This is a genomic window from Staphylococcus rostri, from assembly GCF_002902145.1.
GTDB classification, from domain to species: Bacteria; Bacillota; Bacilli; order Staphylococcales; family Staphylococcaceae; genus Staphylococcus; species Staphylococcus rostri.
In genome coordinates this window covers 57,672-169,354 of the sequence record NZ_PPRF01000017.1, presented here as the reverse complement: position 1 = coordinate 169,354, position 111,683 = coordinate 57,672, and the positions used below count along the sequence as shown (strand labels likewise).

Sequence of the window (111,683 nt, the reverse complement as noted above, 5' to 3'; positions counted from 1 at the left end):
GATTATAATAGATGAAAGTCGTAAGTATTTAATTGCTAAGATGAGAGGTATCTATATGACTAAAAAAATAAAAACTTCATTAATAATATTAACTTTGATTGCATTGATTTCCGAATTTATTGCAGGGTTCCCTTTTTTAGGTGGCTGGTATGTATTAGCACTCGGTTGGCAGCCACTCGCATTTAATATTTTCATTTATGTTGTCATGGCTTTAATACTTATCTTTGACAAACAAAACTCCATTCGCCCTATGATTTTAATTCCGTTGATAGGTGCTATTGTGAACTGTATTGCGATCATCCCAGTCATAGGTATGTTGATGCACTGGTTAATGCTTGTTCTTCTAGTGTTTATGTTATTTATTTTATACGCGACGCCTGTATACTTACCAAATGCACACGCGCGTGTTATTTACGAAGATGATTATACACAACGTAAAAGAATTCGTTAGCACTCCCTTACAATAGAAATTTAAAAAGAGCGCATAAAATTCGTCATTGAATTTTATGCGCTCTTCGTTCTGTTCTAACCATGAACGAATACGAAATATAAGATGAAGATAATCATTAAAGCGTACATGATAGGATGTACTTCTTTATGACGCTTCGTTAATAACATTGTAATTGGATAGAAGATAAAGCCACACGCAATACCTGTTGCGATAGAGTACGATAATGGCATCATGATAATCGTCACAAATGCTGGTACTGCTACTTCAAATTTCTTCCAACTAATTTCCGCTAAGTTTGAAGCCATCAACACACCTACAACGACTAACGCTGGTGTTGTGACTGCAGATGTTACAACCGCCATTAACGGGCTGAAGAACAACGCAAGCAAGAAACAAATACCTGTTACGATACTTGCAAGACCTGTACGCGCACCAACAGCTACACCTGATGTAGATTCGATGTAAGAAGTTGTTGTTGTAGTACCGAACACTGCACCTACCATTGTAGCAAGTGAGTCAGCGAACAATGCACGACCTGCACGAGGTAACTTGTTGTCTTTCATAAATCCTGCTTGTGATGCAACGGCAACGATTGTTCCGGCTGTATCGAAAAAGTCGATAAATAGGAATGTTAGAATAACGATTAAGAATTGAATTGTGAATAATTGTGCTGGATCTTGAAATGATTCGAATGCCACACCGAATGTTGGTGCGATACTTGGAATCTTACCTACTACGCCAGTTGGTGGTGCGATTTGGTGTGTTAATAAACCAACAACTGCTGTTAAAATCATTCCTAAGAAAATGGCACCTGAAACTCTTTTCGTATAAAGAATAACTGTGACTACAATCCCAAATACTGCAAGCAACACGGATGGGTCAGTAATCTTACCTAATGTTACAAGTGTTGCATCGTTATTTACAATGATGCCTGAACTTTGTAAGCCGACAAAGGTAATGAATAAACCGATACCTGAGGATACAGCCATTTTCATTTCAAATGGAATCGCATTGATAATTGTTTCCCTCAAGCCTGTTGCTGTTAAGATGGCGAAGAAGAGTCCCGAAAAGAATACGCCTGTTAAACCGACTTGCCATGGAATGCCCATTGTTAATACAACTGTAAATGCAAAGAATGCGTTTAATCCCATCCCCGGTGCAAGCGCGATAGGATAACGGGCGATAAGCCCCATAAACATACAACCTACAAAGGCTGCGAGTGCTGTTGCTACGAAAATAGCTCCTTGATCCATTTTTTGATCTGCTGGAATACCATCAACGCCTGCTAAACTTAAAACTTGTGGATTGACGGCTAAAATATATGCCATCGATAAAAACGTTGTAAGACCGCCGAGAATTTCTCGTTTATAATTAGTCTGATGCTCGTCAAAGCGGAAGTATCGTCTCACTGTAATTGGCTCCTTTATTTAAAATACTCATTTATTCTAATACGGTAACCACAGAAATTCAATATCAAATACGAACTTTATATCTATTTATTTAAATTTCGTTCGATTTTCAGACACTAATTATTTTAATCCCTTCAATGCTTCTTTAAATGGATTATTCTCTAATTGCTCATCTTTCATATATTTCTTAAGTTCTCGTTTCGACACTTTGTCCTTGCCTTTGTTCTTAAAGCGCTTGTCCATCTGTTCTTGCGTTTCCGTGTAACCACAGCTACAACGATACGTCGCTTGCTTACCTGTACCAAACTTTGTCAAACGTTTCTTACATTGCGGACAACGTGCTTTTGTTGGCGTCTTAACATCCTTTTTCGTCTTACAGCTCGGATCCTGACAAACGAGCATTGAGCCATTCTTTGTTTTCACACGCAGCATAAACTTGCCACACGTCGGACATTCAGCAGACGTCAGGTTGTCATGTTTGTATTTCTGTTCACTGCTTTTAATTTCTTTAATAATTTCTTGCGTAAAGGTCTTCATTTCTCCAATAAATTGTTTACGTTGGAGTTGCCCCTTTTCAATACGCAACAACTTATCTTCCCATTCAGCAGTTAATAGCGGCGACGTTAACGCTTCAGGCGCCAACTCCAGGATTTGTCGTCCTTTTGACGTCACTTTAATGTTACCGCCCTGACTCTCGATTGCATTCATACTGTACAGTTTATCGATAATGTCGGCGCGCGTTGCAACCGTACCAATACCGCCCGTCGCCTTCAATGTCTGAGCCGACTTCTTGTCGCGTAATTCAAAGAACTTGTCTGGACGCTCCATCGCCTTCAACAACGTCCCCTCATTGAAATACGGCGGCGGTGTCGTTTGATGCGTTTGAATTACCGATTCCTGCACCTTCAGGCGTTCGCCCTCCTCAAACTTCGGCGCCGCGTCCTGAGACATCGCCGTCGTTTGAACACACTTGAAGCCTAGTTCGACAGGTTGTTGCATTTGATTCACAAACGTTGCATTCCCCGCTTGTGCAATCACTTTTTGTTCAATATAACGATACGGTGGCGATAATACTTCCAAAAAGCGCTGCACAATGAGCAAGTAGACCTTCTGTTCAGTAGGCGTTAGGTCGTTCATGTTAGGACGTACCTCTGTGGGAATAATCGCATGGTGGTCTGACACTTTTTGATTGTTGATATATTTAGCCTTCCCATCAAACTTCTGTTGGACCAACGTTTTCGCCACATCACGGTAGTCTGTTGCCATCGTTGCTTGTAGACGTTCCTTTAACGTATCAGCCATATCTGTTGTTAAATAGTTAGAGTCTGTACGTGGATACGTCACAAGCTTATGACGTTCATAAAGCTGTTGCAGCGTATTCAACGTTTGCTTTGCACCAAGGTGATAACGCTGATATGCCGCCTGTTGTAGATCTGTTAAGTTAAACAGTGTATTTGGATAAGCCTTCTTCTGTTTTGTCTCAACAGATACAATCTCAGCCTGTTGATTAGCAAGTTGTGCAACGAGCGCCTCGAGTTTACTGCGGTCCATGATACGTTTCTCATTCTGATAATTGAACTGCGTGCCTTTTAATTTGAGTGATAACGTATAGTAGTCTTGCGGTTTGAACGCTTTGATTTCTTGTTGATGCAAGTGGACGAGTTGAATCGTCGGTGTTTGGACACGTCCGAGCGATAGTTGTGCATCGTATTTCGTTGTCAGTGCGCGCGTTGCATTAATACCGACAATCCAATCCGCTTCACTTCTCGCTAATGCCGCTTGATACAAGTTGTTATATTGCTTGCCGTCTTTGAGATGTTTGAAACCATCACGAATGGCTTTCGTCGTTACGGAACTGATCCATAAGCGTTTAATCGGCTTCTGAATGCGTGCTTTGTCAATAATAAGACGTGCAACGAGCTCTCCTTCTCGACCAGCATCTGTTGCAATAATGATTTGATTGACGTCTTCTCGTTTCATCAAATGTTGTACTGTATTAAATTGTTTACGTGTTTTACTAATAATCACTGTTTTCATGTGCTTTGGAATGATCGGCAAATCTTCCATGCGCCATTGTTGTAATGCTTTATCATATTGCTCTGGTGTCGCATTGGTTACCAAATGGCCAAGCGCCCACGTCACGATATACGTATTGTTTTCGAAGTATCCGTTTTTCGATGTGTTCACTTGCAAGGCTTTCGCAATGTCACGACCGACTGATGGCTTTTCAGCTAAAATGAGTGCTTTCATGATGAATCTCCTTTTCTGTTCTTTTCTTTATAAATCTATATTCGTGTTAATTTTTTAATAATCGTCTTTTAATTGTACCATGTTGTTTTGTAGATTGAGTGTGCCCATTTTGATTTGTTGCGTAAAGTCTTTATAATAAAGTTAAATCGTTCTATTAGGGGGTCGACCATGAAAACGCAACGCATTCAAAATTTTGCTCATATCGTATCGTTCATTCAGACAAATCTCTCTGTTAATCAGTCGTATACACATAAACTCCCTGTTCACAGTGAAGAAGCCTTACAAGCTTTCTTAACGGATGCATATCATAACGACACGCTCTATGTGGTAGAGGCAGATGAAACTATTCAAATGGTGCTTATTTGTACACCGTATGCTGACAATAAATATCAAGTCATTGGGCCTATCTATCGACAAGGTGTGACTTTTACAGAAGCAGACTTGAAAAAGTTATTTGACGCCGCGACTGCACATCATACACGCCCTTCAACATATTACTTTGCATATACTACAGCGCACCCGGCAATTAAAGCGTATATGAAGTCAATTGGCGCTGCATACACATTCACTGATTATTATTTAGAAACATCGCATGATTTAGGCGAAACGGAACACGCACATTTGATTATCGACTACACACCCGTCTATTTCCGATATTTCCAAAAGCTCCACGAGAACACATTTGTGCACAATGCGATGACTGCTGAAGAGATTACAACAACGCTTGATGATGACCACCAGCTATTTCTATACGTCGCTGAAGGTATCGTCAAAGGCTACTTATATCTTGTATACGACAGAGAACATAACTGTGCCGAAATTAAATACTTTTCTTCGCATTCAGACTATCGATTGAAAGGCATTGCTTTCGATTTAATTCGTCACGCCATTCATCTTGCATGTGCTAGAGACGGTATGGAAAGTGTACATTTCAAAATTAGAAGTAAAAATCATCAACTTGTTTCTCGCTTTGACACACTTGGTTTCCGCATTAAGTATGAATACCATAAATTTAAATGTCATTTTTAGAAAAAGAAGTGGGACGGGCGTCTCGTTTTTCTAAAAAGAGTCCTAGCCCCCGCCAAGGCTGACTAGAAGTATTGCATTGCCGCTACGCTTCTAGTCAGCTTTTATATTCTGTTATCCGCCAATAAACAACGCTTGGTAGACATAGAGAATGATAATACTGATAACGATTGTAATGTTGCTCGCCATGGCGATGACAGGTAGTGTGCGATAGCGAAATTGAACGGCATAGGACAATGCTGCGACACCGACGGGCATGAGCCAAATCAATTGCAGGGTCGTCTTAATCATGTCGTCTTGTACAGGTAAAAAGAAATAAACGAGCGTACCGAATAAAAAGCCGAACCCATAATGTACGCTTAAGTATTTAAGCGTCAATGGCAAGAAACGGCGATCTAATTTGAAGTCCATTAAGACTCCGAGCAACAACATGGAAAGTGGCAAGTTGGCTGCACCGATGACACCAAAAAAATCAATAACTGGACTTGGTAAATGGATATGTACGAGATTGAGACCTAGCATTACGACATAAGTCATTAATGGTACAGACTTTAATAAATTCATCAGCATTCTTTTAGGGTCTAGGCCACCACTCACATTTTGAAAATATGAGGCTGCAAAATATGTCATACCAAACATTACGATTGCGCCACCAATATCTGCCATTCCAAAATAAATAAGCCCTTTATCTGGCCAAATTTGTTGGACGAGTGGGTAGGCAAAGATGCCGATGTTCATACTCCCCATCATAATTGCTACAGTCCCACGTACTTCATTGTTATATTTCAGAAACATCACGACAATCAGCACTTTCGCAATGATACCGTATAAGATCATCATAATCGGCAAAATGGATAGTGACGGTGTGAGTTCAACGTCGTTCAGATTGACGATAACGACTGCTGGTAACGTAAGGTTAAGCACTAACGTCGAAATGACACGACTATCTTTACCTGAAATATAACCGATGCGTTTTAAAAGATAGCCAATGCCAATCAACAATAGAATCGTTAAAAATTTTGCAGTCATGTGTCTCCCCCTTTCATCTCATGATTACTGCTATATCGTACTGTAAAAAGTTTTATTATTGCAATGGTAACATGCTATAATTATTACAATTGAAACAAGGAGGGTGTTGTATGGACTTAGCACAACAATTAGAAGAGCTTAAAATGGATTATGTCCGTTTACAAGGTGACTTAGAAAAGCGAGAATCGACTGCTCAGCAAGTAGATCCACTGATTAAACAACTTGAAGCAATCGAGCAACAAATCGCTGAAGTACGCGCAAAGCTCCGTACATAATTACGTACTCGTGGTGTGTGGCGACTGCATTATCAGTTCTATGCCATACATATGAAGCTTCACACGCATTGAATCTCACAAGTAATTTCTGCTCCGTACACGTATGCAAGTGTGACGTTTTGGCGCAGCTATCTTAATGGCGCGCTTATAGAAAGGATGTATCCTAATGTTAGTTTACCTTATTCTGTTACCACTGATGTATCTCATCGTAGCATATATCAGTATTTTCAAGATGGATCTTTTATTACCAAAAATTTTACGTATCATTATGGCAATCTTGCTTATTATTGTCGTTGCAACATCACTTTTATACTATCCCTCAGAGACGTGGTGGTTGCTCGCAGTTTTATTTATGTTGATTGGTAACATTGAAATTACAGCCTTTAAGCATTACAAACAAGATCATAAAGGCGTACAAATACTCAATATGATGACGCTATTAATCATAGTCGTTTATGTCGTTGTAACAGTGATTCTTGTTTAATTTTACATCTATACATAAGCACCGCTCATAATACCTTTGAATCCATCAGAGATATTATGGCGGTGCTTTTTGTTATCTATGCTTGATACAGTAATTCGAGTGTTGCTAAGCGTTTAAGTGCTTCATCGAGCTGTTGCTCATCAATCGCAAAGGATACACGTACATACCCTTCACCTTCTTCACCAAATGGGTGACCCGGCGCAGCCAATATCGATTGTTCTTGTAATAAATACGTGATAAAGTCATCGCTCGACATATTAGGTGGACATTGTAACCATAAGAAAATGCCCCCTTTGATTGGCTCATGCGGAATATGATGCTTCGTAAGTACATCCTCAATCATATCACGACGTCTACGGAATACCTCACTTTGCTGAACCAATGTGTCATCGCATTCGTTCAAAGCAACGGTACACGCATCTTGAAGTGCACCGTACATACCTGCTTGTGTATGTGTATGATACTTTTGTAGATTGGCTATGATTTCCGCATTCCCTACTGCGAAACCTACACGATAACCAGACATATTGTATCCCTTAGAAAACGAAAAGACTTCAACAGCAACATCTTTCGCACCTTTGGCAGCTAGTATACTTGGATTAGGTGCATCAAAACCAAACGCTTGATAGGCAAAGTCATGCACAATCTTAGTAGGTGTCCCGCGAAAATGGTCAATCGTCTGTTGGAAAAATTCCGGTGTCGCTACAGAGCCCGTTGGATTGTTCGGATACGTTAAATAGATTAATTTCGTATCTGATGTATCTACCGCATCCCAATTCGGTAAATAATGCTGTTCTGGCGATAGTTTAAGGCGTTTCGGTACACCATGTGCTAAATGTACACCCGCTTCATAATCCGTATATCCTGGATCCGGTAATAAAACTTCATCCCCCGGTTCAATCACACACGTAGGTAATGCAACTAAACCGTTCTTTGTGCCATATAACAGGCATACCTCCGTCTCGGGATCTAAGGTCACACCAAAATGCCGTTGATAGAACGACACAATCGCCTCTTTAAAATGCGTTTTCCCTTGAAATGCAAGGTACTTTTGATTCTCCGGTTTTACAATCGCCTCAGTTAGTGCGTCTAATATACGCTGTGGTGTATCGGCATCTGGAATTCCGACCGCTAAGTTAATCAATGGTAACGGGCCATGCGTCACTTTACGCCCCATCGTCTTGCCGAAATAACTCTCTGGAATTTGTGCTAATAAACTGGTATAAGCCATGCTATCCACCCCTATATGTAACGAAAGCTGAGACACATAGTTATGCCTCAGCCTCTTTATAATATGTTTATCTTACAGAAGGATTTAACGCACGTCAATGTTTTCAGACTTTTTTGTCAATCTGTTTTTAAGCGTAAATAACACTTCATAAATAACCGGTACAACAATCAATGTTAAGAGTGTTGATGATAGTAAACCACCGATTACCGTTGCCGCAAGTCCTTTAGAAATCAGTACGGAACTGTCTTGACCAAATAGCAATGGAATCAAGGCACCGATTGTTGCAATTGCTGTCATTAAAATTGGACGGATACGTGTGCCACCCGCTTCTAGCAATGCCTCTTTCATCGACATGCCTGCCGCTTCGTTGTTAATCACACGGTCGATCAATACGATGGCATTAGTTACAACGATACCGATTAGCATCAACATACCGATCATACTTGGTACTGACAATGTTTCACCCGTTATAATTAATGCGAAAACGACACCAATTACTGTGTACGGTAATGAGAACAGAATCGTAAATGGCGCTAAGCCACCTTTGAACGTCAATACAAGTACGAGATAGACGATTAAAATGGCTGCGAGCATCGCATACATCAATTGTGTAAATGCAGATGAAATATCTTCATTCGTACCACCAAGAGATGTTTTCACATCATTAGGTTTCTCTATCTTATTCAGACCTTTCATCACATCCTGAGATACAGCACCTACATCGTCCCCAGAGATTTTACCTGTTACCGTTGTTGCATAGTCGCCACCTTCTTTAATCAACTTGTTCGGTGTTGTTGATTTCTCTAAAGTTGCGATATCACTCAATGTCACAGCTTCACCAGTCGCTGTTGGAATTGGTGTTTGTTCAAGTTTTTGCTGTGTCCACTCTGTTTCTTTTTTCTGTTTCACAACGACATCATAAGTTTGCGATTGCTCTTTTACTTTAGACACGGTCGTATCAGGAATATTGGCGTTTAACATCATCGCAAGTTGTCCTGCTGTAATACCATACTCCCCTGCCTTATCAGAGTCCACCTTCACTTGGTATTGTTCATATGTTTCAGCTAAATCTGCTTTGACATTTGTTAAGCCATCTACTTTTTGCATCATTTTCGTTACTTTGTTCACAGTACCTTCTAAACGTTCTGGTGATGGTCCTGTCACTTGTACATTCAATTCATTTGATGTAGCACCTGTACTCATATCAAGGTTTTTCCAATCACCCGGATGTTTGTATGTCTTAATATGATCTAAGACACGTTGCGGTTCTTCATCAAAGTTTGGTGTTTTTGTGTCATACTGAACCATTAACGCCATACTGTTTGTGCTACCTGTTGGATCGACAGGAGACGCACCCCCAACAGAGTATTGGACATTCTCAACGTATTTATTTTTCTGCAAATAACGTTCTACGGCTTCTGCATGTTTTAAGACGTTCTCTTGTGTTTCCCCAGGTTTTGGCGAATATGTGAGCGCCATAAATTTATTTTCACCTGTTGAGATAAAGCTTGTACCGACTTTTGCCATACCTAAACCGATACTTGCGACTAATAGGACCGTACTTAAAATCATCACAATCCATTTATGATCCAAACTCCAGCTCAGTATACGCTTATATCGTTGACCAACAACACCTGTGTGTGAAGCTGGTTTTTTAGCAAGTCCACGTTTGAAGAATACGGAACCTAACACTGGCACGATGGTAATCGATACGAGCAGTGATGCCAATAAACTAAATGTAATCGCATAGGCGAACGGTCGGAACATTTGGCCAACCATACCAGTAACGAATGCAAGCGGTGCAAATACGACAATCGTCACAATCGTTGATGACATGATTGGAATAAAGACTTCTTTCGTCGCTGATACGATGAGTGCATCGCCTGACAAACGTTCATCCGATCTGGTCAGTCGACGATAAATATTTTCGATAACAACAATCGAGTCATCAATCACACGACCAATGGCAACAGTCAACGCGCCTAACGTTAAAATGTTCAATGATACGTCTGATAACTTTAATGCGACCATTGCGATTAATAGTGAGAGCGGAATCGAGACGATAGAAATTGCTGTCATGCGGAAGTTACGTAAGAACAGCATAATCACAATAACGGCAACGATAGAGCCGATTAATGCTTTTTCAATCATCGTATTCAAGGAATCTTGAATCGGTTTTGCTGTATCCATAATTTGAACGGCTTTTAAGTCTTTACGTTCATCAACGAACTGTTTGATCGTTTTATCGACTTCTTTAGCTACAGCGACTGTGTTGGCGTCCTGTGCCTTAATCACTTGAATATCGACAGCATCTTTACCGTTCGTACGCGAAATAGATTCACGTTCATCCGCAAGCGTCACTTTCGCAACGTCTTTTAACGGTACGGATTGTTGTTGACCTGCACTTGCTTGTGGCGTTGGACTTGGTGCTGATGTACCTTCAGCGTCATCCCCTTGTTGTGCAATAGATAGTGGGATTTCCATATCTTTTAAGGCGCCTACAGAAGCAAATTGACCATCAACTACGACCGATTTCTCTGTATCGCCAAATTGGAACAGTCCAAGTGGCACTTCTTTAGTTGCAGCTTCGATATAATCAATAACCTGCTTTTGATTGAGTCCAGCTGCACCGAGCTTTTTATTATCAAACTCAATATTGACACGACGGCTTGTTTGACCATTAACTGTCGCACGCTGAACGCCGTCAATTTCTTGTAACTTCGGAATTAAGTTGTTCTCGACATCTTTTGTACTTTGTTTAATGTCATTTTGTTCATGCAAGATTGAATATGCAACGACTGGAAAAGCATACAGTGAGTTACGCTGAATTTCAGGTTTTTCTACACCTTCTTCAAATTCCAGCTTTTTCAACGCCTTATCAATATCTTGTTCTGCACGATCCATATCTGTTTGTTCATTAAAATTGACGGTTATCAACGATGCGTTAGCAAGTGACTCAGTTTTAACGCTCGACACGTCTGACATCCCGCGAATCGCTTCGTCTATTGGATCGCTTACTTCTTTCATTACCGTCTCAGGTGTTGCACCAGGCATTGCCGTAGTAATCGTCAACATTGGCGGTTCAGTATCCGGCAACAGCTCTAACTTCATCTTAAAGCTTGCGAACACACCACCTAATACGACAAGTAACACCATCAACATAATGGCAAACTTATTCGATAATGAAAAATCAATGAGCTTTTTTACCATTATCTGTTACTCCTCCCATATTGTGTTCATTTTTATGTTTTATCAAACATTATTACAATCTATACTATTGTAACGATTCGTTTTATAAGACGCCACAAAAAAGTCCATCCCAAATGTATTTCTACTCGAGATGGACATAGAGTTGTCACTTACTTCTTACGTTCTTTAATTTTACGTACAACTTTAATTTTCGCTTTTGTTAACTGTGGTTTGAATTGTTCAATGGCACGATAAAGAATTGGGTTTAAGACATAGTCGAATTCCCCAATCTTCTCACTCAAGTACGTGCCCCACATACGTTTGAATTCCCATAAACCATAATGATCTGAATCTTTGTCTGGCGCATTATCTGTACCGCCAAAGTCATATGTTGTTGCACCTTTCTCACGTGCGTATTTCATCATTTCAATTTGCATATGGTGGTTTGGAAGGAACTTGCGATATTGGTTAGAAGATGCACCGTAAAGGTAATACGCCTTTTTACCACAGAACATCAATAAGGCACCTGATAGATATAAACCTTCTGGATGTTTTTGTGCGAGTTCTTCCATTTCTGTAATGGCTTGTTGTTTCTTAGGCAATTGCAACTGCACATCTTTTAACTTATTACGGACTTTTTTGTTTTCTTGGTTTTTCTCCAACAATGCCGCTTCTTCAGATTTCAGTTGCGCTTTCTCAGCACGCAATACTTCTAACACATGCGCTGGATCCAACTTAACAAGGAACAGTTCCGCATCGCCATCTGGATGAAGAGCATCATAAATCGTCTCAAAATAAGACACATCACGCGTTAAAAAGCCATCACGCTCGCCTGTTTCTTTCATCAAATCTGCGAAAATCCCTAACTGGTCTCGGCCTGCACGCTCTACTGTTGTACCACGTTTCATCGCTGCACGGACTTTTGTACGATTGTTCGTTTGGAAACTCTTAATCAAATCATCATCCGGCTTATCAATTGGTGTAATCATCGTCATGCGTGGTTGAATATAGTCTTTCGATAGGCCGTCTTTAAACCCTTTATGACGGAAGCCTAACGCTTTCAAATCTTGAACCACTGTCATGCCTTGTTCAACTTCAACATCTGGGTCAATTTTAATCGTATAGGCTTTTTCTTGTTTCGCAATTTTAATCGCTTCAACTAACAATGTCTTTACCGCACGTTGGTCTGTATAATCTACTACAAAACCTCTCGACACATAGCATAGTGTAAATGGCGTACGTGGAATCTTTTTGAATAACAATTGTGCAACACCGTGAATTCCGCCATTTTCTCCCACTGCAATACGTTTCGTGTACCAGCCAGTGAGTTTTTTCGTTTCGCCCCATTGCGAGAGCTGTAAAAGGTCACCATTAGGATGTGCCTTTACAAACGCATCATGCGCCTGATCGGTAATATTCATCAATTTCATGATATAAAGCTCCTTTAATTTTTCATTCTTCTCTATTTGGTGGTTGAACAGTCAAGATTCGGGCATGGGATAGGCGTCTCATTTTCTAAAAAAATTCCGCAGTCCCACTCCATCAAGGCTGCCATCTACAGAAACACTCAAACTGTTTCTATGAATGTCTCAATCCCTTTTCTACTGTCCACACCTGCTTTTATCGTCATTGCCACTCAATGCGTTATCATACCACATCTTATTACGCTTGTGCCGGTTTAAAATGATAACTTCCTCCACGTGTTCTAATAATTAGCGGTGCATGAATGGTTTTATCAATCAAATGTACCCCTTCAATCATATCGTCCTTGCCCTCCACAATTTTGAACTTCACTTTTTTTGCTGGGCTTTCAAGTATTGTGTACTTATCTGCAGTCTCAACAACTTCCATATCAAACCACTGCTTCCAGTTATCGACCATAGTTTGACGTTGGTGGGAATGAAATTCAATCATATCAATCGTAAGCTGACTTTGGAACACATCTTTCAAATCCGCTTCACGTTCATCATCCGTTTTATCCCACTGAATAAAGAACGGCATCATAACATCAAAGTGATGGTTATTCACGTAAAGCAATTGCCAATGTATTTCATGACCTTTCTTATTTTCACGCGTCATACGTACAGGCCCCACTACTTCCAAGCCACGTGCTAAAAACTGTTCTTTCAACTTCTGAATGTCATGTGTTCTAAAACATATTTTCTTAAAACCTTGCTTATAGCCATTATCAATAATAGACGTCGCAAACGAGTATTTACCTTCTTGCGTTTTAGATTGTTGCTTCATTTTCCCTTGATTAAAAATATCGATTAACTCAATATAACTCAAATCAATGTGCACGAGACGATTAAACGTCCCTAAGTTTTCATGACGCCCACCTTTTTGAATTTCTAGATATTTCCCGGGAAATTCAAATCGCTCTAAGCCGTCTATATAATGTATCATGTGATCAAATTCGATATCTACCATACCATCACTCCTGACTGTGATTCGTTGTTTATATTCTACCAAAAATTGGCTATTAACGCTCGAATGAGAGCTAAACGCCCACTCATATACGCTGAAGTGTTATAATGTCAATATTATTCAGAAAGGAGCGTCTTGCATGGAGCTGAGCGCACTATTCGATCATTTAACGAAACTGTACCGTCCCTATATTAAAATTACACAACCACTCTTAGAAGCACATGATCTTCACCCTGCACAGTGGTTAATTCTTAAAGATATCTATACACATCCACAAACAACACTCGTTCAAATTTCTAAAAGACGTTCTATTGAAAAACCAACGACACGTAAAATCTTAAAAGTGTTAGATGAACGTGGATGGCTTATGAGTCAACCCGGCGAAGATAAAAGAGAAAAGTTGCTGACACTCTCGGAACAAGGTGAGATTGTCTACCATTCGCTGATGACTGAAATCCATAGTCAGCAAGCGGACATTACTGCCAAACTGCAACTTACACCCGCTGAGATTGAACAAACGATTCAATTACTTGATCAGCTATACAATAGTATGACGAATAAAATTCAACGTCTCGAATCATAAATAGTCTAAAAGTTTCTCGAAGGGGCTGGGACAACGGAATCTTTTTAGAAAAATGAGATTCCTGTCCCACTTCACTCCCTTAGAATAGAAACAATTAATGCGCTTGTAGAAGTTTCTATCTCTTCTTACAAAGCGCATTTTTAGGTTAACCACCAATATAGTTCATATTAATTTTCTTTTTGCGTCGATTAGCGACCGTTTGTTCCGTACGTTCATCAGAATAGCGATCATCTCGAATATGCCACAAGCCTTTTAACGTTTCTTTAACTTCCTCGTCTGAAGCGCTACTTCTCAACAGTGCTCTCACATCAAAGCCATCTACCGCACTGAACAAGCAACCGTAAAACTTACCATCAGATGACAATCGTGCTCTCGTACACGTTGAACAGAACGATTCGGAAACGCTCGTAATCAAGCCGAATTTAGACTTCGCGCCAACATGACGATAATATTTGGCAACTTCGCCATAATAACGTGGCGGCACTGGCTCAATTTCAAACGCCTGTTGAATGATATTTAACATTTCATCTTTCGTTACGACTTTACTGAAGTCCCAACCATTATCATTTCCAACGTCCATAAATTCAATAAAACGAATGGTCACGTCTTTATCTTTAAAGTATTCGAGCATTGGCACAATCTGGTCATCGTTCATGCCTTTTTGTACAACCACATTCACTTTTACTTCAAAGCCCATCTGAACAGCATTATCAATCTGCTCAAGAATCGTCGACGCTTTAATATTTCTGTTGTTTATCGATTGAAACAGTGCGTCATCAATCGCATCTAAGCTCACATTAATGCGACGTAATCCAGCGTCATATAACTTCGGTCCATGCTTTGTGAGTAATAGTCCGTTCGTTGTGAGACCGATGTCTTCAATCCCTTCAATTTCATTGATTTGCGCAATCAATTGATCTAAGTCACGACGCAACAACGGTTCGCCACCTGTAATGCGCACTTTTTTTACACCCAGTTGTGCATAAATACGTGTGACACGAACAATTTCTTCAAACGCCAATAATTCATTTTTTGGTAAGAAGACATAATCATCACCAAAGATTTCTTTTGGCATGCAGTAATCACAGCGGAAGTTACAACGATCTGTAACGGAAATGCGCAAATCACGTATCGGTCGTCCTAGCTTATCTAATATTTGTGCTGTCATCTTGCGCCCTCCTTCGCTCTCTTATTCTGCAAGTTCGTTTTCTAACTTCTCTAAATCACTCGGATAATTCACATTGCGATACCACTGTTTTGGACTATCAATCGTCTCGACATCTAACCATTGCGCCGACACTTGTTGATACACATGCTTCATGCTTAAGTCATCTGAGTCAAGCACTGACGCGATAATCGGCATCACATTACGATGATAAAAAGCAATCGTTGGAATCGGATACCCTTCCGAAGCAAATCCAGCAATATCCAATTGCGATTCAATCAAATTCGATACCATAAATTGATACAAATGACTGATCGCTTTCTGTGTGACGACCGGCGTATCCACCGAAATCACAAAGTAGAGATCTGCATCATCTTGCTGCATAACGCTATAAATGCCTGCTAACGGGCCTTTGTCACGATGCGCATCGGAATCTACGACCACTCGCGCACCTTCAAATCGACTTGCATGTTGCGCATTACTGCTAATTAAAATTTCGTTAAACATATTCGTTGCTTCTAATGTATGAATCAGTCGTTGATAGAACAACTCACCTTGTATGGAAGCAAATGCTTTCGGTTGGCCGAATCGCACAGATTGACCGCCCGCTAATATAATGGCTTTCATCGCTGTTATTTAACCTCCACTGACCGGCGGAATGAGTGCTACAACGTCATTCGGCATGATAAGTGCATCTTCTTGTACGAATTCTTCATTTACTGCGACTTGGAACGACTTCCCTTGAATCACAGGATATGTTTCATACAAGTGTTTTTTCAATTCTGTAACTGTGATTTCATAATCAAAATGAAAAGTATCTTCCGCACGATCTAACTTTTCTTTTATCTCTGCAAAGTACAATATTTTCACGACGACTTATCTCCCTTCTCAACTGCATCTTCATGGTAGCCACGTTGATGCCCTTGCCATTCAGCACCATCTTCCCATATTTCTTTCTTCCAGATTGGGACGACTTCTTTAATACGCTCTATCGCATATTCATTCGCCGCGTAGGCATCTTTGCGGTGTGGTGAAGAAACACTAATGCAGACGGCAATATCCGAAATTTCTAACGCCCCAATACGATGTACAATCGCTGTTATCGTTCCAGGCCAACGTTCACTGATTTCATCACCAATTTGCGCGAGTTTTTTCTCTGCCATTGGTACGTATGCTTCATATTCCAAATATTCCGTGCGAATTCCTTTTGTCCATTCGCGCACGTGTCCAGTAAATACAACGACGGCACCTTGTTTTTCATTCAATGTCCACTGACGATACTGTTCCGGGTTAATCGGTGCTGTTGTTACTTCATATTGCTTCATGATAACTCTCCTTTAATCCATTGCGCGAGCCACGCATCAAATGATTCATAATCAAAGCCATGACTTGTTAATTGCATAGCGTATTGTATATTGTCTAGTTGCCGTAGTGCCTGCAGTTCCGCTTCATCACGATAGACAATCACCTTAGGATAAGCGGCTTGTTTATACCCTTCTACTAAAATTATGCTGTCGTCCATCGTAACACACTCTGCCAACAAAGTCTCTAACGTAGGATAGTCGTTGCGTTGAATCGTTTCAACATAATCATGTCCTTGCACGATACTTTGATCTGCGCCTGCATGAAAATGACGCATATGATCTACACGATTATCCGGTAGCGTAATCTCTTCGCCGGGATGCCCGTGATGTTTAATCGTCACGACCGTATGTGCAGCTGCCTTCAACTGTTGTACAGTATGTTCCATTAACGTTGTTTTGCCACTATTTTTGTATCCCACAATTTGTAAAATCATAGATACAGCTCCTGCTGATACAGTTCAGCAGACGTTAATAGCACATCGACTTCATGGCCCACTTGATAACCACGTGTACCACCCGGTAACATCATCATACCGTTACTGTGTGCAATCGATACGACCGCTCCTGATTTATTAAATCCTGATGGGCTTACCGTTGCTTCTCGTCCTGTCAACGTTACATGTGCACGTATAAAGCGTGTGAATGGGTTCGCTTTCTTAAAATCTGCCATTAACGTCGCGCGTATCATTGCTGGATAACAGCAAGTCGCGCCCATCATATGATATATCGCTGGTTTGGTAAACAACTCAAACCCTGAATAACACGCTGACGGATTCCCTGATAAACCAAATAAATATTTGCCTTGTGCCACTGCTACTGTTGTTACACTACCAGGACGCATCGCAATTTTATTAAATAACACGTCCGCCCCTAGCACTTTGTAAATATCTGGTAAATAGTCAAAGTCACCGACTGATACGCCACCTGTCGTAATGACCATGTCATGTTGTTCTAGCGCTGATGTAATTACTGCTAAGCTGCTGTCATAGTCATCCATTTGAATATGATAGCGTTCAACCTCTACACCTTCTTTTTGTAGTAACGCCGCAATCATCGGTCCGTTCGAGTTACGTATTTTGCCAGGTTCTAAATCATCTTCAACGTCTAATAACTCACTACCTGTCGCAATAATCGCTGCAGTAGGCTTACGATACACCGGCACGTCTGCATAGCCAAATGTTGCGAGCACAGCTACAGCCCCTGCATTAATGCGTTGTCCTTTATGCAAAACAACATCGCCTGTCGCAGTTTCTTCGCCTTTAAGCGATACATTTTCCAAGCGTTCAAATGGTTTACGTAGCGTGAAACCATCTGCTGTCTCCACAGTTTGTTCAAGCATCACGACTGCATCCGCACCAGCTGGCATTTGCGCACCCGTCATAATACGCACTGCTTGGCCTTGTTGTAGCGTCTTCTCAGATACACTGCCTGCACCGATATGATCCACGACTTCAAATGCGACACGATTGTCTGCACTTGCGCCTTGTGAATCTTCACTGCGAATCGCAAAGCCATCATACGGCGACTTATCAAAGCGCGGAATATCGTACGTGGCGATAATGTCTTCAGCAAGAATATAACCTTCACAATCGTATAGACTTACTTGCGTTGCTTCCGTATAGATGTCTTGTTGTAGCACGCGATGTATCGCTTCTTTGACTGGAATCGGATGTCTCTTTTCAACTGACATACACTTTTCACTCCTAACAAAATTTTCGATTCATGCTATACTTACCTTGCATTTCAAAGGAGGAATAACATGTCTGAATTTACACATATCAATCAACAAGGTAATGCCAAAATGGTGGACGTCTCTGACAAATCCATTACGAAAAGAACAGCCATCGCGCATTCAAGCATTACTGTAAATCAAACGATCTATCAACAAATTACTGATAACACGAATAAAAAAGGTAACGTGCTCAATACCGCACAAATTGCAGGTATTATGGCAGCCAAAAATACCGCGTCCATCATTCCAATGTGTCATCCGCTACCAATATCAGGCGTTGATGTTGCCTTTGATTGGGATACAGACGATGACCAATACGTACTTCACATCGAAACAACCGTCTCCACAACTGGACGTACAGGCGTTGAAATGGAAGCTCTAACAGCCGCTTCAGCAACCGCCTTAACTGTCTACGATATGTGCAAAGCGGTCGATAAAGGGATGGTTATTGGTGAGACGTACCTTGTGAAAAAGACTGGTGGGAAATCTGACTTCCAACGCTAATATACTTTTAATTATCAATGTAACTAGAAGAGATTGGGACATCCGTCATGTATATGCAGTTTGTACAACAGTGTCCAATCTCTTTTTTGTCAGTGTTCGAGAAGTAGGACGCTCATTCTGCACACGTCCTAAACGCTTCTCTCACAACCGCTTTATTTATTCATCTCATGAACGAGGTGATTAAGTTCTGGCAAAATCAATTTGTTCATACCGAGTTTCACTGCGCCCGTGGACCCTGGCAAACAGAAAATGAGTTTGTTGCCGATTGTGCCACCAACCGCTCGTGATAATAAAGCACGTGTCCCGACATCTTCTGTATAGCTTAAATATCGGAATAGCTCCCCAAATCCTTCTATTTCTTTCGTCAATAATGGTGTTACAGACTCTATCGTCACATCTCTTGGTGCAATGCCTGTCCCACCTGTTGTAATAATGACATCAACATCTTCTGCTAGCCATTCATGCAATTGTGCTTGAATCTCTACTTGATCATCTTTCACAATGCGGTAATGATTGGCTTGAATCTCTGTATTAATCGTTTCTAATAATGTTTTAACGAGCTGTCCACCTTTATCCGTTTCAATTGTTCGTGTATCCGAAACAGTTAGCACAGCACAACGGATTGCTCTATCCAGTTTTACATTTGTATGCATAGTACCCCTCCTTGTTGACCGATTACCCAAATAATTGGTGTATCAATTTCTTAGCTTGTTCAACTTCTCGCATGCCATGAATGAGCAGGCGACCATTTTGAAAGGCCACAATGCGATAACCGCCGTATTCAAACTGCAACAAGTAACCATTTGTACGATAGACCATGTGGCGCGATGTTAAATAGTCTACTAACTGATCATACGTCAAACCTTCGCGCTGATATTGCACCGTATCTCGACCGCATAGCGCTGCATAATTAGTAGGACTATGATGTAAATACGGATATTCCGGATGTTCACCGCATGTTGGACAAGACGCTCGTTGCATACGACCAAAACCAAATGCTTGATGTGTGCCTTCCCATATATCCCCATACGTCAATCGCGGTGTGAATGGCGTGTCTGTTAATATTTTTAGTGCGTCTCGCAATTGCAAACTTGTCGCCATCGTTACAGCGGGTTGAATCACGCCTACTGTATCACACGTTAGGTTCATCGCTGGAATTTGCGGTATTAGACATTGAAAACAAGGTGTTTGCCCAGGAATGAATGCCGCTTCAACATAAGTACTACGCACGACTCCACCGTAAATCCAGGGTTTCTCCAAAGCATACGCTACGTCGTTAATCATCATGCGTGTTTCAAAGTTATCCGTCGCATCCAGCACCAAATCTACTTCTGGAACAATTCGATTAAGGAATGTCCCATCAACATTTTCAATAAACGGCACAATTTCAAGATCTTCACGTATTGCCTGTAATGCATGCTGTGCAGCGATTACCTTAGGCATTTGTTGTCGTGCATCCGCTTCAGTAAATAATGTTTGTCGCTGCAGATTCGAATACTCGATGTAGTCGCGGTCAACGATATACAATTTTCCGATACCCGCACGTACAAGCCCTTCAGCGAGATGCGTGCCCAATGCACCCATACCTATAATGAGTGCTGACTTTCGATTAATTTTCTGTTGCCCCTCTTCTCCAATGCCGTCAAAAAGGATTTGCCGTGAATAGCGATTTTGTGTCATGGATATGAACCTTTCTTACGTGATTTAGTCTCTTCTCATTATACGGTGTTGTACTTCTACTCTCAATCAATTAAAACGCATTGTGTGAACGTTCACAATTAGGCATTTCAATACTTTCTTTAAGAGTTTTCCCTACCTTTCCATTCATCACACGTTTCATGTCCAAAATAAAAGACGCCTACGTCACAATCGCATGCGTCCAATCAGTTTATGAAATTACAATCGTCTCATGTGCAAGTTGTTGTGCTTCGTGTTGTGAATGCGTAACAAAGATAATTGGAATACGCCACGTATCAAAAATTTGTTGCACAAGTGCCATACTTTCTTGTTTCGATACATCATCTAAACTTGAAAATGGTTCATCCAACAATAGTAAATCTGGTTTCGTGCTCAATGCTCTTGCTAACGCCGCACGTTGCTTTTCGCCACCTGAACACGTCATCGGATAGGCGTCCAAAATATGCGTAATCTTCAACGACGTCATCAATGTTTCGATATGCGCATTCAAATCCGTCATAAACGTAATATTTTGACGAATCGTCATATGCGGAAATAGTTGGTAGTCCTGGAACAAATACCCGATATTGCGCTCGCGAATGGGCATATCTATTTTCTGCGATGTATCAACGACCGTTCTGTGATTAATACGCACATAGCCGTTATCTGGTGCTTGAATGCCCGCAATCATATTAAGACATGTGGTTTTCCCAACACCTGATACACCTTGCAAGGCGTAAATTTTAGGTTCTTCCGTTATAATATGACAGACGACATTGTTGTTATTAATAACCTTCTCTACATGTATATCAAGCACCTATTTCACCTCACGATAGCGATCCTGGTTCAACATATTCATCGTTCCCATCACTGTAACTGCAAAAGCAACGAGTACGAGCACCCATAGCCATGCTTGGTTTTCACGACCTTGTTGAACGAGAAAATAAATCTCTAACGGTAGTGTATTCGTTTTTCCCGGAATATACCCAGCTACCATTAGCGTGGCACCGAATTCGCCAATGGCACGCGCAAAAGCCATCATCGTGCCAGACATCAACGCACGCTTAGATAATGGTAATATCAGACGATAAAATATTTTACGTTCTGATGCACCCATTGTTCGCGCAGTGTTCAACATTTTATCATCAATACTGCGAAATCCCTGAACGGCGTGTTGGTACATTAATGGAAAACTTACAATAACAGAAGCAATCACCGCTCCCGTTAACGTAAACACAACCTTAATGCCTAAAACATTCGTTAAAAAGTTGCCAATCGGCCCGTTCACCGAAAAGACAATGAGCAATAAAAAGCCCATGACTGTCGGCGGCAACACAATTGGTAACAATACCAAACTCTCACAAAACTTCATTAATTTGCCCTGCTTGTTGTATAGCACCTTCGCAAGTAGCGTCGCACATATGACGACAATAACCGTACTTACCACTGCCACTTGCAAAGAAATCCAAAAAGGAGTTAGTTCTGGCATAACTTTGTCACCTATACTTCAAAATGATATTTTTTCAAGATTTTTTTCGCTTCCTCAGACTGCATAAACATCATCCATGCTTGTGCCGCCTGATTATCTGTTACAACACCCATACGATACGTAATTGGCGTTTGCAGCTGTGCATCCGCCACTTTTGTCACACCTTGTTGCGCCTTTTCGCCAACATACAAGTCGGTTGCATACACAAAGCCGAGTTGTGCATTCCCTTTATCCACATAGTTTAGCACTTCTCGTACATCTTTTGCATAGACGACATGCGATTTAACCGTTTGCCATAAACCTTGATCTTCCAAATACACCTTCGCATATTTACCTGCTGGCACAGATTCAACTTCGCCTATCGCTAACTTGTCAGCATCGCTTAAAGCTTCTACACCTTTAACCGCGCTACCACGTTGTTTAATCAGCACTAACTGATTGTGTGCATAGTCATATGTATCCTTAACTTTCCCCTGCGATTTTAACGCGTCAATATCCTTTGTATTCGCTGACATGAAAACATCTGCAGGTGCCCCTTTTTCTATTTGTTGTCTTAGCGCTCCTGAGCCACCATAATTAAAGTCCACTGTAACATCCGGGTGCGTTTGATGGAATGCTTTGTCTAATTCCTTAGTCACATCTGTCAAGCTTGCTGCAGCCGACACGGTAATTTGCGTCTTCTCCTGCTCTGCTTTTTGCTGTTTATTCGATTGCGACTGCCCACACGCACTCAATAACAATACGACTGACAAACAAACCAGTAACCAGTATTTTTCTTTCATAAGCACACGCTCCTTTGAGACTCCATACTCCTAAATCTTACTCCTTATTTTAGCAAAATGCAGTAAAATAACGCCATTTATTTTGATAAGCCTCTATCCATTCTCACAGCAATAATTCGTTTCAAACACTTTCCTATTTGAACGAAAACACTTACACTAGTTTTATACGGGATAACTTACGATTAAAGGGGGCTTGAGACATGGATCACGATATTCGTTATAACCAGACGATTATTCGCTATCAAGATGGACAGTTGATTGAGACAACAGATGACTATGTGACAGAGTTCCCATTAACTGTAGTTGTAAATGGCCACGAATTTGCGACTGTTATTTGTAGTCCGAATCACTTAGAAGAACTCATTCTAGGATTTCTTGCTTCTGAAGGTGTCATTTTTAAGCGGGATGATTTAATCCGTTTTGAAGTCGATGAACAACGCGGGTATGCTTACATTGAAGTGAATAAGGATATACAACAAGCAAGCTATTTATCAACGAAACGACTGGTGGCGTCATGTTGTGGTAAAAGTCGTGAATTCTATTTCCAAAATGATGCAGCAATTGCCAAAACATCCATGACGACAATTCATATTACACCAGAACAGATTTTACATATGATGGCGCAATTACAAGCACACAGTCAGACGTTTATTGCTACAGGGGGACTGCATAATGCAGCGATTAGCGACGGCAAAGACTTTTACGTGCATCGCCAAGATATTGGACGTCACAATGCCTTAGACAAGCTCTATGGTTATTGCATACAACGTCATATTTCAGTACGCGATAAAATTTTAATTTTCAGCGGACGTATGTCATCAGAAATACTCATAAAAGCAGCTAAAATCGGTGTCGGCATGATTATCTCCAAGTCTGCACCAACGACTTTAGCCGTGCAACTTGCACAAGACTTAAATATTACTGCTGTTGGGTTTGTTAGAGAGAATCACTTCAATATTTATAGTCATCCGGAACGCATTGTCGGTACACCGAGTAACCCAATGCCTTCGTAACGATTTAAGGCCACCGAATCGCATCTTATTACGATTCAGTGGCCTTTATTATATGCTATTCAAGCAATGCAGAATATTGAAATCCTGCATACGTATAACCTTGTTTTACGTACATATCTTTCGCCGTATCTTCTGCATCCGCAACCAGTATCACCGGACGCTCTTGCGCAAGCTGCCCAATTGCCGCTTGAATCCGTGTACCAATACCACGTTTCTGACACTGTGGTAAAACTGCGAAACCATCCAATTCGACAAAATGCTCACTCGGAATAACGTTCACAACACCGACTGGCTGCCCTGCTTCATAAGCAACATAGTAATGCACTGCATGTTCTGCTTCTTCCACAACCGAACGCATATAACGCTCAGTTTCAGCGATATACGCCTCACCATATTCCATACTCATCGGTCGAAACACCGCAAAATAATCTGCCAATGTTTCTGAAGTGACACGCGCCATATGAATCGGTTGCTGCGTCAATGCACGTAGTTGTGCCGCTTCAATAACATACAACTCCACACAACCAAGCGAAAACCCTTTTGTACGTAAGTATTGCAACATATCTACAGATGGTTTGCAATCTTGCGGAAACTCAAAGTTCAAATGTGTTGATCCTTGTGCTTCATGCGTCATGCGCTGTTGCATCATATCATTTTGAAACGTTAACATATCAGGCATAATTCGATAACGCCATTTATTGCCGTCATATTTTAGCGGTCTATCGGGCGTTCGATATTGTGCTACTCTGTCATCCGCTTCAATTAATGTGCCGTCAACATATATATCGTCTATTGTTACGTGCATTGCAACCACCTGCTTTTATTGTTATTCAGCCATTTGTCTCATAATACGTGATGTCACTGGATTTTTATACAATGCCACTGCAATGAAAGTTGCGATCACTGCCTTAATTAAATCACCTGGTAAAAATGTTAATGACAAGTATAGTGCTTTGCTAATTGGCATATGAATGATGAATGCCATCACGATACCGCCGACTGTATCTAATAATATCACACCGAATCCAATAAGAATTGCCAGTGTGCGTCCAAAGTTCAGTTTATCATACTGGCGATCACGTGCCCATCCGATTAAAAATGCTGATACTGCATACATGACTAAGTATCCTGCTGAAGGCCCTAGAAAAACGCCAAAACCACCGCGCCCACCTGATAATAGTGGTGCACCAACCATTACAAGTAATAAAAAGACGATGACGCTTAATAAACCGTACTTACGTCCAAGTAAAATCCCTGCTAAAAAGATACCGATATTTTGCAAAACAATCGGTACAGGCAAAAATGGTAACGGAATTGCTGGCACGAGTCCCATTACAGCAATTACTGCTGTCATCAATGCCGCATAAACTAAATGTTTAGTATTCAATTGTTGTTCCTCCTATAAATACAAAAAATGAGAATCTGTGTCTCTCTATTGGATTCTACGAGGTATTATACCACCATAGTAAACTAAAAGTCTATAATAGTTTACAATTCGGAAACTGCACCAATTAATGCGGCATGGTTTTGTAATTGGGCTGTTCTAATCGTGGCATGACCGTAGCCTTCTGGTAAATAATGTGCAACTTCTGGAACAATAAGTGCTAACAAGTTATCGCCTTGCACTGACACGCCCCCACCAATCACGATTTCAGCTGGGTCATACATAATTTGGATTTCAGCAATCCCACGTGCGATTTCAATCCCCCATCTCTGCAATTCCGTTTGCGCACAAGCATCGCCATCGTTTGCCAATGCGAACCATTCCTCGATAGGACGATAATCATACCCCTGATGCATCAACTGCTTTTTCAATCCATTCGTTGATGCACGCTGCTCATAATTCGTCTTCGTTACTGGGTCATACAACAAGTTACCAATCTGGTTCGGTCGATGACGTGCTCCCGTCATTAATCCAAATGCCTGATTATAATAACTGCCACCAATACCCGTTCCTAACGTTAAACAAAATAAACTCTCAACTGGCTCAGGCACCACCGTCAACTCACCAAGCAACGCAGCATCTACATCGTTATATACACGTAATGCGTCAACATAAGGCGCTAACTGTGCACCAAAGTCCGTCCCCGTATAATCCATAATATTCGGATTCGCATACGCAATTTTACAAGCGGCACGATTCACAGCACCCGCCGTTGAAATACCTACACGTACATCCTGTATATCATAGTTAGCAATATACGTTTTCAACTGCTCTATCACGACGTTCACAATCGCCTCATCATGATTGACAGGTGTTCTTACTTTTTCATAGCCACTCAGTGTACCATCATCTTCAACAATCGCCGACTTAATATACGTTCCACCAATATCAAATGCAATTTTAGTCATAATACTCTGCCCCTCTCATCAAATGATCTGTTAATAACGCTTTGGCTTGTGCGTAGTCTTTCACTTTGAGCGCTTCGTATATGTCCCAGTGTTCTTGCAAACTGCTTTGATTCTGTTCAATCGTCGTTTCAATCGGTGTACGGTAAAAATAGGCGTGTACCACTGCACTCATCTGCTTGAACAACTCCGAATCTACCGCCCTTAATAGCTGTGCATGAAATGCCTGATCCACTTGACTGTTAAATAAAGCTGGGTCATCTACTAACGCTTGTGCAATACCGTCTATTGAAGCTTGCTCACGTTCAATTACATCAATTGCCGCCAACTCAAATGTTAAGCGCAACATCATCAAGTCCTTTAAGTTACCTTGTGAGACTTGAAAACTAAATAAAAACCCTTCGATTAACGGGCGAATATCTTGTTCTTTCACGAGCGTGCCTCGACCTTGCACACTTTCTGTAACTCCTGTATTTTCAAGGTAACTCAGCGCTTCCCTAACAACAGACCGACTCACTTGATAGTCTTCAGCCAATTGACGTTCTGTCGGTAGTTTATCCCCTACATTCAGCTGCTCTGTCAGAATATAATCTTTAATCTTTTCAACTACAATTTGTTTTAAACTTTGACGCGATGTCGTTTGGTTAATTGTTTCCAATGTTACCCCCCTCTTGCCATTGTCTTCATATGTATGATCGTACCAATTGCGATTGTTTTTGAAAATACCTTCATCACATGAAAATGAACAACTGCTACATATTAACAGTTAAAATATTTTTATTTTTTATTGACCCACAGATTGATAACGCTTACAATTGAATTATAAATTGGTCAGACCAATATGACAAATAAAAATAATTTGGAGGGCTTTTTGTGAATAATGAATTGAAAGGTTTATACGCAGCGCTACTCGTACCATTTGATGAACATGGACAAGTCAAAGAAGAGGGTCTCCGCCAAATCGTTAGAAATGCGATTGATGTTCAAAAGTTAGATGGCTTATATGTGAATGGTAGCTCGGGGGAAAACTTCTTGATGAATACGACTCAGAAAAAAGAAGTATTCCGTATCGCAAAAGACGAAGCAAAAGATGCCATTAATCTTATCGCACAAGTTGGTTCTCTCGACTTGAATGAAGCAATAGAGCTTGGTAAATATGCGACTGAACTTGGTTACGATGCTTTATCAGCCGTAACGCCATTCTATTATCCTTTTACTTTTGAAGAGATTAGAGACTACTATTTCAAAATTATCGAAGCAACGAATAACAAAATGATTATTTATTCAATTCCTGGTCTTACAGGTGTCAATATTTCAATACAACAGTTTGAATCGTTGTTTGAAAACAAAAATATTATCGGTGTGAAATACACTGCACCGGACTTCTACTTATTGGAACGCTTACGTAAAGCATTCCCAGATAAGTTGATCTTCTCAGGATTTGATGAAATGCTCGTTCAAGCAGCCATTTCTGGTGTCGACGGTGCGATCGGCTCAACATATAATGTCAACGGTGTGCGTGCACGTGAAACGTTCGAAGCCGCTCAAAATGGTGATATTGCACGTGCATATGAATTACAGCATGAAACAAACGACATTATCGAAGCTGTATTGAAAATGGGACTTTATCCAACACTTAAAGCATTTTTAACTGAGAAAGGTATTGATACAGGCTTACCAAAAGCACCTTTCCATCCGTTTGACGAAAAACATCGTCCAGAACTTAAAGCAATTGTTGAAAAATACAACTTATAGTTAGCACATTACATTGAGGAAAGAGATACACAGCTAGACACGCATATTTTTATACGATTAACCTATGCCCTGTTTACAATCTCTTTCCTTTTTCTCAACCACATATGTTAACGCTTACAAAATATATTGAGTACTTGGGCTGGGACACAAACAATTTAAACACTGGGAAACTGATAAACGCTTTTGTCCCAACCTCAAAACGAGAGGGGTTATTATTATGCAAACAGTAGGATTTGGATTTTGGAACTGGGTTGCCCTTGTTCTTTATTTATTACTTATGCTTGGTGTCGGTGCTTATTTCACAAAACGTGCCGGTAAGGATACCGATAGCTTCTTCACAGCAAGTGGTCGTCTCCCTGCATGGGTCGTTGGATTTTCTATTTATGCGACTACATTAAGTGCCATTACATTCATGTCGACACCTGAAAAATCATTTTTGACAGACTGGTCTTATATCGCAGGGAACATTGCCATTGTTGCGATTATTCCTTTATTGATTTACTTTTATATTCCATTCTTCAAAAAGTTACGTGTCACATCAGCTTATGAATATTTGGAAGCACGTTTCAATCCAGCAGTACGTGTGATTGGCTCATTACTCTTCGTCTTCTTCCATCTCGGACGAATTGCGATTGTTATCTATTTACCAACACTTGCGATTACATCTGTATCGGACATTAATCCGTACGTTGTCGCAAGCCTTGTCGGACTGTTATGTGTGCTCTACACATTCTTAGGTGGCTTTGAAGGGGTTGTATGGAGTGACTTTATCCAAGGGGTTATCTTATTAGGCGGTGCCCTCGTCATCATTATTATGGGGATTACACATATCGATGGTGGTCTTGCTAGTGTTTTCCATGACGCAGTAGAAAATAAAAAATTGATTAGCATTGATAACTGGAAATTGAATGCGACTGCAGCAGCAATTCCAATTATCTTTTTAGGTAGTGTCTTTAACAACTTACAACAATATACTGCCAGCCAAGATGTCGTACAACGTTATCAAGCATCTGAATCATTGAAAGAAACATCACAATCTATTTGGACAAATGGTATTTTAGCACTTATCTCTGCCCCACTATTCTATGGTATGGGAACTGTACTTTATGCGTTTTATGCACAACATCAAACATTACCTGAAGGCTTCAACACGTCATCTATCGTGCCTTACTTCATTTTGACTGAGATGCCACCGTTTGTTGCCGGGTTGTTAATTGCAGCAATCTTTGCAGCAGCACAATCAACCATCTCATCAAGTTTAAACTCAATCGCAGCTTGTTTATCAGTCGACATTAAACAACGCTTCTTTGGTAAGAAAAGCGAGAAAGCAGAAGTACGTTTCGCACGACTCGCGACAGTTATCGTTGGACTTTTCGGTATGCTCGTATCACTTTACTTAATTGCAGCTGACTCAAGTGATGTTTGGGACTTATTCTTATTAATTACAGGGTTATTCGGTGTACCAATTGCAGGTATCTTCGCAGTCGGTATCTTTACAAAACGCACACATGGTGTAGGCGTTATTATCGGTATTATCGTCGCAGTTATTGCAAGTTACTTCCTACAAGGTATCGGTGGTGCAGGTTCACCATTCTACGTTTCTATTCTCGCCTTTGCGATTGCATTCATCGTCGCTTATGTTGCGAGCTTAATCATCCCACAACCGAAAAAAGATATTGCTGGACTTACAATTTATGATAAGCACGGCGAAGTATCATATAGATCAAAATAGGTAAATAAAAATGGGTGTGCACGCGCACACCCATTTTTATTATTATTTATTCATTAATTGCTCTTTTAAGCCTTTACGCATGACTTCTAATGTGTAAGGATCATTGTACCAGTAAACATTAGAATCTACTTTAATCACACGATCATTTTGAACTGCTGGTAAGTTTTTCCACATATCTGTTTGTTGGAATTCTGGTTCAGCACTGCCTTTAGCTTGTGCACTTACGACAACATCTCCTGCGTATTTCGCAATTTCTTCTTTAGAGATTTCTGTCCAGCCTTCTTTTTCAGTTGCTTTTTCTAACTCAGTGGGCATGTTTAAACCAAATGCTTGGTAGACAACTTCACTACCACGGCCCCAGTTTTTACCATAGGCATAGATTTTTTTGTCGAAGTCTTCAAAGATTGATACAGATACATCTTCGCCAAGTTGTTTTTTAATTTCTTTACCATCTTGTGCTGTTTGTTTCTCCCAATCTTCTTTCCATTGCTTCACTTCGTCTTCTTTACCAATAATTTTGCCAAGCAATTCTTGTTGTTCTAAGTAGTTGTACTGACCGTAGTCAATCGCAAGTGTTGGTGCAATTTTTTGAAGCTTTTTAACGTTTTTATCTGTATTATACGTTAAAATTAAATCTGGTTTTAACGACGCAACTTTTTCAACATCTTCTGCGCCAACTTTTTTGACGTCTTTAAATTGTTTAGATAACACTGGGCTTTGGTCAACACTTTCAACCACACCGGCAATGTTTGCATCTAAATATTTCAAACCACCCGCATATGTTGGTGCTAAAACAACGATACGTTTTGGATCTTTCGGAATTTCTACTTTTTCAGATCCTTTTGCTGTTTTGAGTGCAAGGTCTTGCATCTCACCTTTTGACTTACTGCTATCGCCGTTTTGACCACATGCAGCGAGGACAAAAACAAGCGCAATTAAAGATAAAAGTAATCTTTTCATCATTACATCTCCCATATTTTTAATTGATAATGATTATCATTATTGTATTGTGTTTTCGATGTAATTGCAATGTTTTTTTGTTAAAATTTCAAATCTATTCTCTAAATAAACATAAAGAGCAAGACAACATTATCAGTCATCTCACTCTTTATTCTATATAATTCTTTTTAGTTAGTATGATATTAACGAGTCAGATCATGACTTTTAGGCAACGTTCGTACCCATGTGAATAGTACAATCGTTTGCATAGCTAGCATAATCACCAAGCCAACACGCACCCAAAAGACATCGACCATCCAGATTGAAAAACTAACGACAATATACACACTCACGAGTAACTGTATCTTTTTGCGCATCGTATACCCTCGATACTTACGAAAGTCTTCTACATATGCTTGATAAATATGCGTTTTCACAAGCCACGCGTGCAAGCGATCAGAACTTTTAGCAAAACAGATCACTGCGACTAATAGAAAAGGTGTTGTCGGTAATAAAGGTAATACTGCACCGGCGAATCCTAATAACGTAAAAATAACACCGATTGGTACTAATAAAAACCGCATATACTATTCTCCCTTTGTAAGACTATGTTCATTATATATACGGCTATTATAACTTTCAATGAGAGAATAAGATAGAAAATATATTTCTTGAAAAGTTTTCCCTACTAACTAACGTAATAGATAGCTTGTTGCCACTCGCTCAGACGCCTAAAATGGTATCAAAAATGGTATCACTCGCGACAAATCTATTACGCGTCACGCTTCTGTCCTATCTATATTGTCTTACCCTTGTTGTCTTTCTTCCAAGGCACCACGTGCAATATTGGTATATGTCATATCCTCCATAGGCGGGTTATGGAGACCTGCACGCATATCACGATAATAGCGTTGTAATGGGCGCTCCATTTCGAGACTTTTCGCACCGACAATACGCATTGCTAAGTCGACAACATCCAAGCCTTCGTTCATGACAATGACTTTGCTCGCTGCAGTTTCGGCTGCAATATGGTCTGTTTCGCCTAAGTTTTGATACGCATGTGCTGTACTCCACAACATATGACGTGCGGCCAATAATTTTGTTTCCATTTTACCTAAGTTTTGTTGAACAACTGGTAAGTCGCTAATCGTGCCTTCAATGCTGTTTGGGCTATGTGTCAAACTAAAATCTAATGCGTAATTACGTGCAGCTTGTGCAATGCCTAAATACGTACTCGGAATATGGAGTAACCAGCCATTTTGGAACTTAGGTCCTTCTCCTTTAATTTCCACTAAATATTTTTGGTGCACTTTCACATCATTTAAAATTAAGTCGTGACTTTCTGTTGCTCTCATGCCAACAACATTCCAGTTATCTGCCACTTCTAATCCTTCTGCTTCTTTCGGAATATAGAAAAAGCCCACTTTGTCTTTCTCCGGAATATATGCTGCCACAATGACGTGTGTTAAACCGCGGCTCATTGATGTGAATGTCTTAACACCATTTAAAATGTACGTATCCCCTTCAAGCTTAGCGTTCGTACTTGGTCTACCGCCACGTGTTGGACTGCCTGTTTCAGCTTCACTCACTGCACGGTTAATCAAAGCACCTTGTTTAACAGCTTCCGCAAATTCATCTAGAACGTCCTTGTCCCAAAGTTGCCTTTCAAAGAGCTCTCCTACTAAGCCGACGTGCCAACCGATAGACAGCGCTGTTGCACCGTCAATAGAACCTAACAATGTTTGTAAAACGACCATATCTTCAAGCGTCGCACCTGCGCCACCGTATGCTTTCGGTAACGTCAATTGTGTGTACCCTGAATCGACAAGCCATTGAATGTTCTCATAGGGAAAGCGACTTTGTTCATCGTTGGATTGTGCATATGACTGAAATTGCTCTCTTTGCGCTTCTAACTTCTCAATCCATTCGCGCTGAATGTCTGATTGAATTAAAATTGATCTCATAATGTAAACTCACAACCTTTATTCTTAGTTATTTACTCAACATTATAATATATTTCACTAAGAATTCATACATCTCTGTAAAAAGCCATACGATTGCCACATTTGTACAATAGAAAAAAGCTGATAGTTATACCCTAAAATAGGTGTAGCTATCAGCTTTTATTTAAGTTCATTCGCTTTAACAATGCGTTCATCTGGCATTTACATTAAAACAATTTTTCTATTTTTTCAAACAGCACATCCATTTTACGATATTGTGGCTTGCTTACTTCAACAATAACAGTGCGTTCATCTTGTTCGTTTCGCTTTTTCGATAAGAACCCTAATTCTTTGAGCTTTTGCAATGCTTTCGTAATATAATACGGTTTGAACTCTGATGCCCGAATAATGTCCTTCACGTTATACGATGGTTTGCGACTGCCATGAATAAATGTCAAAATAAATAATTCTTCGTACGTTAGATTGTACTCACGTTTAATTGTTGATTGTAAATACTTAGATGTGTAACTAATGACCATAAGCTCTTTCATATCTTTAACTGCAAACTTTTCCATACAGTTCCCCCCTAATAATATGCCTCTAAGTCGATTACAGATACATTAAATTTCACTACAAACTATATAAACTTATATGTTTAAATCTTTTGTTACTATATTTTAAAATTTATTCACTTCGTTAGCAATCTTTTCTCATTTATTTTTTCACTTTTTTTCATCATCAAATTCACTTCACATTTAGAACATTTAGCGTTATAATTTTCTATTTTTAGCTATCAATATTTTAAGGGGAACTTGTCTTTCTCACAAAAACAAAAAAAGAGGCCCGAACTGAATTTGTCCGGACCGCTAAAGGCTTTCTTATTATAGCTATACGCTTATTTTTTTGTTACAAGTGTGTCTGCCAAGCTCAAGCCTGCAAGTTTCGCGACATCAATCGCATGTTGTGCGCCTGCTTTACCGTGACCTGCTTGTAAGTGTTTTGCAATTGCAACACCCATCACACCTAACGTAATCACTGAACCAAGTTGTGATAAACGTTTGTTAAAAATACTTAAGCCTAGTAACCCTGCAGCAGTTGCTTCTGCAGCACCTACTACTTTCACTAATTCTGGTTGTAAGTTAAATTGTTCAAAAGCTTGTTTCATACCTTCATCACCTTTTAACTTCGGTTGTGCTGCGTCAAACATCTCTTTCGCTACTTTTAAGTTCATTGCATATCTTGTAATCATTCTATTTCGCTCCTTTTATTTATCTTCAAAATATTTGTCAACAATCGGTTTTACTTTTTCACCGAATAGACGAATCGCGTTCATTGTACGTTCATGTGGCATAGAGCCAATTGGTAAGTGCATCATAAAACGGTTAATACCTAATGCTTCGACTGTTTCGATAATCTTTTGTGCAACTGTCTCAGGACTACCTACGTACATGGCACCATTAGGACCGACTTCTCTTTCGTAATGTTCCATCGTAAACATAGGCCAACCACGTTCTTTCGCTAATACATTATGGTGTTGCTCTGTTGGACGATAGAACTCCCGTTGTGCTTGTTCATCCGTTTCAGCAATATAGCCCCATGAATGTGTAGCCACTTGGATTTTACTTGCATCATGACCTTCAGATTCTGCTGCCGCTCTGTACATTGCAACATTGCGTGCAAAGCGTTTTGGATTACCACCAATAATGGCATACACAATCGGTAAACCAAGACGTCCGGCTTTGATTGAAGACTCTGGCGTACCACCTGTCGCTAACCATATCGGTAATTCAGGTTGTACTGCTCTTGGGTAAACACCTAGTCCATCAATGCTTGGTCGCAACTGCCCTTCCCAATGAACAATCTCATGTCGATTAATCGTCATTAATAAATCTAACTTTTCGTCAAAGAGTTGTTGATAGTGATTCAAATCATAGCCAAAAAGTGGAAAAGATTCAATAAATGAGCCTCGTCCTGCCATAATTTCTGCGCGTCCATTAGATAAACCATCAATTGTAGCGAATTGTTGATAAACACGTACAGGATCGTCTGATGATAATACAGTTACCGCTGAAGATAACTTAATATTTTCTGTTACGGCTGCCGCTGCCGCAAGTACAGTACCAGGATCTGATACAGCATAATCTTCTCGGTGGTGCTCACCTAAACCGTAAATATCTAATCCTAATTGGTCTGCAAGTTTGATTTCCTCTACAATATTACGAATACGTTCTGCATTTGATAATGCTGGCATATGCCCATTTTCTGTATAAATGTCTTGATTGTCTGCAAATGATGTTAAGCCTAATTCTACTCTCATCGTCACCGACCCTCGCTTTCAAGTATAAAATTTATACTAGAAATATACCACCACTTTTTATACTTGTCAACACTTAGTATTTCGCAAATAAAAAGTGAGACACCCCATTACTTTGGTATGACTCACTTTGTGTGACTGGTTATGCACCAGCGTATTTATTGATTTGTTGTTGTACGTAATCGATAAATGCAGCAACATCACCATTTTGAATATTGCGCATTGCGACATTACCTACTTCAAAGCCCATCCATAGAACATCGTCTTCTAATGTGACACTCGAAATCTCATTGTACGGGATGTTGCGATAATAAAATTGCCCGTTCATATCCACGTTCATTATTAAGCGCTCATTCGTCGCAATATATGCCCCTTCAAATTCACGCTGCCCATTTACTTGATATTCAATGTTACCTAATACAGAAGGACCCGTCTTCTCAGTTGGAAACAAGTCTTCTGGATTTACTCTATCTAAAATCATGCCATCTCTCCTTCTCTTTCTCCCTATACACTGTATCATGGTCTCTGAGTTAATGATAGGGCGTGGGACAGGAATCTCATTTTTCTAAAAAGATTCTGTAGTCCCACCCCGGCAAGGCTGAGTATGTGTGAAAAAAGCTTGTAAAAGCGTATTTTCATACCAGCCAGCTACATGAAACCTCAAACATAAATTGAATGTTTCTCCAGCCACGGTCCTGTTGAACACCTTGCATATGTTGTTTTAATAAGAAATAAGACCGATATTTTCACGACCTAAATAGTCGATCGTCAAGCCTTCTTTGTAAAGATCTCGATCTAATATCGTTGATGCAATCGTAATAATCGCATCAATGTTTGGTGTCGGTACGCCAATCTCACGTCCTAAGCTAGACCATAGTACAAGACCGTATGCAATATCTTCTGTTAAATAACGGTTGTTGACCTTATGTGGGCCTGGAATTTGAGAAAATACAGGACTATGGTTGAAAATTTTATTCAATGGCTCATCTTCCATCTCACGTTCCAAGTAACCACGTTCAATACGTGCTTCTTTCGCTGTTTCAAGTTCAAAGCCAAGTTTACGTCCTAACGATAAACGCTCTTGTTCAACCGCATGCAATAAGCGTACGGTATGTTTCGTGATCCCTTCTTTATACAACGCAAAATGGTCACTATAATCAATACGTCCAACATTCAACAACACTGGACCTGGATGCACCTCTGGATTACCATTTTCAAGATTTGTACGCCATAAGCACTCTTCTTTAACGATATATGGATACAGTTGTTCCACTTTGTTGAAAGCGTCAATTAAGTCTTTTTCATCAAATGTTGAGAAATAAACTTTGCGTACTTTTAACGATAAGTCTACTCTCGCCGCTTCAAAGTCGACACGTGTTCCATATGTTAAAGTGTTCGCTTCTGCAAAAATAGGACGTGTCTCTAAGTTGTATTCATTCAATACTTTAATAAAACGTGCAGAACCCATTGCCGCTGCCATATTAAAGAATACAATTTGATCATCTTTAATATGATGCGCCATCAACTCTGCGTAGTATTCAATAAATGAAGATGGAATGACCAGCATAACTACCTCTGCACCTTCTAGAACATATTGCATGTTATCGCTCACTGCCGTAAATTCAACAAAGCTTTCTTTACCTTCATTGTTGTAATGGAAGCCCCCCTGTTCAATAGCTTTGTCAAATTTGCTAATCGATTGATTACGACTGTATAGTCTCACTTCATGACCTTGATCTACCATATCTACTGCTGCTGTAACAGCGCCGTTACCTGATCCTACAATTGCAATTTTCATATATACCCTTCTTTCTATCTTTACAATTTATAAAACGTATTTGTGTATGTTATCGCTAAGATGCGAGGAACGTACACACTGCTCAAAATGGTCCCTAAAATTTTCGCAGTAGCCAACTGACATGACAATGATTCAGCCTGACTAAAAAACGCTGCTCCTATGTTATTCCTCGTTTTATATATTAATACACATTCCTGAATCGTATCAAAAAGGTCTTGAAAAATAAATATTTTTTCAACCTGTCACATCATTTATTACCCTGATTCTCCCATAGTTATGTTATATATTGCTCTTTTTTATGAATGTCATGTAAACTATAGAGAAAGATAATCATAATATGAATCAAAGGAGGTGTCTATATGGACGCATCAAATACACACACAGAAACAGTCTACCCACTAGGTCCGTCAGATGATGAAAAATTAATGGCAGTACTAATTTATGTCACAAGTTTCTTCACGACGTTTATTGGACCGTTAATTATTTGGTTAATCAAACGCGATGATTCACGCTTTGTAGACGTTACAGGTAAAAACTACATCAACTTTATTTTGTCATATACGATTTGGAGTGCGATTGGGGTCGTAACACTTCTCATACTTGTTGGGTTTATTATTCTACCAGTCCTTACGCTTCTATCCTTTATTTTCCATATCGTTGCCATCGTTAAAGCCTATCACGGGGAAGACTACTTACCACCGTTATCCATTCGCTTTTTCTCATAAGAATATGGCATCACATAAAATCGTTATACCATAGGGGCATATCTTTATATGTTGCTATGGTATTTTTACGTACTCTCATAACGCCCATGCCTTGTATTCTCATGACTGGTTTTCTATACTTAAGAGGAAAGGTGGGAATTGACGATGAAAAAAGTATTTGTTGCAGGCCCTATCCCAGAAGCAGGGCTCGAATTATTACAAGCACATTTTGAAGTGGATGTGTATGACGGTCAAGGTATCATTGATAAAGAAACATTAAAACAAGGGGTTTCAGACGCATTTGGCCTTGTCAGCTTATTATCCACAGAAGTAGACCAAGAAGTGATTGATAGTGGTAAAAATCTTGAATTCATTGCCAACTATGGCGCTGGCTTTAACAATGTCGACGTTGACTATGCAAGACAACAAGGTATTTCCGTATCAAACACACCAAAGGCTTCTACTAATGCGACAGCTGAACTTACAATGGGTATTTTATTAGCAGTCGCACGTCGTATTCCTGAAGGGGACCAACTCATGCGCAACGAAGGCTTCGATGGATGGGCACCACTCTTCTTCAGAGGACGTGAAGTATCAGGCAAAACAATTGGTATTATCGGTTTAGGTGAAATAGGTAGTGCAGTGGCACGCCGAGCGAAAGGTTTCGATATGTCTATTCTCTACACTGGACCGAACCGTAAAGAACAACGTGAACAAGAACTTGATGCAACGTATGTTGATTTAGAGACGTTGCTTAAAGAAGCTGACTTTGTGGTTATCAATGCGGCTTATAGTCCAGCGTTACATCACATGATTGATGCAGAACAACTTGCATTGATGAAACCAACGGCATACTTAGTCAATGCCGCACGTGGCCCAATTGTACATGAACAAGCGCTTTTAGAAGCACTTCAAAATAAAACAATTGAAGGTGCTGCGCTAGATGTTTATGAATTTGAACCAGCGATTACAGAAGGCCTTAAAGCGTTGAACAATGTTGTAATCACACCGCATATCGGTAATGCAACATATGAAGCACGTGATATGATGGCAAAAATCGTCGCACAAAACTTAATTAAACAAGCTCAAGGTGAAACACCTGACTTTATTGTGAACTAATGTTAAAAGCCGTGATGAGAAGCACTCAACCTTCTCATCACGGCTTATTTTATTTACTCACTTTTTGCTTTGTATAAAAACTTTAATTGTCTTGAGACGAGCCATACCGGGAGCTTAAGTGCAACACGATTGCGCACGCTCATACTAATACGGCCTTGTTTCTGTGCAATACGTCCAATTTTACGAGAACGCTTAATGACTTTTGCGGTATGTTTAACACGCAACTTATCATAACGTTTTAACGCTGCTGCTAAAGTATCATACTTGTCGATTACATTAGCAAGCACAATAGCATCTTCCATTGCTTGTCCTGCACCTTGTCCCATGTTAGGTGTTGTCGCATGTGCTGCATCGCCAAGCAATACGACACGTTGTTGATAGACAAATGTATTTAATGGTTTCATATCATAAATATCATGATGTAAAATCTCAGTTTCCGGCTGTTGATCTAACACGCGTCGTACAGGTTCCGGATATTGGTTAAAATACGCTTGTAAATAAGGTTTATTAAAACGCTTATAATGCAAATCATTTTCTTTCGCATTAATTGCCGCAAACCAATATGCACCGCCATTCAGTAACGGCACAATACCGAAGCGCCCTTTAGCACCCCAATATTCATCCGCCACATGACCGAGCTCTGGTAAATCTGACACCACACCTCTAAAACACGTATAGCCTTGATACTGCACTTTAGCTTTTGGATAGACTGCCTGACGTACAGCAGAGTGAATGCCATCTGCGCCCACAACTAAGTCGAATGTTTGACTCGCTTGCTCACGAAAATGGAGACGTGCCATCGTTTCGCTACCTTCTACAGATGTCACTTCATGATTAAAATGGAGCATATCATCTGTAACATAACTTGCGATCGTATCCACAAGCGTTTGACGTAACACTGTAAGATTCGTTGTATTCTTATCAAACGGCACTTCTGATAACACGTTACCTTGCGCATCTAACATACGCGTCGTTTGTAACACATGTCCGATATTCTTAATCCCTTTGGTAAGGTCGCGATCGCCCAACTTATCAATTACGTTACCACCAATACCGATACCAGCGCCAACTTCTTTAATCGCTGCTTGTTGTTCAAAGATATGCACCTCGTGTTGTTGTTCACGCAATAACGCCGCTAGTGTTAAACCGCCAATTCCCGCACCAACAATCCCTATTTTCATTCCATTCACCTCATTTATTCAAGTTGAGAAGCCATTTATCCCATCATTATTTTTTGAACTTATTCTCTCACGTAGTCATCTTTCATCACGCGCTCTTTTTTAATACCGTAGTGTTCATAATAGTGCGCCATCTGTTCCGCAATCTTCGCGGCCCATTCAATATCACTCGCATACTGATTCGTTCCCGGTGCTTGCGGATTCCAACGCATCTGATACAAGGTCAACTGATCATTCTCAAAATATTGCTGTCTTACAAAAGCTGCACCACCGATAATTGCTTTTTCCGGAGACGTCCAATTCGCTTTCGTTGCATAACTCGTTCCAGTTTTCACCGCATCGCGATCAAATGCGCCAATACCAAAAAAGTTATAGTAGCGTTTATCCCCTTTCTTAATGCCTTTTGCCAGTTCAGACTGTCCTTGAGCTGTTTCAAGTTGCGCATGACTTACCAAATAAATCACATTCACGTCATAGCGTTCTTGTGCCTCTAAAAAAGCCTTTCCGTGTCCTTCGAGAATCCCTTTTTCTTTAAGCATTTCATTTACTTCTGTTTCAGACATATTTACCGGCTCTGATAAGTCCATATACATAAGATCAGAGTCCTTACGTTCAACTTTCATCATACGTTTAACATCTGCATGAGAGGCCTCAACAAAGCCCTTTTCACTCGCTTTTGTATGGAGTACACCGTCTTGAAGTTGTTGTGCGTACGCCGCTTCAAATGTGTATACTTTGTGCTTTTTGAATAGCGATGTCTCATTGACAATCAATAGTCCGAAAAACACAATCAGTATCACACTTACTAAGAAGACTGATGGATGTGACTTCAACCATTGCTTCATCTCAAAACCTCTCTTTTTCTATTTATTACGCAAAATAACGCCAGATTAAAAATGCGACAAACAAAATGACTATCACATAAACACTATTGGCAATGCGTTTGAGTTTCGGTTTTCCTTCGAATAGCATATTAAATAAAACAATCGTAATTGTCAAAGTAACTAAAAAGCAGACTAATGCCCATACTGGTCCATCAAAGACGAGCAGAAGAATACCTGCAACCAGTATGATATTCGATATGACTGCCAGCAACAATATTTTTTGTTCGTGATGCATAATGCCCCTCCTTCTCAATTCACTTTATTTTATCACGAAATGCCTGACCATGTATGAACAGAATAATAGCACCTTATATACAAATCCCCTCAAAAAAAGGAGCAGCCGCAGCCACTCCTTTTATCAATACGAGATTCAGTTATCTAGACATACCTTTTAACATATTTAAGAAATACGTTAAACTTTGATTCATATCATCGTCTTTGAGTACACCCATCAAGCCTTTGATAGACGTACGTGCATTCGGACTCGCTTGGTTCGCAACACGCACACCTTTATTCACTTTATTAAGCAAGACGCGCAACTCATCTGTATCAAGATCCCCTAAAATAAAGGCCATCTGACCAATATTATGCAAGAAACCTGCATACTGATCTTTGTTTAACTCTGTCACCAATTTCTCGGTAATGACACCACGTTGTTTCAGCGCACCATTTAGTGCATCTAAAATTTTGGCATCATCCAAGTTTTTCACAAGATCAATGACTTTTAAAATACTATCTTTATTTTCCGCAATCTTATCTGTCACTTCTGCAATATTTTCCGCCTTAATCTCCGCTGCCGACTTTTCAATACGTTTGATTTTTGTGATTCTCTCTGCCATTATTTCATCACCTGATCCCCTGGGAAAACATAGTCCGGACGCTCCCATTTTTTGTCCACACGCACACTCAACTGCGGATTACGTTGCTTATTACGGAAGTTCGTTGGATTCAACGGTGACTTACCGCGTTTACTCAACACTTCCATACGACAACATGTTGCTTTGTAAGCAGGCGTATGTGTTTCCGGATCTGTCAAACTGCTTGTTAAATAGTTAATCGCACCTTCAGCGTTGTCATTTAACGGCATATAGATTTGTTTGCCTTTCACACGCTCTGTAATATGCACGTGTCCAGTTGCTTCACCCGTTTCCGAAATCAGCTTAACTGCAGCACCTTCGTGAATACCACGGTCTGCCGCAAGTTCTGGTGAAATCTCAATAAACGTTGTTGGCATTTTATATTTAAGTCCTGGCACTTTATACGTCATATTACCTTCATGGAAGTGCTCTAACAAACGACCATTGTTGAAATGTAAATCATACGTTTCATTCGTTTTGTAGAAGTTGTTAAAGTCTACCGCAAATAATTTCGCTTTACCATTATCAAAGTTGAAGCCTTCTGTGAAAAGTAACGGTGTATCTGTACCATCAGCTGCTACTGGCCATTGTAAGCTGTTGTAGCCTTCTAAGCGATGGTATTTCACACCCGCAAACATTGGCGTTAAGTCAGATGCTTCATCCATGATTTCTGAAGGATGTGTGTAGCCCCAATCGTAACCCATCTCTTTTGCAATCATTTGTGTGATTTGCCAGTCAGGTTTTGAATCGCCTAACGGTTCTAACACTTGATATAGACGTTGGAAGCGACGTTCTGTATTTGTGAACGTACCATCTTTTTCGAGTGATGGTGATGCTGGTAATACAACATCCGCATACTCTGCTGTGAATGTTAAGAATTCATCTTGTACGACTAAGAAGTCTACTTTTTCTAAAGCGGCTTGTACGTAGTTGATGTTTGAGTCTGTAATACCTGTATCTTCACCTAAAATAAACATACTATGCACATCGCCGGCATGGATGTGATCCATCATTTGGTGGTTGTCGTAACCAGGTTCTTTTGGCAACTTAACGCCCCAAGCTTCTTCAAACCATCCACGCGCTTCATCGTCTTGTACACCTAAGTAGCCAGGTAATTTGTCTGGCATACTACCAAAGTCAGAACATCCTTGTACGTTGTTGTGACCACGTAACGGATAAGAACCTGCTCCTGGTTTCATGTAGTTACCTGTTACTAATAACAAGTTAGAAATTGCCGTACTTGTATCAGAACCTGTTTCTTGTTGCGTTACACCCATTGCCCAACAGATAGACACGCTATTCACACTTGCAATATCGTGTGCCAACTTCACAAGACGCTCTTTTGAAATACCTGTTGTTTCTTCTGCAAATTCCATTGTATATGGCTTGAGCGATTCATAATACGTGTCGAAATGATCCACCCATTGATCGATAAACGCACGGTCATGTAAATCATGATCAATGATATATTTCGTTACAGCTGATAGCCAAACTAAGTCCGTACCTGGAAGTGGTTGGAAGAACTCGTCTGCACGTTGCGCCATTTCGTGTTTACGAATATCAAAGACGTAAAGTTTTTGTCCGAATAATTTATGCGCGCGTTTAATACGTGACGCGATAACTGGATGTGCTTCCGCAGTGTTTGTTCCGATTGTGATAACCATTTCTGCACTACCGATGTCGTCGATAGAGCCTGAGTCACCACCATGACCTACTGTACGGAATAAACCTTTTGTCGCAGGTGCTTGACAGTAACGTGAACAGTTATCAATATTATTCGTTCCGATAACTTGACGTGCTAATTTTTGCATCAAATAAGATTCTTCGTTTGTTGCTTTTGAAGATGAAATGAACGTCAATGCTGATGGACCGTATTGGTCTTTGATTTCTTGCATACGTTTTGCAACATAAGGAATCGCTTCGTCCCATTCCACTTCTTCAAATTGACCGTTACGACGAATGAGAGGTTTTGTGAGACGGTCTTCAGAGTTGACATAGTCCCAACCAAACTTCCCTTTCACACATGTTGAAATTTTGTTCGCTGGTGAATCATGTGATGGTTGTACTTTTAAGATTTCGCGATCTTTCGTCCACACTTCAAAGCTACAGCCGACACCGCAGTATGTACATACCGTTTTCGTCTTTTTAATACGTTCTTCACGCATTGCCGCTTCAGAGTCTGAAATTGCAAATAGTGGGCCGTAACCAGTTTCTGCTTTCTTCGTTAAGTCGATCATTGACGCAAGTGAGCCTGGTTCGATATCTGTCATATAACCCGCATTACCCACCATGTTGTTTTCCATCATCGCGTTACATGGACATACTGTTGAACATTGACCGCAACCTACACAAGATGATTCGTTAATTGCAACGTCATTGTCCCAAATAACACGCGGTTGATCACGTTCCCAGTCGATAGACAACGTCTCATTCACTTGGACATCCTGACATACTTCGACACAACGTCCACATAAAATACATTGGTTCGGGTCATAACGATAGAACGGTCCAAAGTCCACTTCATATGGCTTCGGTTTATATTCATACGTTTGATGCTCTAAGCCCCACTGATCCATCGTGTTGTGAATTTCACAGTTACCATTGTTATAATCACACACCGTACAATATAACTGGTGTTTTTCTAAAATACGATCTAACGCTTCTTTTTGACTTGCTTGTACACGATCGTTTTGCGTATTAACCACCATTGGTCGATCTACAACCATACTACATGCACGTTCAATATTACCGTCGATTTCAACGGCGCATGTATCGCACGTTTCTATTGGTCCTAATGATTCGTTATAGCAAATAGAAGGTACAAATGTTTGATGCGCTTTAATAAATTCAAGTAAGTTTGTGCCCGGTTCAACAAGATACTCTTTGCCATCTAGCGTTAAAACAAGATGTTCTTGCATAATATCCCCTCCTAAAATTATCTAAGATGCCCCCACATACTTAGTAACTTTATTTTACCCTTTTTATGATAAAATGTTAACGTTTTCCATTAATTTCATACTTCAAAATAATAGAAAACACCCTCCTAAGCATTCTCCTGCTTAAAAGGGCGTTTCCGCTTCAACTTCTATATTCACATGTTACATTACAAGCCGAGGTTCGCACGCAATTCTTGAGTTAACTGCGCCAAACTATTGCTATCCGGGATAAAGTAATACACACCGTCATCCTGAATACCACCTGAACCTTCTAACTGATGACGATTCACATTGTCGTTGGCATCTGAATAGTTACTGCGCACTTTATTCAACTCAGACAAGCTTAAATCTGTTTGAACATTGTCACCTAGCTCATTCATCAAGCTATTAAAGTTCGTCAATGATGAAACGCTTGTTAACTTATTCGCAAGTCCTTGTAAAACCAGTTGTTGACGCTCTTGTCTACCGAAGTCGCCACCCGCACCGTCTTCTTTTCTACTGCGGATAAATGCCATCGCTTCTTCGCCATCTAAATGTTGCTTCTCTCCTTGATTGAATTGATAACCTTGTGCACTAAATGTTGCGTTGCTGACAACATCGATACCACCTACCGTATCAATCGTATCTTGCAAACCGTCCATATTAACCGTTGCATAATGGTCAACCGGCACGTCCATTAACTTTTCAAGTGATTTAACCGCCATATCTGGACCACCATAAGCATAGGCGTGGTTGATTTTTTCAGTTGTCCCACGTCCGACAATTTCTGCTTGTGTATCACGTGGAATACTTACCATTTCTGTTGTTTTTTTGTCAGAATTAATCGACAGCAACATGATTGTATCGCTACGTTCGCCCCCACCGGCACTGGCACGTTCTGCATTTGAATCGACACCAAATAACGCGATTGTAAAAGGTTCGCCTTTATCAAGGTCGACTTTGCCGGATCTCAATTCTGAGTGGTCGCGATTGAGTGGATTATGTATTGCACCACCTACAGCGAATAGTTTAAATGCTAAGTAGGCGACAGCTATGACTGCCAAGATAAATAGCACTGCGATGATACGTAACATCCATTTAATCACTGGATTCTTTTGTTTTTTAGACCGTGTGTATGTCAAAATACTCACTCCATTCCGTATAGTATCGAAATCATTTTATTCCTAATCGTTATGTTGATTATAGCGTAACAATCAAAATTCACAATACGTCCTGAGTCGCACCACTATTTCTGATAGCCACCATTTTGTAATAGAATCGCTAACGTCTCTTCATAGCAACCGGGATTACTAATAATAAATGGGCCACCGTGAATAAAGTCGATAGGTTCTTGTTGGAAGTTCGTCATCTTCAAGCCGAGCATTTCCGCAAATAAAAACTGTGCGCCAATATCCCACGGTTTCGCATTTGTATGGATGTGCATGCCAAATTGTCCCGTAAACACTTTAGCAGAGTCGAGTCCACACGCGCCAATTAAACGATAACCAAAAGATGCGTCTAATAAATCGTGCATAGTTTCATCATTTAGCACCTTATTGTTAAAAGAAATAATACTGTCCGCCAATGGCATTGTTGGTGGTGGCGGTACGACTTCACCATTTAAATAAACACCTTGTCCTTTAATCGCTTGGAATAACTTCTCTCGCGGACAGTCGTAAATATAGGATAGCACCGGTTCGCCATCATGGAATAGCGCAAGAATAATACAGTAATCGTCTTGTTGTTTGACAAGATTCGCCGTGCCATCAATCGGATCAAGCACCCATGTATAGCCTACTCTTAACTTCGCTGTATTATGATGTGCCTCTTCACCATACAATTGATACGCTGGAAAATGTGACATCAGCAACTGTTCAAAACTTTGTTCAATCGCCTTATCTACATTCGTCACCAAATCAAAACGACTCGTCTTCGTTTGCAAGTCCATATCCGCTAACATCGTCGGCAAATCACACTTTATTTGTCTCAACCATTGCACGACTTGTCGATCTATCTGCTGTAGCTGTTCAGTCATCACGCTTCTCTTCACCTCTTCTGTATATGCACCTTACTGTTGTAAAAATGATTCATAATTATCCATCGTAATATCTTGTGTGTGTATAGACTTATAAAAAGAATAAGAAATATCATTAATTTCTGCAATATCAACCAGCTTCGTATAGCCACCACCAATATGATATACAACCGCTCGCCAGTTACCCGCTTCACACAGCAAACCAATAAATACAACGTTTTCAACCATAGGATGTTGCGCTGTTGTCCGATGATATTCAAGTGCCATCACTTTGCGCTCGTGGCAGTATACTAATATCGTTGTAAATAGTCTTGGCAATGGTGCATTTGCTTGTTGATCAATACGAATATAGTGTGACATATGTTGAATGTTTTGGCGTAATGTCACGTTGGGGTGTCTCAGCAACTTATCCTTAATCGCTGTAATTTCTTTCTGATATGGTAATGTCGACAGCGATAAACTTTCATTGAGCACTAAGTACAGTGCTTGCATTTCATCGTCTGAAAACGTCAAGGCATTGTGGTTCATTTGTGACTGCAAACGATACCCACCTTTTTGTCCTGTAATCGTCTGCAAGTGAACACCTTGTGTCTCAAGCTCTTGAATGTCTCTTAAAACTGTCCGTTTCGATACCTCTAAACGTTCTGCCAGTTCTGCAGCTGTCACGTGCTTGAGCTGTTGAATCAACTGAATCAGTTTCTGTTGTCTTTGTTCTTTTTTCATTTACATCGCCCCATTATCCCATCGTCATCTTACTTTTATTATAGCATGGTAACGCTCACAACCGACAATAGGTTATTAAATGCCTAAAAGTGTAAAAATACTATAAATTCATTATAGAAAACGCTTACAATTTTGAGTGAAGTATGCTATTATTTTACTTAGCTACTAGAGGGGGATGGGTACAGACACATCTTTCAAATGAGGGGTAACTATTTCGTCAATAGTAAAGTTTGAAACATGATATGTTGTACTTGTTCTATACTAGATTGAACATCTTCAATATTTATTACTTACTTTCCTTTCTATCCGGACAGTGCATATGCACCGTCCGGTTTCTTTATCTTGCACACTTCTTAACTTGGAAATATCAAATAATACACCTCGATAATCATGGCGATTGTATTATTCAAAATATGTAATGCAATGGATACGCCTAAGTTACGACCGCTCTTCATGTACACCCACACTAACGGAATCGCAAGCAATAGATAATCAATGATTTCGAATGGCGATTCTGCAAACGTCACATGTATCCCTGCAAAGGCAAATACAGATACGACACTCATCACGTAAAAGTTAAACTTCTTGCCGAGCTCTCCAATTAATAAATGACGGAATAAGATTTCCTCTACAATCGGTGCCAGTACCGCAATCAATATAAAGTTGAATGGTAATAACACATTCAAGCCTAATGAATCTTCAATCGCCATCTCATTTTGTGGAAGTTCATATTGATACTGCTCAGGTAAAAACTGCATCAAATAGCCATAAACTTCCGTTGATACAGTCATAAACATATAACCTAAAAGAATCCACAACCAATTGCGTCCAACCCCTTGTACGCCAAGTCGAAAGCGCTCAGGCATCGTTCGACTATGCATAAACCAGAAAAACAGAATGAGGGCGATGTCTGACGCAACTTCTGACAACACGATTAATATCTCATCCACATCCACATCAAACATCCATGTCGGTAGATTCACATTTCCAAAGAGTGAAAGAATACCCAAGAAAAGCATAATATATATTGATATGACCGGACCTATTATGTACATCGGTATCGTCCAAAAGTCCCGCCACGCAATGTCGCTCCATTTATATTTTGACATGTTATTCCTCCTCTATGTAGCTATCTTAGCGTTACGCCTTCAACCACAGTTACGCTACTTTACAACATTATATACTAAAAAGGTGATGACTATGAATCATTCTCAAAAACTTACAATTACACGCGCATGTGAAAACCTGCAAACGCTCTTAACACTTGTCGATGAATATGACTTATCACGCGCACAAAAAAATCCAGATGTAACACCACATCTACAAGCGCTAGAAGATCAAGTTGCGACTTACTTCACCGCACTCGACCATCCAGACACACTCCCCGTTTTTCCATTTCAAAATTATGATATGTATTATGCCTGCTTAAACAATCTCTATCACAATCCACTCACACATGTAGACATCGGCATCCAAGAAAAAGTGAATAGCGGCTATCAAGCTGTCATACTTCGCGCTCTGTATCATCTACAAGCATTCTCCATATAAATACGCAAAAAACACCTTGCCAATGAACAACACATGGCTTAAAAGCTGTGTCTGTCATGACAAGGTGTTTTTCTTATTATAACTTCAAGTCTTCTTTATCGAGCTTGTGGTAACCGCGCATGAAGAAGAACAGTCCCATGAAGCCTAAGAATAGAAAACCAATAATTACAGAAACGCGTGTTTCATCATTAATTAACATACCTAACAATACTAATAATAAGAAAGCAATTGTTAAATAGTTTGTAAATGGTGCTAATGGCATTTTAAATGGATGTGTTTCTACCTGCTCAGGGAACTTCTTACGGAATTGAATATGACTGAATAAAATCATAAACCATGGAATCATCCCTGGTAAAATCGACGCACTGTAAACATATACGAAGATGCTTTCAGAGCCTTCGATAATTAAAGGTAGTACAACGTTTAAAATAACACCAATAAAAATACCGATTGAAACTGCTAATACAGTGTAGAATGGTACACCGTTACGCATAACTTTTGTGAAAATCTTAGGCAATTGCCCATGTTGTGCCAATGTAAAAATCATACGGCTTGAACTAAAGATACCTGAGTTACAGCCTGACATCGCCGCAGTGATAACAACAAAGTTGATTAAACCTGCTGCAATTGTAATGCCTACCTTCGCAAATGTTGCCACGAATGGTGAACCGATACCTTGTAATTCATCCCATGGATACACTGTTACGATGACGAAAATCGCACCGATATAGAAAATTAAAATACGCCAGATAACACCGTTGACTGCTTTTTTAATGTTCTTTTGCGGATCTTTCGTTTCCCCTGCTGTAATACCGATCAATTCAACACCCTGATATGAACCAATAACGATAGATAAAGCGAAGAAAAAGCCTAACCAACCGTTAGGGAAAAATCCACCATGCTCAGTTAAATTGCCTAGCCCGATTGGTACACCTCCGTTCCCTAATCCGAAGAAGATCAATCCAAAACCAGCAATAATCATCAGGATAATCGTAACAATCTTGATCATCGCAAACCAGAATTCAAACTCCCCAAATGCTTTAACTGATATTGCGTTTGCTGCTGTTAAGATAACAATAACGATAATTCCTGGAATCCATGATGGCAACTCTGGCCACCAAAACTTCATGTACTCGCCCACGGCAATAACTTCAGACATCCCAACTACAAGCCATTGGAAAATGTTTGCCCAAGCGGTAATGTACCCCGCAACCGGATGTAAATAATCCGTCGCATAGTTCGCGAACGATCCTGTTGTTGGATATAAATACACCATTTCACCCATTGCACGCATGACTAGGAATAAAAATAGCCCTGCTAATAAGTAGGCGAAAATAACAGAAGGTCCCGTCCAAGCAATCGTACTCGATGCCCCCATGAATAAACCAACACCGATTGTACCTCCGAGTGCGATCATTTGAATTTGTCGAGAGCTCAGCCCTCTGTGTAATTGATTATCTTCCATGATACTCCACCATCTCCTTGATAACCCCTAATATTAGAAGCATGTAAACTTTTCTCCGTTATTATACTATATTTTACTAATAATTAAAGGAAAATTTTAAATTGTGAGTCAATTAACAAACAAGAAATATTCCTTGTAACTGCTTAACACTTCAAAAAAGTTTCATACAACGCATTAGTTATTTTTTATTTCATAATATATCACAAAACACAACGACAAGAAATACCGATATGATAGCTTTTCAGCAGTTATATATTACATTTTCATACTTAAATTCGTACCGGTCCCATTCAATTTAATTATCAACCGAAAAATATCATTTATTTTATCTTATTCTTGTTCGATTAAATTTTATTCATCTGCACACAAAAGAAATGTCATTGTTTTGACACAAAACATTTTGTGAATATGTTCACATTAACGTTGTAAAGCGTTATACTTGTCTTTATTAAAAATGAAAGGATCCGTGTCTTATGAATGATACAAATATTAAATGGGATACGATTTTTTATGGTCGTAAATGGGTCTCGAATATTATTGAGACGATTCAAAAAAAGGATGTGCTACACAGTTTCTATCTTAAGCGCTATTTAATGCGTGCGATGATGGCAGGCTTTATTATTAGCATTATTTCCGTCTTTGTACTTATGGTCAAAACAACATTTGCCCCCGATGTGCCAGTTGGCGTCGTCAATATGATTGGCTCCATTACTTTTAGCTTCGCACTCGTCCTTATTTTATTTACCAACTCAGAATTGCTGACCAGTAACTTTATGTACTTTACAGTAGGACTTTACTATCATCTTATCCGCCCTATGCGTGTATTAAATATTTTTCTGCTTTGCTTTTTCGGTAATATTGCAGGTGCCTTTATCTTCTTTGCGATACTTCGTTGTAGCGATGTGATGTCACCAGATATGATTGCGATGTTAGATAATATGGTTCATACAAAATCCACAACTTATAACTTCCAGAATATACTCGTACGTGCCATTTTTGCGAACTTCTTTATTAATATTGCGCTCGTTATTGCCATGCAAATAGAAGATGTCTTTGCGAAAATGTTCGTGATGATGTTTGGTGTGACAATTTTCGCTTTTATGGGCTTTGAGCACGTCGTCTATAATGCCACACTTTTCGTCGGTCAATTATTTTATGACCCTGCAGCAATCAATGTGCTTGGTGCTTTGAAAAATATCGTCGCAGCTTTTATCGGTAACTATATTGGCGGTGGCTTGATTATCGGCTTATTCTATGCCTATTTAAATGATCATGGTCAATTTGAAGCAATCAAAAAAGTGAATAAATCTCTACGCCTCACTAAGTAGTTTGCATATGCCTATGTTATACTGACTATAATTATTTTTGTATATGGAGGCCATAATGGAACGTACACAATGGTATAAAGGTTTAGTTATTTCGCTCTTTCTCGGGATTATCTTTTTTGTTGTCAATCTCATGTCACACACAGCACCCGTCAGTATGATTATTATGAAATCACTACTTGTCGCGCTTACATTCGGTGTACTGTACACGATTACTTTCACACTACTCGCTTCTGAGCAACGTCGCCTACAATACGGCGTACCACTCGTTATAGGTGTCGCACTCGGCGCTTTAGTCGGCATGAAGTTGGAGCAACCCATTATTTGTACATTGGTTGGGATTGCTGTTGCCTTAATTGCTGGATACGTTTATGGTCGCATTAAAGGAGTACGTTAATATGACAACACTCGGTATTATTTTAATGATTCTTTTGATTATTAGTTTTTTGCCTAACGCCTATATGCTATATAAGTCCAAAAAAGAAGGTATCGACAATCCACGTATAAAGTTAATGGTTGGCATTGACGCTATTTTGATTGTCTTCCTTATCGCAGCATTATACTTTTTAACATAATATAAACCCCGCCGATATAAGGTCTAGATTACCTTGTATCAGCGGGGTTTTCTTTATAGGAAGAACAGTAACAATACTGAGACACCTATTCCATATATGATTAAGCCAACGACACATGATAAAACATGTACGCGCATTGGAATATGACGTTGTCTTCTAGGGGCAATGACTAAGTTCCCAATAATAAAACATAACGGCACGACAATAAATAACATCACTTGTTGAAAAGTCATAGGCGTTTTCCTTCAAAATATCGTTCAATCAATGTTGTTAAATCCGTATCTTGATCCGTCAACGGCAAATGACTAAAATCACTCGTTTCCGTCATCTGATTCGTATTCACAATGACGTCAAGACCTGCGCGTACAGCTGCAGTGGCACCTCTTACTGAATCTTCAATCGCCAAGCAATAAGCAGGATTATGGTTAAGTGCTTGAACAGCTGTTAAATATAAATCTGGTTCAGGTTTCACCGCTTCAACATCTTCTCGACCGACAACCACAGAAATATAGTCATTTAAGCCAAGCGCTTCAATCGTTGGCAAAATCGAACGACGGACACTGCTCGTTGCAATCGCCATTGGAATATGACGTTGTTTTAATTGTTGCAATAACGTTTCAATCCCTGGACGCAATGGTAAATGTGCCGCACCTTCATGATGTTCACGATAAAGTTGTTCAACCTTTTCTTCACCTAATAACGCCATGATATGTTCATGTAACGCTAGCGCACGACCACCAATGTTTTCACGGTAAAATGCCAATGATACTGGTTCATGCCCTTCTCCAACTAAATATTTATTAATCACTTCATACAGATGTTGCTCTGTATCAATCATCGTTCCATCAAAATCAAATATCACTGCTCGATACATATATTTAAAGCCTCCTCAATCACTCTGTTGCATTTAGTGTATCAGATAGAGTGTATGGCAGGCATCCCATTTTTCTAAAAAGATGCTGATTATCCACAGAAGAACGGCTGCGTATACCTGAAAAAGCTTGCGAAAGCACATTTTCATGTTAGTATGTACTGCTGTCTACACGAAAGCTCAAAATTAACTTGCATGTCCCGCACTCTATTTAACACCTTTACTTAGCATTCAAAAGCACACCTATCCATTGCACGATGGCATTGAACAGATGTGCTTTCTCTTGTTTATATTCTTTTAGTCTACAAAATCATGACTGACTTCTGCCGTCGCAAATTCATACATAATACCATTTTGTCGATAGTATAGTGATTCAAACCATTTGCGATCGATAATCCCTGAATGTTGTGCTTGTAACGTATCATGCACTGCTGTTACTTGCTCTAAGGCGTCATGGTTTGCCACACTCACCGCATGATGATGTACATAGCCACGTCCAGGACGCACAACCGGTCCGCCCTTTTCAACAACAACAATATCAGTGTAACGTCCACTCGTATCTAACGACAACACAGTCCCTTCTGTTTCTGTGTACTCATCATAACCTAAGTCATCCCGTAAGTATGCCACCGTCTTGCTCGCATCTTGTACGTGAATCTCAATCGGCCCTATGCCTATAATTTGATACGGCGCTGGAACCTCACTATCAACTGGATGTTTCCAATCATTCGGAATGTTACGTTGTTGGTTATCTATTAACACGAATGACAAATGTTCCGGATCATCGAAAAAGCGCGCTGGCTGTCCTAAATACGTTCCGCGTGAGACTGCAATACCTTCTTGACGCAATCGGTCTTCAAAATAGTTAAGACTCTCTTCACCTTCTACTAACAGGCCAATGCGTGCAATCATATCCGTTCCTTTACGCATCTGTCCTGCATTAGGGAGTTCAAAAAATGTCAGCAATGTCCCAACAGAGCCTTGATTATCACCATAAAATAAATGAACCATGTCTTCATCATCTTGGTTGACCGTTTCTTTCACCAGTCTCAATCCAAGTACCTCTGTGTAAAAGCGTTTATTCGCCACTTTATCCTTGGTATACATCGAAATATGATGATGACCTTGAATGAATGACATTTTATCAGCCTCCATCACTTGTTTTGTCATGTTAGCAGTCTATACCCTATCGCATAGATACGCAAACGCTTTGATTATAGTGCACTTGGAAGCCAACACAAGCACACCAGTCCCATAATAATAATTGCAGCTGGAAATGCCAATGTTTGAATAAAACGTACTTTACGCGTTGATAATTGTGCACGCGCCAACCATGTTTCAAGCATCACGCTAAATGTTGTCACACTGAAAGTTAACACGAGTAAAAGTTGCCCACCATTTGGATAATGGTTTAAAAAGCCGACTGCTAAAATAAGCATCGTCACTAAAAGCATGCATGTAATCAAATAACGCTGCAAAATGCTTACCATACACATCACGTCCTTTATGTAAGTTACAATGGCTTCATGCCAATATACTTAACACTTATTAACAACCATTTTCGCACAACCTAATATTTTTGTAAACGAAATAAAAAAATAGGATGGGAGTGGGATAGGAATCTCATTTTTCTAAAAAGATTCCGTTGTCCCAACCTCATGCCCCCCTATATCTTAGGCGACGCTTTGTTTCGTACGTTCGATTTGTTCGGCACGTCTTGCCCAATAACGCGCAAGGATCGGTCCAGTCACACAGTGTACTAAGCTGAATACTGCGCCTGGTACTGCAGCAAGTGGATTGAAATGTACGGTTGCCAGCGATGTTGCTAATGCAGAGTTTTGCATTCCCACTTCAATCGACACAGCTTTTTTATCTGGATAATTGAGTTTTAAAATATTTGCCATGAAATAACCTGTCGCGTAGCCTAATACATTATGTGCAATAACGACTGTAAAGATTAAGAGACCCGTTTCAATAATTAATTCACGACTACCTGCAACAACAGTTCCTAAGATAATTGAAATTGCTACGACTGACACGAGCGGCAATACATCCTCACTCTTTTCTGCAAGGTTCGTAAAGATTCTTTGGATCAGTAAACCAATTAAGATTGGAATTAAAACAACTTTTGTCACAGATGCGAACATACTTAGGAAAGATACATCCATCCACTCTCTTGCGAATAAATACATAAAGCCTGGCGTTAATACAGGTGCTAAGATTGTAGAAATAGATGTAATAGTTACAGACAACGCCACATTTGCTTTTGCGATATAACTCATAACGTTACTTGTCGTTCCCCCTGGACAACAGCCTACTAGTAATACACCGATTGCAATGTCTGGTGGTAATTGAAATGTTTTAACGATTAAATAAGCTAACAGTGGCATAATTGTATATTGTAAAACAACCCCGATAATGACGGGCTTGGGATATTTAAAAATTAATTTAAAATCACTCACTTTAATAGTCAGACCCATACCTAACATAACGATACCAAGTAAATAAGGAATATATTCCCCTAACCCTGAAAATAAACCTGGTGCTGAAAAAGCGATAATACTGACTAGCAACACCCATACTAAAAATGTTTTTGACGCAAAATGACCAATACGCTGCAACATTGGTAACACCCCTTAATTATTTTAATAGTCAGAATATTAGCATAATAAAGCGTACTCTACAACCTTATTTTGTTATTTTTTATTATACCTTTTACATCTTGTTGTACTTTTATCACTTGTTGTGCGCATTTCACTTTCCGTCTGAAGTCCTACTGTATTTCTATCTAGCGCATGCTACAATAACATTAACAAATATTTGCAAACGGGGAATTATCATGATCATTGATAAATTAGAATCTTATACATTTAACATTGACCAACTTGACCGTCGTGCTGTTCGACGCCAGCTAAAAAAATTGCTAACGACTGTTTCATTTCAAACACCTTTTCAGTTTAATATTGTCAAGGTGAAAGACTGCTACTGCTTACGCGTTCAGTTACCTAAACAGGCACTCCCCTATTTTGTGAGTTTGATTAGTTTTCACAACTTTTCTATTTATCAACTTGTTCTAACACGTGATGTCCATACGATCACACCGCTTCAACAAGTATCGACACACGAACAACATTATGAACTCGTAATTGATGGTTTAACCGACCCCTTCATTAAGGATAAAGTGATCGATGTGTTATCAAGCTTCCAGTCAGAACGTATGATGTATAACTTTTCACGTCATCGCTTAAAAGTGACAACAACACCCAAAGTGATGATGGCTTTAATACGTACGCTTGCCACACGTCATATCGATATTTATTATGCAAGCTTGCCACAACGTACACATCATCAGTCACGTATCTCATAAATAACTGTGCACAGCACAAAAGCACCTTGGCTAAAATGACGGCCAAGGTGCTTTTTGTATTATTCATTATCTTGTTCTAAATACGCTTGTAATGTGTCAAACATCAGTTCAAATCCATGTGCTGTATGGTCGTGGTATGCTTTCTTTTCCTGCTTATACGCTAAGTTAGAAACACTACGTAATTTCTTTAAAATACTCGTGTAGTGAAATGTCATCTGTGTAATACCTGGACTGCGTTCTTCAAAATCGACATCAATCACATCTGCTTCATCACTTAACGCAGGCATTTGTATCGTAAGGCGTATGTGTTCGTGTGGTACGAGTTGTTCGTATGTCCCCGTTACCTCACGTTCTTTACCTTGACGCACATCACGAATTTGATACGTGCCACCTTCTACCGCATCACTGTGGACAGCTACATTTGTTCGTGGTGTTGTCATTAACCATTGTTTCATCTGATTTGGCACGATCCACGCATCGTATGCTTTTTCTGGTGTCGTCTTCATCAAACGTACGAGTTCTATTTCAACAGCTTCATTTTGCATTTTCTCACTTCCGTTCTGGCTCCTAATGCCAAGGTTCATCTGTTTGTATTTTACAAGATAGAGGTGTGGAACAGAAATCTCATGTATCCAAAAGATTCCGTTGTCCCCGGTAAGGCTGAGTATGTGTAAAAAAACCTGTAAAAGTAAATTTCCCTACTACTTATTCGCTTTTTGCAAACGTGGTAAGTTAAAGACGATTGCTACGAGACCACATAATGCCAGCATTATCGGATAAACAGAATACGGTAATAACATGACTGGCGAAATGCCTGCAACACCCGCCGCTGCAATTAACTGTGGGCTGTATGGCAAGATGCCTTGAAATGCACTACCAAAAATATCTAAAATACTTGCAGATTTACGTGGGTCAATCTCATATTCATCAGCAATATCTTTGGCAAGTGGACCTGCCATAATAATCGAAATCGTATTGTTTGCCGTCGAGATGTCTGCCAAGCTCACTAATCCTGCAATACCTAGTTCTGCACCACGACGTGAATGGATACGTTGTTTCACATAATTCAGCAGCCAAGTCACACCGCCATAATGTTCAACGAGTCCAATCATACCGCCAATAAGTAATGCAATCATGGCAATATCTTCCATCGCAATGATACCTTCAGAGGCCGCTGTTAAGAAGCCTTTCATGCCGAATGAACCATCTAATCCACCAATGACACCGGCTAGAACAATGCCACCCATCAAGACGATGACGACATTGACGCCAAGCAAGGCGAGTATTAGTACTAACAAGTAAGGAATCACCTTGATAATATCGTAATCATAGTGCGCTGTTTGATTAACTTGATTGCCGTAAGTGAGCCACCATAAAATCACAAGTGTTGCAAGTGCACCCGGTACAACAATGCGGAAGTTCACCTTAAACTTATCAGCCATACGCGTATTTTGTGTACGCACCGCTGCAATCGTCGTATCTGAAATCATTGACAAGTTGTCGCCAAACATAGCACCACCGACAACAGTTGCCATCGCTAAGGCTGCCGGAATATCTGTCGCTTCACTAATGCCAAAACCTACTGGCGCAATGGCTGCAACCGTTCCAACAGATGTTCCCATCGAAATGGAAATAAACATACATATAATAAAAATGCCGACAATTAAATAGTGTTGCGGAATCAAGGATAAGCCCAGATTCACAATAGATGAGACCCCGCCCATCTCTTTTGCCGTTTGTGAAAAAGCACCCGCTAACACGAACACTAACATCATTAAAATAATATTAGGATGCCCTGCTTTTCGCGCAAACACTTCCACCTTATGCGTAAACTTCTCTTTCGGATTCATCAAAAGTGCGACGATGACACCAATTAACGCCGCAACATTAAGCGGTAAAAACGTAAAATCTTTGGTTATTATGCCTGCACCTAAAAACAATCCGATAAACACCACTAACGGTATGAGTGCCCATGCATTTTCTTTCTCTGTTCTTTGCATTATTGTTACTCCTTCATGATGGGATCAGCTGCTGCCTCCCATCGTTCTATTCCACTTTATTACTTTTCATACATACACGTCATACGTCAGAAATGTTGTAGAGTGCGGGTCAGACATCTCATTTTTCCAAAGCCCCACCTTGACAAAGCTAAGTCAGTCACTACCTTCTCCACGAAATTGAATGTTGCAATTACTATCCTTATCCACTTTAGACGTTTTATCTTACTCGTTCAAATAGACGCTCTACAAAGTTTACAAAATAATAGGGTACTTTGTCGAGTATTGCTTCATCTGGTGCATATTGAGGATGATGTAACGGATATTTACTGTCTGATCCAATCATCGCAAAATGGACAGGTGCCACTTGTTGGTAACTAGCAAAGTCTTCGACAATCATTTGCGCACGCGGTTGGAGTTGCACATCATAGCCTGTCTCTTCAGCAACCTGCCAAGCAAGTGTCTGTAACGCTTCATCATTATTTACACCGTCTGTTAAGCGTTGATAATCGAGCGCAACAGATGCACCAAATTGTAATGCCAGGCCTTCACATAACTTTTGCATACGTGTTTCGACCAAGTCACGGACTTCGGGTGTTAACGTACGGACTGTCCCTTCGATCATCCCGCTACTTGGAATAACGTTCCACGTCTCACCGCTGTGTACTTGTCCAATCGTCACAACCGCTTCTTCATACGGCGCAACATTTCGACTGACAATCGTTTGGATACTACTAATCAATTGACTCAATATAATTTGAGGGTCCACACCATCTTGTGGCATAGCAGCATGCGCACCAACACCGTTAATCTCAATCTTGAAGCGGTCAACATTTGCTGTCATATAGCCTGTTTTAGCGCGCCATGTTCCCACTGGTAACGTCGGATCATTATGAAAGCCGATAATCGCTTTGGCACCCTGTAACACATTTGTTTTTACAACAGCATCAGCCCCTTGACTCACTTCTTCCGCTGCTTGAAAAATAACACGCACACGTCCAGGCAGTTGTTGTTCGCGTTCCTTTAATAAAATAGCTGTCCCTAGAATGCTCGCCATATGAATATCATGACCACACGCATGCATTGCACCGTGCTTTTCAGAAGCATATGCTAAGTTAGTCTGCTCAATAATAGGGAGCGCATCAATATCCGAACGCACCGCAATGAACGTATCGCCCTGTCCAATTTCAGCGATTAGCCCTGTTTTTAGTGGGATATCTAAAATTGTAATATCATGTTCTTCTAAAATTTCACGTATTCGTCGTGTGGTTTCAATCTCTGTATGTGCCACTTCTGGCGTACGATGAAATTCACGTCGCCAAGCTTTTAACTGTTCTGTGAATGTTGCCATAATTTTTCAGCTCCTTTAAATAGATAGTAACAAGCCGTACCCGTTAACACACCTAAGGCTAAGTTTTTCGTCACAATCGTCAATCCGAATGTGATGACCATCATTGCAAAATCAAAATAACGGCGTTTGGCAATTAATGTTTTTGTTTTTGGATCGAATGCTTTCAATGCAACTTGGATAAGCACGGTTGCAAGTACGACCATTGGAATTTGTCCTACAATGGGACCTAACACAAATACAAATAGTCCCATTACAACACCGACAATGAGCATGGCTAAGCGCGTCGTTGCGCCACTAAAATACATAAACTTCGATTGTCCTACGAGTGCACATCCGGCAAGCCCACCAAACATACCGATTAAAAAGTTAGCAATACCTTGTCCGCGGGTCTCTTTATCTTTATCACTTGTTGTCCCCGTCAAATCATCCATCATTTGTGCGATAAGACTCGTTTGAATGGTGCCGACCGTTGCGAGCATTAAACCAAACAATACGGCTTGTATAATTGTCCCTGCTTGCCAGTCGAGTGCAGGTAAGCCAAAACTTGGAATTTCGACTTTAATATCTGCAAAGTCGTGCACGTATTGTAAGTCTGCATGCGTCAAGAACGCTAACAATGTTAAAAGTACAATTGCTAATAATGCGGCAGGTATTTTTGTCGTCCACTTGGGCACAAACCAAATCAACAATAAGCTCAATGCAGCAAATAAATAGGTTGTTAAATTGTGACCAAAAATATGTTTGAGTTGTGAGACGAATAATAGGTAACCGAGTGCGTTCATGAAACCGATCACGACGGGTACTGGAATCAATTTAATTGCTTTCGATACGCGGCAATAGCCAAAAATAACTTGTACGATGCCCATTACAATGATGGACGCCGCTAACATCTCTAAACTGTATGAAGCGGTAATCATCACGACAATGAGCGAGACGCCACTACTCGGTGCAGAAATCAACAGTGTACGCGCCCCGATAAAGCTCATATAAATCATCATCATGGATGTACTAATCATACTTGTTGTCGGACTAACACCTGCAATAAAGCTATATGCGATCGCCCCCGGTAACATCGCCAATGCTACGAGCAATGCTGCCACAACATTTTGATAGTAATCCCCTAACCATGATGCACGATAGTCGTTCCACCACGCATGCATAGATTCATCCCCTTTATATCTATGTTGGTTATTCTCTATTCTATCAAATAACGAGGGCAGGTGTAATATCACTGTTCGAGAAAAATAAAACACGCATGCACTGATTAAGTACACACGTGTTTATCACATCTATTTTAATGTTAAGTCTCTTTTCACAATAACACGACCCTCATGTATCACAGTATCGACATGATTAATGCCATAATGATACGGGATATACTCATGATTCGGTGCATGCCAGATAACGATATTCGCCTTGTCCCCTTCATTAATCGTTCCAGCGTCAACATCAATCGCTTTCGCCGCATTGACTGTCACCGCATTCCACACTTCATTTGGAGATAATTTGAGTTTTAATGCGGCAATCGCCATGACCATTTGCAGGTTATTCGTCACACAACTACCCGGATTAAAGTCTGTCGCAATCGCAATGGCCCCATTGTTTTCAAGCATACCACGCGCATCTGCATAATCATTTTTACCGAGATAGAACGTTGTCCCCGGTAATAAAACTGCAACGGTATCAGAGTCAGCAAGTTTTGCTTTATCCTCGTCACTCGCAGCCACCAAGTGATCCGCAGAAATCGCCGCTTCATCAATTGCTAAGCCAAGTCCACCAAGCGGGTCAATTTCATCCGCATGAATTTTAACACGGAACCCTTGGTCTTTCGCCGCCTGCATATAACGTCGTGATTCTTCAATCGTAAAGACGCCCGTTTCACAGAAAATATCCGCAAAGTCCGCTAATTCTTTAACGTCAGGTAATAAGTCAATCATTTGTTGTAAAAATGCCTCATTCGACGTCGCTTCTTTCGGTACCGCATGTGGTCCTAAAAATGTATGACGCATATCAATACCATACTTCTCTTGTAGACGACGTGATACGTGTAATTGTTTCAATTCATTGTCTTTATCTAAACCATAACCACTCTTGCTCTCTACCGCTAATACGCCGTGATGAATCATCGTCAATAAGTCATGTTCTGCTTTGGCAAATAATTCATCTTCTGTTGCTGTTCTTGTCGCCTCTACCGTTGATAAAATACCGCCGCCGCGTTCTAAGATTTCCAGATACGACAAGCCTTGACGTTTGAGCGACATTTCATGTTCACGTGAACCACCGTGAACTAAATGTGTATGTGCATCGACAAGTGCAGGTGATACGACATGATGTGACGCATCGATCACTTCTGTTGCTTCATAGTCCTTCGTATACGGACCTGAATAGACAACCTTTCCATCTTTCACAACGACTGTCCCATTTTCAACAATCGTCAATTCATCCAGTTCTGCACCTTTCAACGGACGCTCCGTCGACTTTGGTAGCACTAACTGCTTAATGTTTTGAATGATTAAGTCGTTCATTATTTATCCTCACCTTTGCTTGTAATCATTGGTATATCGACACCTTTTTGTTGTGCTGTTTCAATCGCAATATCATAGCCAGCGTCTGCATGTCTGACAACACCCATACCTGGATCTGTTGTTAGGACACGTTTCAATCTGCGTTCTGCACGCTCTGTACCATCAGCAACCACAACCATACCGGCATGTAGTGAGTAACCCATACCAACACCGCCACCATGGTGTACAGAAATCCATGAACCACCTGCTGCTGTGTTAACAAGCGCATTTAAAATCGCCCAGTCACCAACTGCATCTGAACCGTCTCGCATCGATTCTGTTTCACGGTTTGGCGATGCAACAGAGCCCGCATCTAAATGGTCACGTCCGATAACGATTGGTGCTGAAATTTCCCCTTTACGTACCAATTCATTCAGTGCCAAGCCCATCTTCGCACGATCACCGTAACCGAGCCAAGCAATACGTGATGGCAAGCCTTGGAAAGCAATTTTCTCAGTTGCCATATCCAACCAACGCATTAGCTTCTCATCTTCTGGGAACAGTTCACGCATCAGTTCATCCGCACGTTCAATGTCTTTCGGATCGCCTGATAATGCTGCAAAACGGAATGGTCCTTTACCTTCACAAAATAGTGGACGAATGTATGCCGGCACAAATCCTGGGAAGTCAAAAGCATTCTCTAATCCCTCATCAAATGCCACTTGGCGGATATTGTTACCATAGTCGAAAGCAACTGCGCCTTGTTGTTGGAATGCTAACATTGCTTCAACGTGCTTCTTCATTGATTGTTTAGATAGCGCTACATAACGTTCCGGATCTGTTTCACGTAATGTTGCCGCTTCTTCTAATGTATACCCTTCAGGCACATAACCATTCAACGGATCGTGTGCTGATGTTTGGTCCGTCACAATATCAATTTTAAAGCCACGGTTTAAGATTTCATGATGCACTTCCGCAGCGTTACCGACCAAGCCAATCGCAATTGCTTCGCCGTTTTCCTTCGCTTGTTGTGCACGTTCAAGCGCTTCGTCTAGCGAATACGTAATCATATCGCAATAGCGCGTCTCAATACGTTTTTCAATACGTGATGGGTCCACATCGACACCGATAACAACCCCTTCATTCATCGTTACTGCTAACGGTTGCGCGCCACCCATACCGCCTAATCCAGCCGTCAATGTAATCGTTCCTTTTAACGAGCCATCGAAGTGTTGATTCGCCAACTCCGCAAATGTCTCATACGTTCCTTGTACAATCCCTTGTGAGCCGATATAAATCCAACTTCCAGCCGTCATCTGACCATACATCATTAAGCCTTTGCGGTCCAACTCATGGAAATGTTCCCAATTTGCCCATTTTGGTACGAGTACAGAGTTAGATAATAAGACACGTGGTGCTTCTTCATGTGTTTTAAATACCGCAACTGGCTTACCTGATTGTACAAGCATTGTTTCATCACTTTCTAAGCGACGTAATGTATCAACAATCGCATCGAAAGCCTCCCAGTTACGTGCCGCTTTACCAATCCCACCATAAACAACGAGTTTGTCAGGATGTTCTGCGACTTCAGGATCTAAGTTGTTATATAACATTCGGAGTACCGCTTCTTGTTCCCAACCTTTACATTCAATATCCAAACCTTTTTTCGCTTTAATTACTCTAGACATACAACATCTCTCCCTTGTTTTAGAAAATCAATAAACTAATCGGAATTGCAATCAACAACGTGAGTGCAACACGAATGAACCAGATTACAACGAGCTTCCAGACAGGTATTTTAATCTCCGTTGCTAAAATACACGGCACTAAGGCTGAGAAGAAAATAATTGCGGAAACACTTGTAATTGCGACAACAAAACGGACGGCTATCGCTGCTTTTGCGGCTAACAATGACGGCAAAAACATTTCAATAATAGATATCGCTGACGCTTTCGCTAACAGCGCTTGGTCACTAATTGGAAACAGATAGACGATTGGATAGAAAATGTAACTTAACCAGTCAATCACTGGTGTGTAATCTGCCAATAATAAGCCGATAAAGCCAATGGATAATATCGACGGTAAAATGGCAATCGTCATCTCTAACCCTTCTTTAATGTTGACCCAAATATTTTGGAATAATGGCAAGGATTGATGTGATTGCTTTTTTGCCTCTTGCCATGCTGCCATAAATCGACTTCCTTCGACCGCCACTTCTTGTTCCCCTTGTTGTCCTTGATAATACTCTGTAGACTCTTTTGAAATCGGTGGTAAGTGCGCCGATATTGCTGTCACCGCAAAAGTAATGATTAAGCATAACCAAAAGTACAGATTCCAATGATCCATTAAATCGAGTGTACGTGCTATGATGACCATAAATGTTGCAGACACTGTTGAAAAGCCTGTCGCGATAATGACCGCTTCTTTCTTGTTATACATGCCATCTTTGTAGACACGATTGGTAATCAATAACCCTAGTGAATAACTGCCGACAAAGGACGCTACCGCATCAATCGCTGACTTCCCTGGCGTTTTAAAAATCGGACGCATAATCGGCTGCATTAACACACCGATAAACTCCAACAAGCCGTAACCTACTAATAACGATAAGGCAACTGCCCCAATTGGAATTAACACACTTAACGGCATCATCAATTTGTCAAATAGGAACGGCCCATAGTTGTCGTTAAATAAAATGGCAGGTCCTATTTTAAAGACGTACATGACACCGATAACGGCACCGAGTATTTTGAAAATGACTAATATTGCATCAGTTACCGATTTCCGATAATCTTGTCGTTTCAGCGGAAGTATGGCACCTACTAAAATCATCAAAAGTGCTAAATATGGCATGGCTTCTCCCATTAATGCTCTAAAGCTTAAATGTGCATGATCGACTAAAATCGTCTCATTACCGTTCAATCGCAGTGGAATAAAGAAACAAATAATGCCAAGCGTACTATACACCCAGAACTGCCACATTTGTTTACCTTGTATGTGTTTCCCATCCTGCGTCGATTGCTCTGCTTTCATAACATCACCCCTTTGGAAGTGAGACAGACATTTTATTGTGTATTGATACTATTGTCTCAGTCCCTCAATTCAATCAGTAAATCTATCTTTGCATCCCTTCGTTTGAATCATATGACTCCCAATGTTTCTTACGTGTTCTTTTATTGTTACATTACACATTTAGCACCTTCATACTCATTGTAATATGGTATTCTATAAATAACTAATATAAATAAACTAATTATTCATAACTTAAAACTATAAATAAAGGGGCAATGATATGAAGATTTTACAGCTGGAGTACTTTATCGAAGTCGTCAATCACAATAGTTTTACAAAAGCGGCACAGGCATTACACATCAGTCAGCCCTCGCTCACCGCAACGATTAAAAAGATGGGACATGATTTAGGCTATCAACTTTTAAAACGCAGTACGAAGGAAATCACTATTACAGAGAAGGGCATTCAATTTTACAATTACGCGGTCAACTTGGTGCAACAATATCATCAAACGATGGAACAAATGTATGACTTGAAGCTCAGTCAAACACCGAAGATTAAAATGGCGACGATAGAATCGACTGCCTACTGGGTATCCATTGTTATTCGCCAACATCAGCAACAGCATCCAGATCAGCACTACCAAATTACCGAAATACTCAATCCAGAAATTTTGGCACAAAAGCTGACGAATTTTGAACTGCACCTTGGTATCTCGAATGATCAAATTCGCCATGAAGATGTTGTCTCAGTCCCTTTGTATGAAGAAGATTACGTGTTGCTGGCACCTAATGATACATTTGAATCGCAAACAGCCATTTCAATTAAAGGGTTGCCATTGATTTTACCGAATAAGCCCTATCAAGTGCGCAAACATATTGATGATTACTTCACACATTTGGAAGAACGTCCGAATATCGTGATGGAAGTGGAACGTTTTGAAGCGGCGACAAACTTTGTACATCAAGGCATGGGGTATGCGGTCATTCCGAGGGTGTATTATCAATCGCGCTATACGCAACATTTAAGTGCGCTGACGATTCGACCGACAATCAAGCGGACCATTTATATTAACTATGCACGCAATCGCCAATACAGTGATCACGTGCGCAACTTGGTAACTGCGTGTCAGCGTTATTGGGGCACGTTGTAAATGGAAAGACGGTACAATAGCTCAAATCGATTGAACTATTGTACCGTCTTTCATCGTTATGACTTAGCCGTGAATTAAGTACGTTAACATATGTGCAATCAACTTCGCTGTACGTTGATCAATATCATACGTTGGATTCATCTCCGCAATACTTAATGACGTCACTTTATCCGATTGTAAAATACGTTTTGCCAACTCTAATACAACACCCGGCGTCAAACCTAATACCGCTGGCGCACTCACACCTGGCGCAAACGCGCTATCAATGACATCCATACATATCGTAAACAAGATCACATCATGTTCATAGATGAAGTTTTCGACTTTATTTTTAAGGCGCGGGTCGACACGTCCTTTCAATTCATCCGCAAGCACATACTCTGTGTTCGTTTCATCTGCATAATCGAAAAGACTTTGCGTATTACCTGCACGTTGAATCCCTAACACAAAGTAATCTAGGTTGTCATCCTGCTCGAGCATCTGACGGAAACTCGTACCGGATGTTGATGTTTCCGCATGACGATTGTCGAAATGTGCATCAATATTAATGACACCAATTGACTTTCCAGGATTCGCAGCACGCACACCTAAATATTGTGCATAGGCAATATCATGACCACCGCCTAATAAGAACGTACGTTGGTGATGCTGAAGTAATTGTGCAACGTGTTGTCCAAATGCTTGTTGCGTCTCCAATAATGTTGCTGCATCGTGTTGCACGTTGCCGTAATCTGTTATCGCTATGTCTGACATTGTTGGTAAGCCTGCAAACGCACGACGAATCGCATCAGGGCCTTCTTTCGCACCGATGCGTCCTTTGTTTAGCGCGACACCTTCATCAACCGCATAACCGAGCAATGCGACACCCTTATCCCCTGTTAATTCGGTCGTGACATCGCCAAAATTAATCGTTTGAAAATGACGAAACGCGGTGCGATCTGTTTCACTATCTAGACGCCCTGTCCATAATGACTCATCTGGTCGTTGATACATATGATCAATTCCTCTCCTCAATCTTTACTTCTAGTATACGTGTCTCTTACCTATCATTTCAAACGCATTTCACAAACCTTGCAGGATCTCGTCCACCACTAGTCACACATTTTTCATAATCATCATTCAATACACGTGTAAATTTCAATCCTTTGTATATCAACCTGACTACTGTTTCATTACAATTCGATGATAAATATTCCGAAACAATTTATTTCTTGTATCGTTATGGTTATAATGGTGCATAGATTATCTTCGGGAAATGATTAATATGAGGCGAGCATTTTTTATCTTTTTATGGTGTTATCGTCTCACCTGGTAAGTGTAACTTGAAGTCGTCGTGTTTCTATCACTGATGCTCGGTCAGCTACTAGGATTAGAACGGTTTAAAGGACATTGTCCTAACCTCACGTTGCATCATGACTCGTTTTATCAATACTAGTGAACCTTTAAACGGAGGATATAATATGAAACAATCGCGTATATCAGGCTTTCAGTGGGCAATGTCCATCTTTGTCTTTTTTGTACTCGCCTATGCAAGTCCTTTGATTTTACAAGATTTCCAAAAAGCTTCCGGTCTCAAACCTTTTGTCTTTATGCTCAATAGCTTAGGACCGTTTATTGCTGCAGTGGTCTGCTTGATTGTCTTTAAACATAAGCATGAACAACTTGCAGGTCTCAAACTGACAATCAATCTTAAAGTCATCGAACGTCTATTGCTTGCACTCATCATTCCGATGGTGATTTTTATTAGTGGTATGTATATGTTCAACACCTATGCAGATAGCTTTATCTTATTACAAGCCAACGACTTATCTGAGACGATTTGGACGATTTTAATTGGTCATTTACTCATGGCGTTTTTTATTGAATTTGGTTTTCGTTTGTATTTATTTAACCTTGTAGAATCTAAAATGCCGCACTTTTTTGCCAATGTTTTTGTCAGCTTTTTATATCTTATTTGGGATATTAATACAGCTTTCGGTATGCCATACACGATGTATAGCGCTATTTATGTTTTCGCTTTTTCTATGATTATTGGCGAATTAATTCGTGGTACCGGTGGGCGTGCTATTTATATCGTTACAATCTTCCATGCGACGATGACTTTTGCGAGAGTATTCTTCTTTAGTGAAGAGCTCGGCGATGTGTTCTCTATGAAAGTACTCGCATACTCAACTGCAGGTGTTGCAGTCGTTGTCGTAACACTCGGCGTATTCTTTAGTATCATCAACTATTTCCGTCGTAAGCGTCAAGAGAAGGTAGCAGCACCAACTGCCGCTCAGGAAGATCACGTTGAAGAACGTACAGACACACATAACGATGAAGTCGTAACAACTGAGGATGACCCAGTCGTACCAACAAACGAAAAAGTCGTAGAACCAACAAACGATGTGTCAACGGATACTGAATCCGCAAACACACAACCTATCAATCGTAATATTCATAGACATTAACAAAAGAGCGATATTCAGCGTACAGTCCCTTGTGATTGTGCGCTTTTTTCATGCGCCGAAAGAACAGAAAAAGAGAGTGCGACAATGGAACCTTTTTAGTAAAATGAGATTCCCGTCTCACTCCCGAGCGCTTTTTAATAACGTGATAACACTTTAACGCCTAATTGCGTGCCTACGATTGCTTCTGTCGCTAAATCTAAGAAGTAACCAGTTTCTAAAACACCTGTTAAGTGAATCAAAAATTCATGAAAATCATATGGATCTACCTTCTGTGTTAAATGCACATCTAAAATGTAATTGCCATTATCCGTTACAAGTGGTTCCCCATCCGCTGTCATACGGCGTGTTACTTCACCTTCAATATGGCCTTCGATGTGTTTCATCACGAGACGCCAGTTAAAACAATCCACTTCTACTGGCAACTTGAACGTCTGTCCTAAGTAATCAACCAATTTTGTTTCATCTGCTAGAACAACAAATTCTGCCGCCATCTCATCAATCACTTTTTCACGGAACAGCGCTGCACCGCCACCCTTAATTAAATTTAACTCAGGGTCAATTTCATCCGCACCGTCAATCGCAAGGTCAATGTGTGTCGCATCATTCACATGTATGATCGGAATATGTAATGCCTTCGCTTGTGCTTCCGTACGTTCCGACGTACACACACCTGTTAACTTGTAACCTTTGTCATTCACAAGCTTACCTATTTCAGGCACCAATAATTCAATCGTACTCCCTGTCCCAATACCTAATACCATGCCGTCTTTAATACGCGAGACTGCTTCATCCAATGTCATCAACTTCAATTGTTTCGTGTCCATGTCATCCTCCTTGTAATCACCCATCATTCAAAGCCTGCTAATTCTTATTCTTCTGGTTCATAAATAAACACATTCTCTACAGGTTCATTAAATATCCGCGCAATTTTCATAGCTGTTACAATCGATGGCACAAAGACATTACGCTCAATTAATGAAATGGTCTGACGAGAAACGCCTGCTTTTTGTGCAAGCTGTGTCTGATTATAGCCATCTCTTGCTCTTAATTCTTTTAGTCGATTGCGCATCTATGTCACCTCTTTCATTACTAACCTATACAAATAATTTACGCGTCAATAACTTTAAGTTGATAGGCTGTTTTTGAGTAAAATGGCGTATTGGCGCGTAAAATTGACGCAGCTTTATCGCCAAATATATTGATGTCATTCGGTAAACTTTGCGTTTCTATCGTAATACCCGAATGTGCTTTATAAATATTCATATGATGCGCCCACACACTAGGTGAATTAAATGTATACAACACCATTTGTGGCATATCCGTTGTCACATGTAGTTCGTAATCCTGATTCGACACAATCAACCCGCCGTCATGTACTTCAAATGGATGATCCAGTCCACCCACCTTTGCAACTTGTTGTGCCACTGTCGGTTCTGTTGATGCGAACAATGTCTCCAAAGTCACTGACTGCGAACCAAAAACACGTCCTAAATCAATCGTCTCTATCTGTGGCATGCCCGTATCATCTAACGGAAACATCTGCAACTTATCACTCGTAATACGGTGATTATCCACGACTTTATTATCGCGATTCAAGTTGAAATAAACATGGTTCGTCGGATTGAACAATGTATCTTCCGTCGACTCAGCAAAATACTCAATCGTCCACGTGTTGGTTACATCATACGTATACACAACTTTCACATCAATATTACCCGGGAAATTATCTTCTTCACTACGTACGACTGTTGTAAAAATCACTTGAACTTGGTCATCGCCCTCAACCACTTCATAATCAAAAAGACGTTGCCACATACCATTACGTCCACCATGCAAATGATGTGGGGTATCATTTTGTTCAACTTGATATGAATGACCGTTTAATGTGAATTGTCCATTTGCAATTCGACCTGCATAACGACCTACTGCAGCACCGAAAAAGAATGGATGTGTCGGATAGAACTCATCTGCTTCCACTGCATTTCCTAGTACAATGTTATTATCATCGACTTTCCAACTGATAATGCTTGCACCATAATTTGTAAAAACGATTTTGCCCTGTTTTGTGCTAATTTTAATCAATTCAATCCCATTGGTTTGTTGCTCAATAATAACGTGCATTCAGCCTCGTACTCCTTTTCGCTCCTCAACCCCTCGATGGCAATACCATCACTAGCACACCGATTACACAAATGATTGCGCCGATGATGTCAAACTTATCTGGCGGCTCTTTATCTATCCAATATGCCCACAATAGACTCATGACAATAAATACGCCACCATATGCTGCATAGACACGACCGAATGTTGGAAAAGTTTGCAGCGTTGCAACAATACCGTATAGGATTAATGCAACGCCCCCAAGAAACCTAGCCACATTGGTTGATCTGCGCGCAGCCATAACCATATGAGGTAACCGCCACCGATTTCGCATAATCCAGCGAGCACAAATATCGCCATCGCATACACAAAAGACATTCAATCACCTCATATTCTTTAACCCTATTATATCAGTTTCTGTTTATTTGGAATATCCTCAAACACTTTAAAAACAATAAAACACCCAGCAAGCCTAATGTCTGGGCATACTGGATGTCTCGTTTGCATTGTATTTATTCAGTTATTAGCTGTGACGTTCTTTTTGGAATGCACGTTTAAATGTTGCAATGGTTCCTTTTTCAAATGTCAACACTGCATTTTTATATGTTTTACCCGCAATCCATGCTAAGAATACGATTAAAGCGATGTGAATCACAATCGTAATTAACCCTTCCATAGTTGGTGTACTGTTAACAGATAACCTTGTCAATGTAACAAACGGTGAGAAGAATGGCACATAGCTCAATACGCGTACAATCATATGTTCTGGATTCATTGCGCCGAAAATACCACCGTAAAATGCTGCTAACATCAATAACGTCATCGGCATAAGTGATTGCGAAATATCTTCAATACGCGCAGTCATGTTACCGAGTATCGCAGCTAAAATAATATATGACACGATACTTAAAACAAAGAAAATAATACCGAATGTTAATAAACGCGTTAAGTGTGACGTCCATTCAAAATCAATTTTCCCAAGCTTTTGACGCACATCAAACGCATAATAACTAGCAGCTGCAGTTACTACTAAAATCGCTAACTGTGTAAAAGCGACGGCAATAATACTTAGCACTTTAGCTGCAATATGAACAACCGGCTTCACACTTGTAATAATCATTTCCAATACGCGTGATGTTTTCTCCGTTGCAACTTCCATCGCGACTTGGTTCGCATAATTAATCACGATAAAGAACATAATGGAATTAATAATCGATACCATAATGTTTGCGACAGTTTCTTCCATTACAGACGTATCGCTATCAGCACTTTTACCATTGTCATTAACCACCTTGTCTGTGACTTGACTTTCAGCTTGTAACTGCTGTAATTCCGTTGGTGATAAATCAAGTTCTTGCGCAATCATGCCCTTTTGAATTTGTGATAACATCGCTTGCCACGTTGCCTTATCTTTCTCTGATACAGACTCCGTATCCATTAAAGTAGCTTGCAATTGCTGTTGCTCGTTTTGCGTCACGTCCACAATATAAGCTACTTTATCTTTTTTCAGCGCTTGTTCTGCCTTTTCTTTCGTCAAATGTTGATAGTTCACCTTTTTATCAAGAGCTTGACCTTGTGCTTTAATCGTGTCATACAACGTATCATTTGTCGTTACAATCGCAACGTGTTGACTATCATTACCGCCGCCACCATTGAATAGGCTGACAATTTTATCAATATTTGAACCACCGACAATTAACAAAATCATCAAAAGCGTCGTAATCAGAAACGACTTCGCTTTCAACTTTTTACCATACGTCAATCGAAACGTTGCCAAAAATTTAGACATGTTGCTCACCTACCTTTTGAATAAAAATCTCATTAATCGTCGGTTCTAACACTTGGAATCGTCGTACAAAACCGTGCTGTTGGATATATTCAAATAATGTCGTCGCTACAGCAACATCATCAATCGTTAAGAACGTCGTTGCGCCTTGCTGCTCATGTTTGACAACGCCTGGTAATGTCGCAAGCTCGGATAGATCATAATCCGCTTCAATCGCGACACGTTTATAGCCAAATGCTTCTTTCACTTCTTGAATCGGACCTTGGACGACCATCTTACCTGCATTTAAAATACAAATATCATCACACAATTCTTCCACATGCTCCATGCGATGTGAACTGAAAATAATCGTCGCACCTTTCGCATTTAATTCTTTAACAGCATCTTTCAACAATTCAACATTTACCGGATCTAGACCACTAAACGGTTCATCTAATATGAGTAATTCAGGTTCATGTAGAATACTTGCGAGTAGCTGAACTTTTTGTTGATTCCCCTTTGATAGTGACTCAATCTTCTTATCTTTATTTTCAGTAATTTCAAAACGTGCTAGCCACGCATCAATGGCTGTTTTAATCTCATTTGGTTTCATGCCTTTTAATGTTGCCAAGTATGTCAGTTCTTCTTTAACGGTTAGTTTCGGATGTAAGCCACGTTCTTCAGGCAAATACCCAATCACATCATACATTTCTGACGTAATCGGCTGTCCGTTATATGTAATACGTCCTTCTGTCGGTTCGGTTAGCCCTAAAATCATACGGAAGCTCGTTGTTTTCCCTGCACCGTTACGTCCAAGGAATCCCAACATTTTCCCCTTTTCTAACGTCAAATTGATGTCATCAACAGCTGTAAAGTCTTGAAACTTCTTTGATACATGCTCAATATTTAATGACATAATGTTACCTCCATTTGTTTAGTCAACATTATTATATATGAGAAAATCATTTTTGACAAATACAATTGTCAAAAAGACAAACTTAATCGTCTTTATATGTACGATCAATTTTCTTTTTACCGATGAAATAAACTGCAACACCGCTTAATATCGCCGCAACCATTACAATGCCACCATTAACAACAATTAACTGACCAACTGATTTATGCGTACCTAATGCCCACGTTAACAGCATGTTGGTAAACGCCATTGTGACAAACATGATCAGTCCAAACTTAACGGCACCACGTCGTAATACCTTCATCATATATTCATAACTTTGTGCGTCGTCCACTTCTGTTTGATTCACACGATACTTGCGCAATCTGACTTCTATTATTAGCGCCATACTAAGAAATAGCACCATGCCAAATGCTTCGACGACAAAGTTGTGTTGTAAGAAAATTTTAATCCATATAGAAATGGTGAGCAGTAAAATGAGTCCCCAAAACAGCCATACACAGTTGCCAGCTAAGACGTGTCTTGAGTGTCGAATTTCATATTCATCTTTCACACGTTCACCATTAAATGTATCTAGCAATTCTTGTTTAATGTTCATCGTGCTCATCCTTTCTCACTTGTACTTGTTTTCTCAAATTAAAAATAAATGCAATGCATGGAATAAGAAATAATATTAAATTGATACTTTCTGAGCCATGCCAATAAGGCATCTTTCCACTGAATAACGGTGCCAACACATTGAAAACAAGCAATAAATATACATATCCTAATACAGTCCATACGATATATTTGAACGTAAGCTGTTTCCGTAATTGACGTGCCGCTGCTTCTGTTTCCACATAGAATTTATGCTTAGAATAATCACGAGACAAAGTGACCGTACGTGCACCGATCATGAATAATAAAATAGGCGCACCAATCGAAAACGCGGAAAGTTGTTGAGATTCCAGGTCAATCATCCATGATAACGGTGTTAACGCTATTAAGCCAATCACTCCAATAATACTCACTAGTGCCAATGTTTCATCAATTTTACTTTTTTGATATTCGTCGGGTGCTTCCATCCCGACAAAGCGTTTGTACATACGCATATTAATCTCCCTCCCAGAATAAATCGTTTAAAGTGACATCTAACGTTTGTGCAATCCGAATGCATAAATTCAACGTTGGATTATACTTGTCATTCTCTATCATATTAATTGTCTGGCGCGAAACCCCTACGCGCCGTGCAAGTTCCAATTGCGATACACCTTTTGCGACACGATATGCTTTTACTTTGTTTACTTGTATTGTCATCATAGCCTCCCAATTTAACGGCAAACTGTCGTCATATGAAATACATCATCACCTTGTGTCAAATATACCTGACATCTATCTATATGTCAAATATACCCGACATACGCACGTAAAAAAACAGGCCAAACACTATTGTTTGAAGCCTGCTCTTTGAAATGCTTATTAATATTTATACGGATCGTCTTGTGGTTTGCGTTCTTGTGTTTCTAAGTCATCCAAGTCCGTCAAGCCTGTGTCATCTTGTGCGGACGTACTACCTTGCGTTGGCTGCTCAGCTTGGTTAGACGTCGTACTTTGTGACAGCGCGTCCTCTTGCGTCGTTGCACTGCTTTGCGCCGTCGTATCACCTTGAGTCAGTATATCATCTTGTGTTGGCATATTGCCTTCTGGTGGTACATTGTGAGACATCATCGGTTGGGCATCTTGATTGTTTGCTTGTACTGGTTGTTCCATATATTTTGGTGATGGCCCGTATTTATTGGCCTCTTCTTTACTATCCAATAATGTGATAATAAATATAACAACTTGTACCACTAACATCACAATAATCAAAATGCCAGCGACAATTAACCAGCCTGATGAAGCATCCGTTAACATAGGTGGTGTTTCATCAAAGTTGTCTGTTGACATCAACGCACCTGACTGCCACATACCGATGAAATAGACAATATTATAAATAATTGACAGTACAAATGAAAAAATCGGTAAGAACATCGTCATATTGCGATCATGAAAGCGACGTACGAGTAGTGCCAAGTTTGGAATAAATGTCGCTAAACTATACAACCCTATTAAAATCCATAAAATAATAGCGATAAATGGACCAATCACAGGGATAAAAACAAAAATAAATGAAATGAATGTGATGGATAGTGAGATAATTGTATGCCATAACATAACCCACCAATATTCACTGCGTCGACTACGCCCTTTAAAATTAACGTAGTTTGTCCAAAATAGTTTGAACGCTTCTACAAAACCAACTTGTGGAAATTCATACATCATATCATTTCCCTCCTATTTTGCTATTCAATTCAGATTTTATCATACTTTTTCGCATAAAAAACCTTGAAAATGGGGTATAGTGTGTATATTAGTGAACAGACTGATAACTCGCTTTGTATATTATGAGCTTGTACACTGAAAAAAAGCAATGATACGATATTCTCGATAAATACACTAATGATATAAAGGAGTACGACATGGATTTTATTACACGTAAAACAACAGACATCGCTAAGTCATTACTAGGTGTTAAAATCATCTATGAAGCACCGGAGCGTACATATTCAGGCTACATTGTTGAAACTGAGGCCTATCTCGGTACGATGGATAAAGCGGCACACAGTTATCGTGGACGTCGTACACCACGCGTGAACTCACTTTATTGTGAAGGCGGCACGATTTATGGACATATGATGCATCGCTACTTGCTCATCAACTTTGTAACGCAACCGGAAGGCATCCCTGAAGGTGTCTTAATTCGTGCGATTGAACCCGACGAAGGCTTAGACGCGATGATACGCAATCGCGGCAAAAGTGGCTATGACGTCACGAACGGTCCTGGTAAGCTTACGACTGCTATGGCTATTCCACGAACGATTGATGGTACGCGCCTTAACGAGGGGCGCCTCAAAATAGATACACATCATCGCAAATATCCGAGAGCTATCGTCTCTAGTCCCCGTATTGGGATTCCAAATAAAGGCAAATGGACGGATGCACCCTTACGTTTCACTGTTAAAGGAAATCCGTTCGTATCACATATGCGCATGCGCGATTGCCAACCCCCTGACGAAACGTGGCGCTAACAGAAAACCCATGAGGGCGAACATGCCTTCATGGGTTTTTCTATTAATCTTCTAAAGTAACCGTACCTTCACGGTTGTTAATTTTGATCACTGGATCTGATGCGACATCACGGTCCTTAATTTGTGCATAATTGATTAAGTCTTCCATATCAATATAGCCATTATTATTCTCTGATTCGATGCTGACATTTTGAAGCGGTTGTGCAAAAGACACATCAAGCGTACCTAATTGATTATTTAATGTCATCGGAATATCGGCTGGCACACCATCAAAAACAGTGCTGCCTTCACGATTCGTCATTGCAACCTTCTCAAATGTCGTATTCTCTACATCAAACGAGCCATATTGCATATGACCGTCAAACGAACCTATTTGACTGCGCTCCATATCAAATGCTCCTTTTTGCATTTGTACGACCATCTCTTTTGCCACAACACGATCAACATCAACCGCACTCCAATCACTGTTTATGTTCAAACGTGATATGTCAGATTGTGGAACAGTCAACTTATATTGCGTATTCATTTTAATGTGAAATGGATTCACATTGACCGTTGCTTGCGGGTTCTCTGTTCCTTCTAATTGAAGTTTTAACGTATCGCCTTCTGTCGTGATTTTAGGCTGCTTACTTTCGCCTCTACCTTCTAGTTTAAATGTGTCTCCAGCAACTATTTGTAACTTGACATTTTTCAAATCCATATCAATCTTTTTGATACGCTGGGCGTCAAACGAACGAGATACTTTAACCTCTTGTTCTTGATACTTATTATCTACTTTGGAGTAATAAAAGGCGCCTGTCATACCAACCAATGTAATCACAAGTCCTACAACTAATAGAATCATATTGAACTTTCTCATACATTTGCACTCCTTTTTACAATTTTAACGTTGAACTTTAAGTATTTAATTAACAAGATAAACGTCCATTTAGTTAAATAGAAACATAACACATACAGCATAAGCCCCAGTCCAAAGTATCCAGCGGCCGCATACCAATCAGGTGTTACGAGTTGTATTTGATCATAGAAGAAGTGTACCCAGATTAAGAAGACTGGCATGCCAATCATGACAACACTGGCAATCGCGAGTCCTAATAAAAGCCCTAGAACTGTTAACACGGGTCCAAGCACAATCACAAAGTTAAGAAAACTTAAGGCAATCACTGCTAAAATGGCTGCGACCATATTACGTGGACTTTTCGATGCTTCCACTTGACTCACAGCTGAATCTGCTACAAGCTCTTTGGCAATGACTTTAGGATCGCCAAGTGTCGCAATTATTTCTTCTTCAGTTTTGCCATCTTTCAAGCCTTCAATAAAATGATTGTCGTACTCTGCTACGATGTCTTGTTTTTCTTGTTCTGGAATGTATTTCAAATGGTAATATAGTGTATTTAAATAATTCTTTTTCGTCACTGTTCCTCACTCTCCTTAATAAACACGGATACAATATCCGCAAATGATTCCCATTGTTGTCGCAATTCTACTAAACGCTCACTACCTGCGTCAGTCATTTGATAATACTTACGCGCTGGTCCTTCATTGGATGGTTGATAGTACGTCGATAGAAAACCTTCTTTAACTAAGCGTCTTAAAATGGGATACACTGTACCTTCTGCGATAGACATATGCCTTGAAATATTTTGTACTAAAGAATAACCGTATTGTGGCTCACGTTTAATAATGAGCAACACAATCATTTCTAAAGCACCCTTTTTAAATTGGACATTCATGATCTCACCTCAGTGTGCATAGATTAGTACTACTCAATACACAGTAGTTAATTTAAGTAAAGTATAGCACCCAGTACTGTACATTGCAAGGTACTATACAATATTTTTAATCATTAAAATAATCTAGTGTGATTACAAGTGTTTCATCATCTGTATCTAGCAATAAGCAATAACCATTCTTTGTATGTAATGTATCGTACTGACAAGGATAGACGATGTCGTTAACAACATCCAAATCCACGTCACCTGTCATGACATATTGGTTATCTAAATCAACAAGTGTGTATGATGGCATCGGAGCACCTTCAATATCCATAATCTTTAACTGGATGTGCAGCAGCTTGTTGGCATGATCATAATTAGCCCACACATCATAACTCACAACTCGATCATCCGCACGTTCAATAATGACTAATCGCTCCAGTTGCCGTAATATCTGATTGGGCGTCGTTCCATGATGCATAATGATGACAAGCGTATTATTTCCTTTATGAATCCTTTGCGTCATATCGTACTTGCCTTGCAATATACCTTCATTGATACATGCCTTGCCATTCATCAACACTGTTCCATGCAGTTGCAAATTCTGCATATCCAAAAAATAATCCTTACTACAATCATAATCTGTTATTTCAAAGTCTCTCGTATACGTCGTCGATTGTGTTAAACGATTGTAGTCCACATCCCACTTGCCACACAAAGATGTCACGGCATGCAATTGCTCAATCGATGTATATGTAAAATACTCTCGATGGCTACTATAAGGAATATAGCTTACTTGTGTCACCGCATCTCCTTTAAAATGATTGGTCATATTTTTATATCTCGTTGCAATCATTAACTTCTCTCCTGATTAATAAATTTAACTAATTTTTTTACTTTAGAAATTTAGCACATATCAAATAAAAGATATATTCAATTATCACGACAAAATATGCTAAAATGTTTCCATATTTAATATGAACTAGGATGAGATTTGCCATGCAATTGTTATGGAAGAAGTTTAAGAAACGTCATATCGACGCAAATATTGACGAATGTGGCATTGAAATTGGCACACCAAATACTGGCTATGAATATGAAGTGAGCAAGGCAGCAGTGCTTCATATTGTGATGTCAGGGAGCGGCACATTTACATACAATAACGAAACATATCATTTAACAGCTGGAGATGTCTTTGTGTTGCAACGGGGTATGCACGTCAACTATCAATCTTCACTAGATGACCCATGGATTTATTACTGGGTTGGGTTCAGCGGGCAACTGACTACAGACTATTTACAACGCACAACCTTAGTCGATGTCCCAGTTATACAAAATACAGATACGACCACCCTTTCTCAGCTTGTCGAACATATGTGTCATACAGCGCAAAACTATACCATCCAGAACGCTGATGATATCCAACATATGCGCGACTTATACGACATACTGTATGCGTTATATCAAGTGGCACCTAAACACTTTCATCAGCAAGAAAACGAAATATATTCAAATGTACGTGAAGCCATTCGCTATATGAACCGTACTTACATGCACCCCATCACGATTGAACAAGTCGCACGCCACGTCAATATGAGTCGTAGTTATTTGTACAAGCTATTCAAACAAAATTTGGACCAATCGCCACAAAGTTATTTAATGCAATTGCGTATGTTTCAAGCAGCCAAGTTACTCAAAGAAACGACGCTCCAAAGTCAGGAAATCGCAATGCGTGTTGGCTATAAAGAACCATTGATGTTCTCCAAAGCCTTCAAAAAATTCTTCGGCGTCAATGCGACAACATATCGTCAAAAGCACCGAAACACTCATACTTTGTAGTTATCCATAACGCGCTTACCTCATCATTCAAAGTAAAAAATAGATAATAAATTTAATGTACAAATTGCATACTTGTAACAAATGTTCATTTAAATATAGCTTTTTTATGCGATAAAAAGTATAATTATCTAGTATGGGGTTGTAAGCCTTTTCTCATTTAACAACTAAGGGGGGAACGATTTTATGATCGAACTTAACAGTATTACGACATTGTTTCTCGCATGTCTTTTGTTAATCATTGGACAGGCAATTATTAATAAGGTTGAGATTTTCAATCGTTTGAGTATTCCAGCACCTGTTATCGGTGGCTTAATTTTTGCGATTATCTCAGCAATTTTAGCTTCAACAGGTGTCATCACAATTAAATTAGATGGTAAGTTTTTCCAAGATTTCTTTATGCTCGCTTTCTTTACAACAATTGGACTTGGGGCATCATTCAAGTTATTAAAAATGGGTGGTAAAGTCTTAATTGTGTATTGGTTGCTATGTGGTGTGCTCGCAACATTCCAAAACGTTATTGGCGTTTCAGCAGCTAAGTTACTGAACATTGACCCATTGCTCGGTTTAACAGCAGGTGCGATGTCAATGGAAGGTGGACACGGGAATGCAGCAGCCTATGGTCAAACAATCCAAGACTATGGTGTGGATTCAGCAGTTGCAGCCGCACTTGCTGCAGCAACATTAGGACTTGTTGCTGGTGGTCTATTAGGTGGCCCTATCGTTCGTTTCTTAATTAAACGCTACGATTTAGCACCAAAAGAAACTGATGTCATTCAAAAAGACTATTCTGAAGTCGATTTGAACAAGCGTCTACATAAACATTTCACATTGAATGAAGTGTTCTTTATTCAAATGGCCATTATCTTATTCTGTATGGCGTTAGGTACTTATCTCGGCGAACAATTCAGTGCAGCGACTGGCTTTAACATTCCACTCTATGTTGCATCAATGTTTGTAGCCGTAATTATCCGTAACGTATCAGAAATTATGAATTTAGATATTATCGACTTAAAATTAACAAACCAAATTGGTGATATTTCATTGAGCGTCTTCTTATCAATCGCTTTAATGAGTATCCAATTAACAGAAATTTATAACTTAGCATTACCACTTGTTGTAATCGTATTATTCCAAATTCTTTTCGTATCTTTATTCTCAATCTTCGTGGTCTTCCGCTTACTCGGCAAAGATTACGATGCAGCCGTAATGATTGGTGGTTTCATCGGTCACGGACTTGGTGCGACACCGAATGCGATGGCGAACTTAGATACCATTACGAAAAAGTTTGGTAATTCACCACGTGCGTACTTGGTCGTGCCAATTGTAGGGGCCTTCCTTGTTGACTTACTCGGTGTACCGATTATTACAACATTTATTGAGATTTTCAGACACTAATTTAAAAAGCACGGTATCGCGATTTTGACGCGTACCGTGCTTTTTTATGTGCTTGATTAAGCTTGTCGTCTAATTTGCCAACCGTATGGATCTTCTAATTGTGACCAGTCGGCATTAATCTCTGTTGCTTTTAATAAACATTCATCTAGTTCACGTGTCATTGCGGCTTCATCTAAGTCGATACCGATGATGACAAGTTGCGTTTGACGGTCGCCATATTCTGGGTCCCAATCAGCGCGGACATCTTCACGCTCTTGCAGAATCGCAGCGCGCTCAGCTTTTGGCATTGCGTCTACCCAATACGTGACTGGATGGATATCTACAACACTGCCAGCTTGTGATACGAGGCATGCGACTTCATTATACTGTGCAAGCCATGCAATCCCTTTTGCACGGACGATATTTTTCGACATACCTTCTAACCAATCATTAAAGCGTTGTGCATGGAATGGCAGACGGCGTTTATAAACGAATGATGAAATACCATATTCTTCCGTCTCTGGTGTATGTGTTGCATGACCGCCAGCTTCTAATTCTTGAATCCAGCCAGCAGACTGACTTGCTTGATCGAAGTTAAATAACCCTGTATCTAAAACATCATCTAAGTCTACTTGTCCATTAACTGTTCTAATGATTTTCGCAGACGGTTGTAATTTTCTTAACATCGCCTCTAACTGATTGATTTCTTCTTCTGTTACTAAGTCCACTTTATTTAGCACCAATACATCACAAAACTCAATTTGATCGATCAATAAGTCGGCAATCGTACGTTCGTCCCCTTCGCCTACCGCTTGATCTCGATCTAACAATAAGTCTTCAGATTGGAAGTCTCTCATAAAACGATGTGCATCCACTACCGTTACCATCGTATCCAACTGACATAATTGTGTTAAATCAATGCCAATCTCTTCATCGATATATGAGAATGTTTGCGCAACAGGCACTGGCTCGGAAATCCCCGTAGATTCAATGACAATTTGATCAATACCGCCACGTTCCGCAATTGCCTTCACTTCTCGAAGTAAATCTTCACGCAACGTACAACAAATACAACCGTTAGATAGCTCTACTAACTTTTCATCTGTACGAGATAAGCCCCCGCCATCTGCTACTAAGTCTTTGTCGATATTCACTTCACTCATATCATTCACAATCACTGCGATACGACGTCCGTCACGATGATTTAAAATATGATTCAGTAACGTTGTTTTACCCGAACCTAAATAACCACTTAATACAGTTACTGGTACTTTTTTATCCATTATGAATAGCCCACCTTTTATAAATCGTAATCGTTACGTTTTAAAGTATATAACAACGTTCTCAGATAACGCAACCTTTTATGTTTTTAGATGAAGGTTCATGCTATATTGGAACTATATTGTTTAAAAGGAGCGGTTATTATGTTGAGCTACCCTTTCGTTGATACAACGTTGGTCGATGATGCTTGGATTGATCGTAATGGACATATGAATGATGCAGAATATGCGCGTGTGTTCAGCCTGGCTATCGACCACTTTCATGATCAAATAGGATTGACGACTGAAGAACGGACGCGTCGTAACTACACCGTCTTCACACTTGAAACACATATTACGTATATACGAGAAATCGCACAAGGGAATACGATTGATATTCATGTCCGCATCTATGACTACGATGAAAAACGGACGCATTTCTTTATGACATTGTTCGACAGAGAGACTAACACGTTATGTGCGACTGGGGAAACGATGATGATGGGTATTGACCGTAACACGCGTCGTGCAGCCCCTTATCCAGACGATATTTATCAGCAATTAGTACATTACTATGCATCACAAGGTCAGCAAGAATGGCCTGCACAACTCGGCCATCGCATTGGCATACCACGTAAATAACACAATATAAAACACCGTATAAATGGATACATTGTCATCCACTATACGGTGTGCTTTCATTATTTATGATAATGTGTATTAATCGTTTGTTGAATATACGCTTGTGCCTGCTCAAATTGCTGCTGCTCCGTTTCATCTAAAGCAATTTGGAATACGTGTTCAACGCCTTGTCGTGTCACTAATGTTGGCAAACTCACTGCTAAACGTCCATTCTTCGCAAGTGATGTCAGCGGTAAAATTGATTTTTCATTCAACATCAAACTTTTTACCAGTTCGACGGTCGTCTTCGCAATCGCAACGTTCGTCCAACCTTTATCATGGAACACATCAAAAGATACTTTATCAATTTGTTGCGTAATTGCTGTTCGGTTGATGGATGCTTTGTTGGACAATAATTCAAACTCATCCAACGACATACCTGCAATGGTCGTCTTACTCCATACTGGCACTGCATGTTGGCCATGCTCCCCAATCACAAAACCTTCTACACTTTTCGGATCAATATCATAATGCTTAGCAATCAACGTTCTAAAACGCGAACTCTCTAATAACGTTCCTGTACCCATTATTTTCTCGTTCGGATAATCATTCACTTGTGTTGCTACATACGTGATCGTATCCACGGGGTTCGACACAAAAACAATAAGCGGCTGTTGCGTCACTGCATGAATACGATTCATCACATCCGTTACAACTGCTACATTGCCTTTGGTTAACGCTGTACGGTCAGGTAAATTAGGATCTGTCGCAATACTCGCTGTCACAACAATCACATCCGCATCCACTAGGTCCGCATAATCCCCACTGTTAATACGAATATGGCTCGTCGACTTCAACCCTTGTGCATGTTGATGATCTACAACTTCCCCTCTTGCTAACTGTTCATTCGTATCAATAACTACAATATCAGAAAACAAATTCAAATATTGAATATCTGTTAGAATTTGACTTCCCACTTTACCAATTCCAATTAAACCCAATTTCATATTTATCGTCCCCTTTAATAATATCCATGCAATTATTCCGAATCATCTTTCAAATGCTTAACCTTCTCAAAACCCTCTCTATGATTCGCCAATGCTTCCATAACATCATACCAATTGTCACCAACTTCTGATTGAATCGTCTGTAACAATTCATCTTGTGCTTGATTCAATTTTGTAATGAGTGTACGTCCTTTTTCAGTCGCATACAAATGTTTTACACGTCGATCCACCTCAGAGACCTGTTCTGTGATTAAGTCTTCTTCTCTTAATTTTCGCAACGTTGCATGTGAACCTTGCTTAGAAATCTCTAAAGTTTCTAATAATTCCTTAATCGTAATACCCGGTAATTTGTTAATAAAAAATAAAAATCGATGATGCTGACGACTCATGCCATAGGATTCAATCATGTCATCAGCCGTCGAAATAAATGTCTTGTATGCAAAGTAAAACAACATATGTTCATAATCATTTTGTGGCACGGCAATCATTCGCTTTCCTTCTGTAATTATATTCATTATAGTACACTCTCTAAACTTTGTCTTAACAAAAATAAGTCAACATACTTTACCTATTAATTGAAAGTTGTTATGCTAAAAACATATTAATCATAACGGAGGCGTATTGATAATGAAACAACGTGTAGGACAATATTTAGTAGCATCCATGCATGCTGCTGGTGTGAACGAGATATTTGGTGTTCCTGGTGATTTTAATTTAGCATTTTTAGACGATATTGTTGCACATCCTTCAGTCAAATGGATCGGTAATACAAATGAGCTTAATGCAAGTTATGCTGCAGACGGTTATGCACGTGTTAATGGACTCGGTGCATTAGTTACAACTTTTGGCGTTGGTGAACTCAGTGCAGTAAATGGTATTGCCGGAGCTTATGCAGAACGCGTTCCAGTTATCGCGATTACGGGCGCACCCACACGCGCAGTAGAAAAAGCAGGCAAGTATGTACATCATTCTTTAGGAGAAGGTACATTCGATGATTACCGAAAAATGTTTACACACATTACAGCTACTCAAGGCTATATCACACCAGAAAATGCAACATCAGAAATTCCTCGATTAATCCAAACAGCTGTCGATGAACGTAGACCTGTGCACATCCACTTGCCTATCGATGTTGCACTAACAGAAATTCAAGTATCGCAACCTTTTGAATTACAACCCACACATTCTCAAGACATTTCTGATTATGTGCAGCAAATTGCACAACGACTTGAAACGGCAAAGCAACCTGTCATTCTTGCCGGTCATGAAATTAACAGCTTTCACTTACAGGATGAGTTAGAAAAATTTGTCAATCAAACACATATCCCTGTTGCACAACTCTCATTAGGTAAAGGGGCTTTTAATGAAGAAAATGAACACTATTTAGGTATTTATGATGGAGAGATTGCAGAAACACATATTAAAGATTATGTGAATCATAGCGATTTGATTTTAACTATCGGAGCAAAACTAACTGACTCTGCTACAGCAGGGTTCTCTCATCAATTTAATATGGAAAATGTTGTGACCTTAAACCACAAACATTTAAAAATCAATGATGTTATTTTAAATGATGTATCTCTGACTAATATTCTAGAAGGCTTACTGAAACTAAATTATTGCAATACGACTAAATTCCCAGCTTATGAAAAAGAACAAGATTTTACATTACCGCTTAATGACGAACCATTATCACAACAAAATTACTTTACAATGATACAATCTTTTATTAAACCTGAAGATATCATTATCGCAGAACAAGGCTCTTCATTTTTTGGTGCGTACAATTTATCACTTTATAGAAGCAACACATTTATCGGGCAGCCATTATGGGGCTCTATTGGTTATACCTTACCTGCAACTTTAGGAACACAAATAGCCAATCCAAATAGACGTAATCTCTTATTAATAGGAGATGGCTCTTTACAATTAACTGTACAAGCATTATCAACAATGATTAGACAGCAACTGAAACCCGTCATTTTTGTTATTAACAATGATGGTTACACAGTAGAACGCCTCATTCACGGCATGTATGAACCATACAACGATATTCAAATGTGGAACTATCAAGCACTACCTGCCGTTTTCGGTGGTGAGCAAGTTGCTGTTCATGATGCTCTTACAACCAATGATTTACAAAATATTTTTCAAGAAATAGATACGCATAATGACCGTATGCATGTCGTAGAAGTCAAAATGGCAATAGAAGATGCCCCTGCAAAACTACGCGATATTGCACAAGCATTTTCTTCTCAAAATCAATAAGTATTTGTTTATAAATTCAAAAGAACCGACTGAATTGACTCAATCGGTTCTTTTCGTATAACATTATGCGTCTGTCGCACCACGTGCAATCATATCTTGTTTTGTGACCACTGGGTAGTTTTTGAAAACAATAGAGCCGAGCACACCCGCAATCAGTCCGATAATCGCCATTGCGACACCATATAATACAACTGTTAACCAGTCGTTAAAACCGAACATTACGAGAAATCCTGCAATCGGTGTTGCTGTACCAGTCGCATCATTAATCAGACCTGACAATGCGATAACAAGACCCGCTGCAGCACCACCGACAAAGTTCGTCAAATACACTGGGATTGGATTCGCTGATACAATATCTGCTTGTGAAAGTGGCTCGATACTTACCGAAATTGTTGCTTTACGATCACCTAGACGTAAACGGTGGAACAATGCACCATTCATAAACGCCGAACTGAAGGCTGCCATCGCACCAATCGCCATTGGTACACCTGTTAAGCCTAGCAACGCTGTCAACGCCATCGAACTTAACGGCGCTGTACCTACAACGGTAATAATACCACCAAGAATAATCCCCATAAAAATTGGGTTAGTATCCGTTGAGCTTTGAATAATATCGCCAATTTTTAACAATGTGTTGTTGACCACCGGCGTTAAACCCGCTGCAATTAAGCGTGCAAGTGGCGCAACGACAATCACCGCACCAATTAAGTCAACACCATCTGGGACATATCTTTCCGTATATTTCATTAAATAACCAATAATGTAACCCGCAAAAAAGCCCGGTAGTAAATCCATGCCACCGCAAGCTGCTGCAATTACTAACGCATAAACCGGTGACACACCAATCGCAAGTGCTGTTAAACCTGCAGCTGCAACACCGCCTAAACCACCTGCTGCGTCACCGAGCTCGCCTAAAAATTTAATGCCAAGTACTTCGCCACCCACATACTTGTTGAATGCCTCTACTAAAAATGTCGCAATCGCCGCGTTTGCTAACGCACCCATCGCACGCATACCATTAGGCGCTTTGTAAGTAAATAACGTGAAAATAACGAGGACTAAAATCAAAAACAACGTACCGACCAATAAATCCATGGAATCTCTCCTTTTAGTAATGAAAATAAAATTGCGAGAACTTCATTGCACAAGTAACACATCATTTGTACAAATCGGCAGTATCACAATCTGTAACTAAAGTGAAAATATCCTTTGACAATCTCTTCACTGTCCATCTACTTTATTTCTAAATTTTTGTATAAGAAACATTCTACTAAAAATTATAATTAATTGCACGGAAATTTTTTGAATTTTTAATATAAATGTTCGTAAAAAAGAGCGTATTCAGGTTTCCATCCCTGTTTACGCTCGTTGATACTTATCGTGCTAACTTATTAATAAAGGCATAAAAATCTGTAATATCTGTTAGCTGTTCATTACAACGTGTACTATCATGACAAATATAATCGCCCTTTTTCGTATAGCGTCCTTCACTCGCACTATTCGTCTTTTTCATAAATAACGCGACATTCGACTCTTTTTGACAAATTGAACAAAAACCTTTCACAACCTGATTAGATAAATCGCCATAAAACCCTTGAAGTTGTCCCTGTGTATCATAGTACATCATATATTTGCGATTGGATGCTAAGTCGTTCCAACCGATGAAACTGTGTGTATAGAGTGAAGCCGCTTCAACTGATGGAAATTTAATTTTTTTAACCTTACGAAATGTCTTTTCCATTCTTTTTTGGGAAGGCAATTCAAACGGGATAACATAGTTTCGTAGTGTTGTTAGGATGTCATCTACTTGCATTTGAGATAAGCGAATATTCATCAAACGCTCAACAGTCTCAAGCAGTTGTGCATCTGTCTCAGTAAACGCATTGAGTATGGCATCACGTGTATCGACTTGAACAACGCGCATTGTTTCTATATCATTCACTGATCTGTACACATTTTTTAAGCGTTGAATTTGGGCACAAATGTCATTGTACTGGTAAGGATAGATTGCTGGTTTCATAATTTGGCTCCCCTTTGAAAATAATAGAGAGCTGCAACAGTCTACATGCCGTTGTCAGCTCCGTATTTGATTTATTGATCAATTGTTTTGCGAATTTGTTTCAACACTTTGTGCGATTCAACAATCGGATACAGCGGGAATGCTGTCACCATGTCTTTGTATGTGTAGAAATGGAGCGGTTGCTGTTCCGCATCGAAATAATTGCTTAATTGACACATATCTGGATAGAAAATTTCGCTCGTGCCACCAAACATATACACAGGTGGCAAGCCACGTACACTGCCGTACATTGGCGAAATACGTGGATCTTTACGCTCTAAATCGCCTGCCCATACTTTCGCAATTTGTTGCAGTGTGAAAATATTTTGAATCGGATCTTGCTTTTGAACTTGTTCTGTAATATCTGGGTTCGAAAGTGATAAGTCGAGCCATGGCGAAATCAAATATAATTTCCCGGGTAATGGCAATTCATCTTGTTTCAATAAATTTTGTACAAAACTTAACGCCATATTCCCACCAGACGCATCGCCCATAATAACGATGTTCTCCGGTTCTGTTTCTTTTAACAGACGGCGATACGCATCTTCAATCGCTGCATGCGTATCACGGTATGTATGTGCTGGTGCTTTTGGATAGATTGGCATAATGACTTCATGTAATGTCTCATATGCCAACTTGTCCATAAAACGCCAATGGAATGCAGATGGCTGTAATACAAACGTTCCGCCATAAATATATAAAATTTTATTTTTAATATGATGACCGAAGTTAAAACGAAATACTTGCATCTCATCAAACATATCTTTAACGAGGTTAGACTTCACGTTAATCTGATCTGGTTGCTTATGCTTTTCCTCATTCAACACGCGACGTTTATCTAAAAAAGCTTCTATTTCTGGCTCTGTCTTAAACTTCATATGTCGTTGATGAGACAAGTAACGCCCCATTAACTTACTCATAATATTTCGTTTCAATACGATCCCTCACTTTTTAAATTTTAATTATAAACCTATTATAAATAGACAATATCATAATTGAAAGATTTTATTGTGCTTGATACGAAATCTTCTATTAACCTATGCTTGTGAAGACGACCTATCAGTTTCTCATTTTAACAATGCGACATTATATAACTTTGAAATAGCGTTATCTTATAATATAATGAATCATTATTGTCATCAATAAACTCAAGCTAAACAGAAAAGAGGCACATTATGAATCAAGGACCAAATCATAACGAACAAATGATATATCAGAAGCGACATATAAAAAAGCGTCGTTCAGGCGTTAGCTTTATTTTAACGTTAATTGCGATGGTTCTTACTGCGATAGCTGCATATAGTATGTACCATGACCCTTTATTTACTTCTAACTTTTTAAATACTGAGCTTAACTACAAGCAATTACAACAATTTAATCAAGAGTTGAGCAGCCAAACATTTGTGGATTTATCAGATTTTGAGCAAGTCGTTACACAATTATCATGGACGATTAATGGCTTCTTTATTTTATGCTTCGTTAACATTGTTTTGGCAATTTTAACGCTTGTATATAATCGGACATTACTTAAAATCGTCAACTTTATCGTATCATTGTGTATCTTTTTCATTCCAGTTGGCTTATTAGTCATTATTCGTGATGCAGCCAAACAATTGTCTGCCGCGTTTGAACCGATACAGGCAATTATTGGCAATGTAAATGCTACGGACATACTTGCTGAATCGAATGCTGTACATAATGCAATTATTTTTACAGGGATTGCTGCATTTCTTTATTTTATCAGCTTGTTCTTCCGTAATCGCAGACCAAAAAGTTTATAATCCAATTTAGAATCGTAGCGAGCATTTTTTCAAATACTCGCTACGTTTTTTCTATTTTGCATGAATATCAGGTACTGGCCACATTTCTTTATTTTCTGCCATATCCCAAAACATATATTCATAATAACTTGTGCGTACGACAATATCTTCAAGCGCTTGTAAAGTGGCTTCACTTTGACCTTCTACTGCATGATCCATCATCTCTATCAGTTGATTTGTAAGTGCCGTAAATTCATCAGAGCTGTACATTTGAATCCATTCGCCATAAAACGGTTGTTCCGCAGCCCCTTTGATTTCATTCAGTGCACGTCCAATATAGTTGTAACTCCACGTACAAGTCAACACAGCTGCAATCACATATTCAATATCACCACGTTGCGCATGATCTAACATATAACTTGTATAACTCGTCGTTGTACTTGCCGGTGTCGTTGCCTCTAATTCCTGTTCAGAAATGCCAAACTGCGCCGCATAATTTCTATGTAACTGCATTTCAGTGTGCAATGTTTCATGAACGAGTGTACCAAATAATGTCATCGTCTCTAAATCACGTGCTTTTGTAACACCGAGCGCAAATAGACGCGTGTAATCGATTAAATACAGATAGTCTTGTTTCAACCAATGTTTAAATTTATCCTTGTCTAATGTCCCTGTCCCAATACCTGCTACAAATGGATGTTCCAAATAGCTTTGCCATATTGGTTCGACGCGTTGAAATAGTCTTTCAGAAAATGTCGTCATTGTTTCCAACCCCTTTTTATATAAATCAATGTCAACATCTCAAAGATAAGCGGAAATTGCAAGCAGAAACCTATGATTATTCTCTGACTTCCTCCCTTTTTCAATCGAATATCAATCGATTATTCCCTTGTTATTACTGACTTTTCTCCTCTTTTCAATCGAATGTCAATCGATTATTCTCTTGTTATTACTGACTTTTCTCCTCTTTTCAATCGAATGTCAATCGATTATTCCATTGTTATTACTGACTTTCTCCCTTTTTCAATCGAATATCAATCGATTATTCCATTGCTATTACTGGCTTTTCTCCTCCTTTCAATCGAATGTCAATCGATTATTCCCTTGTTATTAATGGCTTTTCTCCTCCTTTCAATCGAATGTCAATCGATTATTCCCTTGTTATTACTGGCTTTTCTCCACTTTTCAATCGAATGTCAATCGATTATTCCATTGCTATTACTGGCTTTCTCCACTTTTCAATCGAATGTCAATCGATTATTCCCTTGTTATTACAGCTTCCTTCATGTTGTACTAACTCATTATTAACAGCAAAAAATCGTCACTATCAGGCTTAGTATGCTTGATAGTTGACGATTTTTAAGTTTTTGCCATCATCATCGCCTTGCAACAAGTAATGTGATTGCACTGTATTGCCTTGTTCCGTCTCACTTTGAACGATAACGGAATAAAAGTTATTCGTTTTATCGACGTATGTCACTTCGGGCGATTGTTCCTGTCTGGTCTGCTGCTTTTTCACATCTGTTGTCATCGCCTTATACAAGTCTGTATCTTTGACGAGATAAGGTTCGATGGCATTCATACTGTGTGATTGAAATGCTTCCTTACGTGCTGATGTATACTTTTTAACAAAGTCTCCAATTTTATCTAATACATCTTTTTCTTTCTCTTTATTGTATTTTTCAATTTCTTGCTGATTAAATGCTACCGTCACTTCATTCATTTCTTTCACGTCAGCTTGTGCAATTTTTGCAGTTGCTGTTTTGAATGTTTTCCCATGCGATTTACCTTCAGCAGCAATCGTCAAATCTTTGTTAAGTGGGAAAGGTCCATATGTTTGATTCTCTGTTACGTCTAGCGTTTCACCATTAATCACAACTTTTAATGAATCTTGGTCCAATCCGCCACTATTTTTTATATTTACTTTCACACGTGCTTCTTGAAAATCTTCAGTCACGTTGACAGTATCATGATCGCTTGAGCCGGTATTAAACTTCAACTGTCCTTCGTATGTACCTCGAGGTGTTTTTTTCGTCGCATCCAGCACATAGTCACCTGGGATAAAATAGCCGAGCAGAATTGTTTCATCTTTTTTGCCCATTACTTTCTTTTTCTGACTGTTGACTTCAAATTCATAAGTTGCTGATGTATTAGGTTTGACGACGGCTTTCTTCATCGGTGCTTGAAATCCTAAGTTATCAAAAATTAAATAACGACGTCCATTTTTACTAATACGTAACACTTTTTGGTTATTGTCGGTTTTTATTTCATAAGCAACTGGCGAATCTTCATCAAATTTCCCGACATGACGATACACTTGCTTCTCAAACTTTTTGATGCCCATTTCTTTTTTTATAAATTCAATATAGCGGGCAGCTTCTTGACGTCCAACTTTATTATCTTTCGTGCTGACTATCGTTGCCACCTTAGCCGCGTCACCATTATTCACAGCATTTACGAATATTTTGGCTTGCGCTTCTGGTGAATTAAAGTTGCGTAACAGTAAAAATAAAATAAGTAATAAAACACTAATAAAGCCACCAATAATAGCTGGCACCCATTTTTTTATAGATTTTGTCGCATCATCCGAAGTCGCTTTTTGTGGAGATTTTGAATCTTGATTAGGCGGTTCTACAGAATAATGCACTTGCAGGTGACAATCTAAGCAATAAGAATTATGTTGTAAACGATTGTGGCACTTTGGACACCGCTTCATAGCTTCATCTCCTTTTTCTTACATATCGCATGACACTATACTTAAATGTTTCGTTAGTGTAGTGACTTCTCAGCTGTACTTTTTTGAACAAGTCCTTTCAAGCGACTATCAATTTTTTCTAAAACTGCACGTGTTTCATCCAACTCATCACCTGGAATGTCCGACAACACTTCTGTTGCTAAGTCTGCAATGAGACTGCGTGAATCTTGTACATAGGCCATACCGTAATCTGTCAGTTCAATATATTTTAAACGCTTGTCCGTTTCAGAATTCGCATACGCACATTTGACTAGCTCCAAGTCTAACAGCTTCTTAACGCGTCGGCTCACTGCCGCTTTATTTACACCTTGTCGTATCGTAATCTCCGTTAATGTTAATGCCTTCTCATGTGACAGCATCAATAATACGCTAGACTGCTCGTTAGAAATACCATATTGTTCCCTTAAATCACGCAACAATCCCGCCGTCAACGCATTCATATTCGTCATGAATTCACCCATAAAACGGATATGTTGATTCATTATGTCATTTTTCAACATATTTTGCACTCCTCTATTCTCCATATCAATGTACCCTACATCGTATCAACAATTTCTTAACAAAGAAACTGCTAAATCACGCCAAAACACTGAAAATTTAGTATCATGTAGTATATCATCCGATAAAGGGGCTTAAATATGGGAATCTTACTTTCAGTTATTCCATTATTATATCTCATTCTTATATGTATGGCGAAGTATATCCCATATCAAAATGGACCACTACGTCTGTTTCAATCTATTTTGTTACTCAATATGTTAACCGTATGGCTCTCGACACGCACACATGTTATTCCATGGACATCCATTGCATTATCAGTAAGTATCTTATTATACTTAGCATTCAAACAGCATAACATTCTATTTACACAATCAGATGGCCGTCACTTTATTAATACATTGAGTCTCTATCTCATCGCAATCAGCAGTCTATGTATCGGAAGCGCGCTATTAGCTACAATTGTGCCACCATTTATAGGATTCTGTTTTCAACTTTTATACGGTCTAACACTCGTCTTTTTATTAAGTCTGCCTGCCTATCTTTATTTTTCATGGTATTTACGTCAAACACCGCCGAAACAAGCACCAGATACACTCATCGTGCTAGGTGCTGGCATTTCATCTGAAGTCGTCTCACCATTGCTACAAGCGCGCCTTGATGCTGCCTATGCGATACATCGTGACACAACTCAGTGGATTGTTAGTGGGGGGCAATGCGATGACGAGCCTATCTCAGAAGCACTTGCTATGCAACGTTATCTAATTAAGTTGGGTATTCCTCAAGAAAACATCACTTGTGAGGCGCATTCAACAAATACACGTGAAAATTTGAGATACAGTCAACCACTCATTCAACCAGGAACACAGTGTGTCATTGTAACAAGTGATTTTCATCTTTTACGTGCATTACGCATTGCCCAACGTCTTGGTATCCCTGTCAATGGTTACGGTGCATTATCGCCACTGCGTTATCGTGCACGTTCATATATTCGTGACTATTGTGGGTTGCTACTTCATCACCCATTCGTATGGACACTCTTTATTGTCGTACAGCTCATCCTTACCATTTTATAGAAAAGGACGATACAAATGTTTACCGCACCCATTTGCATCGTCCTTCATTTTATATTATTTTTGCGTTAATTGACCGCCATCCAAATATAACATACGGTCTGCATAATCGAATAAGCGTTCATCATGCGTAACCATAATACCAATCGCGTTCTCGTCACGCACTTGTTTTTTTATCATCTCAACTACTTCCGTCGCACGTTTCGCATCGAGACTTGCTGTCGGTTCATCCGCCAATAGAAGTTTGGGTTGATTCATCCATGCACGCATAATCGCCACACGTTGTTTCTCACCGCCTGACAACATATGTGGGTAGGCTTCCAAGCGATGCCCTAACCCAATCTGTTCTAACAAACTTGTCGCACGTGCTGCCGCTTCACTTTTAGACATCCCTGCTTCTTGCCCAACCGTAATCAACTGTTCCTTCACTTTAAGATACGGTAATAAATGAGATGCCTGAAAAATAAAGCCGATCTCTTTTAAGCGTTTATCCGTACGCGCTTTCGCCGACAATTGTGTCAAATCTTGTCCGTCTAAAGAAACTTTACCTTCAGTTGGTGTTAATAAACCACCTAAAATCGTCAATAGTGTAGACTTACCTGAGCCTGATGCCCCATTCAATATCACGAATTCGCCCGGCTGTACTTCAAAATCTAAACCTTTTAAGACGACTGTTGCCGCCTCACCCTGACCAAATGTTTTTACTAAGTTTTCAACTTTTAAACTCATGCAAAGCCACCTCCTATTGCTTCAATTGGATCAATTTTGTAAACACGTACAAATGATAATAATGCGCCGACTAATGCGACGATAATAAATATGACAATCGTCAACAGAATAATTGTCGGTGTTACAACGAATGGCATCGTGCTTGGCATAAACATTGAGAGCCCTACAACAAGTCCAATACCGATTAATACACCTAACATTGTGACGAACAGAATTTGGAATATTAATGCGCCTAACAAATGGCCAGTTTTAATACCGACTGCTTTCAAAATACCAATTTCTGATGTTTTTTGAATCGTCATAACATAGAAAAATGCTGTTAAGACGATGGCAGTAATAACGAATAAACTGATGACCATCATGTTCAATGGCATTTGTTCTGCTTGATAACTTGGAATTGCTGCTTTCAAGTCATCTTTTGTTGCGATTTTGACGCCATCAATTTGTTTTAAGTCATTAATTTGACGATCGCTCACATCATGTAATGGATACATTGCGGTTGCGACTTGTTGTCCTGCAACTTGTTCCAATCCTTCATCTGTCATCAATGCGACATTAGCATGGGAATGCATGGCGTGGTCAAAAAATCCAACGACTTGTAGTTTTTTGTCATGATCTTGACCTTCAATCCAGTCGCCTACTTTAATTCCTTTTCCTTGTAGCTTACTGTTTAACACGACTTCTTGTGCACCTTGAGGATAATGACCTTCTTTCAATGTTGGTCGCTCACTTTTTGGTAAGTTGGCATACAACATATCTTCTTTAAAATCTTTAAATTGCGTTGATACCTTAGCAATTTTCATCGGTTTGTCTTGAATGACCGCTTCAATTTCTTTCTGTGTATCGACAGAAAATCTCGACTTCTCCAATAAGTCCTCTGAGTCTTTCTGTATCACGTAACGCTCTGCTTTAAAGCCATCTAACATGGATACATTTTCACGTGCTAGTCCTTGTGCGAGACCTGTGATAAATAACACCATACTCGCTAATAGAATAACGATAAATAATATGAGTGCGTATCGAAACTTGTAAAACTTTAATTCTGATATCGCTAATTTCATCGTTCAAATCTCCCTTCCGTTTCATATCATGCCTTAACTATATACGGCTTATATGAACAGAATATGAACACACGTCATATTTATAGAAAAATGCACTTTCCACTCCACTCTCAATGCAAGTTTTTACAAAATACGCTATGATAAAATGAATAAATCTAATGTTTGAAAGGCGTGTATTTATGACTGTTACTTGTTTAATCGTAGACGACGATCCTGAAATTTTGACATATGTTTCTTCTCATATTAGTAAAGAAGGTTATCAGGCAATTACACAACCCAGCGCTGAGGCTGCTCTTGATTATGTCGCTGATCATGCGATTGATATTGCCATTGTTGATGTGATGATGGATGGCATGAATGGTTTTGAACTGTGCCAAACATTGAAATATGACTACAGTTATCCGGTGATTATGTTGACCGCACGTGATGCACTCAGTGATAAAGAACGTGCTTTCTTAGCCGGTACAGACGATTATGTCACTAAGCCATTTGAAGTCGCTGAGTTGATTTTCCGTATTAAAGCGGTACTCCGTCGTTATCAAGTACAAACGGACGTTGAAATTGAATTGGGCAACGTTGTCATCAATCAAGCGGAACGCACAACAAAGGTAGGATCCAAAGTACTCATGCTACCGAACAAAGAGTTTGAGCTACTCAACCTACTAGTGGCCTATCCACAACAAGTATTTGAGCGTGAAACACTAATCACCAAGATTTGGGGCTTTGATTACGAGGGAGATACACGTACTGTCGATGTCCATATTAAACGCCTACGTGCACGTTTGAAGAAACTTGGCGCAAACATTCAAATAGAAACCATGCGCGGTGTAGGATATAAGGTGACGTATGATGTTTAAATCCCTCTATACACGTCTCGCTTTTTATACGATTACCGTGATGATAATTAGTGCCATCGCAAGTTTTTTAGTGACGAATGTGTACTACCACTTTGCGTTGAAAGAACAAAATGATGCGAAAGTGATGACGACTTTAAAGCGTGCGGATACTTACAAAAATATCCATACAGATGAAGCGCTCACTGCACATTTGAAGCTATTAGGCGATTTGAATTATCAAGTTATTGCTGTAGATGAGCAGCATAAAGTACATCACTATGGTGCGTCTTTCCGGCAATATAATTTGAGTCGACATGCGATTGATCAAGTACTTGCTGGTAAGGATTATCATGGCATTCGTAATCGTCCATTCAACCCTGTAATTACAGGCTTTTTCGACAATGAATCACACAACACCGTTGGCACACGTTTTCAGACGACATCTGGAAATTATGCTGTCTTTATGCGCCCTGATATTAACTTTTTATTAGCCGAATTTCGTTATTTTCTCATCGTACTTATTGGATTACTAGTTGTTTTCTCAATTCTTTTAGTAATCTGGTCGACGTATGCGCTTGTAAAACCTGTGCAACAATTAAAAAAAGCGACTGAACGTATGATGGAAGGAAACTTCAATACGCCTATCGCTGTAACTCGTTCAGATGAAATTGGCACGCTGCAACAACATTTCGATACGATGCGCGTTGCTTTGAAACAACTCGACGATATGCGTCAGCACTTTGTTCAAAACGTATCACATGAGATTAAAACACCTTTAACACATATTCATCACTTGCTGAATCAACTACAAAATGAGCAAGATTCGACGCAACAGGCTGAATATATTCAACGCATTTACAATGAAACACATCGCTTAAGTCAGCTCACGCAGCAACTGTTACTCTTATCAGAAATGGATAATGGTGGTCACTTGAAGTTTGATGATACATTTCAAGTTGATCAAGTTATTCAAGACATTATTGCCAACGAAGGCTATACCATTGAACAGAAAGCATTGAGCATCATCTATGATTTGGCAGAAGTGTCATACACAGGCAATCAACGTTTACTCACACAAGCCATCGGTAATATTATTCGTAATGCGCTTAAATACACACCCATGTATGGGACGATTGAAATTAACTTATCTCAACAGAATGAAGCACTGTCGATTACCGTTGAAGATGATGGTCCAGGTATGGATGCCGAAACCGTTTCACATATCTTTGAACGTTTTTATAAAGCAACATCCCATACTGACAGTAACGGGCTGGGTCTAGCAATTACACAATCCATTATCGCCTGTCATCATGGTCAAGTGGCTGTGACGAGCACACCTGACGTCGGTACTACTTTCACCATTATATTGCCACTTGTATAACAAAAAAGCCATTGGTAAAGGGCGCAATACCTATTTATAATAGGCGTTGCGATGCCTTTCTTACCAATGGCTTTTACGTTTATTTACTTTCTGGATTAAGTTGCAAATATTTCACAACATCTGCATTAACTTTTTCGTATAATGCATCTTCATCGCTCAGCTTTTTGCCGAATGACGGAATCATTTCTTTGATTTTTGCTTCCCATTGTGGGAATTCGCTTCCAAATGCACGTTGTAACACGTCTAACATGACTGGTACAGCTGTAGACGCACCTGGTGATGCACCGAGTAGCGCAGCAAGCGTACCGTCTTGTGTCGTGATGACTTCTGTACCGAATTGTAACGTTCCTTTGCCTTTGTCGGTATCTTTAATCACTTGTACACGTTGACCAGCGACAACAACGCGCCAATCTTCATTTTTGGCATTTGGTACGAATTCACGTAAGTCATCCATACGTTCATCGTTAGATAACATCAGTTGTTGCACTAAGTATTTTGTGAGTGGCATTTCTTTCGCACCTGCCGCAAGCATCGTCAGTAAGTTGTTAGGCTTCACAGACTTGATGAGATCGAAATATGATCCTTGTTTTAAAAACTTTGGTGAGAAGCCAGCGAATGGTCCGAATAATAATGTACGTTCACCATCGATATAACGTGTATCTAAGTGTGGTACTGACATTGGCGGTGCGCCTACTTTTGCCTTACCATACACTTTCGCATGGTGTTTCTCAACAACATCAGGATTTTTACATACTAAGAACAGACCACTTACCGGGAAACCACCGATATGTTTAGATTCCGGCACACCTGTTTTTTGAAGTAACGGCAAACTTGCGCCGCCTGCACCGATAAACACAAACTTAGAAACGACTGTAAATACTTTGTCTTCTCGAATATCGCGGATTTTAACCGTCCATGTTTTGTCTTTGTTTTGTTTCAAGTCTAACACTTCATGCTCGTAATAAACGCCAGCGTCACGTTCTTCAATACGGTTGAGTAACTGCCCTGTCAACGTACCAAAGTTCACGTCTGTACCTGAGTGGTCACGTGTTGCTGCAATCGGTGTTGTTAAATTTTGACGACCTTCCATCATAAGCGGCACCCATTGTTTCAATGTGTCCGGTTCATCTGAAATCGTCATATTTTTAAACAGGTTGTTGTCTTTTAACGCTTCCACGCGCGCCTTTAAAAATCGCACATTGTCTGTCCCCATTACAAAACTCATATGCGGCACTGAACGTATAAATTTTTCCGGCTCAGGTAGTTGACCCGTTTTAACTAAATGCGCCCAAAACTGCTTCGATACTTGGAATTGTTCGTTGATATGAATCGCCTTCGTAATATCAATTGAACCATCCGCTTGTTCTTTCGTATAGTTCAGCTCACATAATGCAGAGTGCCCTGTCCCCGCATTATTCCAAGCATTTGAACTTTCCTCAGCACATTTACCAAGACGTTCAAAAATACTAATCTCCCAATCTGGTTGTACTTCTTTCAACAACATGCCTAGCGTCGCACTCATAATACCGCCACCGATGAGTACAACATCTGTCTTGTTATGTAGGTTATTCATAACAATCCAGTCCCCCTTTTCGTTTGTTCATATTTGGTCGTGACACAAAAATTTGCGCATCCAAAAGATTCGTTGTTCCCCCGACAAAAATAGTATATAACATACTCTTTTCGCTACTGCTGCCTATCATCCCTTTTGAAACATCACATCGTTCATGTGCCTCTTTATAACCCTTTGTGCTATTGAATTGTAAAATATCTTAATATCTCAATTATAACGCTAAAAAGAATAAGAAAAAAGCGCTTACGTCATAAAAATTCAATCAATCCATCATGTAACTTAAATTCCAATCATTCAATCAAACAAAATGCATCCCTTATTTGTGGTCATTGGGATGCATTTATTTTGTATATGAGTTTTTAGTATCTTTCTTTTTCAATCTGTTCTCTGACATAGCCTGATAATTCAAAAACATATGCTAATTCATTTTTACTGCGTACAGTAAGGCTTGCATTTACGTTATTTGACCCATCCATAATGATACCAATAACTTCATTTTCACTATTTAAAATAGGAGACCCAGAAGACCCTTTTCGAACAATTGACTTAATATAAAATTGTGGATCAATCGACTTAGCTTTCATTAAGTAATAACCTTTAGACGCATACATCGTATATTTTAAATCTTTAGAGAACAACTCAGGTAAATACCCTTTAGCTGGATAACCCAAAACTGTAATATTATCTTTAAATTTCAAATGCGGTAAGTCTTGTATATTAGCTAATTTTAAAGGTGTAATATAGGATGATAACTTTTTATTTGTGTGTAAAATAGCTACATCAGCACCTTTAATCATTTTTACATCTTTAATAGTAAATTGATAAGGTCTTTTATCCCCATTTCTTGACGGACTAAATATTAAATTCTCAGGCTTTTCAGGATGATATTTCGGTTCTTTCGCAATACCAAAATTTTCTTCAACCACGTGATTGTTTGTTATTAACGTATAATCATCTATTGCAAAAGCTGTTCCATAAAATTTGTTTTTGGTGTTTTGAAGTGTTCCAACCGCACTTTTTACGGTATCTATATTTTTAACGCTTTCAATACTAATCTCATTATTAGGGATTTTTTGAACCATATGATGCGCTTCAACAACACCTGACTCTTTAAGCGTAATACTTTTGTCCAGGTATGAATCTGCATATGCTGGCAAAATCAAAACGTTAATAAATATTAATGAAATAAGAACTATTTTTACTATTACTTTCAAAATACTTCACACCTATTAGATTTATATTGATTCCAAAGCACTTCCCCTTTTATAACTCTAAATCTTTATACCCTTAATATCCGAGTCACCACCTACATCAAGAAAACACTTTTTACACTATTACAAAATAGTATATACTAGAAGAATGTGTAGGACAATAAATTATATTAAACTGGTAATAAATATTAGCATCTCTTCAATCTAAATTCTCAAAAGTCATTCAGTTCTCTAGCCATATTATCAATGCTATAATGAGCTAAAAGAGGCAAATTGAGGGATGCATCATGAAATCAATCACATTCTTAATGCACAACATTTATGCGATGGGGGGCACAGTCAAAACAGTCAGTAACTTAGCTAACGAACTTGTAAAAGAAGGTCATAAAGTCAAAATTATTTCGGTCTTCCAATCACAAAGTCAGCCGTATTTTGAATTGGATTCCCGAGTAAAAGTGGTATCACTTGTAGACTATCAATTGAAAGTACGCAATATGATTCCACTATTTGCTAATCGAATCCGTAAGTTTACACCTTTACTGAAACCTCACTATCTTACCAAACACGAGCCATGCTATCGCCAATACTCGAGTTACATTGAACGTAAGTTATTGCGTGCGATTCAGCAAGAGTCAGCAGATGTCCTTATTGGTACGCGTGCAAGCCTCAACATCTTAATTGCGCGTTATGCGAGGCCACAGCAGTGGCGAATCGGCATGGAGCATATGAACTATACAGCACATAACAAAGCATACCGTGACGAAATCATTCGTTATTATGCACATTTAGACGCCCTCACAACACTTACATCACAGGACAAAACGCAGTACCAACAAGTGCTACCACACACACCCGTGTTTGTTGTTCCAAATATGATAGCCGAAAAACGCTATAATATGATGAAGAAAAATCAAATAACAGCTGCTGGACGCTTTGAGTACGAAAAGGGATTTGATCTACTGATAGAAGCAGTTTATGCCGTTCAAGATGATTTACGCGAAGAAGGCTATACTGTTCAAATATTTGGAGATGGTCAAGAGAAAGAAGCACTCTCGCAAACCATTATGTATTTACGCTTACAAGATTTGATTTTTCTCCGTCCCACAACACAACAACTGAGTACATATCTTGCAGAAAGTAAAGTAACGTGCATCCCGTCTCGTAATGAAGGTTTCGATTTGATGATACTAGAAGCTATGAATCAAGGTAGCATCGTCGTTAGTTTTGATGATAATGTTGGACCTACATCGTTAATTCGCCATGGTGAAAATGGCTTTCTCGTTCCATACGGGAATGCCGAAAAACTTGGTTTACAACTGCTAGATGTCATACAAAACACACCTAGTCAACGTCTTAAAACCTTACGTACAGCCGGATATAAGACCGTTGCGGAACACGCACCAGAAAACACCTATTATCACTTCAATAAAATGCTGCAAACACTTGAACAGCGTTTATAACGGGTTCTACATCTTTTGTGGTGGGATGGCATGAATAGCCATTCCGCCTTTTTCTTTTTTATATGCAAAAAGCGCTCATGCCTCTATAATTTTAAGTGGCTAAACCCAAATTAAAGGAGACATGATGCGCCTATGTGTAATGATATCTTAAAACTACTCAAAATAAAAGATGAAAATATTCAAGTACATCATATTGATGAAGATGTGAAAGTGCGTGGTTAGCTTTCTACAGTCATCTACGGTACTTTATCTTATCTCCCTGAAAGTTGTATGTATTGTACTAACAAGGACTCGAAACAAATTCATAAACACGGTAAACGCGTCTCTCGTTTAACGCTATTGAATTCACAAGAATCAATCGTATACTTTAACCTAGCCAAACAACGCTTTAAGTGTCAGTGCTGTCAAAAAACCTTTACAGCGCAAACAGATGTTGTTGATGAACATTGCTTTATCTCTAATCGTGTTAAATTAGCCATTCAAGACAAGCTCACACAAGTACGTTCTGAGAAAGACATTGCGGCTGATTGTTGTGTGTCGCCTAGTACGGTTAATAGATGTATTCAAAAGACTTTCAAATCATTATCTGTTAAGCCTTCATCAGGCTTACCTCGTCATATATCTATGGATGAGTTTAAGAGCGTTAAACATGTGACAACAGCTATGAGTTTTCTCTTTATTAATAATGAAACCAATCAAATTATAGATATTTTAGAAGATAGACGTATCTATAACCTGAAAGAATACTTTTATCGTTTTGATCGTCGAGAACGATTAGCAGTTGAAACAGTTACAATCGATATGTATGAACCTTACATTCATTTTATTAAAGAAGTGTTTCCTAATGCGACTATCATCTTTGATCGATTTCATATCGTTCAACATCTTAATAGAGAATTGAATAAATACCGTGTTTCAATTATGAATGGTTGTCGTTATAGTACCCCTAAAGACTACACAAAACTTAAAAATCACTGGAAACTATTGTTAATGAATAGACAAGAAATCAATAGTTATGAGCATTATCGTTCAAGGTCATTTAAGACGTATGTGACATCTAGGGATGTGTTAGATTATCTGTTAAACCTCGATGAGAAGCTTTATAACGTCTATATACTTGTTCAAGAGCTCAGAGAAGCATTGAAACAATGTGATTGGTTACGATTCAAAGAAACGCTACGTAATGTTGAGAAGAAGAAAGTATCAACCGGCGTATGGCGTGTCGTTCGATTCTACCAAAAACACGCGTCCATTATTCGTTCAACAATCGAGCACCCACAGTTTAACAATGGTGGTATTGAAGGGATTAATAATAAAATCAAACTTATAAAAAGAACGGCATATGGATACAGAAACTTCGATAATTTTAAAGCACGTATACTCTTAATATTTAAGCTTTATCAACGTCCTAAAAAGCAAAGTATTGTAAGATATGCAGCTTAGAATTTGCGTAGTAATGGCTGACTAACACATTCTGTAGTACGATGTATTGTGTTGAAGCTAACGCGTAAATCGTTTCGATTGCGAGACGCCTAAGGCAACAAGCCGAACGGAAAATCCATTTTGGCTTCCACTTATAAGCTTACTAACAACTCCAATAAAGCCAAAATTAGTTGGAGTGAGGCGCCTTGGCAAGCGAGCAATCAAGAAACGATGGTATTCAAAAAGCGCACAATCACAAAGGACTGTACGCTAAATGAAGACAGCTATTTCAACTCAGCTGGAATTACAATATAAATAAAACTAGGTACTTATAATTATCTTTCCACCACAGAAGCTGAACAGCCTTATAACGACAAAGCACGTATTACCTCATCATGCAGGAATACGTGCTTTTTTTGGGTGGGACAACGGAATCTTTTCCGATAAATGATATGCCTGTCCCACTCCAATACAAAAAGCGTACGCACTCCCTAATACTAGGAAACACATACGCTTTTCTCTATATATTCGCTTATGACTAGCTAATAATTAATGATAGGATGAAGATCCAAATACACCAAACTACGAGTAAACCTGCACTGTATTTTAATGTCATCTTCAAGAGTTCTGATTCTTTACCAACTTGTTTTACGGCTGCTGTTGCAATCGCAATAGATTGTGGAGAAATCAATTTCGCAATCGCACCACCTGCTGTATTGGCACCTACTAACAATGCGCCAGCTGTACCGACTTGCGGTGCAACAGATGCTTGAATTGGTGCGAATAATGCGTTGTTATTTACAACAGAACCTGTCATAAATACGCCAATCCAACCTAGGATAGGTGATAAGAATGGGAAGATTGCACCTGTTTTCGCAACACCTTCACCCATTGCTGCTGTTAAACCACCGTATGTTGTTAACTTAGCGATTGCTAAAATCATACAGATTGTTAAAATTGGTAACCATAATTCTTTGAACGCTTCTGCAAGTAATTGACCTGCACGTTTGAAATTAACTTGCTTAGATAAAATCACTGTAATAATACCAGCAATTAATAATGCTGTACCTGTTTGGTTCAACAAGTTAAAAATTAATGTAATTGGTTTTTCTGAAACATCATTCATTGTGAAAGCAAGCGGAATTTGAACTGTTAAAAATTCTAATGCGCCACCTTCCATGAATAAACCTTTGAATGATTTCGTACTCCAGATAAGTACAAGTACTGTTAAAATAATGAATGGGCTCCAAGCATAAACGATTTCTTTACCATTATGATGTGGTGTTTCAACCTTTGGCTCCTCAGCATTCAAGCGGAAGATATTTTTAGGTTGGAATCGTTTAGATACTAAAGCTAAAGTTGCCATTGACGCTAATGGCGGTAAAATATCAATTAATTCTGGACCTTGAACGTAGCTAAGTAAAACTTGTAACACTACGTAAGGAACGATTGTTGCTAAAATAGCTGGTAATGTTTCACGAATACCTTTAAATCCATCTAAAATAAAGATTAATAAGAATGGAATAAAGATTGTTAAAAACGGTAAGCTGTAGTTTAAAGAACGTGCAACGTCTAGTGCTGAAATGTTACCGTGTAAGCTTAATGTATCGATAACAGCTACTGGTAAACCAATTGCACCGTATGCACCAGCAGCACCATTCGCTACTAAGCAAAGCATCGCAGCTTTTAATGGTTCAAAGCCTAATTGTGTAAGTAATACCGCACAAATTGCGATCGGTACACCGAATCCTGCTACACCTTCTAAGAAACAGTTAAAACAGAAACCGATTAATAACAATTGGATACGTTGGTCTTCGGAAATTGTCGTGATACTATCTTGAATCACTGCGAACTGACCTGTCGCAACTGTTACTTTATACAACCAAACTGCCATCATTACGATAAAGCCGATTGGTAAAATACCTTGATAAAAACCTTCGATAACGCCACCAGATGCAATCCCCACTGGTAACTTGAACACGAACAACGCGATTACGATTGTAACTACTAATGTTGTAAGTGCTGCATAAATCCCTTTCATCTTGAACACTGTTAAGCAGAGTAAAAATAAAATGATCGGAATACTTGCCACTACTGCAGACAGAGCAAGATTTTGGAATGGATCAAATGAATGTACTAACATCTCTTTCATCTTCCTTTAATATTTATTTACTTACTGATGAAATAAAAATAAATTGTGATTTATTTCACATGAAAAATATACCACGTATTAATTGGCAAATCAATATGTTATCGTAAATTTTTTTAATATGTATAAAAGATAAAATTACATAATGAATCATACTTAATTTAAACGTATAGGAACTGATATTTCATTTTACCAAACTACCACTTTTTTCAAAACAATTCAAAATTTTATTTCCATCCTAAGTGAAATTTGTTAATGTACATTCATACTTCATGGTTACCGCTGCCTTTCTTAACTCAGTGAAATACAAAAGGACTGGGGCAAAATAACCCCAATCCTTCTATTTGATTATTGACGATAAGCAGGATCTACAATTTTAGGTTGTCCTGTTTTATCAACTGTTACAATTGTATAAGAACCTGGATCTGCTTGGTTTAAAAAGCTGAAAACGTACATATGGTAGCCATCCTCCCCTTCAATGGCATAATCATTGTATGGATTTTGGTAACCATTGAATTGGTTGGCTTCAGCATTTGCGCTTTGTAACGCACTTTGAAAATCTGGTAGAACTTGTTGCGCTTGTTGTTCACTAATCGGTTGACGCACCAAATTTTGTGCAACAGGTACCACGTTTTGTCCTTGGTAAGGTGCATTACTATTAGCTGTCGCCGTTGCTTGTTGATTCATCTGCGCATTATTTTGTGTCGTTGTATCATTCGTTGCTTGCGCTTGATTGTCTGGTTGTGTCGTGTCTGGTTGTTTCGCATTGTCTACACTATTATTTGTGTTGTCTTTATCAGCATTTTGAGCTTTGGTGTCTTTGTTTGTTGTCTTGTCTTTATCCGATGATGTCTTTTGTTTCGTTTGTTCTGTTTTAGGCTCTGAAGATTTGTTTTTGTCAGTATCTTTTGAGCCATCATCGTTAGAACATGCTGCTAATACAAGTGATAATGCAAAAAGGCCGGTTAATAATTTTTTCATAAATATTACCTCCAAATTTTTAAATGCACTACTTGTCTTTATATTACACTTTTTTACAAACATAACCAATTATCTTTCGGCTGACATTTTATGACTGTTGAGAGCGATGTGCTGCGATAGGCATCTCCATCAGATCATCCACGTCGACAACACCGCCCATCACAAAGTCCAACGTTCCTGTTTTCGTCATACCTTGTTTCCGATAAAAATGCAGCGCTTGGCGATTTTCTGACCATACACCTAACCAAATATTCGTTTTCTCCAAAGTCCGAGCAATGGTGAGTGCCTCATCAAACATTATTTGTCCTAAATGCTGACCGTGATATGTCTCATATAAATAAAGACGTTGAATTTCAGCGTAATCATCGCCCTTATCAAAGGTTTGTGCTGCACCAACATTCAACTTAAAATAACCCGCAACACGTCCTTCAACTACGAGCAAATAAAACTGTGACTCTGGATGCTCAACTTCTTCCGTCAACGTTGCTTCGCTAAAAGCCGTTTCAAAATAGTGTTGGAAGTGTTGATCTTCCTCATCACTTTCACGATACGCATCTTCAAATGTTTCGATACTTACACGACGTAAAAGATGTACTTGATCTGGCGTTACACGCTCAAAACGATAGTCCATCTCAATCCCTCCTTGACCCTGTCACTTTAGTTATAACCTATTATCCCCATTGTTTGCAACATACTTTCGAACCTTGTTATATTTAAAGTGTATCGTAATTGAACAATGCTTCATCAAATACACATCCAGTCCTGGCACATCACCGATAAATGGTGTACCAACCTTGGATGAGGAGGTCACATTATGCAGTCATACAAAGCATTCGTTGTAACAGAAAATGAAGGAACGTTTACACCCGGATTTCAAACATTGACATCCACTGACTTGCCTGACGGAGACGTCACTGTGCGTATCCATTACTCGAGTATCAACTACAAGGATATGCTCGCAACACAGCCAAACAATAAAATTATCCGTCAATATCCACGCATTCCTGGTATAGACTTAGCTGGTACAGTCATCGACTCACAGCACCCTAACTTTCAAAGTGGTGATAAAGTCATCGCCACTGGTTATGATTTAGGTGTTGCCCATGATGGCGGCTTTAGCGAAATCACGCGTTTACCAGGAAACTGGCTCGTACCACTACCAGAAAATCTAACACTTGAAGAAGCCATGATTATCGGAACAGCTGGTTACACTGCGGCACTATCAGTTGATGCTTTAGAGCAAAATGGACTTTCCCACGACAATGGTCCTGTCCTTGTTCGTGGCGCATCTGGTGGAGTAGGCACAATGGCGGCAATGATGTTACATGCACTTGGCTACAATGTCATCGCTAGTTCTGGTAATACCGATTATGTAGATACACTAAAACAAATCGGCGCAACAGATGTCATACCACGCATAGATGACATAACACCAAAAGCGCTCCATAAAACAGAATGGCAAGGTGTTGTCGACCCAGTCGGTGGTGCATCCATAGAAGAAGTATTGAAACGCATACATCCATCTGGTGCACTTGCCTTAAGTGGGAATGCCAGCGGTGCTACGTTCCAAAGCAGCGTGTTCCCCTTTATTCTACGCGGTGTTCATTTAATTGGTATTGATTCCGTTTATACACCAATGCCATACCGCCAATACATTTGGCAGCGTTTGGCAACAGATTTGAAGCCGCAGCATTTACACACAATTAAGCAAGTCATTCCGTTTGATACTTTGACAGATGCGCTTGATACGATGCGTCAATCCGCACATAACGGGCGATTTGTGATTGATATGCAAGTTGAAAACTAATGTTAAAACCTTAAGGGGAGTGGGACAGGAATCTCATTTATCAAAAAAGATTCTGTTGTCCTACCCCGGCAAGGCTGAGTAGGTGTAAAAAGAGCGTGTTTTCACACCCGCTCAGCCGCTGCTATCTACATAAATACTCAAACTTAAATAAAATACTTCTATTAATGTCCCATCCGCCTTTTTTGTTCACTTAAAATTATTTTTATTGAATAATATCACAATGACATTGATATTCATTATCATTTATAAGATAATAGAGTTATCAATCATATGAGAGGTGTCTGTGAATGAAAGATGTAACAATCATTGGAGGCGGTCCAGCCGGGCTCTTCGCAAGTTTTTACGCTGGTCTAAGAGGCATGTCTGTTCGTTTAATCGACGTCCAACCTATTTTAGGCGGTAAAATGCAACTTTATCCCGAAAAAATTGTCTGGGACATCGGTGGCGTGGCGCCCAAAACAAGCTACGAAATTATCCAAGATATGATTCAACAAGGTATGCACTTTGAACCTGAAGTTTGTCTCAACACAAAAGTTGTCGATATTAAAAAGCATGACGAACAGCACTTTGAAGTTCTTGCTGAAGACGGTACATCATACACTTCACGATCAGTCATCATTGCTATTGGTGGCGGTATTATTAAGCCACAAACATTAAATATTGAAGGTGCCGAACGCTTTGAACTTACGAACCTTCACTATGTTGTACAAAAATATGAGCGTTTCAAAGATAAAAACGTCCTCATTTCAGGAGCCGGCAATGCGGCACTAGATTGGGCACGCGACTTATCAGAGTACGCAAAAAGTGTGACACTCGTGTATCGTAAAAAAGATATTTCTGGGCATGAAGCGATGGAAAAAGTCCTTCATGAATTAGAAGTACACAAAATGCCGAACACAAAAATTGTTCAACTTAAAAATACGGATAATGATCCAAACACAATTGATGAAGTCATCCTTGAACACACTGAAACAGGCGAACAAAACAGCCTTCCAGTAGATGAAGTCATTATTGGTCACGGCTTTGAACGTGATTTAAGCTTGCTGAATGCGGTTGACCTAGATATTGACATGGTAAACGAATACTTTATCGCTGGCCAAGGCAATTCTCATACAACAGTACCTGGCGTCTTTGCATGTGGCGACATTGTCCAACATCCAGCCAAAGTTCATCTCATTGCCAGTGCGATTAGTGATGGTGCACACGCGGCAAATAGTGCGAAACAATATATTGAGCCAGAAGCACCTAAAAACGGCTTTGTTTCCAGTCATAACGATATTTTCAGAGAAGCGAATAAAAAATATTTACCATAGAAAAATAGGCATGAAGTCCTGTGCACGCTTGCACGGCTTCACGCCTATTTTTTATTTTTCTGCATCTCTTGGTTCTTTGATAATAGCTTGTCGTAATAAGAAGAATAACAGGATGAATCCTGCTGTGACAGTCACGTGACCAATCCCAGCAAAACCTGAAAATGATGCGGGTACTTCTTGACCGGAAATTTGCATAAATCCTTTTGCAAACTGCATACTGACAGTGATAAGGACACCGATGTTATAAATAATAAAAAACCAATTGAATAAATAATAGCTACTAATCTTAAAGAGCTTTTCAATAGAGATTAATATTAAAAAGACAAACATCCCTAGTGTCAATAAATGTGTATGCATGACGCTCATTTGCGTCTCGCCTGTAAAGTTATAATGCAATGTCAATTCACGATAAGTAAAACCACTGAACAAGCCTAGCGCTGTATAAAACATAAACGCATACAAAATTCTTTTCATGTGTTACGCACACTCCATATTTGAATTGGGGGTACTTGCATAATCATACGCCCCATTTTCACGTTATTTCATCCTTCATTATCCTTATTTACTAAAGTACTGTCAATGTCAATTACTTGTCAGATTTCGTAAAATTGTTGCGCTTAAATAATGCAACAGCAGAGACAATTAATGCCAAAATCGACACAATCCATAATGCTGTTTGTCCTACTGACGATTGCGATGCT

At 39.5% G+C, this 111,683-nt stretch carries 115 protein-coding genes and 2 pseudogenes (1 of these 117 only partly in view); 32 read left to right on the top strand and 85 right to left on the bottom strand.

All coding sequences use genetic code 11. From position 1 onward, the window contains the following. A partial coding sequence (locus CD122_RS03440; RefSeq protein WP_240624112.1) for a hypothetical protein occupies positions 1-451 on the top strand: 451 nt, incomplete at its 5' end. 74 nt (positions 452-525) lie between these two features. On the opposite strand, the gene CD122_RS03435 is transcribed toward CD122_RS03440, so the two are convergent. Both CD122_RS03435 and CD122_RS03430 read right to left on the bottom strand, forming a co-directional pair. Continuing rightward, positions 526-1,860, bottom strand: a complete 1,335-nt coding sequence (locus tag CD122_RS03435; protein ID WP_103357604.1) for an NCS2 family permease — start codon at positions 1,858-1,860, stop codon at positions 526-528. A gap of 120 nt (positions 1,861-1,980) precedes the next feature. Next, on the bottom strand, positions 1,981-4,110 hold the full coding sequence (locus CD122_RS03430; protein WP_103357603.1) for a DNA topoisomerase III: 2,130 nt from the start codon (positions 4,108-4,110) through the stop codon (positions 1,981-1,983). Positions 4,111-4,278: 168 nt separating this feature from the next. Here CD122_RS03430 and CD122_RS03425 point away from each other — a divergent pair, with 168 nt between their 5' ends. After that, complete coding sequence (locus CD122_RS03425) at positions 4,279-5,139, top strand: GNAT family N-acetyltransferase (protein WP_103357602.1); 861 nt, start codon at positions 4,279-4,281, stop codon at positions 5,137-5,139. 111 nt (positions 5,140-5,250) lie between these two features. On the opposite strand, the gene CD122_RS03420 is transcribed toward CD122_RS03425, so the two are convergent. Beyond that, positions 5,251-6,165 carry an AEC family transporter gene (locus tag CD122_RS03420; RefSeq protein ID WP_103357601.1) on the bottom strand — a complete coding sequence of 305 codons (915 nt, stop codon included), beginning with the start codon at positions 6,163-6,165 and terminating at the stop codon, positions 5,251-5,253. Between the two features lie 110 nt (positions 6,166-6,275). Between CD122_RS03420 and CD122_RS11875 the strand changes: the two genes are divergently transcribed. Together CD122_RS11875 and mspA are read left to right on the top strand one after the other, a co-directional pair. Then, positions 6,276-6,440, top strand: coding sequence for an SE1832 family protein (locus tag CD122_RS11875; protein ID WP_169926454.1), 165 nt, complete (start codon positions 6,276-6,278; stop codon positions 6,438-6,440). A gap of 166 nt (positions 6,441-6,606) precedes the next feature. Further along, positions 6,607-6,924, top strand: a complete 318-nt coding sequence (gene mspA, locus CD122_RS03415) for a membrane stabilizing protein MspA (protein WP_103357600.1) — start codon at positions 6,607-6,609, stop codon at positions 6,922-6,924. 76 nt (positions 6,925-7,000) lie between these two features. On the opposite strand, the gene CD122_RS03410 is transcribed toward mspA, so the two are convergent. The 4 genes from CD122_RS03410 to CD122_RS03395 form a co-directional block, all read right to left on the bottom strand. Next, positions 7,001-8,155 (bottom strand): aminotransferase class I/II-fold pyridoxal phosphate-dependent enzyme, encoded by a 1,155-nt coding sequence (locus CD122_RS03410; protein WP_103357599.1) that lies wholly within the window; start codon positions 8,153-8,155, stop codon positions 7,001-7,003. Positions 8,156-8,239: 84 nt separating this feature from the next. Continuing rightward, the gene (locus CD122_RS03405) at positions 8,240-11,365 is read right to left on the bottom strand and encodes an efflux RND transporter permease subunit (RefSeq protein ID WP_103357598.1); all 3,126 of its coding nucleotides are present in this window, start codon (positions 11,363-11,365) and stop codon (positions 8,240-8,242) included. 149 nt (positions 11,366-11,514) lie between these two features. Then, positions 11,515-12,774, bottom strand: a complete 1,260-nt coding sequence (locus CD122_RS03400; RefSeq protein ID WP_103357597.1) for a lipid II:glycine glycyltransferase FemX — start codon at positions 12,772-12,774, stop codon at positions 11,515-11,517. Between the two features lie 232 nt (positions 12,775-13,006). Continuing rightward, complete coding sequence (locus CD122_RS03395; protein WP_103357596.1) at positions 13,007-13,774, bottom strand: VOC family protein; 768 nt, start codon at positions 13,772-13,774, stop codon at positions 13,007-13,009. 136 nt (positions 13,775-13,910) lie between these two features. Here CD122_RS03395 and CD122_RS03390 point away from each other — a divergent pair, with 136 nt between their 5' ends. Then, on the top strand, positions 13,911-14,354 hold the full coding sequence (locus tag CD122_RS03390) for a MarR family winged helix-turn-helix transcriptional regulator (RefSeq protein WP_103357595.1): 444 nt from the start codon (positions 13,911-13,913) through the stop codon (positions 14,352-14,354). A 145-nt stretch (positions 14,355-14,499) separates the two neighbouring features. Here the strand turns inward: CD122_RS03390 and moaA are convergent, their stop codons facing one another. From moaA to CD122_RS03360, 6 genes are read right to left on the bottom strand one after another with little or no spacing between them, the layout of a single operon-like run. Then, complete coding sequence (moaA, locus tag CD122_RS03385) at positions 14,500-15,522, bottom strand: GTP 3',8-cyclase MoaA (protein WP_103357594.1); 1,023 nt, start codon at positions 15,520-15,522, stop codon at positions 14,500-14,502. Positions 15,523-15,543: 21 nt separating this feature from the next. Then, positions 15,544-16,146: a molybdenum cofactor guanylyltransferase MobA gene (gene mobA, locus CD122_RS03380; protein ID WP_103357593.1), complete on the bottom strand. Its 603-nt coding sequence runs from the start codon at positions 16,144-16,146 to the stop codon at positions 15,544-15,546. Between the two features lie 9 nt (positions 16,147-16,155). Next, complete coding sequence (moaD, locus tag CD122_RS03375) at positions 16,156-16,389, bottom strand: molybdopterin converting factor subunit 1 (protein ID WP_103357592.1); 234 nt, start codon at positions 16,387-16,389, stop codon at positions 16,156-16,158. After that, positions 16,386-16,844, bottom strand: coding sequence for a molybdenum cofactor biosynthesis protein MoaE (locus CD122_RS03370; RefSeq protein ID WP_103357591.1), 459 nt, complete (start codon positions 16,842-16,844; stop codon positions 16,386-16,388). The genes moaD and CD122_RS03370 overlap by 4 nt, the downstream gene beginning before the upstream one ends. Continuing rightward, complete coding sequence (mobB, locus tag CD122_RS03365) at positions 16,841-17,317, bottom strand: molybdopterin-guanine dinucleotide biosynthesis protein B (RefSeq protein WP_103357590.1); 477 nt, start codon at positions 17,315-17,317, stop codon at positions 16,841-16,843. The genes CD122_RS03370 and mobB overlap by 4 nt, the downstream gene beginning before the upstream one ends. Continuing rightward, entirely contained in the window at positions 17,314-18,573 is a 1,260-nt protein-coding gene (locus CD122_RS03360) for a molybdopterin molybdotransferase MoeA (protein WP_103357589.1), read from the bottom strand. Before CD122_RS03360 ends, mobB begins: the two co-directional genes overlap by 4 nt. A 69-nt stretch (positions 18,574-18,642) precedes the next feature. Here CD122_RS03360 and moaC point away from each other — a divergent pair, with 69 nt between their 5' ends. Next, the gene (moaC, locus tag CD122_RS03355) at positions 18,643-19,119 is read left to right on the top strand and encodes a cyclic pyranopterin monophosphate synthase MoaC (RefSeq protein WP_103357588.1); all 477 of its coding nucleotides are present in this window, start codon (positions 18,643-18,645) and stop codon (positions 19,117-19,119) included. Positions 19,120-19,271: 152 nt separating this feature from the next. Here the strand turns inward: moaC and CD122_RS03350 are convergent, their stop codons facing one another. The 5 genes from CD122_RS03350 to modA form a co-directional block, all read right to left on the bottom strand. Further along, positions 19,272-19,772, bottom strand: a complete 501-nt coding sequence (locus CD122_RS03350; RefSeq protein WP_103357587.1) for a MogA/MoaB family molybdenum cofactor biosynthesis protein — start codon at positions 19,770-19,772, stop codon at positions 19,272-19,274. Between the two features lie 22 nt (positions 19,773-19,794). Continuing rightward, on the bottom strand, positions 19,795-20,799 hold the full coding sequence (locus CD122_RS03345) for a ThiF family adenylyltransferase (RefSeq protein ID WP_103357586.1): 1,005 nt from the start codon (positions 20,797-20,799) through the stop codon (positions 19,795-19,797). Between the two features lie 208 nt (positions 20,800-21,007). Further along, entirely contained in the window at positions 21,008-21,613 is a 606-nt protein-coding gene (locus CD122_RS03340; RefSeq protein WP_103357585.1) for an ATP-binding cassette domain-containing protein, read from the bottom strand. Next, positions 21,614-22,285: a molybdate ABC transporter permease subunit gene (modB, locus tag CD122_RS03335; protein ID WP_103357584.1), complete on the bottom strand. Its 672-nt coding sequence runs from the start codon at positions 22,283-22,285 to the stop codon at positions 21,614-21,616. 11 nt (positions 22,286-22,296) lie between these two features. Then, positions 22,297-23,067 (bottom strand): molybdate ABC transporter substrate-binding protein, encoded by a 771-nt coding sequence (modA, locus tag CD122_RS03330; protein ID WP_103357583.1) that lies wholly within the window; start codon positions 23,065-23,067, stop codon positions 22,297-22,299. Between the two features lie 200 nt (positions 23,068-23,267). On the opposite strand from modA, the gene fdhD reads away from it, so the two are divergent. Next, positions 23,268-24,080, top strand: coding sequence for a formate dehydrogenase accessory sulfurtransferase FdhD (gene fdhD, locus CD122_RS03325; RefSeq protein ID WP_103357582.1), 813 nt, complete (start codon positions 23,268-23,270; stop codon positions 24,078-24,080). 55 nt (positions 24,081-24,135) lie between these two features. Here fdhD and CD122_RS03320 read toward each other — a convergent pair whose 3' ends face one another. The 4 genes from CD122_RS03320 to CD122_RS03305 form a co-directional block, all read right to left on the bottom strand. Beyond that, positions 24,136-24,885: a GNAT family N-acetyltransferase gene (locus CD122_RS03320; RefSeq protein ID WP_103357581.1), complete on the bottom strand. Its 750-nt coding sequence runs from the start codon at positions 24,883-24,885 to the stop codon at positions 24,136-24,138. 21 nt (positions 24,886-24,906) lie between these two features. Further along, positions 24,907-25,467: a biotin transporter BioY gene (locus CD122_RS03315; RefSeq protein WP_103357580.1), complete on the bottom strand. Its 561-nt coding sequence runs from the start codon at positions 25,465-25,467 to the stop codon at positions 24,907-24,909. 101 nt (positions 25,468-25,568) lie between these two features. Beyond that, on the bottom strand, positions 25,569-26,432 hold the full coding sequence (locus CD122_RS03310; protein WP_103357579.1) for an ROK family protein: 864 nt from the start codon (positions 26,430-26,432) through the stop codon (positions 25,569-25,571). After that, on the bottom strand, positions 26,425-27,087 hold the full coding sequence (locus CD122_RS03305) for a FadR/GntR family transcriptional regulator (RefSeq protein WP_103357578.1): 663 nt from the start codon (positions 27,085-27,087) through the stop codon (positions 26,425-26,427). The genes CD122_RS03310 and CD122_RS03305 overlap by 8 nt, the downstream gene beginning before the upstream one ends. A gap of 215 nt (positions 27,088-27,302) precedes the next feature. On the opposite strand from CD122_RS03305, the gene CD122_RS03300 reads away from it, so the two are divergent. Then, entirely contained in the window at positions 27,303-28,184 is an 882-nt protein-coding gene (locus CD122_RS03300) for an N-acetylneuraminate lyase (protein WP_103357577.1), read from the top strand. Positions 28,185-28,401: 217 nt separating this feature from the next. Beyond that, on the top strand, positions 28,402-29,916 hold the full coding sequence (locus CD122_RS03295; RefSeq protein WP_103357576.1) for a sodium:solute symporter family protein: 1,515 nt from the start codon (positions 28,402-28,404) through the stop codon (positions 29,914-29,916). A gap of 42 nt (positions 29,917-29,958) precedes the next feature. Here the strand turns inward: CD122_RS03295 and CD122_RS03290 are convergent, their stop codons facing one another. The 8 genes from CD122_RS03290 to CD122_RS03255 all read right to left on the bottom strand — a co-directional run bounded on the left by CD122_RS03290 (position 29,959) and on the right by CD122_RS03255 (position 36,910). After that, on the bottom strand, positions 29,959-30,876 hold the full coding sequence (locus tag CD122_RS03290; RefSeq protein ID WP_103357575.1) for an ABC transporter substrate-binding protein: 918 nt from the start codon (positions 30,874-30,876) through the stop codon (positions 29,959-29,961). 182 nt (positions 30,877-31,058) lie between these two features. Further along, entirely contained in the window at positions 31,059-31,439 is a 381-nt protein-coding gene (locus CD122_RS03285; protein WP_103357574.1) for a YbaN family protein, read from the bottom strand. A 222-nt stretch (positions 31,440-31,661) separates the two neighbouring features. Further along, positions 31,662-32,819, bottom strand: coding sequence for an acyl-CoA dehydrogenase family protein (locus CD122_RS03280; RefSeq protein WP_206167745.1), 1,158 nt, complete (start codon positions 32,817-32,819; stop codon positions 31,662-31,664). A gap of 206 nt (positions 32,820-33,025) precedes the next feature. Beyond that, the gene (locus CD122_RS03275; protein ID WP_103357572.1) at positions 33,026-33,373 is read right to left on the bottom strand and encodes a transcriptional regulator, SarA/Rot family; all 348 of its coding nucleotides are present in this window, start codon (positions 33,371-33,373) and stop codon (positions 33,026-33,028) included. Positions 33,374-33,693: 320 nt separating this feature from the next. Next, positions 33,694-34,047: a DoxX family protein gene (locus CD122_RS03270; protein WP_103357571.1), complete on the bottom strand. Its 354-nt coding sequence runs from the start codon at positions 34,045-34,047 to the stop codon at positions 33,694-33,696. Between the two features lie 15 nt (positions 34,048-34,062). Further along, positions 34,063-35,115 carry an LLM class flavin-dependent oxidoreductase gene (locus CD122_RS03265; protein ID WP_103357570.1) on the bottom strand — a complete coding sequence of 351 codons (1,053 nt, stop codon included), beginning with the start codon at positions 35,113-35,115 and terminating at the stop codon, positions 34,063-34,065. Positions 35,116-35,254: 139 nt separating this feature from the next. Beyond that, the gene (locus CD122_RS03260) at positions 35,255-35,593 is read right to left on the bottom strand and encodes a PH domain-containing protein (protein ID WP_103357569.1); all 339 of its coding nucleotides are present in this window, start codon (positions 35,591-35,593) and stop codon (positions 35,255-35,257) included. A 240-nt stretch (positions 35,594-35,833) separates the two neighbouring features. Beyond that, positions 35,834-36,910 carry an NAD/NADP-dependent octopine/nopaline dehydrogenase family protein gene (locus CD122_RS03255; RefSeq protein WP_103357568.1) on the bottom strand — a complete coding sequence of 359 codons (1,077 nt, stop codon included), beginning with the start codon at positions 36,908-36,910 and terminating at the stop codon, positions 35,834-35,836. A 359-nt stretch (positions 36,911-37,269) separates the two neighbouring features. Here CD122_RS03255 and CD122_RS03250 point away from each other — a divergent pair, with 359 nt between their 5' ends. Both CD122_RS03250 and CD122_RS03245 read left to right on the top strand, forming a co-directional pair. Beyond that, positions 37,270-37,635 (top strand): DUF4870 domain-containing protein, encoded by a 366-nt coding sequence (locus CD122_RS03250; RefSeq protein ID WP_103357567.1) that lies wholly within the window; start codon positions 37,270-37,272, stop codon positions 37,633-37,635. Between the two features lie 144 nt (positions 37,636-37,779). Next, on the top strand, positions 37,780-38,733 hold the full coding sequence (locus CD122_RS03245; protein ID WP_103357566.1) for a 2-hydroxyacid dehydrogenase family protein: 954 nt from the start codon (positions 37,780-37,782) through the stop codon (positions 38,731-38,733). 53 nt (positions 38,734-38,786) lie between these two features. Here the strand turns inward: CD122_RS03245 and CD122_RS03240 are convergent, their stop codons facing one another. The 9 genes from CD122_RS03240 to CD122_RS03200 form a co-directional block, all read right to left on the bottom strand. After that, positions 38,787-39,914, bottom strand: a complete 1,128-nt coding sequence (locus CD122_RS03240; RefSeq protein ID WP_103357565.1) for an FAD-dependent monooxygenase — start codon at positions 39,912-39,914, stop codon at positions 38,787-38,789. A 59-nt stretch (positions 39,915-39,973) separates the two neighbouring features. Beyond that, positions 39,974-40,756, bottom strand: coding sequence for an N-acetylglucosaminidase (locus CD122_RS03235; RefSeq protein WP_103357564.1), 783 nt, complete (start codon positions 40,754-40,756; stop codon positions 39,974-39,976). Between the two features lie 25 nt (positions 40,757-40,781). Beyond that, positions 40,782-41,030, bottom strand: a complete 249-nt coding sequence (locus CD122_RS03230; RefSeq protein ID WP_103357563.1) for a hypothetical protein — start codon at positions 41,028-41,030, stop codon at positions 40,782-40,784. A gap of 139 nt (positions 41,031-41,169) precedes the next feature. Then, positions 41,170-41,634 (bottom strand): helical membrane plugin domain-containing protein, encoded by a 465-nt coding sequence (locus CD122_RS03225; protein ID WP_103357562.1) that lies wholly within the window; start codon positions 41,632-41,634, stop codon positions 41,170-41,172. Next, entirely contained in the window at positions 41,634-44,570 is a 2,937-nt protein-coding gene (fdhF, locus tag CD122_RS03220) for a formate dehydrogenase subunit alpha (protein WP_103357561.1), read from the bottom strand. Before fdhF ends, CD122_RS03225 begins: the two co-directional genes overlap by 1 nt. A gap of 185 nt (positions 44,571-44,755) precedes the next feature. Then, the gene (locus CD122_RS03215; protein ID WP_169926455.1) at positions 44,756-45,661 is read right to left on the bottom strand and encodes an LCP family glycopolymer transferase; all 906 of its coding nucleotides are present in this window, start codon (positions 45,659-45,661) and stop codon (positions 44,756-44,758) included. Positions 45,662-45,813: 152 nt separating this feature from the next. Then, on the bottom strand, positions 45,814-46,602 hold the full coding sequence (locus CD122_RS03210) for an inositol monophosphatase family protein (protein ID WP_103357559.1): 789 nt from the start codon (positions 46,600-46,602) through the stop codon (positions 45,814-45,816). Between the two features lie 33 nt (positions 46,603-46,635). Further along, on the bottom strand, positions 46,636-47,325 hold the full coding sequence (locus CD122_RS03205; protein ID WP_103357558.1) for a helix-turn-helix transcriptional regulator: 690 nt from the start codon (positions 47,323-47,325) through the stop codon (positions 46,636-46,638). 353 nt (positions 47,326-47,678) lie between these two features. Beyond that, on the bottom strand, positions 47,679-48,434 hold the full coding sequence (locus CD122_RS03200; protein WP_103357557.1) for a CPBP family intramembrane glutamic endopeptidase: 756 nt from the start codon (positions 48,432-48,434) through the stop codon (positions 47,679-47,681). Positions 48,435-48,525: 91 nt separating this feature from the next. Here CD122_RS03200 and CD122_RS03195 point away from each other — a divergent pair, with 91 nt between their 5' ends. Continuing rightward, a complete protein-coding gene (locus CD122_RS03195; protein ID WP_103357556.1) occupies positions 48,526-48,873 on the top strand; it encodes a hypothetical protein in 348 nt (115 codons plus the stop codon). 76 nt (positions 48,874-48,949) lie between these two features. Here CD122_RS03195 and CD122_RS03190 read toward each other — a convergent pair whose 3' ends face one another. Continuing rightward, on the bottom strand, positions 48,950-50,338 hold the full coding sequence (locus tag CD122_RS03190) for an amino acid permease (protein WP_103357555.1): 1,389 nt from the start codon (positions 50,336-50,338) through the stop codon (positions 48,950-48,952). Positions 50,339-50,811: 473 nt separating this feature from the next. Between CD122_RS03190 and CD122_RS03185 the strand changes: the two genes are divergently transcribed. From CD122_RS03185 to CD122_RS11870, 3 genes are read left to right on the top strand one after another with little or no spacing between them, the layout of a single operon-like run. Next, the gene (locus tag CD122_RS03185; RefSeq protein WP_103357554.1) at positions 50,812-51,666 is read left to right on the top strand and encodes a formate/nitrite transporter family protein; all 855 of its coding nucleotides are present in this window, start codon (positions 50,812-50,814) and stop codon (positions 51,664-51,666) included. A gap of 55 nt (positions 51,667-51,721) precedes the next feature. Next, positions 51,722-52,060 carry a hypothetical protein gene (locus CD122_RS03180; RefSeq protein WP_103357553.1) on the top strand — a complete coding sequence of 113 codons (339 nt, stop codon included), beginning with the start codon at positions 51,722-51,724 and terminating at the stop codon, positions 52,058-52,060. 1 nt (position 52,061) lies between these two features. Next, positions 52,062-52,238: a hypothetical protein gene (locus CD122_RS11870; protein WP_169926453.1), complete on the top strand. Its 177-nt coding sequence runs from the start codon at positions 52,062-52,064 to the stop codon at positions 52,236-52,238. A 53-nt stretch (positions 52,239-52,291) separates the two neighbouring features. Here CD122_RS11870 and CD122_RS03175 read toward each other — a convergent pair whose 3' ends face one another. The 5 genes from CD122_RS03175 to CD122_RS03155 all read right to left on the bottom strand — a co-directional run bounded on the left by CD122_RS03175 (position 52,292) and on the right by CD122_RS03155 (position 55,733). Further along, on the bottom strand, positions 52,292-52,471 hold the full coding sequence (locus tag CD122_RS03175) for a hypothetical protein (RefSeq protein WP_103357552.1): 180 nt from the start codon (positions 52,469-52,471) through the stop codon (positions 52,292-52,294). After that, positions 52,468-53,112 carry an HAD family hydrolase gene (locus tag CD122_RS03170; RefSeq protein ID WP_103357551.1) on the bottom strand — a complete coding sequence of 215 codons (645 nt, stop codon included), beginning with the start codon at positions 53,110-53,112 and terminating at the stop codon, positions 52,468-52,470. Before CD122_RS03170 ends, CD122_RS03175 begins: the two co-directional genes overlap by 4 nt. Before the next feature lie 294 nt (positions 53,113-53,406). Next, positions 53,407-54,249 (bottom strand): VOC family protein, encoded by an 843-nt coding sequence (locus tag CD122_RS03165; protein ID WP_103357550.1) that lies wholly within the window; start codon positions 54,247-54,249, stop codon positions 53,407-53,409. Positions 54,250-54,323: 74 nt separating this feature from the next. After that, complete coding sequence (locus tag CD122_RS03160) at positions 54,324-54,599, bottom strand: hypothetical protein (protein WP_103357549.1); 276 nt, start codon at positions 54,597-54,599, stop codon at positions 54,324-54,326. 183 nt (positions 54,600-54,782) lie between these two features. Next, entirely contained in the window at positions 54,783-55,733 is a 951-nt protein-coding gene (locus tag CD122_RS03155) for a bile acid:sodium symporter family protein (RefSeq protein WP_103357548.1), read from the bottom strand. Positions 55,734-55,948: 215 nt separating this feature from the next. On the opposite strand from CD122_RS03155, the gene CD122_RS03150 reads away from it, so the two are divergent. Continuing rightward, entirely contained in the window at positions 55,949-56,476 is a 528-nt protein-coding gene (locus tag CD122_RS03150) for a hypothetical protein (protein ID WP_103357547.1), read from the top strand. A gap of 59 nt (positions 56,477-56,535) precedes the next feature. On the opposite strand, the gene CD122_RS03145 is transcribed toward CD122_RS03150, so the two are convergent. The 7 genes from CD122_RS03145 to CD122_RS03115 all read right to left on the bottom strand — a co-directional run bounded on the left by CD122_RS03145 (position 56,536) and on the right by CD122_RS03115 (position 65,361). Then, a complete protein-coding gene (locus CD122_RS03145; RefSeq protein ID WP_103357546.1) occupies positions 56,536-57,021 on the bottom strand; it encodes an SRPBCC family protein in 486 nt (161 codons plus the stop codon). 156 nt (positions 57,022-57,177) lie between these two features. Then, a complete protein-coding gene (locus CD122_RS03140; protein ID WP_103357545.1) occupies positions 57,178-58,476 on the bottom strand; it encodes a Na+/H+ antiporter NhaC family protein in 1,299 nt (432 codons plus the stop codon). Positions 58,477-58,693: 217 nt separating this feature from the next. Further along, positions 58,694-59,824, bottom strand: coding sequence for an amidohydrolase (locus CD122_RS03135; protein WP_103357544.1), 1,131 nt, complete (start codon positions 59,822-59,824; stop codon positions 58,694-58,696). Continuing rightward, a complete protein-coding gene (locus tag CD122_RS03130) occupies positions 59,800-60,984 on the bottom strand; it encodes a SulP family inorganic anion transporter (protein WP_103357543.1) in 1,185 nt (394 codons plus the stop codon). The genes CD122_RS03135 and CD122_RS03130 overlap by 25 nt, the downstream gene beginning before the upstream one ends. A 129-nt stretch (positions 60,985-61,113) precedes the next feature. After that, positions 61,114-62,349 (bottom strand): imidazolonepropionase, encoded by a 1,236-nt coding sequence (hutI, locus tag CD122_RS03125; protein WP_103357542.1) that lies wholly within the window; start codon positions 62,347-62,349, stop codon positions 61,114-61,116. Then, positions 62,349-64,016, bottom strand: coding sequence for a urocanate hydratase (hutU, locus tag CD122_RS03120; protein ID WP_103357541.1), 1,668 nt, complete (start codon positions 64,014-64,016; stop codon positions 62,349-62,351). Before hutU ends, hutI begins: the two co-directional genes overlap by 1 nt. Before the next feature lie 19 nt (positions 64,017-64,035). Continuing rightward, entirely contained in the window at positions 64,036-65,361 is a 1,326-nt protein-coding gene (locus tag CD122_RS03115) for a YjiH family protein (RefSeq protein ID WP_103357540.1), read from the bottom strand. 259 nt (positions 65,362-65,620) lie between these two features. Here CD122_RS03115 and CD122_RS03110 point away from each other — a divergent pair, with 259 nt between their 5' ends. Continuing rightward, the gene (locus tag CD122_RS03110) at positions 65,621-66,493 is read left to right on the top strand and encodes a LysR family transcriptional regulator (protein ID WP_103357539.1); all 873 of its coding nucleotides are present in this window, start codon (positions 65,621-65,623) and stop codon (positions 66,491-66,493) included. 63 nt (positions 66,494-66,556) lie between these two features. Here the strand turns inward: CD122_RS03110 and hutG are convergent, their stop codons facing one another. Continuing rightward, positions 66,557-67,486, bottom strand: a complete 930-nt coding sequence (gene hutG, locus CD122_RS03105; protein WP_103357538.1) for a formimidoylglutamase — start codon at positions 67,484-67,486, stop codon at positions 66,557-66,559. 467 nt (positions 67,487-67,953) lie between these two features. Here hutG and sdpC point away from each other — a divergent pair, with 467 nt between their 5' ends. Further along, positions 67,954-68,943 carry a peptidoglycan release complex CPBP-like subunit SdpC gene (gene sdpC, locus CD122_RS03100; protein ID WP_103357537.1) on the top strand — a complete coding sequence of 330 codons (990 nt, stop codon included), beginning with the start codon at positions 67,954-67,956 and terminating at the stop codon, positions 68,941-68,943. Positions 68,944-69,077: 134 nt separating this feature from the next. Here the strand turns inward: sdpC and rpiA are convergent, their stop codons facing one another. The 10 genes and pseudogenes from rpiA to CD122_RS03050 all read right to left on the bottom strand — a co-directional run bounded on the left by rpiA (position 69,078) and on the right by CD122_RS03050 (position 76,025). Next, on the bottom strand, positions 69,078-69,767 hold the full coding sequence (gene rpiA / locus CD122_RS03095) for a ribose 5-phosphate isomerase A (protein ID WP_103357536.1): 690 nt from the start codon (positions 69,765-69,767) through the stop codon (positions 69,078-69,080). 44 nt (positions 69,768-69,811) lie between these two features. Next, positions 69,812-70,012 carry a helix-turn-helix transcriptional regulator gene (locus tag CD122_RS03090; RefSeq protein ID WP_103357535.1) on the bottom strand — a complete coding sequence of 67 codons (201 nt, stop codon included), beginning with the start codon at positions 70,010-70,012 and terminating at the stop codon, positions 69,812-69,814. A gap of 38 nt (positions 70,013-70,050) precedes the next feature. After that, positions 70,051-71,064, bottom strand: coding sequence for an aldose epimerase family protein (locus CD122_RS03085; protein WP_103357534.1), 1,014 nt, complete (start codon positions 71,062-71,064; stop codon positions 70,051-70,053). Positions 71,065-71,089: 25 nt separating this feature from the next. After that, positions 71,090-71,421, bottom strand: a pseudogene (locus tag CD122_RS03080) (YnfA family protein). Positions 71,422-71,566: 145 nt separating this feature from the next. Next, positions 71,567-72,832, bottom strand: a complete 1,266-nt coding sequence (locus CD122_RS03075) for an ABC transporter permease (RefSeq protein ID WP_103357533.1) — start codon at positions 72,830-72,832, stop codon at positions 71,567-71,569. Continuing rightward, complete coding sequence (locus CD122_RS03070) at positions 72,825-73,724, bottom strand: ABC transporter ATP-binding protein (protein ID WP_103357532.1); 900 nt, start codon at positions 73,722-73,724, stop codon at positions 72,825-72,827. The genes CD122_RS03075 and CD122_RS03070 overlap by 8 nt, the downstream gene beginning before the upstream one ends. Positions 73,725-73,806: 82 nt before the next feature. After that, on the bottom strand, positions 73,807-74,322 hold the full coding sequence (locus CD122_RS03065) for a hypothetical protein (RefSeq protein WP_103357531.1): 516 nt from the start codon (positions 74,320-74,322) through the stop codon (positions 73,807-73,809). After that, positions 74,312-74,815, bottom strand: coding sequence for a hypothetical protein (locus CD122_RS03060; RefSeq protein ID WP_103357530.1), 504 nt, complete (start codon positions 74,813-74,815; stop codon positions 74,312-74,314). The genes CD122_RS03065 and CD122_RS03060 overlap by 11 nt, the downstream gene beginning before the upstream one ends. A 1-nt stretch (position 74,816) precedes the next feature. After that, complete coding sequence (locus tag CD122_RS03055) at positions 74,817-75,020, bottom strand: helix-turn-helix transcriptional regulator (RefSeq protein ID WP_103357529.1); 204 nt, start codon at positions 75,018-75,020, stop codon at positions 74,817-74,819. Between the two features lie 162 nt (positions 75,021-75,182). Continuing rightward, the gene (locus CD122_RS03050) at positions 75,183-76,025 is read right to left on the bottom strand and encodes a DUF805 domain-containing protein (RefSeq protein ID WP_240624111.1); all 843 of its coding nucleotides are present in this window, start codon (positions 76,023-76,025) and stop codon (positions 75,183-75,185) included. A 197-nt stretch (positions 76,026-76,222) separates the two neighbouring features. Here CD122_RS03050 and CD122_RS03045 point away from each other — a divergent pair, with 197 nt between their 5' ends. Continuing rightward, entirely contained in the window at positions 76,223-76,831 is a 609-nt protein-coding gene (locus tag CD122_RS03045; protein WP_103357528.1) for a DNA-3-methyladenine glycosylase, read from the top strand. Between the two features lie 43 nt (positions 76,832-76,874). Here CD122_RS03045 and CD122_RS03040 read toward each other — a convergent pair whose 3' ends face one another. The 4 genes from CD122_RS03040 to CD122_RS03025 all read right to left on the bottom strand — a co-directional run bounded on the left by CD122_RS03040 (position 76,875) and on the right by CD122_RS03025 (position 79,402). Beyond that, positions 76,875-77,690: a DUF4097 family beta strand repeat-containing protein gene (locus CD122_RS03040; RefSeq protein WP_103357527.1), complete on the bottom strand. Its 816-nt coding sequence runs from the start codon at positions 77,688-77,690 to the stop codon at positions 76,875-76,877. Beyond that, positions 77,687-78,247, bottom strand: a complete 561-nt coding sequence (locus tag CD122_RS03035; RefSeq protein ID WP_103357526.1) for an HAAS signaling domain-containing protein — start codon at positions 78,245-78,247, stop codon at positions 77,687-77,689. The genes CD122_RS03040 and CD122_RS03035 overlap by 4 nt, the downstream gene beginning before the upstream one ends. Beyond that, positions 78,244-78,564, bottom strand: coding sequence for a PadR family transcriptional regulator (locus tag CD122_RS03030; RefSeq protein WP_103357525.1), 321 nt, complete (start codon positions 78,562-78,564; stop codon positions 78,244-78,246). The genes CD122_RS03035 and CD122_RS03030 overlap by 4 nt, the downstream gene beginning before the upstream one ends. A 106-nt stretch (positions 78,565-78,670) precedes the next feature. After that, positions 78,671-79,402 (bottom strand): hypothetical protein, encoded by a 732-nt coding sequence (locus tag CD122_RS03025; protein WP_103357524.1) that lies wholly within the window; start codon positions 79,400-79,402, stop codon positions 78,671-78,673. 143 nt (positions 79,403-79,545) lie between these two features. On the opposite strand from CD122_RS03025, the gene CD122_RS03020 reads away from it, so the two are divergent. Together CD122_RS03020 and gltS are read left to right on the top strand one after the other, a co-directional pair. After that, complete coding sequence (locus tag CD122_RS03020; RefSeq protein WP_103357523.1) at positions 79,546-80,385, top strand: AraC family transcriptional regulator; 840 nt, start codon at positions 79,546-79,548, stop codon at positions 80,383-80,385. Positions 80,386-80,568: 183 nt separating this feature from the next. Continuing rightward, a complete protein-coding gene (gltS, locus tag CD122_RS03015) occupies positions 80,569-81,780 on the top strand; it encodes a sodium/glutamate symporter (RefSeq protein ID WP_103357522.1) in 1,212 nt (403 codons plus the stop codon). Between the two features lie 56 nt (positions 81,781-81,836). Here gltS and CD122_RS03010 read toward each other — a convergent pair whose 3' ends face one another. Further along, positions 81,837-83,042 carry a GTP-binding protein gene (locus CD122_RS03010; RefSeq protein WP_103357521.1) on the bottom strand — a complete coding sequence of 402 codons (1,206 nt, stop codon included), beginning with the start codon at positions 83,040-83,042 and terminating at the stop codon, positions 81,837-81,839. 141 nt (positions 83,043-83,183) lie between these two features. On the opposite strand from CD122_RS03010, the gene CD122_RS03005 reads away from it, so the two are divergent. Beyond that, positions 83,184-83,660: a thioesterase family protein gene (locus CD122_RS03005; RefSeq protein ID WP_103357520.1), complete on the top strand. Its 477-nt coding sequence runs from the start codon at positions 83,184-83,186 to the stop codon at positions 83,658-83,660. 59 nt (positions 83,661-83,719) lie between these two features. On the opposite strand, the gene CD122_RS03000 is transcribed toward CD122_RS03005, so the two are convergent. Further along, the gene (locus tag CD122_RS03000) at positions 83,720-84,646 is read right to left on the bottom strand and encodes a lactate/malate family dehydrogenase (protein ID WP_103357519.1); all 927 of its coding nucleotides are present in this window, start codon (positions 84,644-84,646) and stop codon (positions 83,720-83,722) included. Positions 84,647-84,678: 32 nt separating this feature from the next. After that, positions 84,679-85,134, bottom strand: a complete 456-nt coding sequence (locus tag CD122_RS02995; protein ID WP_373694267.1) for a MarR family winged helix-turn-helix transcriptional regulator — start codon at positions 85,132-85,134, stop codon at positions 84,679-84,681. 139 nt (positions 85,135-85,273) lie between these two features. Between CD122_RS02995 and CD122_RS02990 the strand changes: the two genes are divergently transcribed. Then, complete coding sequence (locus tag CD122_RS02990; protein WP_103357518.1) at positions 85,274-86,914, top strand: alpha-keto acid decarboxylase family protein; 1,641 nt, start codon at positions 85,274-85,276, stop codon at positions 86,912-86,914. A 63-nt stretch (positions 86,915-86,977) separates the two neighbouring features. Here CD122_RS02990 and CD122_RS02985 read toward each other — a convergent pair whose 3' ends face one another. Beyond that, positions 86,978-87,919 (bottom strand): PTS sugar transporter subunit IIC, encoded by a 942-nt coding sequence (locus CD122_RS02985; RefSeq protein ID WP_240624110.1) that lies wholly within the window; start codon positions 87,917-87,919, stop codon positions 86,978-86,980. Between CD122_RS02985 and CD122_RS12250 the strand changes: the two are divergent. Further along, positions 87,918-88,010 (top strand): annotated as a pseudogene (locus tag CD122_RS12250) (hypothetical protein); the annotation flags it as partial. The gene CD122_RS02985 and the pseudogene CD122_RS12250 sit on opposite strands and share 2 nt — an antisense overlap. 279 nt (positions 88,011-88,289) lie before the next feature. On the opposite strand, the gene CD122_RS02980 reads toward CD122_RS12250, so the two are convergent. Together CD122_RS02980 and CD122_RS02975 are read right to left on the bottom strand one after the other, a co-directional pair. After that, a complete protein-coding gene (locus CD122_RS02980; RefSeq protein WP_103357516.1) occupies positions 88,290-88,934 on the bottom strand; it encodes a FusB/FusC family EF-G-binding protein in 645 nt (214 codons plus the stop codon). A gap of 71 nt (positions 88,935-89,005) precedes the next feature. Continuing rightward, complete coding sequence (locus CD122_RS02975; protein ID WP_103357515.1) at positions 89,006-89,908, bottom strand: alpha/beta hydrolase fold domain-containing protein; 903 nt, start codon at positions 89,906-89,908, stop codon at positions 89,006-89,008. 240 nt (positions 89,909-90,148) lie between these two features. Between CD122_RS02975 and CD122_RS02970 the strand changes: the two genes are divergently transcribed. After that, on the top strand, positions 90,149-90,754 hold the full coding sequence (locus CD122_RS02970) for a hypothetical protein (RefSeq protein WP_103357514.1): 606 nt from the start codon (positions 90,149-90,151) through the stop codon (positions 90,752-90,754). Positions 90,755-90,805: 51 nt separating this feature from the next. On the opposite strand, the gene tenA is transcribed toward CD122_RS02970, so the two are convergent. The 3 genes from tenA to CD122_RS02955 form a co-directional block, all read right to left on the bottom strand. After that, positions 90,806-91,495 (bottom strand): thiaminase II, encoded by a 690-nt coding sequence (tenA, locus tag CD122_RS02965; RefSeq protein ID WP_103357513.1) that lies wholly within the window; start codon positions 91,493-91,495, stop codon positions 90,806-90,808. Between the two features lie 571 nt (positions 91,496-92,066). After that, positions 92,067-93,449 (bottom strand): membrane-associated protein TcaA, encoded by a 1,383-nt coding sequence (locus tag CD122_RS02960; protein ID WP_103357512.1) that lies wholly within the window; start codon positions 93,447-93,449, stop codon positions 92,067-92,069. 53 nt (positions 93,450-93,502) lie between these two features. Further along, the gene (locus tag CD122_RS02955; protein WP_103357511.1) at positions 93,503-93,988 is read right to left on the bottom strand and encodes a MarR family transcriptional regulator TcaR; all 486 of its coding nucleotides are present in this window, start codon (positions 93,986-93,988) and stop codon (positions 93,503-93,505) included. A gap of 138 nt (positions 93,989-94,126) precedes the next feature. On the opposite strand from CD122_RS02955, the gene CD122_RS02950 reads away from it, so the two are divergent. Beyond that, a complete protein-coding gene (locus CD122_RS02950) occupies positions 94,127-95,062 on the top strand; it encodes a YdcF family protein (protein ID WP_103357510.1) in 936 nt (311 codons plus the stop codon). A 54-nt stretch (positions 95,063-95,116) separates the two neighbouring features. On the opposite strand, the gene CD122_RS02945 is transcribed toward CD122_RS02950, so the two are convergent. Together CD122_RS02945 and CD122_RS02940 are read right to left on the bottom strand one after the other, a co-directional pair. Continuing rightward, a complete protein-coding gene (locus tag CD122_RS02945) occupies positions 95,117-95,788 on the bottom strand; it encodes an ABC transporter ATP-binding protein (protein ID WP_103357509.1) in 672 nt (223 codons plus the stop codon). Continuing rightward, complete coding sequence (locus CD122_RS02940; protein WP_103357508.1) at positions 95,785-96,849, bottom strand: ABC transporter permease; 1,065 nt, start codon at positions 96,847-96,849, stop codon at positions 95,785-95,787. The genes CD122_RS02945 and CD122_RS02940 overlap by 4 nt, the downstream gene beginning before the upstream one ends. A 179-nt stretch (positions 96,850-97,028) precedes the next feature. Here CD122_RS02940 and CD122_RS02935 point away from each other — a divergent pair, with 179 nt between their 5' ends. Together CD122_RS02935 and CD122_RS02930 are read left to right on the top strand one after the other, a co-directional pair. Then, complete coding sequence (locus CD122_RS02935) at positions 97,029-97,706, top strand: response regulator transcription factor (RefSeq protein WP_103357507.1); 678 nt, start codon at positions 97,029-97,031, stop codon at positions 97,704-97,706. Next, on the top strand, positions 97,699-99,066 hold the full coding sequence (locus CD122_RS02930) for a sensor histidine kinase (protein ID WP_103357506.1): 1,368 nt from the start codon (positions 97,699-97,701) through the stop codon (positions 99,064-99,066). Before CD122_RS02935 ends, CD122_RS02930 begins: the two co-directional genes overlap by 8 nt. A 79-nt stretch (positions 99,067-99,145) precedes the next feature. Here CD122_RS02930 and mqo read toward each other — a convergent pair whose 3' ends face one another. Next, positions 99,146-100,639, bottom strand: coding sequence for a malate dehydrogenase (quinone) (gene mqo / locus CD122_RS02925; protein WP_103357505.1), 1,494 nt, complete (start codon positions 100,637-100,639; stop codon positions 99,146-99,148). Positions 100,640-100,998: 359 nt separating this feature from the next. Beyond that, positions 100,999-101,853 (bottom strand): S1 family peptidase, encoded by an 855-nt coding sequence (locus CD122_RS02920; RefSeq protein WP_103357504.1) that lies wholly within the window; start codon positions 101,851-101,853, stop codon positions 100,999-101,001. Between the two features lie 284 nt (positions 101,854-102,137). On the opposite strand from CD122_RS02920, the gene CD122_RS02915 reads away from it, so the two are divergent. Continuing rightward, on the top strand, positions 102,138-103,310 hold the full coding sequence (locus CD122_RS02915; protein ID WP_103357503.1) for a glycosyltransferase family 4 protein: 1,173 nt from the start codon (positions 102,138-102,140) through the stop codon (positions 103,308-103,310). A 234-nt stretch (positions 103,311-103,544) separates the two neighbouring features. Beyond that, complete coding sequence (locus CD122_RS02910; protein ID WP_444972099.1) at positions 103,545-104,753, top strand: ISL3 family transposase; 1,209 nt, start codon at positions 103,545-103,547, stop codon at positions 104,751-104,753. 517 nt (positions 104,754-105,270) lie between these two features. Here the strand turns inward: CD122_RS02910 and CD122_RS02905 are convergent. From CD122_RS02905 to CD122_RS02895, 3 genes are all read right to left on the bottom strand, one after another. After that, a complete protein-coding gene (locus CD122_RS02905; protein ID WP_103357502.1) occupies positions 105,271-106,875 on the bottom strand; it encodes an L-lactate permease in 1,605 nt (534 codons plus the stop codon). 354 nt (positions 106,876-107,229) lie between these two features. Next, entirely contained in the window at positions 107,230-107,862 is a 633-nt protein-coding gene (locus CD122_RS02900; protein ID WP_103357501.1) for a hypothetical protein, read from the bottom strand. An 88-nt stretch (positions 107,863-107,950) separates the two neighbouring features. Beyond that, entirely contained in the window at positions 107,951-108,493 is a 543-nt protein-coding gene (locus CD122_RS02895; protein ID WP_103357500.1) for a GNAT family N-acetyltransferase, read from the bottom strand. A 180-nt stretch (positions 108,494-108,673) separates the two neighbouring features. Between CD122_RS02895 and CD122_RS02890 the strand changes: the two genes are divergently transcribed. Beyond that, complete coding sequence (locus CD122_RS02890) at positions 108,674-109,669, top strand: oxidoreductase (RefSeq protein ID WP_103357499.1); 996 nt, start codon at positions 108,674-108,676, stop codon at positions 109,667-109,669. Positions 109,670-109,956: 287 nt separating this feature from the next. Continuing rightward, positions 109,957-110,982, top strand: coding sequence for an NAD(P)/FAD-dependent oxidoreductase (locus CD122_RS02885; RefSeq protein WP_103357498.1), 1,026 nt, complete (start codon positions 109,957-109,959; stop codon positions 110,980-110,982). A gap of 51 nt (positions 110,983-111,033) precedes the next feature. Here CD122_RS02885 and CD122_RS02880 read toward each other — a convergent pair whose 3' ends face one another. Together CD122_RS02880 and CD122_RS02875 are read right to left on the bottom strand one after the other, a co-directional pair. Then, complete coding sequence (locus CD122_RS02880; RefSeq protein WP_103357497.1) at positions 111,034-111,456, bottom strand: DUF2871 domain-containing protein; 423 nt, start codon at positions 111,454-111,456, stop codon at positions 111,034-111,036. A 112-nt stretch (positions 111,457-111,568) separates the two neighbouring features. Next, positions 111,569-111,683: the end of a YcnI family copper-binding membrane protein gene (locus CD122_RS02875; protein WP_103357496.1), read on the bottom strand. It continues 497 nt past the right edge of the window; 115 of the gene's 612 nt are visible here — the last part of the coding sequence; the start codon falls outside the window, past its right edge — the gene reads right to left on this strand; the stop codon is at positions 111,569-111,571.

What these genes read in the sequence shown, in the direction of transcription:
- CD122_RS03430 (WP_103357603.1), bottom strand. Translation starts at nt 4,110, where the DNA reads ATGAAAGCACTCATTTTAGCTGAAAAGCCATCAGTCGGTCGTGACATT.
- CD122_RS03425 (WP_103357602.1), top strand. Translation starts at nt 4,279, where the DNA reads ATGAAAACGCAACGCATTCAAAATTTTGCTCATATCGTATCGTTCATT.
- CD122_RS03420 (WP_103357601.1), bottom strand. Translation starts at nt 6,165, where the DNA reads ATGACTGCAAAATTTTTAACGATTCTATTGTTGATTGGCATTGGCTAT.
- CD122_RS11875 (WP_169926454.1), top strand. Translation starts at nt 6,276, where the DNA reads ATGGACTTAGCACAACAATTAGAAGAGCTTAAAATGGATTATGTCCGT.
- mspA (WP_103357600.1), top strand. Translation starts at nt 6,607, where the DNA reads ATGTTAGTTTACCTTATTCTGTTACCACTGATGTATCTCATCGTAGCA.
- CD122_RS03410 (WP_103357599.1), bottom strand. Translation starts at nt 8,155, where the DNA reads ATGGCTTATACCAGTTTATTAGCACAAATTCCAGAGAGTTATTTCGGC.
- CD122_RS03405 (WP_103357598.1), bottom strand. Translation starts at nt 11,365, where the DNA reads ATGGTAAAAAAGCTCATTGATTTTTCATTATCGAATAAGTTTGCCATT.
- CD122_RS03400 (WP_103357597.1), bottom strand. Translation starts at nt 12,774, where the DNA reads ATGAAATTGATGAATATTACCGATCAGGCGCATGATGCGTTTGTAAAG.
- CD122_RS03395 (WP_103357596.1), bottom strand. Translation starts at nt 13,774, where the DNA reads ATGGTAGATATCGAATTTGATCACATGATACATTATATAGACGGCTTA.
- CD122_RS03390 (WP_103357595.1), top strand. Translation starts at nt 13,911, where the DNA reads ATGGAGCTGAGCGCACTATTCGATCATTTAACGAAACTGTACCGTCCC.
- moaA (WP_103357594.1), bottom strand. Translation starts at nt 15,522, where the DNA reads ATGACAGCACAAATATTAGATAAGCTAGGACGACCGATACGTGATTTG.
- mobA (WP_103357593.1), bottom strand. Translation starts at nt 16,146, where the DNA reads ATGAAAGCCATTATATTAGCGGGCGGTCAATCTGTGCGATTCGGCCAA.
- CD122_RS03370 (WP_103357591.1), bottom strand. Translation starts at nt 16,844, where the DNA reads ATGAAGCAATATGAAGTAACAACAGCACCGATTAACCCGGAACAGTAT.
- mobB (WP_103357590.1), bottom strand. Translation starts at nt 17,317, where the DNA reads ATGATTTTACAAATTGTGGGATACAAAAATAGTGGCAAAACAACGTTA.
- CD122_RS03360 (WP_103357589.1), bottom strand. Translation starts at nt 18,573, where the DNA reads ATGTCAGTTGAAAAGAGACATCCGATTCCAGTCAAAGAAGCGATACAT.
- moaC (WP_103357588.1), top strand. Translation starts at nt 18,643, where the DNA reads ATGTCTGAATTTACACATATCAATCAACAAGGTAATGCCAAAATGGTG.
- CD122_RS03350 (WP_103357587.1), bottom strand. Translation starts at nt 19,772, where the DNA reads ATGCATACAAATGTAAAACTGGATAGAGCAATCCGTTGTGCTGTGCTA.
- CD122_RS03345 (WP_103357586.1), bottom strand. Translation starts at nt 20,799, where the DNA reads ATGACACAAAATCGCTATTCACGGCAAATCCTTTTTGACGGCATTGGA.
- modB (WP_103357584.1), bottom strand. Translation starts at nt 22,285, where the DNA reads ATGCCAGAACTAACTCCTTTTTGGATTTCTTTGCAAGTGGCAGTGGTA.
- modA (WP_103357583.1), bottom strand. Translation starts at nt 23,067, where the DNA reads ATGAAAGAAAAATACTGGTTACTGGTTTGTTTGTCAGTCGTATTGTTA.
- fdhD (WP_103357582.1), top strand. Translation starts at nt 23,268, where the DNA reads ATGGATCACGATATTCGTTATAACCAGACGATTATTCGCTATCAAGAT.
- CD122_RS03320 (WP_103357581.1), bottom strand. Translation starts at nt 24,885, where the DNA reads ATGCACGTAACAATAGACGATATATATGTTGACGGCACATTAATTGAA.
- CD122_RS03310 (WP_103357579.1), bottom strand. Translation starts at nt 26,432, where the DNA reads ATGACTAAAATTGCATTTGATATTGGTGGAACGTATATTAAGTCGGCG.
- CD122_RS03295 (WP_103357576.1), top strand. Translation starts at nt 28,402, where the DNA reads ATGCAAACAGTAGGATTTGGATTTTGGAACTGGGTTGCCCTTGTTCTT.
- CD122_RS03290 (WP_103357575.1), bottom strand. Translation starts at nt 30,876, where the DNA reads ATGAAAAGATTACTTTTATCTTTAATTGCGCTTGTTTTTGTCCTCGCT.
- CD122_RS03285 (WP_103357574.1), bottom strand. Translation starts at nt 31,439, where the DNA reads ATGCGGTTTTTATTAGTACCAATCGGTGTTATTTTTACGTTATTAGGA.
- CD122_RS03280 (WP_206167745.1), bottom strand. Translation starts at nt 32,819, where the DNA reads ATGAGATCAATTTTAATTCAATCAGACATTCAGCGCGAATGGATTGAG.
- CD122_RS03275 (WP_103357572.1), bottom strand. Translation starts at nt 33,373, where the DNA reads ATGGAAAAGTTTGCAGTTAAAGATATGAAAGAGCTTATGGTCATTAGT.
- CD122_RS03270 (WP_103357571.1), bottom strand. Translation starts at nt 34,047, where the DNA reads ATGATTACAAGATATGCAATGAACTTAAAAGTAGCGAAAGAGATGTTT.
- CD122_RS03265 (WP_103357570.1), bottom strand. Translation starts at nt 35,115, where the DNA reads ATGAGAGTAGAATTAGGCTTAACATCATTTGCAGACAATCAAGACATT.
- CD122_RS03260 (WP_103357569.1), bottom strand. Translation starts at nt 35,593, where the DNA reads ATGATTTTAGATAGAGTAAATCCAGAAGACTTGTTTCCAACTGAGAAG.
- CD122_RS03255 (WP_103357568.1), bottom strand. Translation starts at nt 36,910, where the DNA reads ATGAAAATTGCAATTGTAGGATCAGGTAACGGCGCTGTTACAGCAGCA.
- CD122_RS03250 (WP_103357567.1), top strand. Translation starts at nt 37,270, where the DNA reads ATGGACGCATCAAATACACACACAGAAACAGTCTACCCACTAGGTCCG.
- CD122_RS03245 (WP_103357566.1), top strand. Translation starts at nt 37,780, where the DNA reads ATGAAAAAAGTATTTGTTGCAGGCCCTATCCCAGAAGCAGGGCTCGAA.
- CD122_RS03240 (WP_103357565.1), bottom strand. Translation starts at nt 39,914, where the DNA reads ATGAAAATAGGGATTGTTGGTGCGGGAATTGGCGGTTTAACACTAGCG.
- CD122_RS03235 (WP_103357564.1), bottom strand. Translation starts at nt 40,756, where the DNA reads ATGAAGCAATGGTTGAAGTCACATCCATCAGTCTTCTTAGTAAGTGTG.
- CD122_RS03230 (WP_103357563.1), bottom strand. Translation starts at nt 41,030, where the DNA reads ATGCATCACGAACAAAAAATATTGTTGCTGGCAGTCATATCGAATATC.
- CD122_RS03225 (WP_103357562.1), bottom strand. Translation starts at nt 41,634, where the DNA reads ATGGCAGAGAGAATCACAAAAATCAAACGTATTGAAAAGTCGGCAGCG.
- fdhF (WP_103357561.1), bottom strand. Translation starts at nt 44,570, where the DNA reads ATGCAAGAACATCTTGTTTTAACGCTAGATGGCAAAGAGTATCTTGTT.
- CD122_RS03215 (WP_169926455.1), bottom strand. Translation starts at nt 45,661, where the DNA reads ATGTTACGTATCATCGCAGTGCTATTTATCTTGGCAGTCATAGCTGTC.
- CD122_RS03210 (WP_103357559.1), bottom strand. Translation starts at nt 46,602, where the DNA reads ATGACTGAACAGCTACAGCAGATAGATCGACAAGTCGTGCAATGGTTG.
- CD122_RS03205 (WP_103357558.1), bottom strand. Translation starts at nt 47,325, where the DNA reads ATGAAAAAAGAACAAAGACAACAGAAACTGATTCAGTTGATTCAACAG.
- CD122_RS03200 (WP_103357557.1), bottom strand. Translation starts at nt 48,434, where the DNA reads ATGTCAAAATATAAATGGAGCGACATTGCGTGGCGGGACTTTTGGACG.
- CD122_RS03195 (WP_103357556.1), top strand. Translation starts at nt 48,526, where the DNA reads ATGAATCATTCTCAAAAACTTACAATTACACGCGCATGTGAAAACCTG.
- CD122_RS03190 (WP_103357555.1), bottom strand. Translation starts at nt 50,338, where the DNA reads ATGGAAGATAATCAATTACACAGAGGGCTGAGCTCTCGACAAATTCAA.
- CD122_RS03185 (WP_103357554.1), top strand. Translation starts at nt 50,812, where the DNA reads ATGAATGATACAAATATTAAATGGGATACGATTTTTTATGGTCGTAAA.
- CD122_RS03180 (WP_103357553.1), top strand. Translation starts at nt 51,722, where the DNA reads ATGGAACGTACACAATGGTATAAAGGTTTAGTTATTTCGCTCTTTCTC.
- CD122_RS11870 (WP_169926453.1), top strand. Translation starts at nt 52,062, where the DNA reads ATGACAACACTCGGTATTATTTTAATGATTCTTTTGATTATTAGTTTT.
- CD122_RS03175 (WP_103357552.1), bottom strand. Translation starts at nt 52,471, where the DNA reads ATGACTTTTCAACAAGTGATGTTATTTATTGTCGTGCCGTTATGTTTT.
- CD122_RS03170 (WP_103357551.1), bottom strand. Translation starts at nt 53,112, where the DNA reads ATGTATCGAGCAGTGATATTTGATTTTGATGGAACGATGATTGATACA.
- CD122_RS03165 (WP_103357550.1), bottom strand. Translation starts at nt 54,249, where the DNA reads ATGTCATTCATTCAAGGTCATCATCATATTTCGATGTATACCAAGGAT.
- CD122_RS03160 (WP_103357549.1), bottom strand. Translation starts at nt 54,599, where the DNA reads ATGGTAAGCATTTTGCAGCGTTATTTGATTACATGCATGCTTTTAGTG.
- CD122_RS03155 (WP_103357548.1), bottom strand. Translation starts at nt 55,733, where the DNA reads ATGTTGCAGCGTATTGGTCATTTTGCGTCAAAAACATTTTTAGTATGG.
- CD122_RS03150 (WP_103357547.1), top strand. Translation starts at nt 55,949, where the DNA reads ATGATCATTGATAAATTAGAATCTTATACATTTAACATTGACCAACTT.
- CD122_RS03145 (WP_103357546.1), bottom strand. Translation starts at nt 57,021, where the DNA reads ATGCAAAATGAAGCTGTTGAAATAGAACTCGTACGTTTGATGAAGACG.
- CD122_RS03140 (WP_103357545.1), bottom strand. Translation starts at nt 58,476, where the DNA reads ATGCAAAGAACAGAGAAAGAAAATGCATGGGCACTCATACCGTTAGTG.
- CD122_RS03135 (WP_103357544.1), bottom strand. Translation starts at nt 59,824, where the DNA reads ATGGCAACATTCACAGAACAGTTAAAAGCTTGGCGACGTGAATTTCAT.
- CD122_RS03130 (WP_103357543.1), bottom strand. Translation starts at nt 60,984, where the DNA reads ATGCATGCGTGGTGGAACGACTATCGTGCATCATGGTTAGGGGATTAC.
- hutI (WP_103357542.1), bottom strand. Translation starts at nt 62,349, where the DNA reads ATGAACGACTTAATCATTCAAAACATTAAGCAGTTAGTGCTACCAAAG.
- hutU (WP_103357541.1), bottom strand. Translation starts at nt 64,016, where the DNA reads ATGTCTAGAGTAATTAAAGCGAAAAAAGGTTTGGATATTGAATGTAAA.
- CD122_RS03115 (WP_103357540.1), bottom strand. Translation starts at nt 65,361, where the DNA reads ATGAAAGCAGAGCAATCGACGCAGGATGGGAAACACATACAAGGTAAA.
- CD122_RS03110 (WP_103357539.1), top strand. Translation starts at nt 65,621, where the DNA reads ATGAAGATTTTACAGCTGGAGTACTTTATCGAAGTCGTCAATCACAAT.
- hutG (WP_103357538.1), bottom strand. Translation starts at nt 67,486, where the DNA reads ATGTATCAACGACCAGATGAGTCATTATGGACAGGGCGTCTAGATAGT.
- sdpC (WP_103357537.1), top strand. Translation starts at nt 67,954, where the DNA reads ATGAAACAATCGCGTATATCAGGCTTTCAGTGGGCAATGTCCATCTTT.
- rpiA (WP_103357536.1), bottom strand. Translation starts at nt 69,767, where the DNA reads ATGGACACGAAACAATTGAAGTTGATGACATTGGATGAAGCAGTCTCG.
- CD122_RS03090 (WP_103357535.1), bottom strand. Translation starts at nt 70,012, where the DNA reads ATGCGCAATCGACTAAAAGAATTAAGAGCAAGAGATGGCTATAATCAG.
- CD122_RS03085 (WP_103357534.1), bottom strand. Translation starts at nt 71,064, where the DNA reads ATGCACGTTATTATTGAGCAACAAACCAATGGGATTGAATTGATTAAA.
- CD122_RS03075 (WP_103357533.1), bottom strand. Translation starts at nt 72,832, where the DNA reads ATGTCTAAATTTTTGGCAACGTTTCGATTGACGTATGGTAAAAAGTTG.
- CD122_RS03070 (WP_103357532.1), bottom strand. Translation starts at nt 73,724, where the DNA reads ATGTCATTAAATATTGAGCATGTATCAAAGAAGTTTCAAGACTTTACA.
- CD122_RS03065 (WP_103357531.1), bottom strand. Translation starts at nt 74,322, where the DNA reads ATGAACATTAAACAAGAATTGCTAGATACATTTAATGGTGAACGTGTG.
- CD122_RS03060 (WP_103357530.1), bottom strand. Translation starts at nt 74,815, where the DNA reads ATGCGTATGTACAAACGCTTTGTCGGGATGGAAGCACCCGACGAATAT.
- CD122_RS03055 (WP_103357529.1), bottom strand. Translation starts at nt 75,020, where the DNA reads ATGACAATACAAGTAAACAAAGTAAAAGCATATCGTGTCGCAAAAGGT.
- CD122_RS03050 (WP_240624111.1), bottom strand. Translation starts at nt 76,025, where the DNA reads ATGATGTATGAATTTCCACAAGTTGGTTTTGTAGAAGCGTTCAAACTA.
- CD122_RS03045 (WP_103357528.1), top strand. Translation starts at nt 76,223, where the DNA reads ATGGATTTTATTACACGTAAAACAACAGACATCGCTAAGTCATTACTA.
- CD122_RS03040 (WP_103357527.1), bottom strand. Translation starts at nt 77,690, where the DNA reads ATGAGAAAGTTCAATATGATTCTATTAGTTGTAGGACTTGTGATTACA.
- CD122_RS03030 (WP_103357525.1), bottom strand. Translation starts at nt 78,564, where the DNA reads ATGAATGTCCAATTTAAAAAGGGTGCTTTAGAAATGATTGTGTTGCTC.
- CD122_RS03025 (WP_103357524.1), bottom strand. Translation starts at nt 79,402, where the DNA reads ATGATTGCAACGAGATATAAAAATATGACCAATCATTTTAAAGGAGAT.
- CD122_RS03020 (WP_103357523.1), top strand. Translation starts at nt 79,546, where the DNA reads ATGCAATTGTTATGGAAGAAGTTTAAGAAACGTCATATCGACGCAAAT.
- gltS (WP_103357522.1), top strand. Translation starts at nt 80,569, where the DNA reads ATGATCGAACTTAACAGTATTACGACATTGTTTCTCGCATGTCTTTTG.
- CD122_RS03010 (WP_103357521.1), bottom strand. Translation starts at nt 83,042, where the DNA reads ATGGATAAAAAAGTACCAGTAACTGTATTAAGTGGTTATTTAGGTTCG.
- CD122_RS03005 (WP_103357520.1), top strand. Translation starts at nt 83,184, where the DNA reads ATGTTGAGCTACCCTTTCGTTGATACAACGTTGGTCGATGATGCTTGG.
- CD122_RS03000 (WP_103357519.1), bottom strand. Translation starts at nt 84,646, where the DNA reads ATGAAATTGGGTTTAATTGGAATTGGTAAAGTGGGAAGTCAAATTCTA.
- CD122_RS02995 (WP_373694267.1), bottom strand. Translation starts at nt 85,134, where the DNA reads ATGATTGCCGTGCCACAAAATGATTATGAACATATGTTGTTTTACTTT.
- CD122_RS02990 (WP_103357518.1), top strand. Translation starts at nt 85,274, where the DNA reads ATGAAACAACGTGTAGGACAATATTTAGTAGCATCCATGCATGCTGCT.
- CD122_RS02985 (WP_240624110.1), bottom strand. Translation starts at nt 87,919, where the DNA reads ATGGGTGCGTTAGCAAACGCGGCGATTGCGACATTTTTAGTAGAGGCA.
- CD122_RS02980 (WP_103357516.1), bottom strand. Translation starts at nt 88,934, where the DNA reads ATGAAACCAGCAATCTATCCTTACCAGTACAATGACATTTGTGCCCAA.
- CD122_RS02970 (WP_103357514.1), top strand. Translation starts at nt 90,149, where the DNA reads ATGAATCAAGGACCAAATCATAACGAACAAATGATATATCAGAAGCGA.
- tenA (WP_103357513.1), bottom strand. Translation starts at nt 91,495, where the DNA reads ATGACGACATTTTCTGAAAGACTATTTCAACGCGTCGAACCAATATGG.
- CD122_RS02960 (WP_103357512.1), bottom strand. Translation starts at nt 93,449, where the DNA reads ATGAAGCGGTGTCCAAAGTGCCACAATCGTTTACAACATAATTCTTAT.
- CD122_RS02955 (WP_103357511.1), bottom strand. Translation starts at nt 93,988, where the DNA reads ATGTTGAAAAATGACATAATGAATCAACATATCCGTTTTATGGGTGAA.
- CD122_RS02950 (WP_103357510.1), top strand. Translation starts at nt 94,127, where the DNA reads ATGGGAATCTTACTTTCAGTTATTCCATTATTATATCTCATTCTTATA.
- CD122_RS02945 (WP_103357509.1), bottom strand. Translation starts at nt 95,788, where the DNA reads ATGAGTTTAAAAGTTGAAAACTTAGTAAAAACATTTGGTCAGGGTGAG.
- CD122_RS02940 (WP_103357508.1), bottom strand. Translation starts at nt 96,849, where the DNA reads ATGAAATTAGCGATATCAGAATTAAAGTTTTACAAGTTTCGATACGCA.
- CD122_RS02935 (WP_103357507.1), top strand. Translation starts at nt 97,029, where the DNA reads ATGACTGTTACTTGTTTAATCGTAGACGACGATCCTGAAATTTTGACA.
- CD122_RS02930 (WP_103357506.1), top strand. Translation starts at nt 97,699, where the DNA reads ATGTTTAAATCCCTCTATACACGTCTCGCTTTTTATACGATTACCGTG.
- mqo (WP_103357505.1), bottom strand. Translation starts at nt 100,639, where the DNA reads ATGAATAACCTACATAACAAGACAGATGTTGTACTCATCGGTGGCGGT.
- CD122_RS02915 (WP_103357503.1), top strand. Translation starts at nt 102,138, where the DNA reads ATGAAATCAATCACATTCTTAATGCACAACATTTATGCGATGGGGGGC.
- CD122_RS02905 (WP_103357502.1), bottom strand. Translation starts at nt 106,875, where the DNA reads ATGTTAGTACATTCATTTGATCCATTCCAAAATCTTGCTCTGTCTGCA.
- CD122_RS02900 (WP_103357501.1), bottom strand. Translation starts at nt 107,862, where the DNA reads ATGAAAAAATTATTAACCGGCCTTTTTGCATTATCACTTGTATTAGCA.
- CD122_RS02895 (WP_103357500.1), bottom strand. Translation starts at nt 108,493, where the DNA reads ATGGACTATCGTTTTGAGCGTGTAACGCCAGATCAAGTACATCTTTTA.
- CD122_RS02885 (WP_103357498.1), top strand. Translation starts at nt 109,957, where the DNA reads ATGAAAGATGTAACAATCATTGGAGGCGGTCCAGCCGGGCTCTTCGCA.
- CD122_RS02880 (WP_103357497.1), bottom strand. Translation starts at nt 111,456, where the DNA reads ATGAAAAGAATTTTGTATGCGTTTATGTTTTATACAGCGCTAGGCTTG.